Origin of the sequence: Maritalea sp. (genome assembly GCF_051251695.1) — a bacterium.
GTDB lineage: Bacteria > Pseudomonadota > Alphaproteobacteria > Rhizobiales > Devosiaceae > Maritalea.
Genome location: NZ_JBPOEU010000011.1, coordinates 55787 through 140355, shown reverse-complemented (window position 1 = coordinate 140355; position 84569 = coordinate 55787). Strand labels below are relative to the sequence as shown.

The window sequence follows — 84569 nt, the reverse complement described above, 5'->3', positions numbered from 1 at the left end:
TCCAACTGTAGCAACAGAACTAAATTTTCATGTATTTGAACTTGTTAAGAATTCGAATTTTAAGAAGACAGAGTTTGCGCTGGCGATCTTATCCTCGGATGACTGGAATGTGCCATTATACATCGCCGAAGGACTCACTTGGTTAGAGCAACGGCTACAGACGCAGTTGGCCGAGGAAATACCCGCATGACAAAAGTGCTCACACCAACGAATGCAGATAAAGAAATTGAGCATTGCCTTTTGAACGCTTGTTCGTTCTCAGTAGTGGCTGGTGCTGGTTCAGGCAAAACAACATCACTTGTAACGGCACTGAATTTTCTACGGATTGAATATGGCGCTAGACTGCGTCGAGATGGTCAAAAAATAGTATGTATAACTTATACCAAGCGTGCGACAGCGGTGATCGAGGAACGGCTTGGGTTCGACGACCTCTATTTGGTCTCAACCATGCACAGTTTTCTCTGGAATGCCATTAGTCGTTTCACAATGGATATTCGTATTGCATTGCACGATCATATAATTCCTTCTCACATAGCCAAGCATCGAGCGAAAGACAAAGGTGGTAATTCTCAAGCTGCAAAGAAGGCCCGCGAACGCATTGCGGAACTGGAAGCCGAATTGGAGTTGTTGGAAGATGTCTCTGCGTTCAAATATGATGAAAATCAATTCAGCAGTTTTTCTAAGGGACAGATCGGTCACGATGACGTAATCGATTTGGCGGCCTACCTCATTTCAGCAAAACCTGTTCTTCAACGTGGTTTAGGATTCCAGTATCCCTATATCTTTGTTGATGAAGCACAGGATACATTTGATAATGTAATTGCCGCGTTCAATGACATTTGCGATGGCGAGGGGCTTCCAATTGTGGGGTACTTTGGTGATCCTATGCAGCAAATTTTTGACAACGGCACTGGATGCTTTGATGGTCCATCAGGTTTTCGCGCAATCGATAAGGAAGAAAATTTTCGATCTGCAACATCAATTGTGGCACTGACCAACAAGCTACGAACCGACATCCAACAAACCGCCGCTGGCGACAACGCACTCCTTGAAGGCAGCGTGTTATTGACCTTGATAGAAGCGGAGACACCAGAAGGGCCACGCAATCGATATACGCCAGAGCAACTAGATCGCAACTTGATAAAATTCGACCAAGCATTGGAATTGATCGGTTGGCACAATAACTCTGATGCTAAGCGGCTATTTTTGGTTCACCAGATGATTGCACGGCGTCTTGCTTTTTCAAAATTGCATAACTTGTTTACTGGTAGATTCGCATCGACACGAACAGCAGATGAATATTCAGATGGCAAACATTTTCTTCTGAAGCCCTTTGTTAATGCACTTTGTCCGCTCTTGATCGGGCTGCATCAAGGAGATAGCAGGCAAATGGTCGACGTATTACGAGAATATACCCCAGCATTCGATATATCGGGCCCAAATAGGGAGCGACCGCTCAAGGAAATGCTGGATAGTGCCAATCTTTTGATTGGTAAGCTAAACAGTCTTTGGCAAAATCAACCAATTGGAAGAGTCTTGGAGTTCGCACGGGAACATAGTTTGTGTTCAATCAATGACCGTTTGGCTGAACACTTGGATCGAGCGCCAAGATCAGAAGAATATGACCAGGACTTCCACAGTGAGGAAAAATCTGACTGGCTAGCTGATCAGTTTTTTGCCATGTCTACTGACGAACTCATGTCATATTATGGGTTTGTTTCTGAACACACCCCGCTCAGCACCCAGCATGGATCAAAAGGAGAAGAATATGACGACGTTCTTGTTGTATTTGATGATGTGGAAGCAGGCTGGACTAAGTACAGTTTTAGCAAACTTCTAACTCCTACAGTCTCAGGTAACGGAACAGAGGGGCAAATGAACCGCAGCGGAAAACTCACATATGTCTGCTTCTCTCGTGCCCGCAACAATCTGAGAGTATTTCTTTTTTGTGCGAATACTGTAGCCGCTCAATCAGAACTCATTGAGGGCGGGTTGTTCACCGAAGATCAAGTTCAGATTTTACCCTGGCCGGTGCAATGAACCGCACCACGGATTGTAAGGGAAGTCGAAATCTCAAGCCAATCGAATGAAATGCATTATTGCACTGCCTGAATGAGCATAGACCAATAATACTCCGAAGCACCTTCAGCGGTCAGCGGAGTGTCTTTTTGCCCTCCATGCATCGCCATTCCTATTGGCTTTAGATACATATGTTGGTCATCACAATCGATCGACATATTCTCATTATAGCTGTTGTCGTCAGCCCGATCGCTGGCGGAATAGGAAATGCCGTTAAACATGCCGCCTAACTTTATTTTGCAGCGTGATTTCGCATCACCATTGCGATAGATGACCGCTGTAAAGCTATTGCCGTCTATTTTTTTAAAACGGGTCGTTAGGTCTTCGCTCCGTTCTTGTAGTTCTTGAAGAGAGTTCTCAAAATACAACGCCATGTAAGAAAATGATTCATCAAGAAACTGATCTTTGTCGGCCTCAGAGAACGTCTTTCTTGTCCGCAAATTCGCAGAACGCGGACGATGTACAGCGGATTCTACGGAAGAAATGCTTGTGTGTTCTGTAGTTGTATCGGGGAGTTCTTTGGTCGTTGACGTTTGCTTTCGAACCACCTTTTTTATTGCCTGCACGACATCAAGAAAGGCTTCATCAAGATTAGTCCAACTTGTAATTGCTTTTCCATCTCTTGGAACACCGAGTAGCATGCCAAACGGGGTATCATGCCAATCACATGGTCTCAATATAACTGGGATGACTACTGCGTCATTTTTTTGATGCCGCTCCATAGCTCGCTTCATCTCGACATCATAGCAGTATCGCGACGCAATAAAGTCTGAGCTAACCAGAAGCAAAATAACGCCAGCATCATTCAAATTTTTGTCAATCGCACCATCAAGTTCTGTACCAGCGCTAATACGCCGATCATGCCAAAATTCAATTAGTCCTTGATGCTTGAGAGCGGCCAAATGCTTTTCCAGCATATCGCGGAGGTCTTCATCTGCGTGTGAGTATGAAAAGAACAGTGTTGTCATGATGGGGTCCCTATGGGATCAATCCAGCTGAATTCTGCAATTTTGATCCGATCCTCAAAGGGAAGGTCTTCGTCATGGAGAAACAATCTCCATGTGCCAAAGACCGCAATGTTCTTAAATTTTTCCACAAACTCTTCGAGCGTCCCGACGTCCAAATTAAAACTACGACTTGGGCGACGGTGATACCCCGTATTTTCATTCCGTACGTTCATACAGTACCCACCTTCATCTCTAACCAAGCAGCCGTTAGCGTTATAAAGTTTGTCTGGTGTTGTTTCGAATGAACCGAACTGGTCAATTTCCCAGATTGGCGTACCACCATAGGCCAAAATCATATAACTGGGGTCCATTTCAAATATAGTGTATGTCGGTCCATCAATTTCAAAGAAAACCAGTGCTCGTTTTTCGGAGTTTGGAACATCTGCCACTAAAGCAAATCGACCCTCACTTCTGTAGCCAGTTTCGCGCACAACTTGCCCAGGCTTGCACTTTGACACTGGGATAATTTCACATTCAGGATAAACTTTCATACCTCGAATATGGCATGACTCGAAGTAATGCTGAACGTGAAACTCTCTTTATCCTCAGTTTAGCGAACGAATTTTATATGTGGTTTGAATTTTTATTTTGGCCAGATTTGAGGCAGATGGAGATTACAATTCTCCAAATTTTCCGAGTGGGTTACAAGGGGCAGCGATACGCCCTTTGGACATAATCCACCTTTGGCAAGATGGCGGCATTCAATCCGCGCAGGGGTGAGATATGGGGCGTTGGGGAGATATCATTCTCCCTGACGAGGGATCAAACACAGATATGTTTGTATGGTGCAAAAAGGCTCAATGCCTGAAATGCACCACGGCTAGAGGGATGAAACGGGAGAGCGCAGCGTCTCCCTTTCCAAGTGGTGCTGTATTACAGCACACATCTTGCGTCATTTCTTAATGTCGGAAGATGCCCGAAGGGACGCAGCGCAATAGTGTCACCTGACACACAACTCGCCGCATAATATAGTGGTTCAATTATTGCAAAGTTGGACAGCCGACCTGATGGTTGGTGCATGATTTGACACTAAAAACTATCTGGCCGTTAACTCGTAGCTTTGGAAATATATGTACTAAGCGCAAATCCTAAAACTTTAAATTCTACTTCGTCGATATATGGCAACTCAAAAGCAATTCCAAGTTCGCTATCCTTACTTACAACGCGGCTTATAAGTTCCAAGGCTTCGTTGGCCTTAGCAGCGGTAACACCTTCGTCGCTCCCTAATATCTCATAGATTTGAATTGAGTAGCCCATCCTCTCAACAGATTCTGTATCTGAAACCGAATTGTGGAACTCTGACAAGAGATGTTGAAGGTTTGGTTTAATCTCCGTCTTCGGAATTAGTCCCAATTCGAACCAAACTTCTAGGAATTTCAACGAGCCCAAAATTTGTATTTGCGCCGCACGATCGGCAACAGAGTGTGGTCGAGCGGCTTTCGACAAACAAATGGATGCTCCTGACAGAAACGGCACAAGGGTTTCGAGGCAAGCGGGAATTAAGCCGTTATCGTCGGTGCTTTTTAGCAAAATTACTTTTGATATAATGGTCGCAATTGCTTCACTTTGCCAACGAAGCTCAGAGTGAGGTTTTGAGCCCTCACTTTCGAGTATTCTTAGTGATGTATCGATATTCTCATCAATATTTGTTCTGGTTGATGAAAGCCGTAGAGCAAGTGAAAAAGCAAATTTATGATCGCATTTGGCGGTTGGCTTAAGGACCTCGTCAAAATCTCTCAGATAAACGAGTGCCGAGGGCCACGCTCCAAATTCCAAAGCAAGGCATCCAAGAGCCAAGTTTGTTTCATCTTGATCCATTGTGAGATCAGACTCAAACAATGTAGTAATGTCATTGACAAAGTCGTGGGGCGAGTTCGATAAAAGCCGTGCTATCAACTTTTGAATTAGCTGATATTCAGCGTTGTTCGCTAAAAACGTATGAGGTGCCCTGCGCACCCACCCAGAAATATTAGAGCTTTGGATTGCCCAGGCAATGTGTCTGATAAGAAGCGAGGGTAATGCCACCGCGTTCGCTTGGTGAAAGAAGTCCCTCGACAATCCATCAACTGAGCGAACTACTGCATTAATACCTTCCTTGTCCAAGAAGCTTACAAAAAACTCCTCCGTTTGATCACGAAGCTCAACAAGTGAATCTGCCTTCAGACTTACACTCTGTGCCGTTAGTTCATCCCAAAGATTCGCAATTTTATTTCCGTGGTGACTTACCTCATTAACCAACGATGAGATATCAGTGGCTGCTCCATCTCTCCTAAATAAGCCTTCTAGAATTTTTCTAAATGCTTTCGGAGAGGCATAGTAATATGGACTGTTGCCTCTTACGCTAAAATAACTAGCCAGAATCTTCTCGATTGATTTTTGGAGCGTATTAAAGACATGAGCACCAGAGTTGTTTCCTGGCATTTGAGAAAGGTTGATGGCTGGGTGAAATTGCATTGGGCTTCTAATGCAAGGAAAATTCTGCTCAGAGCTTGCCTGTGACTTTCGCCAGCTACGATATGCTTCGGTGACGCCAGTATCGCGAGTTATCAGCACAGCTCTAGGCATTTTCTGTCCACTTGTCGCACTATTGAAGTGTATTATCTGAGCCAATGTCATCGCATCAGCGTCAATTGCAGAGTTACTGGGCGGATGCGGTCGCCTTTTCTTAATTTCGCGAATATGATGCTTGAAATAATGATAAAGTTCTTTCGGAGGCGGGCTTTGAGCAGAGAATTTCTTGTCAAAAAGGTCAGCCCTAAGTAATGCGCTCGGATTTCTTCTTTTGAATAGTCGCTGTACTCTAGCAACTCCTGCCATATCAAATTTTTGTTCAACCTGAGCCGAAATGATGCGACTGATCTTCCTAACCGCCAAATTACTCGAATAATCCGAATCGCTAGCAAGTTGTGCTTCCAAGCGCATAAGATGTTCATCAATGGTAAGAGTTCCCGGGTCGGGATGAGGTTTCCGCAAATTTGTAGTTTGCCGTCGCAGCCGCTCAACCAGTCTTGTAAGTTCACCAATATGATCCACACTTACAAGCAATGGATGCGAGTTTTGTTGAGGAAGGTTGCCGCCAAAGATGTACTCTCCGGCGAGAATGCTAGCGGCACCAGTAGCTTTGGAAGTGACGCGATCGGACAAGCTTCTACGCTCTAGTTGCTCGTGAACTACATCTGCAATTAGTTTTCCGCTTTCGGTATCGTCGCCAAAAACTCCAAATTCTTGCATCCAACTTTCGGCTGTTGGCAAGAACAATAATTCAATTACATCGGGGTCCAGAAAATAGTAATATCCAGACTCGGTTTTAGCGTTTTTATCATAAAGATTGAAAAGCAATATATCGTATAATTTTAAACACTTAAGTAGAAACCTTGTGGCTTCTCTGGTGTTATCAATACTAGCCGGCATTAGCTCAACCTTTCCCGCTATCTTGCAGCATCGCCGCTAGCTCTGTTGCAGGATCGAACTCGGGTTCCGTCTTTTCATGTTTAGCTGCCGCGTCGTTTGCATAGCTTATCGCTAACCTGAATTCTTGCCAATCAAACTCTGCGGAGTCTGGAAACGCAATTTCATCAGCAAATCGAAACACCGCATCGTGAGGTTCTGCTACCAACCTTGCATCTTCTGGGCTTACAGCAGTGAGTGACAAAGGCGAATTGCTCCCTAGGAGTTCTCCAATCAAGAAATCATGATACCTTGGATCTAAAGAACCCAAAACTCGGCAAAATGGTGCGAGCCCAATTTTCTCTAATAACACAGAGATTGTTTGACCCTTCGACTCGGGAGTTAACTGCTGGAGATATCTATGTAAATGTGCACCATGAGAACGAAGAATTATTCTGATTTTTCGTTCTTGATCAGTGGATCGGTCGCAAGCTAGCAGCAATGCCCAAGAATTAGAGTCTTTCCAATATGAAGCCAGCTTCCAATCTTCAACCATACCCTCAAGCTGATCAGAACTACATGAACGCACTAACCAAATTGCTAGAGCACTGACTTGCGCTGCGCTAATGCGGTGTATATTTTGTACGTCTGGTCGAATAATGCTGTTAAAGTATTCAAATACCTCAGGAACGTCCGTCGCACGTATTAGTTGTTCGCTCGCGCAACGAACCAATAGCTCAACTTCAAATTGATTTTTATTCTTAACGGCTTCTCTCAGAGATTCTAACAGCCCACCTCTTAGCAACATTCTTTGACGTGGTGAGTAACTGGCAGAGAATATCTGAGACACTGCTTCAAAAAAAGAGTGCCTAGGAGAATAGGGAAAAGGTTGAAATGCTTTTAAAACAACCTCTCCCAAATGAATTTTTTGTTGTACTTGTTTAGTTTTCCTCAATTGTTCGTAAGCTCGCACGACATTTTGCCACCAAACAAAAGCATCTTCCTTAGAATCTATAGCGCTCATAAAAAGCTCTCTGCGTTGCAACCAAATCTCGAACACAAATCATTGAATTCTCTCCCCGCCAAAATGTGTTCATAGTATCCTTGATTTGAACCTGGAGCACAATTTTGTGTCTGTCCCAAATATCGGCATTGTGCGCCTTCACCCAATGGAAGGGCAGCACTAATCAATTCAGGATAGCCGGACCCAAACTTATTGTGGTCTTCCATCCAGGTAGTTCGCCCCCAATCCGAACGAGCAATTCCAAGGTGTTCTTCATCTTGGCAGAATCTGCTATTGTCAGCACCGTTGAATGCGGTCGGCCGAATACCTAAGTGTGATCGGATAGGAACAGTAAAAACAAATAAATGCTCTCGGGCGATATCGATGAGACCGAGCATATCGCGCATTCTTGTTGCGAGATGGTCCCATTCCTCATCATGTGCAGATATATTCGTTGCGCTTTCTGAAGTTACCCACAACACGTTGTGCGGTAATCCCAGCGTCAGACTCAAATGACTTGCATATAGATTTATCAACTCAGCCCCGCGTTCACAATCGGTTCGCGTGGGAACACCAAAGAAACCAGGATCGTTTAAGCGAGTCAGAGAATCTGCGTCATCTTGAGTTAACTCATCGCTAAATTTGATCTCAATGTCTCTAAAAAAATCCTGAATCCCACTACTAGCTTTCACGGTAACTATTGTTTCGTCGATTTCCGTTTTTCCTAGGAGGTTTTCCACTTTGCAAGGCATGGTTCGCCCAAAGACATGGGCGAGTAGTTTCGTAAATTGCTGGTCCGGATCTAAGTCGAATGAAAAGTCAGAAAAAAAATCTACAAAAAACTCTTGGGCTGTGGATTCAGCAATTTGTCCTGTTGCTACTCCATCAAACACATTGATAAGTGCAATTCTTACCCTGTAGTCCAATAGTCCACCCCTAAAAATATAGAGTATAGTGAGCATCTTTTTTTCTGGTGTCAACTCGCGGAGTATTCAAGTTTGGGAACTTAAACCTATGGAACAAAGTTCTCTTTAATGATAAATTTGCTTCGGAGGTTAATTTGAAACTTAAAGAATTATTCAGTTGTATTAAGAATGGCAAACTACAAGAAACTAGCATCCCCACCAGACTTATAAACAAACAAGATGAAATTGGGCTTTCTCCATTGATGGTTGCAACAATTTTCGGCACAGATCGCGATGTTTCGCAGCTGTTGTTGTTGGGTGCCAACAAAGAAATTGAGGACAGATGCGGATTGACAGCAATAGATTACGCAGCGATGCCAACTAGAGGAATGTCTCCAACAAAACTTCGTATGTTATCGTAGCGAGTGGAGGAATTGGTTTACTGAGGCTATTCTGCTGGCTGCGTGTATTCGATTTGATTGGTCGTGCTTTCCTTGTAATCTGTTCCTTTCATCAATTGAGCGAGCCGAACCATCCAGGAAATGCGCCAAACAGACGAAGCGGATTCGAGCTAAGGTCAACGCAACACGTTCAAGTGGGTCGCGAATTGACCTTCGTTCGGGTTCTTTCGTAAGCGCTCGAATTCTGGATGGATGGTCTGGTTCGATGTAATTGATGTGCTAAGGAAAACTAACACACCCATTGCAACACGGACATCTCTCATGAGTCTGCTCTTTCCCAGCACTGATCAAAGTGACAAGCCGTTTGATCGGTTCGCGAGACGAGAAAACGGAAAACTGAAGCCGTTTCATCCCCGCATGGAACGACAGGACGATCAACTGTTTTATGCGTCGCTGGCCAGCATTCGCGATGATCTCATGCGCAGTGCCACTGTTTACTCAAAGCGTGGAGAACTACCGTTGCAAATGGATGTGGGTTTTATCGAATCTGGCCTACCTAATGCCTTTGTCAATAAACATCACAACGCCCATATCGCTGCGATTCATACGGGGCTGGCGGTGACCATTCATGAATTCAGCCTGTTTTGTTTTGCGCAAGCGTCATTTCTGCCGATGATTGGAAAGCCAGATTTGGAAATTTCTCCTGCTGCCGTGAAGAACATGCCACCGGGGGTAGCGCTGTTGCTGGCGACAAGAAAGGCTGATGCTGGGCAAGAATTCGCGGATCGATTTATTATGCCGCAATGTCCGCATCGTGTTGCAGCAGCGCATTATCTGAGCCTGTTGATGATGCGCTTCGTCTGGTTTCATGAGATTGGGCACGGGATTTTGGGACATGTGGATTATCTCAAGTCTCTTTCTCAGAACCAGCAAATTGACTTGTCCGAACTTTATATGAGCGAGTTGACTGATGTTTCGGCTTTACTGGACGGGCGAGCGTTGCAATGCATGGAATTTGAAGCCGATGGCTGGGCGCTGGGCAAGCTCATTGCTGGCCAAATTGAGGGCGCAGAAAATATTCAGGCGGTTGCAGGTCTGCATCTAGCCTTACGTCTGCAAATGAGCTTGTTTGCTGCATTCAGCCTGTGTTGGCTAATGGAGACATTGGCATCGACGGCCAAGCGTGGGCGTCTCAATATTACCCATCCGGCCCCAGTGCGGCGATTGCACATGTTAGACAGCATTGCCCGCCGCGAATTGCGCCCAATAAAGATGGAGTCAGACCGCATGGTGACGGATGTGCTGGCCAATTTTGACAAGGTATTAGCCCAGATCGGCGAGCAGTGGCACCAAACAGATCACTTTGATCCCCTCGGGCACCGAGAAGTATTTGATGCCATGCGCGATGAGCTTACGCCGTTTCGGTATCATTCAGCGTCTTAGGCGAACAGTACATTCTCGCGAACTACAGCGAGCTTGCTCGCATCTATCGCTGCAAGCCGCTCCGCCATTTTGTCGAGCGTATCAAGCGGTAGAGCCGTTTTGGCAGCAAAATACCGCGCGTAGTAAGTCATCAAGTCGTGCGGACCAATGATGATGCAATGCCCGTGTTCTCCATCAAAGCTTGGTTGCCGAAACGGCGTCACTTGTTTTGGGTCACTATCTTTTATCGGAAAGCCATAAGTGTTGCGCGTGATACGGACAGGATCAAAGCTTTTGTCACTCCGCAATGAGAGCGGATACCATTCATTCTTGTAGCGATCCAAACCAATTGCCGATCCTGCAATGGGCGCGTCTAGTTCAAGGTAGAATGGCTGACCCGCCTTGATCCGAATGGGGTTGATGGGGTGATCAATGGCGATGTCATGCAATTGTAGACCATCAACAGGAATAGTGGTGAGTTTGCCGTATGCCCCGCGCTCATCCACAAACCCTTGCCAGCCTGTCACGAGGTTGGATGGGAAATGCTCGGGATGTAGCTTCCGTGCTTTGTCAATCTCGTGGGCGATCAGCCATTGCCTGATCTTCTCAGCGTTTTTCTCGGACACCAAACCGCGATCCAGCATCTTTTGATAGTCGGTGCCAACGCCAAGCTTCATATAATGATTGAGAAGAACAGGCCATGTGCAGTCCATCACTTGACGAACATCCGCGCAAACGGCTTTGAGTGCCTTTTGATAAGCCAAGCGCTCGGGATCAATTTCTTTACTCATCTCAGTTTACCCCAATTACCCTATGCACCACACATCCACTTTATTTGCATTCCCATAAAATGACAGGCGAAAAACGCAATAATATTACGCCGATTTTTCTTGGGTGATTAGGAATATTATCTTATGATGTTCCGTATATGTTCTACGGCCCGTTTAGCGGATAACCGAAACAAAGGAGAAACCAAGCAAATACTCGGCGGCGAATTGCGCTGTACCGAGAGAAAGGAAATGACATGGCACAAAAGCCAGACGATACAAACGCGCCCACTTCGCGCCCAAGCCTCTCAATCGATTGGGAGGTCTATGCAGATTACCTCATCGATTCTGATCTCACCGACAATGAAAAACGTGAATTCATTGAAGCGATATGGTATATTGTCGTGTCGTTTGTTGATCTTGGGTTTGATGTAAAATCACCTGATCAGATTGATGCAAATGTCTCGCAAGAAGACAAGGCATCCGAGACGACACCCACCACCAAGAAGAGCAACAATACCCCAGCAAAGGAGGAGACACATGCAATTCGATGATTCCCAACACCACAACGTCACAGAAGCAATTATTTATTGTCGTGTGTCTTCCAAAGCCCAAACCAAGCGGGGTGATGGTCTCAACAGCCAACAAACCCGATGCCGTGAATATGCGCGGTATAAAGGCTACAACGTCAATGAAGTTTTTACCGATGATCTCACGGGACGCAGCTTAGACCGCCCGGGTCTTACTTCGCTCCTGAGCTACCTCAAAGCAGATCGCAAAAACCCACATGTGGTGATTATTGATGATCTCTCACGCATGGCGCGGCGTGTGGCTGTTCACTTTGAATTGCGCCAAACAATAGCAGAGGCTGGTGGTATTTTAGAATCGCCCTCGGTTGAGTTGCGCAATGATGCGGATGGCGAGTTGCATGAATATATTCTTGCTTCTGTCTCCCAGCACCAAAGCCGTAAGAATGCCGAGCAAACCGTCAACCGCATGCGGGCGCGGACAATGAATGGATATTGGGTGTTCCAAGCGCCCATTGGCTATAAATACCAAAAGGTCGCAGGGCATGGAAAGCTACTCGTTAGAGACGAGCCAGTTGCTTCTATCCTTCAAGAGGGACTAGAGGGCTATGCCTCTGGTCGGTTTGATGGGCAAAGCGATGTGCGATGTTTCTTTGAAAGCCAACCTGACTTTCCCAAAGATTTGCCCAATGAAAAAATCAGACACCAACGTGTGACTGATATTCTGACCCGTGTTCTTTATGCTGGTTTTGTAGAGGCACCTAATTGGGGTATTGCCCTCGTTGAGGGCAAGCATGATGGTTTGATTGATCTGGCAACCCACCAAAAGATACTAGAGCGCATTAAAGACGGCGCAATGGCTCCGCGCCGCAAAGACATCACAGAAGACTTCCCGCTGCGGGGCTTTGTGCTGTGTGGGGATTGCGACAATCCCCTCACGGCGTGTTGGTCCAAAGGAGGATCAGGCAAGAAGCATCCTTATTATCTTTGCTTCAACACGGAATGCGTCAGTCGTCGCAAATCCATCCCGAAGCATAAGATTGAAGGTGAGTTCGCAGAACTGCTCCAAAACCTCAAACCATCTGAGGGGATGTTTGCGATGGCAAAAGATATGTTCAAGCACGCATGGGACATGCGCCTTGATCAAGCCAAGGATGCAAAAGAGAAAATAGCCAAAGAGATTTTTGCGACCGACAAGCAGATTGAGCAATTGGTGGATCGGATTGTGGATGCTGATAATCCAACGGTGATCGCAGCCTATGAAAAGCGGATCAATAAGTTGGAGAGGGATAAGCTTGTTTTGGCGGAAAAGGCGCTCAATTCCACGAAACCGCATCGCACCTTCGAGAAAATGTTCGAACGGGCAATGGCGTTCCTCGCAAACCCTTGCAATCTATGGGCTTCGGACAATCTGGGCGATCAACGCGCAGCCCTAAAACTCGCCTTTAAGCGCAAATTGGCATACCACCGCGATAGCGGGTTTCGAACGCCGCAAGTGTCTGTTCCGTTTGAGTTTTTAGGGGATTTTGTCGAGAAAAGTAAAATGGTGCACCCGACGAGATTCGAACTCATGACCTCTGCCTTCGGAGGGCAGCGCTCTATCCAGCTGAGCTACGGGTGCTTCTGCGATGCGGGCCTAGTGTTTAAAAGCAGCATGCGAAACTGGCGCGAACTTAAACCAAGCTGCTTTGCATCACAATGGCTTTTTTGGCAAAACCTTGCAATTTCAGAATGACGCACTTTTACAATTTTGGGTGAGGTTTGGCTTCACGTATCTTGTCGGTGGGATTATGAGTTAATGGTGTAAACCAAGGGTCAGGGCAGATTATGCAGGGCGAACGAAAACTCATAATCATCATTGGGGTCAGCGGCACTGGAAAGTCGACAATTGCGCAAAAACTCGCTGGCGCGACCGGTGGCGTTTACTTAGATGCTGACGATTATCATTCTCCGATAAATGTTCAAACCATGCGCAATGGACAGCCCCTCAATGATTCTATGCGATATGGATGGCTTCAAGATGTGTGTGCTGCGGTTTCGAAACAGGCCAATCCAAACTGTGTTTTGGCCTGCTCAGCGTTGAAAAAACAATATCGAGATGTGTTTCGCGAGCGGCATGAAAATGTGCGGTTTGTTCTTTTGGACGTGCCAAAACAAGTTTTGCAATCCCGTCTAAAGAACCGCAAAAATCACTATATGCCGCCAAGTCTTCTGGATAGTCAACTCGCTACATTGCAATTGCCCGATGCGCATGAAACTGATGTTGAGTTGGTAGATGGGACATTGCTCATTGAGCAAATTGTTGCCGTCCTAAATGAGAGCAACGCCAATCGGCGTTAAAACTATCTAAAACGACATGGACCCCGCTTTGTGATCAGACTAGATTGATCATTCAGATCATATCGATTCAAATTGATCCAAGGGGATTAGAATGCACCTGTTGTTGGTAGATGGCTCCACTTACATTTTTCGCGCATATCACGCTTTGCCGCCCCTTTCGCGCAAGTCTGACGGGTTGCCCATTGGCGCGGTGTCAGGTTTTTGCAACATGCTTTATAAGCTGACCCTTGATTTTGATGGCGCTGAAAACCCGACTCATATGGCGGTGATCTTTGACCATTCAGGCAAGACGTTTCGCAACGATTTCTATCCTGAATATAAGGCGCATCGCCCACCCGCGCCTGAGGATCTGCGTCCCCAGTTTCCGCTGACCCGAGACGCCACACGTGCGTTCTCGATTGCGTCTGTCGAGCAAGAAGGGTTCGAGGCGGACGATTTGATCGCCACTTATGCTCGCCAAGCCGAAGCAAAGGGCATGCGCGTGACCATCGTGTCGTCGGATAAAGATTTGATGCAATTGGTGTCCGATAAGATCGCGATGCTCGACACGATGAAAAACAAATGGATCGGGGCTGAGGAGGTCAACGAGAAATTTGGTGTAGCGCCGAACAAAGTTATTGATGTGCAGTCGCTTGCTGGCGATAGCGTTGACAACGTTCCTGGCGTGCCCGGAATTGGCATTAAAACTGCCGCGCAATTAATTGCAGAATATGGCGACCTAGACACGCTGTTGGCACGCGCAGGGGAAATCAAACAAAACAAACGCCGCGAAAACTTGATTGAGTTTGCAGACCAAGCCCGCGTTTCGCGTGATTTGGTAACGTTGAAAACCGACGTGCCGGTTGAAGTGTCGCTGGACGATTTTACCCGGCAACCGCTTAACGCGACATCGATTATTCCGTTCCTTAAGGCAATGGAGTTGAACACAATTACCAAACGGGTTGCAGCCGCAATTGACGCGGACCCGGATCAAATCGACGCTGATGTGAATTTGATGCCTGAACCCAAGGAAGAGGGCGCCGAAACTGTAGATGCAGAAGGCGATAATACGCCTTTAACTTTGGCCGATAAGACAGCTCTTGCCCTAAACGGATTACCTGTCGAGCATGACAAATATGAGATCGTGCGCACAATGGACGCGCTCGATATTTGGATAGAGGCGATCAAAGAGAAGGGCTATGTCGCCATTGATACGGAAACGACCGGCTTGGACAATCAACAAGCAGATTTGGTGGGCATTTGCCTTTCCACAGAGGTCGGCAATGGTTGCTACATTCCCCTCATCCACAAATCAGGTGAAGATGATCTTTTGGGTGGCGGCATGGAGCCCAACCAATTGCCCACTGCTGATGTGATTGAAAAGCTGAAACCCGTTTTGCAAGATCGTTCGATCCTAAAAATCGGCCAGAACATGAAATACGATATGGGTCTGTTGATGCGCTACGGCATTATGATGACCCCAATCGATGATACAATGTTGATGTCGTACGCCGTTGATGGTGCGCGCAATAATGGTATGGATGCATTGTCCGAACTTTGGCTTGGCCACAAACCGATTAAGTTCACCGACCTTGTTGGCACGGGCAAAAAACAAAAGACCTTTGACCAAATCCCAATTGAAGAAGCGGCCAAATATGCGGCTGAGGATGCGGACATCACGTTGCGATTGTGGAAGGTTTTAAAGGCGCGGGTTGTGGCGAAAAAAGCCAACACGCTTTACGAAACGATTGAGCGGCCATTGGTGCCTGTATTGGCCCGCATGGAGGCACGCGGTATTCGTGTTGATCGACAAATCTTGGCGCGGCTTTCGGGTGATTTTGCGCAACGGGCCGCAGGTCTGGAAGCGCAAATTCATGAGCTGGCTGGTGAGCAGTTTAATGTTGGTTCGCCCAAACAGCTGGGCGAAATCCTATTCGATAAAATGGGCCTGCCCGGCGGCAAAAAAACCAAAACCGGCGCATGGCAAACTGGCGCTGGTGTGCTTGAAACCTTGGCGGTTGAGGGCAACGACCTCGCCAAATCTATCTTGGAATGGCGCGGCCTTTCAAAGTTGAAATCGACCTACACGGATGCGTTGCCAGAATTCGTCAATCCGCACACCAACCGGGTGCATACGTCTTACGCGCAGGCGGCCGTTGCCACTGGGCGCTTGTCCTCGTCTGACCCTAACTTACAAAACATTCCGGTCCGCTCTGAAGACGGGCGCAAAATCCGCACCGCCTTTGTTGCAGAAGCAGGCAAAAAACTGATCTCAGCGGACTACAGTCAAATTGAATTGCGGGTTTTGGCGCACATCGCGGACATTCCAGAACTCAAAAAAGCATTTGCCGATGGGCTGGACATTCATGCGATGACCGCATCTGAAATGTTCAATGTGCCGATTGAAGGCATGGACCCGATGGTGCGTAGACGCGCAAAAGCCATCAATTTTGGTATCATCTACGGCATTTCAGCTTTTGGCCTGGCCAACCAGCTCGGCATTTCCCGGTCGGAGGCCGGCGACTATATCAAAACCTATTTCGCGCGGTTCCCCGGCATTAAAGACTATATGGAAGAGACCAAAAAGTTCGTGCATGACAATGGCCACGTCGCGACGATGTTTGGGCGCAAGGCGTTCTTTCCAGATATCGACACCAAAAATGCTGGCCACCGACAATTCTATGAACGGGCCGCAATCAATGCCCCAATTCAAGGCTCCGCCGCCGACATTATCCGCCGCGCGATGATTAAAATGGAAGACGTGCTCGAAGCCCAAAAAGTGCCAGCCGACATGTTATTGCAAGTGCATGATGAATTGATTTTCGAAGTGCCTGAAGGTGAGGCAGATGCCGCCATTCCGGTCATCTCAAAAGTCATGATCGACGCGCCAATGCCCGCGATTTCAATGTCTGTGCCACTGCAAGTGGATGCCCGCGCTGCTGACAATTGGAACGATGCTCATTAGCGAGGGTTAGGGAACTTAGGTTTAGGTTTTCAATAGGAGGTAAACATGTTGAAGGGAAGTCGCTGCTTATCCTTACTCGCTGCAATAATACTCTTTTGCAGCTTCAGTACATTTGCCAAAAGCAATTCCCTATCCGGACTCGCTAAGAGCAATAGCCCTTTTTTTGAAATTGCGTATTTACTTAGGTCTGCAATTGTCGAGTCGCGCTGTTCTTTGAATTGTGCCTCGATTCAGCTCCCTCGATATAAGAAAAAGTACCGCTTCGCGATTGTGAGCAACGGAGTGAAGTTTTCAGCTGGGCGGGCAGAATATATCAAAACGCAGCTTTCCAGTGAGTTAGCTTTGAGTTCCATCGATACGAGTTTTGATTTTACTGCGGACAAAGCAACTGCGGACTTTGTACTAAATTTTCGTTCCGCAAGCGTACTAGGAGAGGCAGTGAGCATTCAACGTTCTTGTGGGGGATTTTTCCCTGACGGGTTGGTTGTTGGCGTAGAACTTGACGTTCTGTATTGGGATAGAGATATTGTTGGCACGCCCTATCGGCCATCAAATGACTTAGTTTTTGTCTTTTGTACGAAGTCCATACTCGACAAGATATTCGATAATCGCGAAAGTTACTACTTTCCAGGCAATGACACCGAAAGCAGAAGAAAAATTCTAGGTTCCTTTTTCAAATCGCTAGCAAAAATGAGGCGAACTGAAAACATAACGCTGGACTTGATGATGGAACAAGTCATTGCTGATTTGCAGGCCATAAAGTAGGTGATTTTCATATCCAGTATGACCGTTATTCGATACCGTTTGAAGGAATTGACGTCTCTATCCTTCGTCACCCTAGGGCTCGACCCGAGGGTCCATTAAACCTCTCAAACTTCGTATGGATACTCGGATCAAGTCCGAGCATGATGAGGAAAGTGCATAGGGCGCAGCCTTGGTTCTCCCAAATTCAGCGAACCCACAAATATCGCCACAATTTCCTTTTAGCCACCGCGTAAAGATTTCCACCGAGGGACCGGAACCATCATGTCCAAATATTTTCTTGCATCATCCGCCCTCGCATTTTGCGCAGGCATTTTGTCGTTTGTGCTCGAAGCAATATTTTATGGTGGCAGGTTGGATGAGAACAACGTGGTTCAAGAAAGCTTCTTCTTGCCACTGGCCTTCATCTTTTTGGCGTTCGGGCTGATTTCCCTTGTGGTTTTTGTTGTCCTTAAAATACTAAAACGCTGAGCGATGATTACTGAATTTTTGTCTCGTAAAAATACATCTGCTCGCTCTTAAGGCCGATGGCGCGATAAAAATTGTTGCCTTCGTCGTTGTCGCATTCCGTTGCCACCCAATAGCTTTTGCACCCTTGTGATTTACCCCACGCCAAAATCCCGTCAAACAATGCGCTGGCGACGCCTTGGCGTTGGAATTCTGGCTCAACACCAAGATTGTCGATGTAAAGGTGGTGCGCTTCGTCCGGCTGATAATGAATAACGGCTCGAATGTGACCAATCACTTGCCCCTCATCAACGGCGACGATTAATTGGTGCGTAGGTTGGGCCAGGTAAGTTTTAAGATACGCCGCCGAAATCGGATAATCGAACACATCGCTTGCGACATTGTTCAACAGGCCCGAATTTTCCGCTGATATTGAAATGATTGACCAAGCCAAAATGAAGCCCTCCAAGTGGACGTCAAAATCTTAGCTTAGCCGTACAATGGTGACAATGTTTATCGCACGTTTGTTACGAGCCGAACGCCAAGATCATCCAGCGGTAATCTTTTTAAACCGAGCGACAAGTTTTGGTTGTAACACCAAATACAGAACTGAAATAGCAAGGCAATAGGCCGCGTAAACCCAGCTTTGCACTTCAAGATTTATACCCAAATCGATAAACCCGCCAGCTATCCCCGGGCCCGCCGCTGAGGCAAAGACCATCACCGCGATAGCGAGTGAGCGCACCGCGCCGATATGTGTTGTGCCATACATTTCAGCCCAAAGTGCGCCAAATACCGCCGGTGCCATGCCGCTGCCCATGGCCAACACCAATAGAAATAACGGGATTGCCCATTCAGCGTTCAAATTGGCCATGATCAAACAAGCGATGCCAACGGGCAAATACATAAATGGCAATAATCGATAGGCTGAAAACCGGTCCACCAAGAACCCTGTTAAAATCGAAACACTTACGCCGGTAACCGACATGATGGGGAACCATGCAGTATATGTGGTGACAGACCAGCCTTTAACGTCGACCAAATGAGCTTGATGGAAAAAGTAAAGCGTGATCAGCCCCGGCAGCGTCATCGCCCCAAAAACAAGGGCATAAAATAGCGGGTCTTTTAGCACCTTGCCGCGTGTCCATTGGCCACCTGTTAGTGCATTACCTTCAGATGCATCTGGATTGATGTCGCCGCGCGCCTTGGCGCGTTTGCCGTCTGGCGGGTCGCGCAACAAAAAGAAAATCAGCGGCAACATAATCACGATCAGAAAGCCAGCGCCGAGCGCCCATACATTGCGCCAACTCATGGAGATCAATGCAGTTGTAATGATAAAGGGCAGCAAAGCTTCCCCTGCCGTATAACCCATTTGCGAAAAGGCTAAGGCCCGTCCGCGAAAGCGGTTAAACCAACGCGCTACGGCGGTTTGGGCGATATGGGGCAACATGCCTTGGCCAAAAAACCGCAAGCCAAACAAAATCAGGCACAGGAAAATCCAATGGTTGACCATCGACATGCCAAACGCCATCAATGCCAACCCGATGGTGCAAATCATCGCCAATAATCTAGGGCCGAACTTGTCGGTAACTTGCCCAACCGCCGCGATCAGCACCGCGCTAAAAATGGTGGCGATTGTATAAAGGCCAGCAAATTGGCCGTGGCTTAGTTCAAAATAGGCCCGAATATCCGAATTGAACTGCGCGATGAACAGGGTTTGGCCGCCCATCGACGCGAATGTCATCATAAAGCCCGCACCGATCCACTGCCATTGGCGGGAAGTCAGTTCGCGTAAGGGAGGGCTGGGTGAAACAAGAGACATGCTGGTCGGCCTATTTGGTGCAATGCGCTTACGGAACGCCCGTGCAAATTGGGAAGGATCAAGCAGAATTAAGCTCAATTTCCAAATTGGTACGTCCAATTTTATATTTTGCCAAGTCGAAAACGGCCTGAGTGGCCTCGAGTTGGTGCGCAAATGCCACAAAATGCTGGTTTGAAAGCGCTTAAACCCAACAAAACTAAATTATTTAACGAAATGTGAAAAAATGTGGTTAACCATGACTTAACAACGGGCTAGCTTCGCGCTAAAACCTTATCTAATGTGACGCTCAGCCGGTCGGGTTGGGGAATTTGGGAAACTGCTGTGGTAACTAACTTTAAGCAATTCGGGTTGGCGTGTGCGCTTGTGCTCCTTGCCGCACTACCGTGTTCTGCTCAGGAACAGTCCAACCTTCTCACACCACAATTGCTTGAGAACTACGCAGCAACCAAATTCACCCCGACCGCTGAAAAACGTGTTTTCGCTCAAGCGGAAAAAGACTGCCTTGCAAAGGCGGTTTATCACGAAGCCCGTGGCGAGCCAGAAGCTGGCCAATGGGCCGTCGCCCAAGTCATTCTCAATCGGGTGCAGCACCATAAATATCCTGACACTGTATGTGGCGTTGTTTATCAAAACGCCCATAAAGCACATCGTTGTCAGTTCTCATTTGCATGCGACGGCAAGTCGGATAAAGGCGGCATCGGAAACCGCATCGTGCGGATAAGTTGGGTAAAGGCCGGGCTAATCGCCAACCATGCCTATAAACAATTCCAACAGGAAAAGTCTGTAGAACTGTTGCCCTTAACGACATTGTTCTACCACGCTTCACGCGTGCAGCCGAAATGGGCATCAGCCTACCAGCCGGTTAAAAAAATTGGCGCGCATATTTTCTATACACCGCTCTGATCGACTGCTAGCCTTCTGTCATCGCATGATGTTCTGGGAGTGCTTTGCATGTATGATCCGCAAAATCTTGATCTATGTTGGCAGGTCGAAGAGGCTTGTGCATTGGCGTGGCCCACTAAAAATATTCAACCTTTCAATGGGTATGAATTTAGGCACACCCCCGGGGCCACAACTCGGCGAAATAATTCTGTAAACCCAACCCGTTCTCACCAGATGATGACCTCCGCATTGATTGAGGAAGCGGCGACGCATTACAACGCATTGAACAAAAAACTGATTGTGCGGGTTCCGGATATGATCAGCGAAGCAGAGGCTTTATTGGACAAAGAGGGCTTTGGCCCAGCCGAGGCAAAAACCAAAACACTATTTGCATCTAGCCTAGATGGGTTTGAGTTACAAAACCAAGTTGAAGTCTCCTCCCACGCCGACGAAGCCTGGGTCCAGTTTGCCGCCAATCGGGCGCAATGGACAAGAGAGGGGCGTCAAAGCTTTCTCAAAGCGTTGCTTGAAATCGGCTATCCGATCCTGTTTGCCCATATAGAAGTAGATCAAGAACTCGCAGCGATTGCCTATGCGGTTGTTGTTGAAGACGTTGCGATTATAGAATCCGTTGAAACCGCCCCCCAATTCCGCCGCCAAGGCCGGGCGGCGAAACTACTATCTAGCCTTCTTGCACGATGCAGAAGTTTGGGCGCAACCAAAGCAGCTTTGCAAGTTGTCGCCCAAAACGAGGCAGCGCGGGCGCTTTATCATAAGCTTGGGTTCACAACCGAACTTTATGATTATCATTACCGAACCAAAATGGGGCAGGATGCCCAGTGAAATATATGTAGATGCCGTCAGCTAAGTGCGGCAACTCCCTTTTCAACTTCGCCCATGCGAATGCGCTGGCGTTTAATCCAGACTTGATCTAGTTCAAAGTATGGTCACTATGCCATCAGTTCATTCGAAAAGGGCAAGCATGTTTACTTCAAAAATCGCAGCGCTTTATGCCGTCTTGTTGCTTGTCATTTCAACGAGCCCCGTTTTTGCTGAACCAATCCGCATCGGTTACGCCTCGAGCCAATTCATTTCAGATCTGGTGCAAAACACCGCCTTTTTCGGCACCCCTATCGCCATCGTTGAACAGAATTGCCATTCGCAGGATGACCAACGTCAAAACTGCACCTATGTCACCGGTCAAAAACTGGAAATAACAACTCTTAGCGATCACAAAACCACTGACATTGATCGTATTTTGATTGCACTGCCGCCCGACATCTTACCGGTAATCGTCCTAAATACATTTGCCTCAATGGCGTCGGCAGTAGGGCCTGATTTCACTGGAGATGAATTGCAACTCTTGTGGACAGAAATATATTATGAGGCATCCGAACTTCGGCTCGAAGGAAAATCGGCCAGCAGAACGCTCCATGGTTTAAAATTCACCATCAAAGTTTCTGATAAAAATGAAACATTCTTTAGCGTAAGCCGATAGATAGCGGGACGCATTTAAGAGTGCTGCGTCTACTGCTTGAACCTATTCGGTTGGCGAAGACCAAGGGCAACAGCCATCACAATGCCAGCGCTGCTCCATAGAGCCAAGTTTGTCAAAATGAATTCAAGATCAAGCACTTGGTTTAAAACCAATACGCTAGCCAGCACGTAAAGTGTACCTGTGAAAATCGCCCAGCCGATTCCAAAAACCCAATCGGCATTGATCAAAATACGCAAAGCAAGACCCCAAAAACATGGTTAACAGACTATTAAACTACAAGATGAATAGCATCTGGATCAAAGTTTGTCGAGCGGCGGGGCGGGGTGAGCCGGGGGCGTGCCCCCAAGCTCTAGATAAGTAACGTAAATTGACCTTAAGCAGCGTTGCTCATGCTTGGTCCAGCCTGGGCCAACTCTTCAGCGCTTGCACCGAATTTGACAAAGTTTTCTTCAAACAGCGCAACAAGTTTAGCCGCCTGTTCGTCATATGCAGCGCCATCTTGCCAAGTCGTGCGTGGCTCCAACAGGTTGGCTTGAATGCCGTCCACTGCAGTTGGTACTTCAAAACCAAAAATCGGGTCCATGCGCATCGGTGTGTTCACCAACTCGCCAGACAATGCGCTGGAAAGTAGCGTGCGTGTATCTTTGATCGAAATACGTTCGCCAACGCCATATGGTCCACCGGTCCAGCCCGTATTGAGCAACCAGCATTCTGCTAAACTGTCCCCAAGCTGCTTTTTCAACATTTTGCCATAAACACTTGGGTGAAGCGACATAAACGGTGCGCCAAAACAGGCCGAAAACGTTGCTTGTGGTTCCGTAATGCCACGCTCGGTGCCTGCCACTTTCGCGGTGTAGCCCGATAGGAAGTGATAAATGGCCTGATCAGGTGTTAGCCGTGCAATTGGGGGCAAAACACCAAACGCGTCAGCAGTCAAAAGAATGACAGATTTTGGCGTTGGGCCCATCCCGGTGCGGCTCACATTGGCCAAAGCGGTCAAAGGATATGCAGCACGGGTGTTTTCGGTTTTTGAACTATCGTCAAAATCAGGCTTTTGTGTTTCATCGTCAAGCACCACATTTTCCAGTACCGTGCCGAAACGTTCAGTTGCGCCAAAAATTTCGGGCTCAGCTCTGCGTGACAATTTGATGGTTTTCGCGTAGCAGCCACCCTCAAGGTTGAACACACCATCACTGTGCCAGCCATGTTCGTCGTCACCAATCAACATACGGTCTGGGTCTGTCGACAAAGTGGTCTTGCCCGTACCGGATAGGCCGAAAAACAGAGCCGTGTCGCCATCCTTGCCGATATTGGCAGAACAATGCATCGGCAACACGCCATTTTGCGGTGCGTGGAAATTGAACAATGAGAACACAGATTTTTTCATCTCACCTGCATAGGCAGTACCGCAAATCAAAACCATATTGCGGCTGAAATCGAGCATAATCGCTGTTTCAGATCGGGTGCCGTGGCGAGCCGGGTCAGCTGTAAAGCTCGGCAAATGAACAATGGTCACATTGGTATCAAAATCACCTAGTGCGTTGAGCGCCGGGCGGATCAGCAGGTTGCGGATGAACAAAGCGTGCCACGCGTTTTCGGTGAAAACCTCAACATTCATTTGATGGGAGAGATCAGCACCAGCGTAAAGCTGCTGTACGAACAGGTCTTTATCCTTGGTTGCAGCCATCATGTCGCTAAGCAGCACGTCAAATTGCTCAGTTGAGGTGCCATTTGCATTATCCCACCACACCGTGTCGTGGGTCAGCGCATCATCAACAATATATTTGTCCTGAGCCGAACGCCCGGTAAACTTGCCGGTGTCAGCAACCAACGCGCCATCGGCGCTAAACTGAACCTCATCACGCTTGATCGCGTGTGTCGCCAGTTTTGGCGCATTGTCATTATAGGAAAGCGACTTTGCGTTTGCATTGATCGCTTGGTTGATTTCTCGCCGTGTGATGCTGCTCATCGGGCAATTCCTGCTGCATTTATGAAAAATGGCCAACAAAAGAGATTTCCCTTCCGTCTGGTTAAATGACACTAGGCATAATGACGGGTTTTTTCCATCTGGCGATAGGTCGTACGACCTTCGTATAATGAACTTAACTATTTAAAATATATAGTGAATTTGCAGAATTCGATTGTTCATTTGGCCAAACAAAAGTGTAAACAGGGGCGTTGTCCATTGTCCGACCAAATCCGACTATATTGTGCATTGGTCACAATTTACGCGTAATTGTCGGCCCAAAGAAGGCCAGCAAAGTTGATTTTCTTTTTATGTCAATCATATAAGGTGTTGCTGAAAGGAATTTAGATGCCCAAAATTGCGCTCGTCGATGACGATCAGAACATTCTTGCCTCTGTCTCCATGTCATTGCAGGCAGAAGGATATCATGTCAGCACCTATACAGATGGCGTTTCTGGTCTTGAAGGGCTTACTTCGGACCTGCCTGATTTAGCCATTTTGGACATCAAAATGCCGCGCATGGATGGTATGGAATTGTTGCGCCGTCTGCGCCAAAAATCCGACCTGCCCGTTATTTTCCTCACTTCTAAGGATGATGAAATTGACGAATTGTTCGGCCTCAAAATGGGTGCCGATGATTTTATCACCAAGCCATTTTCTCAGCGCCTGCTTGTTGAGCGGGTTAAAGCTATTTTACGTCGTGCGCAGGCGCGCCGAGAAGGTGGGGCCGGACCATCGGGCGAGACTGCGCCAAGCAAATCCATTTTAGAGCGCGGACGTCTGGCCATGGACCAAGAACGTCATACAAGCACATGGGACGGCAGAAACGTTACGCTGACCGTGACAGAGTTTTTAATTCTGTTCGCCTTGGCGCAACGCCCCGGCGTTGTGAAAAGTCGCGATAGTTTGATGGATGCAGCATATGACGATCAGGTTTATGTTGATGACAGAACCATCGACAGCCACATCAAAAGACTGCGCAAAAAATTCCGCGTGGTGGATAAAGAGTTCGACATGATCGAAACTCTATACGGTGTCGGTTACCGTTTTAAGGAGCAATAGAAGGCATTGGCGCTTTCGAATGCAACTCACCATTCTAAAGCTAAACCGTCAGACAGCGCTGAACAATCGGCTGCTGACAAGCGTAAAATTGCGCCTGATCGCGGTGTTTTCCGGCGGATTTTAGCGTCCATATCACGCGTGCTGTCCTTCACCATTTTCTCTTCTTTGACACGACGGATTGTTGTGCTCAATTTGGTGGCGCTCGCGGCCTTAGTGATCGCAATTCTTTATCTTAATAGTTGGCGCGCTGGGCTAATTGACGCTCGCGTCGATAGTTTGCGGGTTCAAGGCGAGATCATCGCCGGGGCAATTGCCGCATCAGCAACCGTTGATTCTGATGTCATCACCGTTGATCCTGAAAAGTTTCTGCAATTGCAGGGCGACGATCCGATTTCCACATTGAGCTTTTTCGATCAAACGCTTGAGTTCCCAATTAGTCCAGAACGAATTGCGCCACTTTTGCGTAACCTTGTTACCCCAACCGGAACCCGCGCGCGCATTTATGACCGCGAAGGCGTCCTCATTTTGGATAGTGACAATATTTATGCGCGTGGCGACGTATTGCTGCAATTGCCCGCAGAAGGGTTTGGGGTTCAACAGTTCTTTCTGGTGGATTGGTGGAACCGGTTTTTCCGTTGGTTGCGTGCGGGTGAATTCCCTAGGTATGTGGAGCATTCTGGTGCAGAAGGCGCGAAATACCCTGAAGTAAAAACCGCCCTGTTGGGCGCAACCGCGTCACTGGTGCGGGTCGATAATGATGACCGGCTTGTTGTTTCTGTCGCGGTGCCGGTTAGACGCCTTAAAACAAATGTTGGGGTTTTGCTGCTGTCCACAGAGCCTGGCGATATCGACTTTGTGGTTGAAAAAGAACGCTGGAACGTGTTTCGCATTTTTCTGTTCGCCGCCTCGATCACCACCATCATGTCGCTTCTCCTTGCTGGAACGATTGCCGGGCCCATGCGCCGGTTGTCCGCCGCGGCGCAGCGCGTACGCAATTCCATGAACGCTCGTGAGGAAATTCCAGACTACACCTATAGGCCGGACGAAATTGGGCTTTTGTCTGGCTCCCTGCGCGAAATGACGAATGCGCTTTATAATCGCATCGAAGCGATTGAGAGCTTTGCCGCAGATGTTGCCCATGAGTTGAAAAACCCGCTGACCTCGTTGCGCAGCGCCGTGGAAACATTGCCCATTGCCAACAATGACAAAGATCGTGAGCGCCTTACTTCCATTATCCAGCATGATGTAAGGCGTCTTGACCGTTTGATTACGGATATTTCCAAAGCCTCAAGGCTGGATGCTGAATTGGCCCGCGAAGAGTTCGGCAAAGTGAACATTTCAGGGCTGGTCTCTACAATTGTTGATATTCAATCAGAACCTGCTTCCAAGCGGGATGTGAGAATTGAGTTGGATGACCAACTAAAACCCAATCATCAAGAAATACCCGGCCATGATAGCCGGCTAGCCCAAGTCATCACCAATTTGGTTGATAATGCGGTATCGTTTTCGCCGGACGGGGCTTTGGTCAGCGTCAAATTGAGCCGTAAAGGAAAAAAGGTCAACATTGTCGTAAAAGATGAGGGGCGCGGTATTCGGGGCGATACAGGGCAAATTTTCAAACGTTTTTATACCGACAGGCCCACAAGTGACGGATTTGGCAACCATTCAGGGTTGGGGCTTTCAATATCGCAACAAATTGTTGACGCTCATCGAGGTACAATTGTTGCACTTAATCGCGAAGATCGCTCCGGCGCTGAATTTACCGTCAGTCTGCCGACAACAATTTAAAGGCAAAATATGACAGATAAACCAGAAAATGTTTTCGGTACCGGCATCACTTATGACGGGCTTGGTATTTTGTTACGTGGATCTTCTGGTGCAGGTAAATCATTATTGGCGTTGGATCTTTTGGACCGCGCAGACCTCGCTGGGTTCGAAGCGCATCTCATTTCTGATGACAGAGTGCTTTTACACGTTGAGGATGGCGCCCTAATTTGCACATCCCCACCACAAATTGCCGGACAAATTGAGTTGCGCGGGTGCGGCGTTATTGAACGCGCAACCACCGAACGGGCGAAGATCCATTTGGTTGTCGATTTGTTGAACGAACTAGATCGCATGCCGGAAAACGAAGAGTTTGAAACCGAATTGCTTGGCGTTAAAGTGCCGCGTTGCCCAGTGCCAACTCGCTCGATGATCGACAGTGTGCATCAACGGCTATTGGTCCTTGAAGGGGTGAAGCGCGTGCGGGAAAACCAAGCTGGTTAGTTTTTTGACTTGCAAGCTGTTCCCAACATCGCCAAAATCAACAATTGCGATGAAGCAACACAAAGCAGCTGTAAAAAGGAGCGCCTTATATGATTGGCATGGTGTTGGTAACGCATGGCAAGTTGGCCGACGAATTTCAGTCGGCCCTTGAACATGTGGTAGGACCGCAAGAACAATGCGAAGCGGTCAGCATCGGCCCCGATGATGATATGGAAATGCGGCGTCAGGATATACTTGATGCGGTACACCGAGCGGATAGCGGCGAAGGTGTTGTTATCCTCACCGATATGTTTGGCGGTACGCCTTCAAACTTGGCCATTTCTGTGATGGAAAATCGCGAAGTTGATGTCATCGCAGGTGTTAACTTGCCCATGTTGGTGAAATTGGCGCGCGTCAGACCTGACTTGAATATGCGTGATGCAGTTCACGCCGCTCAAGAAGCCGGACGTAAATATATCAATGTCGCCAAAGACGTATTGGGGGACATGTAAAGCTTGCAAACTATACCCCCTTCATGCCAACCAGAAAAAGCATTTGGACAACGTCTAACCATTGTCAATCAACGCGGGTTACACGCACGTGCTTCCGCGCGGTTTGCTAGAACCGCCGAATGCTTTAACGCTCAAATTTCCGTAACCCGAGACGGCGTAACGGTTGGTGCTTCTTCTATCATGGGGCTGATGATGTTGGGCGCTGGGCCGGGTTCCACAGTGCTGGTGCGATCAAAAGGTCCGCAAGCCCGTGAGGCGTTGGAAGCAATTGTTACACTGGTTGAAGCTGGTTTTGATGAAGACACTGATGGCGTTGTGGCTGAGCAAGCGCAGAGCTAATGGGTCATTGGCCCGCCATATTCCGTTTCTAGGGTCTTGATGACCATATAGGAGGCAATAATGCGATCTCCATTTTTGTTAGTTGGCGCATTGGCGGGCGGACTTACCGTGTCCCAATACCCTGAATATGCCCAACAATATCATCAACGTTTAGGCGGCGCCGTTCAGGAACTGTCTGTGGTCGTTGAGAACTTCGATCAAGACGCCGCCAGCCAAGGCCTCACCCGAAGTGAAGCCCTTGCGCGCTATGACGCGTCAACCGACCAGTTTTTGATCGAACGCGGTGGCTCCATGTCCCAAACAATTGCGCGATATAACAATCTAAAAGCCCACCAAATAGCGCTGCAAAATGCTGGGCCAGTGGAGGAAATCACCGCATTTGCGCAACATCTGGATCAAAAATTACTGTCAGACGCGCTGAACGAATATAAACCCGCCGTGCCGTTCACCCCCAAAGGCTTAACGTTCGCAGGTATCGGTCTATTTATCGGATGGCTGATGTTTAGGCTTGTTTGGGGTTTGTTTGCATTCCCGTTTCGCCGTCGCGTTCGTGTATCAAACTAGTGAATTTTTAAGGATATAAGCTTTTCTTTATGTCTTTATTGAATGGTAAAGATTGGCCGTGTATGGATAGCACTAATCTGGTTCAATAGGAGGCTCCAATGGGCGGCTTGACACAAGAACACGCAGTAAAAGACATTTCCTTGGCTCAATGGGGCCGTACTGAAATTGAAATGGCAGAAATTGAAATGCCGGGCCTTATGGCCATCCGCAGAGAATTTGCGGCAGCGCAGCCGCTTAAAGGCGCGCGCATTGCCGGGTCATTGCACATGACAATCCAAACCGCGGTGTTGATTGAAACATTGGTGGCACTTGGCGCTGAGGTCCGTTGGGCTTCATGCAATATTTTCTCAACTCAAGATCATGCCGCCGCGGCAATTGCTGCTGCGGGCATTCCCGTTTTTGCCCATAAAGGCGAAACGCTTGAGGAATATTGGGACTTTGCTGACCGCATTCTTGACTGGGGCAATGGCGAAACAGCCAATATGATTTTGGACGATGGTGGCGATGCGACCATGTTGGTGCTCACTGGCGCAAAGGCAGAAACTGACCCAAGCGTTTTGGACCATCCAAAAAGCGAAGAAGAAGAATATTTCGCAGCCCAGGCGAAAAAGCGCATTGCCGCTGATCCTGGCTTTTATTCAAAGGTCCGCGAAAACCTTCGTGGCGTTTCAGAAGAAACCACAACAGGCGTGATGCGTCTTTATCAATTGGCAGAACGTGGCGAATTGCCATTCCCGGCGATCAACGTGAATGACAGCGTCACCAAATCCAAGTTCGACAACAAATATGGTTGTCGCGAAAGTTTGGTGGATGCGATCCGTCGCGGCACAGACGTTATGATGGCCGGTAAAGTCGCTATCGTTTGCGGTTATGGCGATGTGGGCAAAGGCTCCGCGCAATCACTTGCTGGCGCAGGCGCCCGCGTGTTGGTCACAGAAATTGACCCCATCTGCGCGTTGCAAGCTGCAATGGATGGCTTTGAAGTTGTCACACTTGAAGAAAACGCACATCGTGCCGACATCGTTGTTTCCTGCACGGGCAACAAGGGCATTGTGACCCTTGATGCGATGCGCAAGCTTAAGGACATGGCGATTGTTTGTAATATCGGCCATTTCGACAATGAAATCGAAGTTGCAGAACTACAAAACTTCAAATGGACAAATGTGAAGCCACAAGTTGATATCGTTCACTTGAGCGAAGACAGCCGCATCATCCTATTGTCTGAAGGTCGTTTGGTGAACCTTGGCAACGCAACTGGTCACCCAAGCTTTGTGATGAGCGCTTCTTTTGCCAACCAAACATTGGCGCAAATTGAATTGTGGACCAAGGCTGAAAGTTATTCCAACGCCGTGCATGTTTTGCCAAAACACTTGGACGAAAAAGTTGCCGAATTGCACCTTGAAAAATTGGGCGCAAAGCTAACCAAACTGACCCAAGAGCAAGCGGACTATCTCGGCTTGCCCAAGGACGGCCCGTTCAAACCGGAACAATATCGCTACTAAGGTCTAGACCTTAAAATTGCGACTGCGATTCATTCGCAGAACATTTCGAGATCAGGGTGGCATCAAGCCACCCTTTTTTGTTTACGCAGTCATTTTCTCTCTTGTTGCGTGATTCGCCAAAGCGTTATGGTGGGGTGATTCGAAATGGTGGCGAATTCGTTAGCAAATTTAAGGGGCAAAGCATGAAGCCGGGAACTTTCCCGATCGGTGGAGGAGTCGCAGGATTCCTGAGCGCGCCAATAGCGCTTATGCTGACCAGTCCTACCTTCGCGCAAGCCAACACGCTCACATCTAACCAGCTTCTTTCCACAACACCCTATGCCATCGCGGTGGGGGCGGTGCTTTTTGGTGCAGCAACAACATTTGTGGCGCTTACCCAGCGACACCAGAGCCAACGTGCAGCGCAAAGAGCCCAAGCTCAACTGATCGAACTAAGTGCTGAACTGGACGAAAAAGAAAATATTCTAAACGGCATGGCCGAGGTCACCGTCATTTGGCGCGATCCAAGCGAAATGCCGCACGTTGTCGGTCAAGTACGGCAGGTTGTTGAAAACTACATTTCAGACGAAGCGATACTTAGCTTTGATGACTGGTTAACCCCTCAGTCAGCTATTGAAGTAAAGTTCAAACTTGCCGATCTTTTGGCGCAGGGCACGGAATTTGAGTTTGGGGTCAGCGGCACCACCGGCATGCGCTACAGAATTTGTGGCAAACTGGTGGCAGGTAGCCCTGTTCTGCGGATCGCTCGGCGAATTGCAGAAGAGGAAGTGCCCTATACCCTGCCCAGTTCTGGCAATAGTGTGCAAGATATCGAGAGCTGCGCCCAAATTTTTGAAAACCTCAACCACCCGGCATGGGTGCGCGATGTGCGCGGCAAGCTGGTTAAAGTCAACGAAGCTTACTATCGATTGTTGGGCATCAAAGAAGATGATCGTGAAGGGGACATTCCCGAGCTGTTTGACGCAATTGCATTAACCCGATTGCGCGAAATTGAATTAACGAACGGCCCAGGCTCGATAATCCAGAAGCATCAAAAGTTTGGCACAATGGATATCACCAAGTTCAAGCTCGCAGACGGCACCGCCGGATATGCAGTGCAGGGACTTGCTTCAAACGAAGAAAAAAACGATCCGCGGTTGAGTTTTCTCACTGCCGCGATTAATGAGCTGCGCACACCAGTGGCGGTTTTCGATGGAAGCGCGCAACTGACCCACTACAATAAGTCGTTTGCCCAATTTTGGGAATTGGACATTGTTTGGCTCGACACCCACCCAAACGAAAAAGCCATTCTTGATCGCTTGCGGACCCAAGGGCAATTGCCGCTAGAGCCGGACTATAAGAAGTGGCGCAGCACACACCTTTCCAGTTACGGGCTTAAGAAAACCCGCGAAGATATGTGGCATTTGCCATCTGGTCAGGTGCTTAATGTTATTGCTTCGCCCGCCCCCAATGCCCGTGGCGTGATTTATGTCTATCATAATGTCACCGAAAAACTGGCGCTGGAAAGCCGATATAACGCCCTCATTCACGTACAAGACGAAACACTAAACGCGTTGCGCGAAGCTGTTGCGGTGTTTGGCACCGATGGTCGGCTCAAACTGCACAACACCCAATTGTCAGGCATGTGGAAATTACCGCTCAATGAGTTGAGCAAGCAAACCCACATCGCCGATATTGTCGATCTGTGTGAAGCAACACTTGCCCAAGATGGTCGCGATATATGGTTAGATCTTAAGTCCCATATTGTTGACATTAGCGCCGAGCGATCAAACAAATCAGGCCGCATTAGGCGTTTGGATGGGCGCCTAATTGACTATGCGATTGTGCGCTTGCCAGACGGGCAAACACTTTTGACTTTTGTCGACATCACCGAAGGCGCCGCGTACGAAAAAGTTCTTAAAGAACGCAACGAAGCGCTGGAAACCGCCGATAAACTCAAAGATGCATTTGTGCAAAATGTTTCTTATGAGTTCCGTTCACCGCTGACCAACATTATTGGATTTGCGGATCTCTTGAGTTCTGGCGAAGCTGGCGAGCTCAATGAGAAACAACTCAGCTATGCAAGTTACATTCGCGCTTCTAGCGCCACATTGGGTTTGCTGATCGACAATATCTTGGACCTCACGACAATTGATGCGGGCATTGCGGAGCTAAATACAGAAGTCCTTGATATCGAAAAACTAATTGATCAAGCCAAAGCTGGCGTGGTCGCTACGCTACAAGTCGCCCAATCAGATGTGCCGATAAATCTTGATATCAATATCGCACCAAATTTGCCGACCTTCGTGGCGGATGGGGCACGTATTGTTCAGGTGCTTTACAATCTTTTGTCCAACGCCGTTCGTTTTTCCGAACCCGGATCAAAAGTAAGCTTAGATGTAACAGAACGCGCAGGGCGTATGCTGTTTATCGTTGAAGATGAAGGCGAAGGCATTCCTGAAGAGTTGATTTCTTCCATCTTTGATCGGTTTGAGGGGCAGGCGGTTGCAGGCAAACAGCGTGGCGCGGGCCTTGGCCTATCGATTGTAAAAACCTTTGCACATATGCATGGTGGCACGGTCGATATAGAACGCCGTGAACCTAAGGGAACCCGGGTTGTGGTCAATCTGCCTGTTGAGCAACTCTCTCGCGGTGTAGCGGAATAGTTTGGACCCAATATGGCGGACCGAGCACTTTATAAAATTCTCACCGAAATAGGCACAATCCAGTTGGCCTCTGCTTTTGCAGAACTGGTGAAACCGGGCGACATTATTCTACTTAACGGTGACCTGGGGGCTGGAAAGTCATTTTTTGCGCGTTCATTGCTAAGGGTTTTGGCAAATGATCCCGAACTAGAAGTGCCAAGCCCGACATTTTCACTTGTTCAACCCTATCAGTTTCAATCCATAAATTGCATCCATGCCGACCTTTATCGCTTGTCAGACGAAAGCGAAGCCGAAGAGTTGGGCTTGTTTGATGGCGATAATTTGCTGTTGATCGAATGGCCAGACCGCTTGCCAGAATTGGCAGCGAAAGCACGCTTTAGTCTGACTTTGAGCAACATCAAAGGGGAAATGGAAACACGAAAATTGTTGGTAGAAGCGGAAAGCTCAGATTTGAATAAGCTTGCTGCTTTGCTCGAATCCCGCTCAGATATAAATCTAAGCAGCGCATCAACTTCGTAGTCGCCAATTCGGCAAAACAAAGCCGGTTCAACAAGGCCAAACCAACATAATGCAGCACCAAAAGCTCTTTTCCATCGCACCCCATGCGCCGTTCTTGCCCACATTGGCAACCGCGCTGATGGCTGGCGATTTGCTGCCCAACTGGCCGCGCGACGATCCGTTTTGGTTGTCTGATATCACCATTTACGTACCCACCAAACGGGCGCGTCTGGCGCTGATCGACGAACTGCTTGAGCTCAATGCTGGGTCGCAATTACTGCCCAACATTTTCACCCTTGGCGAAGGGGACGATGCGGAGAACGCTTTTTTCACCGACCCTGATGTGGATAGTTTCAACGTAACGTCAAAACTCTACCGCACCACGATCTTGAGCCAACTGATCGAAAAATGGGCTGCCGTCGCGCAAAAAACCGGTCAGCCGGGATTTTCCTCACCACCCAGCATGGTGGAGATTTTAGCCATGGCGCAAAGCCTTGGTGGATTGATCGACGATTTTCTAACCGAAGAAATTCGCTTTGATCGGATCAAACAGTTGGTGCCCGAAGAATTGGCCGAAAACTGGCAGCAGACGTTGCAATTCTTAGAAATTGCATTTGAAGCATGGCCCGCCCATTTGGCAGAGGTCGGCCAAATTGATGCGGCGTTGCTGCGTCGTCAACGGTTTGATTTCGCCAGCCAATCCCTGCCCATTCGATATGGAGATCGACCTGTTATTGCCGCTGGTTCTACCGGCTCGGTGCCTGCGACAGCGCGGTTCTTAGCGGCCATATCAAAGCTAAATAATGCGGCGATTGTCTTGCCGGGCTTTGATGTGGCTATGTCGGCAAACGAACACGAACATCTTATCGACCCTGATAATGAGTGCCACGCACACCCCCAATATGGCATGGCGAAGCTTTTAAGAAAAATTGGCGAAGGCCCGGCTGCCGTTCAAGCTTTGGGCAAAGAAAATTCAGCGCGTTCGACCATTTTGAACGCCACGTTGGCTCGACCCGAACGCACAAGCGAATGGCACCAAGATCGGGCAAAAATTACTGACGACCGAATGGATCAGGCGTTAGAACATTTGGGCATTTTGGCGCTCGACAATATGGACCATGAAGCGCGGGCCATTGCTTTGGCGGCGCGTGAAGCCGTTGAGAAAAATCAAAATGTCGGCATCATCTCTCCGGATCGGGATTTGGCGCGGCGCATCAAAGTTGAGCTGGAGCGTTTTGATATCGTCATTGATGACAGCGCCGGAATGCCGCTGAGCCAATCGCCTGCTGGGCGTTGGTTGCGTCAATTGCTTGCGGCGCTGCAATCCAATTTCAAACCAGTTGATCTGGTGGCATTCCTCGCGAACCGCAATGTGCGGCTTGGCCGCACCCGCTCAGAAATTTCCCGTCTGCGCGAGTTGCTCGACGTCAGCACTCTACGCGGCACGCGCGGACTAAATGGGTTGCAAGGGCTGCGGGAACTTATTGCAGACAATGTAGAAGGAAAACTAAAGCGCACCCCCAGAAAGCTCAAAGATGAAGAAGCTTTTGCGCTAACTAATTTACTTGATGATATTGAGGCGGCAATCTCGCCAGTTTGCGACGATGGCGAAACGGTTTGGAACATTTCGAAACTAGCGCGGAATATCCCGGAATTAGTGCAAAACATTTGCGGTACAGACGCGGCACAAAGCGGGATGTTCCAGGGGGTAACCGAGCTATTGCAATGGGCCGAAGATTTGGCCCGCTGCACACATTTTTCGCCCACATCGCGCCCCGCAGATGTCATCGCGTCGATCAACTTGCTGATGCAAAACATCACGGTGCGACCACCCGAAACCACGCGACAAGATGTGCAAATTTGGGGTCGCATCGAAGCGCGATTGTTGCAGGCGGACTTGATGATTTTAGCCGGGCTCAACGAAGGCGTTTGGCCTGAAATCGCAGAGCCGGGCCCATGGCTTTCTCGCGGCATGAAGCTGGGGCTAAACCTTGATCCGCCAGAGCGCAAAGTAGGGCTTGCAGCCCATGATTTTTTGATGGGTATGGGCGCCAATAAACTATTGGTGACATATGCCAAAAGACGGGGCACATCCCCCGCGGACCCATCCCGGTTTATCCAGCGACTTGAAGCGTTTTTAGGCGAAGATCACACCAAGGCCCTATACGAAAAAACCAAGTATTTTCATACGCTTTTGATCGATTTAGACGGTGTTGAAAATCCAAAATTGGCCTCAAGACCTTTGCCACAACCTTTCGCCAATATCCGCCCCAAACGGCTCTCCATCACCGAGATTGAAACCTTAATCCGCGACCCATATGCGATCTATGCCAAGCATGTTTTGGGTCTAAAAAAACTGCGCGCTCTAGGCGCAGCGCCCGACGCGGCGGAGCGTGGAGATTTGATCCATGACGTGCTGGGCAAATTTGTTGAGCAGGGCCATGATTTCACCGCGCCCGACGCGCATGATCAATTGATGCAACTCGCGCAGGTTGTTTATCAACGGCTCGACGATGTTGCAGATCGCCGAGATATTTGGCTGCGTCGGTTTTCTTCAATCGCCGAAAAAGTCATTGCATTCGAAGTTGAGCGGAATCCCAAAATCGAGCAAAGGTTTGCCGAAAAATTCGGCCAGGTCGCCCTACCAATCGGCAGCGAGATGTTCGAGATTTACGGCTATGCCGATCGTATCGATATTCTTAAAGGCAACGGTGCTGAGCTGATTGATTTCAAAACGGGCTCGATCCCCAAACCAAAAGAAATGCAGAACTTTCTAAGCCCACAATTGCCGATGGAAGCGATAATCGCGCGACATGCAGGGTTTGACGATGTGCCCAAAACAGACGCGGATGCACTGACTTACATTAAACTGTCCCATGGCCCGAACCCATTCGGTGTCACCAATTTTGCAGCGGGAAAACTAAGCCTTGAAAGCCTGATCGACGATTATTGGCGTCATTTTTCTAGCTTTGCTGAGGTGATGTTAATGCGCGATGAAACCGCAATGGCCGCGCAATTGCTGCCGAAGGAAAACCAGCATTTCGCTGGCGACTATGATCATTTCGCCCGGCAAAAAGAATGGATGATCGATCAGGGAGACGACGAATGACGAATTCTCCTCGTGGTCCGCTTTCTATTTCGGATGAAACCAAAAACAATCAGACACGCGCTGCAAATCCTGAAGCTAACGTGTGGGTTAAGGCCAATGCAGGGTCCGGAAAAACTTACATTTTAAGCCGTCGCGTGTTGCGTTTGCTGATCGATGGCGTGCCACCTGAACAAGTGCTTTGTCTTACGTACACTAAGGCCGCCGCCGCAGAAATGCGCGCCCGTGTATCCAAAGAATTGGGGCAATGGGCGGTGATGGATGAGGAAAAACTGTCCAATACGATCTTCGAGTTGGAAGGCAAGCGACCAGATATTGGTCGGATGAATTTTGCCCGCCAGCTTTTTGCCAAAGCGTTGGAAACGCCGGGTGGTCTCAAGATAAATACCATACATGCCTTTTCAGAAAGTATTCTGCATCGCTTTCCGCTGGAAGCAGGCGTGCCGTTTGATTTTCAGGTAATCGATGATGCCGAGCGATTTGATCTGCTTCGTGCCGCACGCGAGGCGGTGTTGGCTCAACGTGTTGGTGGTGACGACCTAAAGACCGACATTGATACGCTGTTCAATATTGCCTCCGATGATGGGCTGGAAAGTGCCATTTCAAACGCGCTGTCCTTCGGCGCTAAATTGCGCATTGTGTTGGACAATAAGACCCGATGTGAAACCAATTTGCGCACGTTTCTCGGCCTGTCCGCAATCCAAAACCTTACAACAATTTCTCAAGAAACGATCGATGCAGCCATTCTTCCGCCGAGCGAATATGCAAACGTGAGCGCAGAACTTACCCATCTAGGGGTCGCGAAGAATTTCAACAAAAAATTGTCTAAAGCCGTTGGCGAATTCATTTCGCCCGACCTCATGTTTCGCACATTTTTAAAACCCGACGGCACCCGCCCCGGTAAAGGCCATGAAGCCCACTCTGGTGTCGCTAAACACAACGCGCTTTTGGCAGAGCAACTGGAAAATGAAACCGAACGGCTTGAGGCGCTTTATCAGCCATTCATGGCCGCGAAAGTGCTTGATCAATCGTTGGCATTACTCAACGTCATCGAAGCAATTTTCACCCAATATGATACGCAAAAGCGGGCGCGGTCTTTGCTCGATTTTGACGATCTAATCATCCATCTGCGCCAGCTCCTCTCAGATTCTGAATTCTCCCAGTGGGTTGCCTATAAACTTGATGCAGGCATCACCCATATTTTGGTGGATGAAAGCCAAGACACCAACCCCGAACAATGGCGAATTGTTGAAGCCCTACTGGCAGACTTTTTCGACGGGGAAAGCGCCATCCAGCGACCAAGATCGGTGTTTGCCGTTGGGGATGAGAAACAGTCGATCTTCAGCTTTCAAGGCGCGGAGCCGCATCTGTTTGGTGAAACCGGACGCAAGCTTGGCCTGCAAGCGATGACCGCAGAAAAAGACTGGGAAGACATCACGCTCAAGACCAGCTTTAGAACCGTTGGCGCGATCCTTGCTGCGGTAGACCACGTTTTTGAACGCCCCTTTGCCCATGAAGGACTGACCACTGACGATGAAAAAACCGTCCACGAAGCTGCCCGCACCATGGGCGGCGGCGTTGTTGAACTGTGGCGACCTGTCGAAAAACCTCAAATAGATGAAAATGAGGAAATCTATAAAACCAAGGCAAGTGACCCACGATCACGGCCCGAAGACATTTTGGCAGATAAAATCGCTACGACAATTCAGGACTGGATCGAAACCGGCAGACAATTGGGTGCCCGTGATCAAGTGGTCACACCCGGCGATATTTTGATTTTGGTTCAGTCACGCGGCCCGATGTTTAAAGCGATGATCCGAGCGCTAAAGCAAAAGGGTTTGCCCAATTTGGGTGAAGATAAACTGACGGTTTCCACCCATATTGCGGTTGAAGACTTGTTGGTGCTTGCTGATGTATTGATGAACCCCGCCGATGATTTAGGGTTAGCCACGTTGTTACGTTCGCCGCTTTTTGGCTGGAACGAAGATCAATTGTTTACCCTGGCGCGCGGCACGCGCAACGGTAAATGCCGGATGCAGGATCAAAAGCCAGTGTGGCCATTATGGGTACAACTTCAGGCTGACGCTGAAACAGACGAACGGGCGGCGCTAGCGGCGCAGACCATTCGCGAGTGGCGTAATCGGCTTGACTTGGATCGGCCTTACGAGTTTTTCGCCCATGTCTTGTTCAAAGAACAAGGACTAAAGAAATTTCACGCGCGGCTTGGCCCTGAAATTGATGACGTGATCAATGAGTTCCTCAATATGGCACTGGCGCACGAGCAAACCGACCAGCCTTCAATGCTGGGGTTTGTGACTGCCATGCGCCAAAGTGAAAGCCAAATTAAGCGTGAACTGAGCGAAGCCAGCGGTGCCATCCGGGTGATGACCGTACATGGCGCAAAAGGGCTTGAAGCGCCGATTGTGTTTTCAATTGACGCAACATCTTCCCCTGCGGGCCAACAAAACAATAAATCCATCCTAATGGAAGCAGATCATGAGGCACCGCAAAACGCCTATCTGCTTTGGGCACCGGGGTCGGCAAAAAATCAGGCGGCCAATGTGCAAACAGGCGTGGAGCGAGAAAAAGCAAAAGACCAAGCAGAATATCGGCGCAAACTTTATGTTGCGCTCACCCGGGCAGAAGATGAGTTGTATGTCACCGGCATTGCCAAACGGGGCCAAGAAAACAGCTGGTATCAAATGGTCTATGATGGGCTGGCTGAGCATTGTCTGGAACTTAAAGACGAGGCAGACCAGACCATTGCTTGGCGATATCCGAAGGATGCTGCATTTCAAGTTGGCAAACAAAACCAATTGGACGATGTTAAATCATCGCCATTGCCAAACTGGATTACTGAACCTGCACCGGTGCCGACAACAAGGCGAATTGTCGAGCCGTCCAAACATGACGAAGTTTACAAACAGTCTGCTGGTCCGGCATCGCTTGATCGCGAGACAGCACGGTTGCGGGGCACGACGTTGCACGCGCTGCTGCAGTTTATGCCGCGCTTTGCGCCAGAGGATCGTCACCAGTTTGCGGCTCAGGCGTTGGTTTCGCTTATGCCCGACCACGAGCAACTTCATGACAGGATGATCGAGCAAGCCAATGCCATCATCACGGCGCCTGAATTTGCAGACCTGTTTGGCACACAATCGCGCGGGGAGGTGGCCGTTGCCGCAGACATAGAGTTTGAAGGCAAACCCTCACGCATCACCGGGCGTATTGATCGTTTGGTGGTTTCGGACGATCAGGTGCTGATTGTTGACTTTAAATCCGATGCCAATCCGCCTAAAGATGTGGATGCGATCCCAGCTAATTACCGCACGCAGCTCACCCGCTATCGGGCGGCATTGCGCAAACAGTTTCCAAATAGACCCATAAACTGCGCCATTTTGTGGACTGAGAATTTGAAAATGTCTCATTTGCTAGATTCTAATTTCTAACCGCACACAAAATGGTTCACCTCGTCGTGATTTGCTTGAATGCGAGCGCGACTCTTCTTACGTTCATTGCAACGAAGTAACAAATGAGAAAGGGGCGGCCATGACCACCCAAGTTTCTGAAGCACAATTTTCTGATGAAGTTTTGAGCGCGAAAGTGCCAGTTTTGGTGGATTTCTGGGCAGAATGGTGCGGACCATGTAAAGCCATTGCACCTGTCTTGGAAGAGATCTCGACTGAGATGGCGGGCAAAGTGAAAATCGTCAAAGTCAATGTTGACGAAAATCCAAACATTGCTTCTCAATATGGCATTCGCTCAATCCCTACCATGATATTGTTCAAAGGCGGCGAAGCGGCTGACATGAAAGTTGGCGCAGGCGAGCCAAAAGCGGGCCTTGTAAAATGGCTTGAAGGCCACGCAGCCTAAGGGAATTCGCAATGCTCAACGCTGTTGATGACAATAATTTCGCCGCTGAGGTGCTCCAGAGCGATCAACCTGTGTTGGTCGACTTTTGGGCCGATTGGTGCGCGCCGTGTAAAGCCATGGACCCTATTTTGGAAAAAGCGGCTGAAGACCTTTCAGGCCGCGTGAAGCTTGTAAAGTTAAACGGTGCGGATAATCCATCAACCATGACCCAATATGGCGTGCGCAATATGCCAACCTATTTGCTTTTCCAAAAAGGTGAAGTGGTTGACATGAAAGTGGGCGCGACATTGTCCCATGTTGGGCTTGTGAAATGGCTTGAAGAGTATGCTGCGTAACTCCAGCATCTCTAAAACTCGAATTAAAAGCGCCGCTCCAGTATTACTCGGGCGGCGTTTTGTTTTCAGCCAATACATCACCGGCCAAATAGAGCGAGCCGCAAATCACAACCCGTTGAGGTTCGTTGCGGGACACCAATTTAAGCGCGTCACGGACAGATTGTGTGTGGGTGGCAGCAAAGCCATGTTGAATGGCCAGTTCGGCCAGGTCTTGGGGCAAAGAGCCTGAATTGGTGGTCATGTCGTCACCAGGCACTGGCACGGTAATGATGTTTTTTGCCAAACCTTCAAAGCAACTTAGATATCCTTTGACATCCTTATTGCTCAGCATACCAAGAACAAGCGTAAGGGGCCTTGATTGGCGCTCATTTAGGTCACCCAATGCTTGGGCTAAAACTTGCGCACCAGCGACATTGTGGCCGCCGTCAAGCCAGAGATCGCTGCCCTTTGCCAGCATGTCTTGTAATAGTCCGGGTAAGGGCTGCATACGTGCTGGCCAGCGGACATTTTGCACACCATTTGCGATATCTTCTGTGCTAACGCCTGTGCCAAAATGCTTGAGCGCTGCAATGGCGGTTGTGGCATTTTCAAACTGGTGGATGCCAACCAAACTTGGTTTGGGCAAGTCGTCCAAGCCATCAAGGTCAGAATAAACGAACCGGTCACGCTCGGGATAGCCGTCAAAATCCTGACCGCAAATAAACGGGGTGATGTTCAGTTCAGCCGCGCGTTTTTCCAAAACCTGCATGGCGCCGTGGGCCTGGCGGCTAAACACCGCTTTGGTGCCTTTTTTAAGAATGCCAGCTTTTTCAAAAGCGATCTTTTCGATTGTATCGCCCAAAAATTGCACATGGTCGATTGAAATTGGCGTGATCACGCAGCCAAGTGGATGCGGCACTACATTTGTGCAATCCAAGCGGCCGCCTAAACCTGTTTCCAGCAACACATAGTCAGCGTCAACTTGGGTAAACAGGTCGAACGCGACAGCCGTTGTAATCTCAAAGAAAGTGATCGATTGCCCAGCATTGATCCGTTCGACACGTTCCAGCGTCTCGTTTAGCCTTTTGGAGCTAACAAACTTCCCCGCAAGGCGAAACCGTTCATGAAAACGCGTGAGGTGGGGGGACGAATATACGTGAACGCGCTTGCCCGCAGCTTCCAAAATGGCGCGCATAAAGGCAATGGTTGACCCTTTCCCATTCGTGCCAGCCACGTGAATTACGGGGGGCAGACGCTTTTGGGGGTGATCAAGTTCACCAAGCATTCGGTCAAGCCGTCCCAACGAAAGGTCCATCTTTTTTGGGTGCAGCGCCAAAAGGCGCTGCGTGATTTCATCGGTACGGGTCACAAATGCTATTCAGCGTGTGCAACAGGTGGTGGGGTCAAATCCTCATTGTCCTCAGCCGGGGCATTGTCGGTTTCTTCAACCCCTTCTGCAGCAACGATCGCGTCACGCATGGTGAGCTGTTTGGGCACTTCTAATTCCATTTCATTCAATGGCGATTTGGCGAAAATGCCAACAAGCTTGCCAATGGTGGGGCGCAGATTATGCCGATGCACAACCATATCGACCATGCCGTGCTCATAAAGATATTCTGAGCGCTGGAACCCTTTGGGCAGGCTTTCGCGAATGGTTTGCTCGATAACCCGTTGGCCAGCAAAACCGATCAGCGCGTTTGGCTCTGCGATTTGCACGTCCCCAAGCATCGCGTAGGATGCGGTTACGCCGCCGGTTGTTGGGTCGGTGAAGACCACAATATAGGGAAGGCTCGCTTCGCGTAGACGCGCCACAGCAACTGTTGTACGCGGCATTTGCATCAATGAAAGCATGCCTTCTTGCATACGCGCACCACCTGATGCGGTGAACAGAATGAACGGGGTACGGTTTTTAACCGCCATTTCCAGCCCTTTGACAATCGTCGCGCCAGCAGCCATGCCAAGCGATCCGCCGCCAAAGTCAAAATCTTGAACACCAACAGTAACGTCACGCCCGATCAGTTTACCGCTCGCCAACAGCACACAATCTTTCATGTCTGTTTTGGCACGATAATCCCGCAATTGGTCTGTATATTTTTTTGTTGCGCGGAATTTTAGCGGGTCATGGGCCACGTCGGGCACTTCATGTTCCGTGTATTTGCCGTCATCCAAAAAGGACTTCATGCGATCGCGGGCTTTGATTTTCATGTGAAAACCAGAATTTGGCACCACCCATTGGTTGGCTTCCAAATCGCGATAAAATACCATTTCGCCGCTCTGCGGACACTTCACCCAAAGATTTTCTGGGCTTTCGCGTTTGTTCAAGAACGAGCGAATTTTTGGGCGAACAACTGAATTGATCCAATTCATGAAGCTATGAAGCCTTCCTGTGTTTCTTTGTCGTACTGCGCAGTTTTGTACTGCGTCCGTATAAGTTTTGCCGATTATACCGCAACTCAACTATCTTGGCGAGATGCGATATTACTGTTGTGATCAGGGTGCAAAAACCGCCTAAGTCAACTAATATAGGGCTTTAAAATCCAAAGTTTAAGACCGCGACGCCTTAACGCCGGTGGAAATATCGCGCACCAAAGCGTGTACCGCCTCTGGTGTGTCTTTTGTGGCTTTACCGTCTTTAAGGCTGTCTTCAACCGCTTTAACAAGCGCGGTGCCGACCACGACGCCATCTGCATCTGCGCCAATGCGCTTGGCGTCGTCTGCGGTTTTAATCCCGAACCCAACGCAAATGGGCAAATCAGTATGGGATTTAAGCCGCTTCACCTGCTCACCGATATTGGTGGGGTTAGATAAAGCCGAGCCCGTGATACCAGTCATGGAGACGTAATAGACAAAGCCCGATGTGTTGTTCAACACTTTAGGCAACCGGACATCGTCGGTGGTTGGGGTCGCAAGGCGGATAAAGTTCAGCCCCGCTTTAATCGCTGGAATGCAGAACTCGTCGTCTTCTTCTGGGGGCAGATCGACAATAATCAATCCATCAATGCCGACGGTCAATGCATCTTTGATGAATTTATCGACGCCATAGATGAAAATCGGGTTGTAATAACCCATCAAAACAATCGGCGTCGCGTCGTCTTTTGCGCGGAAATTTTTGACCTGTTGCAGGGTCTTTTTCATGTCCTGCCCATTTTCCAAGGCACGTTGGCCTGCAGCCTGAATGGCCGGGCCATCGGCCATCGGGTCAGAAAACGGCATGCCGATTTCGATCACATCAGCACCAGCCGCCGGTAGGCCGTCAATAATCGCCTGCGCGGTGTCAAAGTCTGGGTCACCGCCCATAACAAAGGTCACAAATGCTGGGCGGTTTTCTGCTTTTAGCGCTGCAAAACGCTTGTCCATACGTGTCGTCATATTGTTGTTCCTCAACAAGCGCTGTTAGTCGCTGTGTAAATCCACGCCCAAATGTTTCGCAGCGGTAAACACATCTTTGTCCCCGCGGCCACATAGGTTCATGACGATGATTTGATCTTTATCCATTTTTGGTGCGCGTTTAATCACCTCAGCCAAAGCATGGCTTGGTTCAAGCGCTGGAATAATGCCTTCAAGACGGGTCAGCAATTGAAATGCCTCCAACGCTTCGTCGTCATTGATCGGCACATATTCTACTCGGCCACTATCTTTAAGGAACGAATGTTCCGGCCCAATACCAGGATAATCCAGCCCAGCTGAAATCGACGCGCCTTCATCAATTTGACCATCATAGTTTTGCAGCAAATAGGTGCGGTTGCCGTGTAAAACGCCGGGCTTGCCGGCAGTAAGCGATGCGCAATGCTCGTCTGTATCCAGGCCCTTGCCGCCAGCTTCCACGCCAACAATATTGACGTCGCGGTCATCAAGGAACGGATGGAACAGGCCGATGGCGTTTGATCCACCGCCAACCGCAGCCACCAGCATGTCCGGCAGGCGGCCTTCGGCTTCCATCATTTGCTCTTTGGTTTCAGTTCCAATGATCGATTGGAAATCCCTCACCATTTCAGGGTAGGGATGCGGGCCAGCTGCAGTGCCGATCAAATAATAAGTGTCTTCAACATTGGTTACCCAATCGCGTAAGGCTTCGTTCATCGAGTCTTTCAGCGTGCCTTTACCGGCGGTTACCGGAATGATCTCAGCACCCAAAAGCTTCATCCGGAAAACGTTTGGCGCCTGACGTTCAACGTCCTTTGCGCCCATATAAACCGTGCATGGAAATCCAAAGCGTGCGCAAACAGTAGCCGTTGCCACGCCGTGCTGACCTGCGCCGGTTTCTGCGATAATGCGTGGCTTGCCCATGCGCTTAGCAAGCAAGATTTGGCCGATGCAATTATTGATTTTATGGGAACCGGTATGGTTCAATTCATCGCGCTTGAAATAGATTTTAGCGCCGCCCAAATGCTCACTCATGCGCTCAGCATAATAAAGCGGCGAAGGACGCCCAACATAGTGCTTGAGCAAATAGTCGAACTCTTCTTTGAAACTTGGGTCAGCTTTTGCAGCCTTATAAGCTTCGTCCAATTCAAGGATCAGCGGCATAAGGGTTTCAGCGACAAATCGTCCGCCAAAATGGCCAAACCGGCCGTTTTCGTCCGGCCCCATGCGCAAACTATTTACCTGAGACATTTTGTTACTCCTTGAACTGGGCTAGACGCTGGCAATCGTTGCACGCGAAATGAACTTGCGGATCAGTTCCGCATCTTTTTCGCCGCGAACGCGTTCAACACCAGATGCAACATCGATGCTTGGGGGGTGAACGGTGCTGACGGCTTCAGCCACATTATCAATATTTAGGCCACCGGAAAGCATGAAGGGGACCGTGGGGTCAAGTGATTTGAGGATTGACCAGTCAAAAACTTCGCCATTGCCGCCGGGTAGTTCCGCATTCTTTGGCGGTTTTGCATCCAACAAAACCATATCAACATGGGGCAAATATCCAGAAATTGGTTTCAAGTCGGCCAGTTCTGCAACGGGCAACGCTTTGATCAAACGGGCACGGCACATGGATTTTATGTGGGCGACACGTTCAACTGTCTCGCTGCCATGCAACTGGATGTAATGCGGGCGCACAGCGTCAACGGCGGCGACCAAATCATCGTCTGGGTTGACCAGCAACACCACAGATTGCGAGCGACTGCCCGTATATTCAATTAGTGCGCCAATTTCCTCCAATTCCACATATCGTGGGCTTTTGGGGAAATGATTAAAGCCGATAAAATCGGCACCTGCATTAACCGCAGCATCCACGATCACATTGGACTTTACGCCGCAAATCTTTATCGACATCTGCATTTGTTCGGCCTTATCTGGGACGTGTTGGTCTTCACAGTCCATCACCGTGGTTTGACCATTGTAATAAAGAAGGTGGCGTATTGGCTAGCTGCGGTTGGTTTCTAAAAGCGCCAATGGATCATCTTGTTGAAGAGGGCGCTTTTCAGCTTCCACTTCCTTTTGAATTTTGTTGAGATCGCGTTGCAGCTTGCGCTCACCTTTACGGTGCTTGCCTTGGCTGAACCAGCCACCAATTCCCCCAAGCAAAACACCCAAAATCAAGCAAATGTAAATCACCACGAATAGCGGCAATTCAACTGGTCCCCAAAAGGGGGTAAGCGGGGAAATGGGATCAATGCCGATTTGAACAGTGTGCCGATTTGCAAGGGCGAATACCGCCATAAGCACGCCAAACGGCACCAGTACAAACCACATCACCACGCGTTTGATCATCATCATTTCCCAAATTGTTGCCATCCCCATTTGGGGGAAGCAAGGTCGGCAGAACTATTTGTTCAGTCGTTCCCGAATTTCTTTACCGGCTTTAAATTGCGGTACAAATTTTTCTTCAACTTCAACCTTTTCGCCGGTGCGTGGATTTCGGCCAACGCGGGCTGGTCGGTTTTTTACAGAAAACGCGCCGAAGCCGCGCAATTCAGCTCTTCCACCGTCAGCGAGCGCATCGCCAATTTCGTCGATTATTGTATTTACAATATTTTCAACGTCGCGCTGAAACAGGTGAGGATTCTCATCAGCAAGTTTCTGAATAAGTTCCGATTTAATCACTAGTGCCTCCCAAAATACCACTAATTCACTGTTAGCCCACAGGAATTAGCTATTTTGTAGGTTGCCAAACAGACACAAGACCGTCAAGCGCTGTTACGCTTTTTAGGCTAGAACCAATCAATTCTTGTGCAGTCGTGCCGATAAGGTCTTGCACACGGTCCCACTGATTTTCGGGCAACGGGTAATATGTTGCAACAGATTGGTCAATTATTTCGTGCCTTGTTGCAAGCCAATCAAGCGCTTCAAGTTCTCCGCCAATCGCATCAATCAGCTTTTCGTTCAGCGCCTGGCGTCCAGTGAGTACGCGCCCATCGGCCAAACGCAGCACATGGTCACGGTTCATTTCGCGCCGTTCGGCAACGATATCGACAAACCATTCGTAGGAATTATCAACCAAGCTTTGATAGCTCGCGCGCACATTGGGGGCCATCGGCTCATCAATGTCCGGCTCAGCCTTTAAGGGACCGGTTGAAACTTTGTCATAATCCAAGCCAATGGTTTCAAACAGCTTGGATGCATCCAAATGCATCACCAACACGCCAATTGACCCGACAATTGAAAGACGACGCGCATAAATACGATCTGACCCAACAGCCGTCATATAGGCGGCAGAAGCGCCCAATTCATTAATTACGGAAACAACAGGCTTGCTCGCTCGCAATTTAGAAAGCCCTTCATAAAGCTCTTCTCCGCCTGCGGTGGTACCGCCTGGGCTATTGATCTGCACAATAACGGCGGTAATGTTCTCGTCGTCTGCAAGATCATTCAAAATAGCACGGCGCAGCGGGCTGGAGGAAATAGTGCCATCAATCACAATCCGCGCAATATGAGCTTGTTTGATCGGTTCGGAAAACCCACCAAGCGCCTTACCCAAAATGGCAATAACCGCAATACCGACAGCGATAAAGGCCAAAATCCGCCATTTGCGGCGTGAGCGACGTAGCTCGCGTTGTGCCATTACGTTTTCGACCTGTTCGGAATTGGGGATATTGCTCACGTAGAAGCGCTCCAAGTTTGGCAAGTATTGTTAAGTTGCAAAATCGCAAGAACTCAGAATATTTATTGTTTTGGCCGGAACAATGCAAGTCATCTATTTCGCAAGGTCTTGTGGCGTTTTGACCCTTGTTTAAGGAGAACGAGCTTGAATAAAGCTGGCGAGCAGATCGAAATCTTAGCTGGGGGCAATACAAACGTCGTTTTTCGTAAGGGGAATGTGGTCTATCGCCAACCTATGCGTGGTAGCCGGGCCATCGAAGCGCTGTTGCTTTATCTGCAAAACAAGGGTTTTGAATATTCCCCACGCTTTTTGGGACGTGATGAGGAGGGGCGCGAAATGCTGTCCTACATTCAAGGACGTACAGCGATGGATGAAAAGGCTCCTATCCCGTTGGGGTTTCTGAAAAAATGCACAATTGCGATGCGAGAAATGCATGATCTTACCGCGCATTTCCCATTCTCCGAGCACAATTGGGCCTACGCTTTTCCTGATAAGGACTGCCACGACGTTGTCTGCCATAACGATTTTGCACCGTATAATCTAATCATTGGCGAGCAAGGATTTTCCGGCATCATTGATTTTGATGTCTGCGGTCCCGGGCCACGTATTCGCGACGTTGCCTATTTTGCCTATTGGATGGTGCCACTTTCATTTACTGCAAGGGACTTGCAGGAAGCGACAGAAATTGAGCTGGGAAACAACTGCCCGCGCCTTCGCGTGATTTGTGACGCATATGGAGATATCGACATCGCTGAGCTGTTGGAAATGGTTCAAACGGTGCTTGAAGGACTGGGCAGTGAAGAGAATATGCTAAACATTTTTGGCGGCGAAATCACAGCAAAACTCAAACAAGATGGGCACCTGAGCCATTGGCAGAATGAAGCCGTTGCGTTTGAGAGAAACAAAGCGAGGGTTTTGAATTGTTTCACTTAATTCAATAAAAAACCCGGCGCATCAAATTGACGCGCCGGGCTAAATTCAAAAACGTTTAAGCGTTAAAGCTTATTCGTCTTCTGGTTTGTTTTGCTGCATCGCTGCACCAAGAATATCGCCAAGTGAAGCGCCAGAATCTGTTGAACCATACTGGGCCACAGCTTCTTTTTCTTCTGCAATTTCAAGGGCTTTGATAGACAATGTGATGCGACGTGTTTTCTTATCGAACTGGATCACACGAGCGTCCACTTTGTCACCAACTGCGAAACGCTCAGGGCGTTGCTCAGAACGGTCACGGCTAAGGTCAGAACGGCGGATGAACGCGATTTGATCGCCATCAGCAATTTGCACTTCAATGCCACCATCGTTCACTTGTGTTACTGCACAAGTTACGATTGAGCCTTTGCGCATACCGTCTGTCGCTTCGGTGAATGGGTCGTTTGAAAGTTGCTTGATGCCCAAAGAAACACGTTCTTTATCGATATCAACATCCAGAACAACAGCTTTCACCATGTCGCCACGATTGTAATCTTCCAAGGCTTCTTCGCCCTGACGGTTCCAATCAAGATCAGACAAGTGAACCATGCCATCAACATCGTCTTCAAGGCCAATGAACAAACCAAATTCAGTTTTGTTCTTAACTTCGCCTTCAACTTCAGTACCTTGTGGGTACTTAGCTGCAAACGCTTCCCAAGGATTGTCTAGGCACTGCTTAAGACCAAGAGAAATACGACGTTTCTCTGGATCAACTTCAAGAACCTTAACTTCAACTTCTTGCGAAGTAGAAACGATTTTACCTGGGTGTACGTTCTTCTTGGTCCAGCTCATTTCTGAAACGTGGATCAAGCCTTCAATACCTGGCTCAAGTTCAACAAACGCACCGTAATCTGTGATGTTTGTGATACGGCCTGTAAAGCGGCTATCAAGAGGATACTTCTCGCCAATTGTTTCCCAAGGATCAGCTTCAAGCTGCTTCATGCCAAGTGAAATACGGTGTGTTTCCATATTCACGCGGATGATTTGAACCTTGATGGTCTCACCAATTGTAAGAACTTCTGAAGGATGGTTCACACGACGCCATGCGATGTCAGTGACGTGCAATAGGCCGTCAATGCCACCAAGGTCAACAAAGGCACCGTAGTCAGTGATGTTTTTAACAACACCATCAACAACTTGGCCCTCTTCAAGCTTACCAACGATTTCAGAACGTTGCTCTGCACGGCTTTCTTCCAATACAGCACGACGAGAAACAACGATGTTTCCACGACGCTTGTCCATTTTCAGGATTTGGAAAGGCTGTGAGATGTTCATCAAAGGCGCGATGTCGCGGATTGGGCGAATATCAACTTGCGAACGAGGCAAGAAGGCAGTCGCGCCATCAAGATCAACAGTGAAACCACCTTTAACTTGGTTAAAGATGATGCCGTCAACGCGCGTGTTCTTTTCGAACAACTCTTCAAGACGAACCCAGCTTTCTTCACGACGAGCTTTCTCGCGTGAAAGAACAGCTTCACCCATCGCGTTTTCAACGCGATCAACATAAACTTCTACGTCAGAACCGACTTCAAGCGTGCCATCACGGCCAGCTGCGCCAAATTCTTTCAAAGGCACGCGGCCTTCGGTTTTAAGGCCTACATCGATTACTGCGAGATCTTTTTCAATCGCAACAATCTTGCCTTTAACAACGTGGCCTTCTGCAGGCTCGTTTACTTCAAAGCTTTCGAACAATAGAGCTTCGAAATCTTCCATTACGACAGCAGTGTCTGTCATGCGTACTCCGATCGTGTGCCGTTTTTTGTTTAGTGGTTCAAAAAAGCATTAAACTTGAACTGCCATCGCCCTGAAATGTTGAAACCAACAAATCCGGCACGTAAGGGCCCGCACTTCGCATTTAATGCTACGATTTATCCTAAGCAGTTGAGCCAATATCTCATGTCTTGGCAGTCACCGGCGTTCAGAGCTAAAAGACTGGATTTAGCGAGTTTCGTCGCTGATCTTTTTTGCCATAACGCGCTCAACAATATCAAGAGCCGCTAAGAATGCTGCTTCTATACCCAATTCTGACGTGTCTAGCAAGTGGGCATCTGGCGCTTGAAAGAACGCACCAGCCGGGTTCTCCGTGTCATCCTTATCCCGCTTTTTAATCTGGGCAAGAATGTCCTTGTAAGTCACATCCAAATTGCGCGCTAAAAGCTGGTCAGTGCGCCGGCGCGCGCGGGTTGAGGCTTGCGCCGTGACGAAGAGTTTCACGTCTGCATGGGGGCAAATTCGCGAGCCGATATCACGTCCGTCCAATATGGCCCCTTCAGGGGTATCCATAAAGATGCGTTGGGCGCGGTTTAGAGCTTTGCGTACCTCAGGAATACGCGCCACTTTAGATGCGGCGAGCCCGACCTCAGCGGTCGATAAAACCTCTTCATCCAAATTTGTGGTGTCCAAGTTCATCGCTGCATCTATGGCGCGTGCCTCAAAATCTTCGCGTTCCCAATCATCAATGGTGGCTAAGCCAACAGCGCGATACAAAAGGCCCGTATCCAAATGCGCCAAGCCGAAATGGGCGGCCAACCGCTTGGCAATTGTGCCTTTTCCAGAAGCGGCAGGTCCATCAACGGCTATTAGCATTTTGTCTTCCCATTGGTTTGGCTTATTGGTTGGGGCGTGAAAATTCAGCACCCAAACGGGTCATCTCCGGTGTGAATGTAGGGAAGCTTGTCGCAATGATATTGCCATCGTCGACAGTTACATCTTTTTGAGAGGCCAAGCCCATGATCAAAAAGCACATGGCAATACGATGATCCATATGCGTTTTAACGTGCCCGCCACCTGTAACTTTACCCGCGCCGCCTTCAACAGTTAGAAAATCTTCGCCCTCAATACACTCGACATTGTTGGCGCGTAACCCGTCAGCAACGGCGCTTAAGCGATCACTTTCTTTCACCCGAAGCTCTTCAATGCCCGGCATGTGAGTTGCACCCTCAGCAAAGGCCGCTGCGACCGCAAGCACGGGATATTCATCAATCATAGATGCGGCACGTTCAGGCGGCACAGTGACGCCCTTAAGCTCAGAAGACCGAACGCGAATGTCGGCAATATCTTCGCCGCCTGAAACACGTTCGTTCAACACCTCAATGTCACCGCCCATTTCTTGCAAGGTAATCAGCAATCCGGTGCGGGTGGGGTTCATCAACACGTTTTCAATTGTAATGTCAGAGCCTGACACAATCAGCGCCGCCACCATCGGGAAACCCGCGGAGCTAGGATCACCCGGCACTTGCACCTCTTGCCCCAAAAGGTTCGGCAGGCCGCCAACCTTAATGGTGCGTTGTCCGTTTGGCGCAGTTGTTACGTCAACATCAGCGCCAAAACCGGCGAGCATTTTTTCTGTATGGTCGCGGGTGAACACATCTTCAATCACAGTGGTGACACCCGGAATGATCAACCCGGCCAGCATGATGCAGGACTTCACTTGGGCCGACGCAACTGGCGTGTGATAAGTAATCGGCACAGGCTTTGATGGACCGCGAAGCGCGATTGGCAGTTTGCCATCTTGATGCTCGAGCACCTCAACGCCAATGGTGCGCAAAGGGTCGAGCACGCGGTTCATTGGTCGCGAAGACAATGAAGCGTCGCCGACATAGCGGGAAACAAAGTTATATGTGCCCACAAGTCCCATCGCGAGACGAACACCAGTTCCCGCATTGCCGAAATCGAGCGGTTCGCTAGGTTCTGTAAATCCACCAACACCGACACCTTCAACGTGCCAATAAAGCCCACGCTTTTCCACTTTTGCGCCAAGTTGGGTCATTGCGCGACCTGTTGCGAGAACATCTTCGCCTTCAAGAAGGCCAGAAATGACAGTTTCTCCCGTCGCCATAGCGCCAAACATCAGGGCGCGGTGAGAGATTGACTTATCGCCGGGCATGGCAATAGAGCCCTTAAGCCCTAACGACCGCATTGATGCCAATGGGGTGGGGCCAGAAGAATGATTAGACATGTAAAATTTGTTCTTTTGAGTTTTTGATGTTGCGCTTGCGCATCTAACACGCAAAATATGGGTTCGACAATGGCCAGAAAAGCTTCAATCGCGTTTTTTGCAATTTTGCATTTGACAGAAGTGGTTCGAGTACGTAACCCAACCAGCCAACATCTTATAGTTTTTGACGAGGTAAAATAGTGGCCAAAGCAGATCGCGGAACCAAACGCCAGTGTCAAAGCTGTGCAACCAAATTTTACGACTTAGGCAGAGACCCTATTCTTTGCCCAAGTTGTGGCGCTGAATTCCAACTTGCGGTTGTTGAAGCGCCAGTTGTGAAAGAAGAAGTCGCAGCTGTTGTCGTTGAAGAGAAAAAGCCGGAAGAAACTGTTGCAGACACAACCTCAGTTGTTGCCGGTGCTGAAGTTATCTCGTTGGACGACGTAGACGATGATGATGACGACGACGATGAAGACGATGTGATTGAAAATCTTCCAGATGTTGATCTAGATGATGACGACGAGCCAATTACAGCGGCTGACGACAATACGTTTTTGGAAACGGACGACGATGACGACGAAATCGGCTTCGATGTTCCTGTAAAAAAAGACGAAGACTAAGAAATTTTGCTGGGGCGCAAATTCCCACTTGCAACAAACAAATGTTGTGACTAATTTGCGCCACCAGTTGCGAAGGTGATTTGACCTCGCAACTACCCTTTTGGGGCCATAGCTCAGCTGGGAGAGCGCTTCGCTGGCAGCGAAGAGGTCGTCGGTTCGATCCCGTCTGGCTCCACCAATTTCTCTTATTGATCAGAAAGTTTTTCTCGGACACAATGTGTCACGAGTGTCGCGTCACCGCGCAGCTGTTTGCTATTTTGAGGTAGTGTTGATTGCTTTGTCTTTTGAACTTTTAAACAATCCACGCACCTTTGCCGCCAGTTGCTTGCGTTTTTGTAGGGCAGGAAGTTCGACAAAATAGTACGACGCAGCGGCGGCCAGTAAGATTATTGGTGCGGCAATTGCCATCAGCTTAATTGCGTCCAGTCCGGGCATAATGACAATGATCATTTGTTTGATCAAGAACCCATAAATATAGATGCCATAAGAGAAATCGCCAATTTTGTTGAATTGGCGAATTGGCCCTGCGGGCACATAAGCCAGCCAAAAAATTGTGTACCCGATCGCTAGAATAAGCGCGAATTGATAAAATGCTGTGTCCCTCAATAAGATAGGCAACAGGCATAGGGGCACAACCAAAATCAGCGTGACAGGAATTTTATCTCGGAAAATGAAGGCGCCGGAGCCAACTAAAAAGCAAAGTCCAAACCGCATAATATGGTCGACTGGCGCAATGGTTTCACGCAAACCCGTCATAATGGTCACGGCAAAATACAATCCAGCAAACGCCAATAACGTGATGGCAAAACGTCGCTTTGTGGCCATAAGACCTAATGCGCCCAAAATTGCCAACCCAATATAGGCGAGCGCTTCCCACCGCAGTGTCCATAAGGGTACGTTCAGTTCAAAAGGGACTGGCGCGGTTGCGAAAACACCGGGCAAATGACCGTTATCGATCAACATCGAGCTGGTCAGTGGGACATAAAGCCATGTGCTTAGATGCGAGAAATAGCCAAGCAATCCCTGATCCGTAAAAAGGGGGCCAACCACAAAGGCCGTAACCAGTGAAGCGACAAAAAGCCCTGGAACGAGACGCAAGAACCGGGCGGAGAAATATGAAATCATATCGCGCGAACGCGAAAGGCTCTGGGCGATTAGAAACCCGCTGATCACGAAAAACACGTTTACCGCGAGATGCCCGAGTGTGTACCCCGTCTCAACCATCAACGGTTCAATAGCGTCGTCACCACCTACAACAATCGCAGTGTGGCTAGCCACCACAGCGAACGCGGCTATGAAGCGCAATAGGTTTAAATTATTATCCCGGCTATCGCTGTACGTACCGATATTGTCCAAATTGGGTCTTATGATCACGGCGGAGTCCAAACATTGCTAGACGACGCCGAGTTTTCGGCGCACGTCTTTATTCCGCGGGAGTATGGGCCGAATTTGTTAAATATTCTGACCTTTCCGGCTGCGCAATTGATGGACTAGCATTTTGATTGCTATCAATCGGGGTGCGAGCGTGGTCGAGTTCCTTTTGTCGTGCAATCATGTTTTCGACGGCCATGCCGATAAATGATACGGCAATCACCGCAATGTAGGTGCTATGCTCCAACAATTCAGCGCGATCGCCCACAACGGTGTCAAAAGCGCAAAATGCAACAAATGTAAGGGTGGAAAGAAACAGGCCGATCACGAATAGCCGATCTGAGGCTTCCTGTTCACGTTTCCCCGCAATCAGCATAATGTTCAAAGCCGACAGAAAAACAACCGCGATTGCGAGTTCCCAAAACCCCGCAAACGTCAAAATTGACGGCACATAGTCCAGCGGTAATCCTAAATTTTCAAGATAGACGCCAAACTGCCAACTGCGATCTTTGCCAAACCAGGTTATCCCGCCCACCGTCGAACGGTTCAGAAATTTGTCCAAGCCATTAAATAGCCAAAACACCATCCAGTAGAGGACGAAACCGGACGTTATTGCTTTTGATGTCAAAAATTTAAAGTTCATCATAGGTCTCTACGCTTTTATGAGTTTTGATTGTTTTCAGTAAGGCTTGTCGCCTGCTCAGTTTCATTTGTTTTAGGGTCTTGAACGAATTTAGTTTTTGCGATTGCACGCAACTCGGTCAAAAACCCGTCAGCCATTCCCGCAAATTCCAGCCGCTTGGCCGTGCATTGCCCCATGGTTCCCCAGACATGCATTTCGGATGTCGCCTTTTCCAGTCCAGCCATTTGATTGGGACGGAAAACGCTCAGCATTAGTTTTCGCGTGTCCATCAAATCTTGATAAAGCTTTTGCTGAACTTCTATGTCCGGGTTGCATTTCTTAGCAATGATCCATCCCAATCGCGCAGATTGATAGGACGCAAAGATGCGTTTTTGGTTGGGTTTGGGGTTCAAAAGGCTTTTCGACGGTGTGCCAAACAATGCTTCGGCTCTAGTTGGAAAGTCCTTGAGCATAGCCAGTGCGGCGACAATTTCGGCTTGCGATTTATCATCGCATTTGCGCCCACCTTGTGTAAAACTCCATGCCTTTTCGGCCATTTTTTTCGAAATCGTTTTGTCGACACCGGTGCGGGCGCGCCACAACCACCATCGCGCATCAATATAGTCGGCTAAAAAAGAAACTTTTTGATCATTGGGCGTGATGTCGCAAATTTGGTCAATCGCATAGCCATAGGCGACCATAGCAAAGTCAGACCGCAAGTCCTGCATTTTGCCCGCATCAGCAGCCATTGTGGCACTGCAGGTCAAAACAAAAACGATGATAGTATTCATCAAGCGATGCAAAATAGTATTCCCAAATATGCCAAAGGTTAACAAAGTATTGATAGCATGTTGGGGCCTTAAACTCGACCAAATCCATGGCTCGAGCCTTGCAATTCTTTATGTGTAGTTAATTGGAACGGTTAAGATGAATTAGATAATTCAACTTGAAATAGCGCTTCGATTACTCCTTTTACTCATCAAGTGAAGCAACATATCTTAGCTATGCACGGCCCAGACCAGCACTCAGCGTAAGAGTTGCCTTGGTTTTTTTGGGTAAGTTTGAGCGAAAGGATTTAGTAACCATGCTTTGTCAAATAGCTGCAATTTAACACAAATTTGATGGCGATCAGGCATTTGTATATGTGAATTTGAAAATTGGGCGGCTCATCTTTTCGCTGCCCATTTGGACGCAGTGAGCGAAAGTTCAACTGTGTGTGGTTGGGTCCTGTTATGAGTTTGGTGCGAAATATAGTGTCCGAAAGTGAAATTTCTGGATCAATTGATCCAAGACGCGGTTCCGCCTTGTCTAATGGAACGTCGGCAATGCAGGTCGAGTGCATTACCGAGGAAGAGCGTTTTGCCGAGTTGGCTGAGCAGTGGCAAAATTTGGAACTGCGGGCAAATACCGACCATTGCTTCTTTCAAACTTTTGACTGGTGCTACCGCTGGTGGAGTACTGTTGGCCGAGCGAATTCAAACGCCCAATTGTGTATTTTCGCCCTATGGCAGGGCCGCGAAATGCAGGCGGTTTGGCCCATGATGATTGATAAACTGTCGCTTGGTACCAAAGCACTTTTGCCCCTGACGTCACCCCATGCCGAATATTCAAATATCTTGGTCGATAAAGAAATTTTGGGACGTAAGGACGTCGAGCAATTCGTTGATGATGCCCGCACGATGGCAGACTATGATTTGCTGAGCCTGCCCAAAATACCAGTTGGCTCGCCTTTGCAAAGTCTGGTTCAAGGCAAAGGTCGGCTAGCGCCGATCGATGAAGTTGCTTCGATTTTTGATTTGGCTGAGTTTGATGATTTTGCCCAATATCAGGCCAACACGTCAAAATCGACCCGCCGCAACAGGAATAAACGCAAGAACAAACTGGCTCGTTTGGGGCAAGTTGAGTATCGCACTTATTTTGCGGACCACCCCAAATATTCAGAGCTCGTCGCGGTGGCATTGCAGATGAAACGGGCTTGGTTAAAACAAAGCGGTCGCAATGACGCGAAGCTAAACATGGACGGGCTTGAGCAATGTGTAAGCTCGCTTTTTGGCGATAGTCAAAACGGCTCGGGCGCAGTTGTTGGCGCGTTGAAGGTCGATGGCCATCCTGTTGCCATCGAAGTTGGGTTTTTACGAAACGGCCACTATTATTCTTACATTGGCGCATTTGAATTGAGCATGAGCGAATATTCTGTCGGTAAAATTCAAATCGAAGAAGCACTGAAATGGGCAATTGAAACGGGCGTGGACAAATATGATTTGTTGGCGGAGCCCGCAGGTTACAAAGACAGTTGGTCCAATAATCAGTTGCCGCTGCAAAGTCGGGTGTTTGTCAAAACCTTAAAAGGTTATTTGATCGGCGTTGTCTGGCAAATTCTTCTGCGCCCAAGAGTAAAAACGCTGTTTAACTCATTTCCGAGCGAATGGCGTTTGAAAATTTTGAACATTCGCCGCAAAATCTCAAAAAGTTAAGGCGCAAGGATTTGATCAAAACCCTACGCCTTCAGTTGCAATCTCTGCTCGCGCGGGTCGGTCAACTCCAAGCCGTAATTCAGGCGATGTCAGCCCTTGCGACGCGCATATTGGCGGCAGGACTTGCCTATATTTTCCAAATCTATCTGGCCAAAAGTCTGGGTATTGAAAATTACGGTGTGTTCGTCACTTTTTGGACCTGGCAAGTCATCCTAACCCATATCTCGGTGATGGGTTTTTCAGAAAGTGCTGTGCGTTTTTTGCCCAAATATGCCACCCGAATGCGCGAAGATCTCGTCTATGGCTTCATGAGCAACGGTCTTAAATTTGTGCTGGTCACAAGTTTTACCACGGCGCTACTTTGCGGCGTTGCACTTTACTATTTCAGCGATTTGCTTGCCGACAATATGACCGGCTCTGCGATTGTGCTCGCCGTTGGCCTGCCCATTTTGGCGCTCGAACTTTACATTGAAGGCGTGGCGCGCGGCATCGGTTGGTACATGATGGCCATCGTGCCCGGGTTCATTATTAGGCCAATTATTGTCATGGCTAGTCTGTTTGTGATGAGCATGAACGGTATCGCATTGACAGCGGAACTTGCGTTGGCAACAACCGTTGGCGTCACCCTGTTTCTAATCAGCCTTGAAGCCATATTCATCAAACTCCACGTCAAACGCATCAAGCCAAAAACCAGCCTGAGTCACCGTAAGCGTTTGCGCAAATATTGGATTTACGCCGCGCTGCCTTTGGTCGTGGTCACTGGCGTTGAAGAGCTGCTTTACTGGTCAGACATCGTCATTCTGGGCTTCATGGTGCCGTCTGAGGATGTGTCGGTCTACTTCGCGGCCCTTAAATGCATGGCGATCGCCGGCTTCATTCACTACGCCTTTATGATGGTGTTCGCCCGTGAATTCTCGCTGGCCAATGCAGAGGGCGATAAAACTGAACTTCAAACCCGCGTTCACATGGCGTCGACTTGGACTTTCTGGCTCACCATTCCAGCAGTGCTGGCCACGTTGGCCGCTGGGCCGTTTTTGCTGTCGCTTTTCGGCGAAGAGTTTGCCTATGGGCAAGTGATTATGCTGGCCATCGGCATTGGTCTTATCGGAAAGTCTGTGGTGGGGCAGGCATCGAACCTGTTGATCGTGGTCGGTCGAGAACGCCTCAACGTGTTGATCGCCGCCTATTCGCTGATCATCAATATAGCGGTGTCCGTATCCCTAGTGCCTCATTTAGGCATTTTGGGCGCAGCGGTTGGCACCGCTACGTCCCAGATTATTCGTTCTGCGTTGCTGTATTATTACTGCAAACTCAAAATCAATGTGTCCGTCGCCGCCCATCTTGATCCGCGCAAAGTACTGATGACAAAAGCGACTTAGATCAAACTACTAAAACAGGATTGTTGTGGACTAAGAGATTGTCACTCTCACACCAAGAGACGGCTTTCGCGAGACCGTGACCCGATAGGCAAACTCCAATGGAAGGTCAGATTTGATATTTGACCTTCTTCCGCCAAGCGGCTGGTGTGGTGCTGTAAATCTTGCGGAACTGACGAATGAAATGGGTAGTGTCTTGCCACCCAACATGGGGTGCGATTTGATCAACGGCTAAGTCCGTGTGCTGTAAAAGCTGAGCGGCTTTTGCGACGCGGGCAGATGCGATCCAAGTGCCGACGGTAAATCCGGTCTCACTCTTTACACTCGCCGCGACATGGGGGGCGGTGCGCCCCACAGCATCTGCAACGTCGGTCAGAGAAATTGGCGTAAAACTATGTTGTTGGATGAAACGTAGCGCCTGTGCGACCAGCTTTGATCCGGTTGCGTCATCGCCCATTGCTGGAGTGGCTCTTGCTGTTTCCGCCAATATCAACGTGATCAAACTGCGCTGCACATCTGTGCTTTCTGCTGTTTGATGTTCGGTTTCACTTGCAAGCGTTCTAAACCAAACCTGTATTGATTTTTGCGCCTCTTCGGAGAGTGAAATAACCGGCATCGCCCCTAAGCGAACATCCGCAAACGGACGCATAACAGCCTGTGTTTCATCAAATCCAAATCCGCCAGCCGAAAACCCCAGCAACCAATAATCAAGATTCTCCCCCGCAAGCGGTCGATGCGGCACGCCCGCGGGAACAATGGTGACGCTGCCGGGCAATGACAATGCCTCGTAGCGTTGTTCCATGGTAAACCAGCCATCAAGTGCAAAAAGCAAACCATGCTCTGCGTGTACGGTTACCGGCGCGGGGTTTGTTACAGCCGCCGTTTCATGGATCACATAGCATAGCGGATGTGGCGCTGGTTCTGGTTTAGAAGGGTTGGACAATGGACATTTCCGATACATCGTAAGATCAGCCGATAATACCCAAATCGACGCTCTAAAGCAAACAAGTGAATTCGCCTAAATTAGTTTCATAGCGAGCAATAATTCAGAGGTTACTATGAACGAAACTCAATTCGATCTTATCATTATCGGGGGCGGACCTGCAGGCCAATCAGCAGCTTTAATGGCTGGGCGCACCAGACTGAAAACAGCCTTCATCAACGCTGAAGATCCTCGGAATTTTGTCACCACCGCTTCACACGGTTTCTTGACGCGGGATGGTGCTCATCCAAGTGAGATTTTAACTGTCGCAAAAGACCAGCTGAAAAAATACACGACGGTCGATTATGTTAAAGACCGTGTGACCAACGTTGCGCGGACACCCTCAGGATTTTCCGCAACGTTGATGGATGGTCGAATATTGCATGGGAAGAAGATGTTGATCGCAACCGGGCATAAGGACAATCTGGCGGAGTTGGAATTGCCGGGCCTTGAAGCTGTTTATGGAAAGTCCGTTTATCCATGCCCATTTTGTGACGGCTTTGAACATAAAGATGAAGCGCTGGCCATATTCGGGCACAGTGTAGTTCAGCACTTCGTGCCTATGATGCGGGTTTGGTCGAAAGACCTTGTGGTGTTCACCAACGGTAAAGCGTTGGATGATCATACCAAGGCAGAGCTCGTGTCAAAAGGCGTGCCCGTTGAGGAGAGCAAGGTAGAAGCGCTCATTTCGACCGACGGCAAATTGACCCATGTCGAACTTGAAGGTGGCCGCAAGGTCGTGCGCCAAAGTGGCTTTGTGGTAGAGGAATTTTCTTCGCCCGCGACCAACTTTGCCGAGCAGCTCGGCGTCATTCCAACCGAGGAGAACGATTGGGGCATGAAAGAGCTTGCAGGTGCGTCAGGGACAACCAACATCCCCGGCCTTTACGTGGTAGGCGACGCCCGTATTGGGTTTAGTGGTATCGCTGCAGCAGTTGCAGAAGGTGGATTTTGCGTGGAGATGATGCTGCACGAATTGGCGATGGAGCGGTGGGGCGCGTTGCCGGAGGTGATGGTATGAGCCAGACGAAAACCCAAATACTTTGGGAAAAGCAAGATCAGCATAAAGGCGATCGGCTACGGCTGTTTCAAGCCATTGGTGAGGTCATTCCCGCGACGAAAGTCCTTTATGCAGGGAGCTATGTCGATGTAGCGCCATCGTTTGTCTTTGATGATGTGACCTATGCGGATATGGACAAAAGGGCGGCAAAATTCTTCGCCGATATTGATGGGGTTCGTCAGATCATTTCCGAGAATGGCGGCAGTGCTGATGCGCAGTTTCAATTCAAGCACGGCGACTATTATGATCTTGAATTGGCGGATCAACACTTTGATCTGCTGATTTCGCTTTATGCTGGGTTCATATCTGAGGCGTGTGGACACTTCCTGCGTATCGGGGGAACCCTGTTGGTCAATTCAAGCCATGGCGACGCTGCTCTCGCAGCGCTCGATCCGCGTTTTAGGTTTGCTGGTGTGGTCGAGACCAATAAGGACGGATACAAGGTTTCCCGCGATAATCTTGATCTGTATATGGTTCCCAAGAAACCCCAAACCATCACCCGCGAAACACTTATCGCGTCAGGTCGCGGTATTGCCTATACGAAATCGCCGTTCGCATATCTCTTTGAGCGCGTGCAGTAAAATATTCTTAGGTCAAAGGAAGTTGACAGCTTCGCTCACCAACAGGGCGGCAGAAATTATAGCGCCGAATAAACCCAGCCATTTCCAATTTTTGAGTTCTGCAGCGTGTTCTTTACTGCCGCCAATGCGCCAGAGTGAGAAATTAACGAGCACAAAAACACAAAGTATGATCACGCTTGTCACTCTTGCTAGATGGACGAGCGGAAAGCTCAACGCCAAAACAATCGTCATCGCTGCCACAAACCAGGTGGAAAAGCTCGGGGTTTGGCGCTTGGGGTCAAGATGTGCAAACAGTTGAGGCACAAGCTTTTCATTCGCCATGCCGTACAAAACGCGAGCCGCCATGACGATTTGCACCAATATGCCATTGACCATCGCCGTGGTGGCAATCGCTGCGATGATATCGCCATCTCTGCCTGACAACGCACTGTACAAGTCAGCAATTGGTGCGTCGCTTTGTGCTAGTTTTGAAATGTCCACACTGTTGACAGCAACAAGCGCGACCAACATGTAAATAACGATCGTTATCGATAGGGTGATCAAAATGGCGCGTGGAACGGTTGCGCGAGGATTTGTTGTTTCCTCTGCCATATTCTCGATATCTTCAAAGCCGATAAAGGCAAAAAACGCGATCATCGCCGCAGAAGTAAGCGCAAAGACTTGGGTGTTGGGCGCAAACAGATTGAGGTTCACCGTGAAAACAGTGTTTACGTCAAGATGGGGGAAGCCGAGCCAACAAATATAAGCGAGCGTGCCCAGTTCCAATACAGTAATAACCGCCGCAAATATCACGCTCTCTCGCACACCAAGCCATGCGATACCTGCAAGCGAGATGACAACAACGCTGGTGATAAGCGGTGTCGGAATATCGACCAATTGTTGAAAATAACCCGCGAATGCAAGCGAAACCACGGCGCTTGATATGATAGCGGTTGCAACAACGCCAAGACCGACCAAACGCCCTAAAAGTGGCCCAAGCCCGACTTTTACGAAAACGGCTTCGCCGCCTGCGCGTGGATAAAGGGAAGCCAACTTGGCATAGGAGAGGCCTGTTGCCGCCGCGATAAAGCCGGCGATAAGAAATGCCAATGGGGCTTGAGAACCCGCGATGCCAACAATCTCGCCGATAAGGGCAAAAATGCCTGCCCCAACGGTCACGCCCACACCGTAAAAAACCAGCATGGGGAGTGATAAGGAGCGCTTGAGTTTTACTGGATCGTTTTTAATGGTTCGCACGTGGCTATCCCTTTAAAAACTGTATCCTACTCCACAAATAGAACGAGCAGTTGATCCATATTAAGTCCCACAAAATGTTTGATGTACGCGTTCATCAGGTTCTGGTGGCAGGCTATAGGCGTGGTGAACCGGTTGATCTTGATAAGGTGTTTTTAAAACACTCATCAGTTCCTCGAACAGCGTAAAGTCACCTTCCGTCGCCGCATCAATCACGGCCTGAACGCGATGATTGCGCGGGATGAAAGCTGGGTTTACGGATCGCATCAATTCCTGGTCAACACGATCCCCGCCATCGGTGTGTCGAAGCCAGTTATTGATCCATTCAGTGAGCGGTAATTGAGCAGCTCCAATTTCGGGGTTTTTCAAGTTAAGTCTTGAGAGCGCGCGGAATGTGTTGGTGTAATCAGCTCGCGCTTCTTTCATAACATTGAGCAACTCAACGGCCAGTTCGAAGTCACTGTCCTGTTCGGTTTTGATGCCGATCTTGGATAGCATACCAGTGCGGAAAGCCGCATCGAATTGGGGGGCAAATTGATCAATGCTCGCTTGGGCGATTTCTAGGGCCTTTTCCTCGTCCTCATTCAATATAGGCAACATGGATTGAGCTAAAACACCAAGGTTCCATCGAGCAATGCGTGGCTGATTTTGGTAAGCATAACGAGCGAACTGGTCGATGGAGCTAAAAACCGTCGCCGGGTCATATTCGTCCATAAAAGCGCAGGGTCCATAGTCGATCGTTTCGCCTGCAACCGACATATTGTCTGTGTTCATGACCCCATGAATGAACCCCAGCAATTGCCATTTAGCGATGAGTTCTGCTTGCGATGAAACCACTCGATCAAGAAATTTGACATACTTATCGGGACCATTGATGTCCGGGGCATGCCGCTCAATGGAAAAGTCAGCTAGTTTTTCCAGCCCTTCTTTGTCGTCGCGTGCAACAAAAAATTGAAACGTACCAACGCGCACAAAACTCTTGGCGACCCGCGTAATGATCGCACCGGGCAGCGGTTTTTCTCTGCGCACAATTTCCCCGGTTGTCACCGCAGCCAATGCCCGCGTAGTTGGCACCCCAAGTGCATGCATGGCTTCTGAAAGAACATATTCTCGAAGAACAGGCCCTAGAGCTGCCCGTCCGTCGCCATTGCGCGAATAGGCCGTGGGGCCAGAGCCTTTCAACTGCACATCAAAATGCTGGCCCACTTTGTTCTGAACATCACCCAGCAACAATGCTCGTCCATCGCCCATTTGTGGGTTCCAGTTACCGAACTGGTGGCCTGAATAGGCCATCGCTAAGGGCGTGGTGTCGTGTGCAACCATGTTCCCGGAGAGAATCTCCAAACCCTTTTCACCGGACAGAACATCACAATCCAGTTGCAATTCTGTCGCTAAGTTCTGGTTGAACGCAATCCAATTGGGACTCGAAACCGGCGTGGCAGGCTGCTTGGTGTAAAATCGCTCGGGCAATTGAGCATACTGGTTCCCGAAAATCGGCATATCGTGAGCAGGCAAAAATTCATCCAATTCATGGGCTGGAAATGATGGGAACCTGTTTGGTAGCAGCAAATCCACATAGATGGGAAATCAATTCAATGTTCAACAAAGTGATACATATAGTTTACCAAATATGCGGAAATTAATATGTTTTAAACCATGTCGGAGGATGCTGATGGCACTGTCATTTTCATGTTTGGTTCAAATTCATGTTCTTCCAGCTATCGCGATTGTTCACAATTCGGAACAAACTGATCTTCTTCATTGGCTTAATCGCCGTGGGATTAGCGCTGATCGCCACAACTTATGTTGGTGGTCTAAATCGGGCGCAAAACGCCCTTTCAGTCGAAAAAGAACTAAGCGCGCTGGCACAAAGCTACAGCAACTCGCTGGTGGAATATAAAAACTTTGACTATTTGCGCGAAAGCTTTTTGCGCACACGAAGCCCTGAAGCGCTCGCAACGCTTCAAGCCGCATTTGCCCAAACAGAAGCGTCACTGCTTGCTATTCAAGCGCAAGAGCTTGCTGATCCAGACGCTATTGCGACGGCCCTCAAGGGGTTATCCGTGCAGCTTGAACTGTTGCAGGACGTAAGTGCAATTCAGTCGGACCTGGGGTTGGTGACAGAGTATGCCGTGCAATATACAGAAGGCGAAGGCATCGACACCATCGACAATCTTGCGGTGCGCATTTCCAATGTCGCAGGTCGTTTAAGCACACGAATACTAGAAGAATTCGAGTTCGACGAAACGGTTGAAATCGCCAACCTAAATGCTGTTTTCAACAATGTACGTCGCGCGGAAGCCAATCTGACAGGACTGCCGATTGACGACAATTGGACGTCCTTTAGTCAATTGGTCAGCCAGTTCAAATCCGTAGGAAACGAAGCTGACCTTGATCCAGATTTCTGGTCTGAAATTGAAACGGAGTTCGCTGCTTATGTTGTCGAAATGAGCGCGTGGTGGAGCAAAAAACAAGAATTGGACGTGGCCGTCCAAAGCTTGGTCGATAATTCAGAACGCCAACGCACACAAATCGCCGGCCTTGCCGCGCAGTCTCAAGAGGCCGCCCACACTGCATCTTTGGGCGCCGCAGACGAAGCGTCTCTAGCCCAAACGATTATGTTGGCCGGGGTTGCTGGATTTTCTGCAACCATCCTAATAATGGGCATATCCATTATTGTTTCCATCGTGCGGCCCCTATCGCACATCACCAAACAAACGGATCGTTTGGCGGAAGGGGATTTGGATATTGAATTGCCCAATTATCATCCGAAAACTGAAATCGGCGCGATTACGAAATCACTGTTGGTGTTCCGCGAGAACGCCAAAGAGCGATTGGAGCTGCAATCCGAGCAGGAAAAACTCGACCTCACCAGCAAGCAAAAACTTGAGCATGAGGCGCAAGCGACAGCGCAGTTTATTGCAGACTTGCGCCGGCAGTTCGAAAAATTTGGTGCAGGCGAATTCTCAATTGATCTTCGTCCAGTACAAGACCTCAGGTTCTCAAATGAGGTATGTGGTGCTGTCACTGAACTCGGTGACAATTTGCAATCCGTGTTGGATGAAATCCACCACATGGTTTCCAGCATGGCGAGCGGTGATTTAACGGTGCGCGTTGACGATGATCGACCGGGTCGTTTTGGCGAAATCGCAAAGGCGCTCAATTCCAGTGCGAATTCGATTTCAAACGTCGTATCGACGCTAAAAGTCAGCATCGGCAATATGGATGCCGCGTTCGCTCAGTTCAACCAAACAGCCAGCGAGCTATCCCAGCAAGCCGAGCGTGAAGCGCAAACGGTAAAAACAACCACCGACGCCACTTCGGGTGTTTCAACGGCTGCGGCTTCAAACCGCGATACGGCCCAAGACTCGCTTGGTATTTCAACACAAACGGCGAAGTCTGCTGAGAAAAGTCAGAAGATCCTTAAAAACACAATCGCTCAAATGGATGCGCTACGCGACCATTCGCAAAAAATGGCGTCCGTTACCGATCAGGTTGGCGAAATGGCCTTCCAGACCGATCTTTTGGCGCTTAACGCCTCAGTGGAAGCCGCTCGAGCAGGTGAAGCAGGGCGTGGGTTCGCAGTTGTTGCCGGAGAGGTGCGCGGCCTTGCCATTCGTTCAGGTGAAGCGGCCAAGGACATTCAACGACAAGTGGAACAAGCCATCGCTGAAATCCAATCAAGTGTGCAGATGGTAAATGATTTAGGCGATGAGCTTGGTGATATGATCGGGCAAACCGATTTATTGCACAAAAGCATTGAAGGCATAACGCAAAGCTCTGACGAGCAAGCGACGACCTTGCTTGACATCATGGGTTCCCTTGGGACCATTAATGAGATGACGCAGAATAACGCCGCATTGGCAGAACAAACCAGCCAATCAACAGATCAGTTTGTCGAGGACATTCAAAAGCTCACTGAATTGGCTGATTTTTTCAGTGCTGGCGCGTCATCTGGTCGGTCAAAAGCCGCATAAAACTAGGCTTTTCAGCGTAATGTTGATGGTCCAATAAAAAAGGCGGAGAACAATGTCCCCGCCTTCCTAAACTCAACTCAAAGCTTGAAACTAGTTCACGCCCAAACGTTTCTTGATTGAGGCAACGGTTGCTCGTGGCGTCGCAGCCAACAATGTTTTGGTATAATCATGCTGCGGGTTAGAGAAAATTTCCTCCCGCGTATTTTGCTCAACGATTTCACCAAAATACATCACCATCACCCGGTCCGCGATATATTTGACCACCGACAGATCGTGCGAGATGAAGATGTAGGAAAGATTGAACTCGTCTTGCAAATCCGCGAGCAAGTTCAAAATCTGCGCCTGCACAGATAAATCAAGCGCTGAAACAGGTTCATCCAAAACCAAGATCTTTGGCCGCAACATCAACGCCCGCGCAATCGCGATCCGCTGACGTTGACCGCCTGAGAACATGTGCGGATAGCGCCCATAATGCACAGGCTCTAGTCCTACTTTTTCAAGCATTTCCATCGCCAGTTTACGGCGTTCATCCGCTGGCATGTTGGTGTTGATCACCAACGGCTCTTCCAACACATCGCCAACTTTTTGGCGGGGATTGAGCGAGCCATATGGGTTTTGAAAAACGATCTGAACACGTTGGCGCATTTCAGCGGTTGGCTTTTGCACATTGATGTTGATGTCTTGGCCTTCGATCTCAAGATCGCCAGCCGTTTGTGCATCAATTAAGGTTAGAATGCGGGCCAAAGTTGATTTACCGCACCCACTTTCGCCCACAACCGCAAGCGTTTCGCCTTCGATGACATCAAAACTGATGCCCTTAAGAGCATGCACCACATCACCTTTTTTGAACATGCCGCCTTGGGTGACATAATCGCGATAGATGTTTTGTGCTTTTAGGATCACATTACTCATGATGCGGCTCCTTCATCGGCAAAGTTGTCGCCAAAGTCCGAAACGGTTGGCAATCGATCGCCTTCTGCACGTTCTGGCAGAGCAGACAGCAAAGCCTTGGTATAGGGGTTTTGTGGGTTTTCGAACAATTCGAGCACGCCAGCCTCTTCCATCTGACGCCCTTTATATTGCACCACAACACGTTGAGCCGTTTCGGCCACAACACCCATATCGTGGGTGATCATGATCAGCGCCATATTGTTTTTCTTTTGAATATCCAACAGCAAATCAAGGATCTGCTTTTGAATGGTCACGTCAAGCGCCGTGGTCGGCTCATCAGCAATCAATAGCGTTGGATTGCACGAAATCGCCATGGCGATCATCACCCGCTGGCATTGACCGCCAGACAATTGATGCGGATAGCTTTTAAGCTTTTTGTCCGGTTCGGGAATGCCAACAAGTTCGAACAATTCAATTGCCCGCTCTTTGCGTTCATTTGAATTCAGATCAGTGTGCGCATTGAGCATTTCATTGATCTGAAAACCAACCGTAAAGCACGGGTTAAGGCTTGCCACTGGTTCCTGGAAGATCATCGAAATGTCTTTACCGATCAACTTACGACGTTCGCCTTCGCTCAGATTTTGAATATCTGTGCCTTCAAATTCCATCTTGTCTGCGGTAATCGTTGCGGTATTGGGCAATAGGCCCATCACAGCAAGCATGGCCACAGACTTACCCGATCCACTCTCGCCCACGATGGCGAGAATGTCGTTTTGGTTGACCTTAAAGTTTACCCCATCAACCGCCTTAAACGGGCCGTCAGCGGTATCAAAGGTCACGGTTAGATTTTTAATCTCTAATACGTTTGGTTTTGAATTTTCCATGGCCATTAGCTCCGCTTGAGTTTTGGATCAAGCGCATCGCGCAGGCCGTCGCCGACCAAGTTGATCGCCAAAACGGTGACAAGAATCGCAATCCCTGGGAATGTAACCACCCACCAAGCTCGCAACACGAACTCGCGTGCTTCTGCAAGCATTGTGCCCCATTCAGGGGTCGGTGGTTGGGCGCCCATGCCCAAGAAGCCAAGGGCCGCCGCATCCAAAATCGCCGCTGAAAACGACAAGGTCGCTTGAACGATCAAGGGTGCCAAACAGTTGGGCAAAATGGTTCTGAACATCAATCGCATATGCCCGGCACCTGCAACTTTTGCAGATGTCACATATTCGCGGTTGGCTTCACTCATTACCGCTGCACGGGTAAGTCGGGCAAAGTGAGGTTGCAAAACAATTGCAATTGCGATCATCGCGTTCACAAGACCTGGGCCAAGAATAGCAACAAGCACAAGCGCCATCAGCAAGGATGGAAACGCCAAGATGATATCCATAACCCGCATGATGATGCCATCAACCCAGCCACGGAAGTAACCCGCAACCAGCCCGATGATAATACCACCGGTCAAGGAAATCGAAACAACAACCACCCCGATGAAGAGTGAAAATCGCGAGCCGTGAATGAGGCGAGAGAGCATATCGCGCCCCACCGCATCAGTGCCCAAAATGTAACTCCAGCTGCCGCCTTCTGACCAAACCGGGGGCACCAGAAATGCATCACGATATTGATGGCCGGGGTCATGTGGCGCCAATAAGGGCGCAAAAGTTGCGACAAATATCATGAACCCAAAAACAACAAGGCCGATAACGGCGCCCTTGTTGGCGCTAAAATAGTGCCAGAACTCTTTGAGCATTTGCAGCTGCGCATTACGCGCTTCTGCTTTGACCTGAGATGGGTCAATTTTTGTTACCTGTGAATCAGTCATCTAAAGTCCTCACTGATGCCTGATGCGCGGGTTAATGAGGCCGTAAAGCACATCAACTGTTAGGTTCACCACCATAACAATCAATGCGATCAGCACCAATCCACCCTGCACAGACGGATAATCCCGTCTAAAAATACTATCAACCATCCACTTGCCGATACCCGGCCAAGAAAAGATAGTTTCTGTCAAAATTGCACCCGCCAGCAACACGCCGACCTGCAAACCAATGGTTGTGATCACCGGAATAAGTGCATTGCGCAAAGCGTGAACGCCGATCACTTGCAATTGCCCCAAGCCTTTCGCGCGTGCCGTACGCACATAGTCTTCGCCCAACACTTCTAGCATGGCTGAGCGTGTTTGACGCGCAATCACCGCCAGCGGAATTGTACCCAGCACAATGGTCGGCAATATCAGGTGCATAAACGCGGATTTAAACGCGCCTTGTTGCCCTGACAGCAAACTATCAATCAGCATAAAGCCGGTGACTTGTGGGAAGAAGTAGATAAGCGATATGCGGCCTGAAACCGGTGTCCATCCCAATGTGCCCGAAAAGAAGATGATGAGCAAAAGCCCCCACCAAAAAATCGGCATTGAGTAACCCGCAAGCGCGGTGCCCATGGCCAACTGATCAAACCATGATCCACGTTTCACCGCTGAAATGATCCCTGCTGGAATGCCCAAGGCAATCGCAAAGATGATGGCGCATAAGGCCAGTTCAACAGTGGCTGGAAACAGGGTCAGGAACTCGTCCAAAACAGGGCGCTTTGTCGAAATTGAAGTCCCAAAGTCGCCTTGGAACAAATTGACCAGATAGGTGAAATATTGTTCCCAAATTGGTCGGTCAAAGCCAAACTGAACCAGAAGTTCTTGGTACCGTTCCGGCTTTACCCCGCGCTCTCCCGCGAGCGCTAGGATTGGATCCCCAGGCAATACACGCACGAAACCAAAAGCCACGATGGTGATGCCGAAGAATGTGGGCACAATCAGTGCCAACTTATTTAAGATGAATTTAAACATTCTTTTTCCTAAGAAAACAGGCGCTGAAAATCCAGCGCCTGCTCAAGTCCATTCAAAGTGTCATCAAGATCTACTGATCAAGATCAACGCCATCAAACCAGTGGCCACCCAATGGGTCCATTACATAGCCTTTAACTTTGGTTGACATTGGCATGAACACTGTTGAGTGCGCAATTGTTGCCCATGGAGCTTCACGTTTAAACACAACCTGTGCTTCTTCATAAAGCTTGGTACGCTCTGCCATGTCTGAAGTTGTTTTGGCTTTAAGCGTTAGAGCATCAAACTCTTCGTTACACCATTGAGCACGGTTTGAGCCGCCAACACCATCACAGCCCAAAAGAACCGCTAGGAAGTTGTCAGGATCACCATTGTCACCTGTCCAACCAAGAAGAACTGCGCCTTTGCGGTCGACTTCTTTAGAACGAGCAAGATACTCACCCCATTCGAACGAAACGATCTGAACGTCAACACCAACTTCGGCGAAATCAGCTTGGATCAGTTCAGCCATACGACGGGCATTCGGGTTGTATGGGCGCTGAACAGGCATTGCCCAAACTTCCATCTCAAGACCGGTTACGCCCTCAGCTTCAAGTGCTGCTTTTGACGCTGCTGGATCATATGGATCATCCTGGATCGCGTCATTGTAAGACCACATGGTTGGTGGAATTGGGTTTTTCGCAGCAGAACCAGCGCCTTGGAATACTGAATCAAGGATCGCTTGCTTGTTGATCGCCATGTTAAGCGCTTTACGCACTTTAGGGTTATTGAACGGCTCAACTTGCGTATTGTAAGCAAGGTAACCAACGTTCAAGCCTTGCTGTTCCATCATAACCAAGTTGCTATCAGCTTTTAGGCCATCAATGTCAGCAGGGTTAGGATATGGAGCAACGTGACATTCGCCAGCTTTCAACTTCTGAGCGCGAACTGCCGCGTCAGTTGTGATCGCGAACACTAGATCGTCGATAGGCTGCTTGCCACCCCAATAGTCGCCGTGTGCCGCATAACGGATCACAGCATCTTTTTGGTATGCAACAAAGCTAAATGGACCTGTGCCCACTGGCTCTTGGTTTAGCATTTCTTGTGTGCCTGATGCTGCCAACTGGTCTGCATATTCTGCAGAAACAACTGAAGCAAAATCCATAGCAAGGTTTGCAACCATTGGAGCTTCTGGACGTGTCAGCATGAACTTCACAGTGTAATCGTCAACTTTAACGATATCAGCGATCAGGTCAGGCATAGACATGCCGTTGAAATATTCCCAAGAAATACCCGGTACATATTCGTACCATGGGTGATCTGCATTGCGCTGACGGTCAAATGTGAACAGCACGTCGTCCGCATTAAAGTCACGTGATGGAGTAAAGAAACCAGTTGTATGGAACTTTACGCCTTTACGTAGATTAAATGTATATTCCAAACCATCTTCTGAAACTTCCCAGCTTTCAGCTAGACCTGGAATAACTTCTGATGTGCCGCGCTTAAACTCAACCAAACGGTTGTAAAGCGGCTTAGAAGAGGCATCAAATGTTGTACCGGCAGTATATGGTGCAACGTCAAACCCTTCAGGAGACCCTTCAGAACAATATACGAGTGTCTTGGCATAGGCACCGCCCGCCATAACACTCATTAGAGCTGTTGCTGCCAACAGCTTGGTAAATCTTCTCATGATATTGTATCCCTCCAATTATCATTTACGGCACTCGGACGCCGCCGGGTAAACAAAACCGCTTTTGAGCTTTTGCGCAACCGCAAATCAAAAGAATTTTGCCAGAATTGTCCGACAAAACTCATTCTTTGTAAATAAACCCGTGAATTTGTCCAGCCAACTAATGACTTAGCATTGATTCGAGGTGATCTTCAAAGATCAGTGCTGGATTGATTTGTTGGGCATTCTTGAACTGCGCTTCTGCCAAAAGTGATCGATTTAGAAACGAAATCATGCCTTGAGCAGCTTTTTCGCCCCCTAAGAGCGGGTAGTAACCGGCTTGAAGACGCTCAATCAGCAACTTTTTGATTCTGACGTACCGTTGCCCGGCTTCAGGGCCGGTACTGATGGATATCGTTTGTTTGAAATATTGATGAAGCGGGCGCGTAATATGAAACGCGTGCTCAACATGGCAAAAGGCGTCCAAAATTAAACCCAAATCAACAAGGCACGGCAGATCTGTATCATATTTGATCGGCACCAGTTTTCGGTCATGTGCGACCATGCTGTCCATTGAGATGTTGCATCGTTTATAGTGTTGTGCGCTTAGCAAACGATCTTTTCCTGTGCAGCCAACAAATCTTAAATGCTCGCCTGTCTGGGTCACAACTTCCAACCCGGTCGTGACCAAGGGATGTTGCGCCAATGCGACAGCAATTTGCTCTAATTTGTCGGGCGCAAATTGATCGTCAGCATCCAGAACAGCGATATAACGCCCGCCTGCAATGCTCATGCCGACATTGCGGGCATTTGACGAGCCTGTGCCAACACCATCGGTTTGGGTGAATTTTATGCGCGGGTCATCAATTTGGTTTGTGCGCAATAGGTGACGATAATCCTGTTGGTCATCCGCACAAATGATCAGTTCAAAATCCATGTGGGTTTGCGCTAAAGCGCTTCGAACGCTAGCAGCGATGGTATTTTGCGCGTTGTAGGCGGGCATAACGATGGAAATGAACATGGGACTTAATCTCACTGAAAAGTTGAAGAAGATGCGTCAGGCAGTGCCTTCAACGCCATTTTTGCGACCAGATATCAACTTGTGACTTGAACTTCTTTATGAGCTAACCATATCTTTAACATGAGGTGCCGCTAAGCGGGCCAAAAAAGTTGCTTTTAAAAGGACAGTTGAGTGTTTGGCCCAAAGGCAGATGCTCCAAGAAAAGAATATGTCACGAATGTCATTTTTCTCCTCTCCATTTCTCCTCGGGTTTGACGAGTTCGAACAACGGCTAGACCGACTGGCCAAAGCCGCCGATGGCTACCCGCCTTACAATATTGAACGGGTTTGCGCCAAAGATGGATCAGAGACCTTTTTGATCTCAATTGCGGTCGCAGGTTTTTCTGAGGATGAGTTGGAAATTACCCTTGAAGATAGTCAACTCCTCATACGTGGACGTCAATCTGATGATCCAAAACGCGAATTTTTGCACCGCGGCATTGCCGCCCGACAATTTCAGCGCAGCTTCTTGCTTGCCGAAAGCATGTTGGTCGAAGGCGCGGATCTACGCGATGGGTTATTGAACGTTTTGATCAGGCGGCCAAATGTCGAAAAAGTCGCCAAACGGATCAAAATCAAGTCTGCAACCTAAGACCAAATCTGCAAGCTAAGAAAAAGTATGGCGATGCCATCAATTTAAGTTTCGGAGTAAAATATGACAAATTCAAACATTACGACACCAACCGCGACACCTTTAAGCACTGAAGATTTTCGGGCGCTGGGCGAAGATAAGATCGTTTATAGCCGTCAACTGACCGGCAAACAGCTTAAAGCGATGTTTCCACAAGCAAAAGACGCACCAGAGCAGATCGAATTTGAAGCACTATTCGGTGCGGATGGCACGCCCTTACTGATCACTGACGATCAAGATGCCATTCACCGATGGTTGGCTGAAAAAGGCCAAAACATCGCCGTGCGTCATTAGGGCCTAAAGCCGTAAAACTCACTTTGTGAGATTAAGCGGCGTCAGATTGACCGGGTATGCTCGTTAAAAGTTGATAAAGCTCATCGCCATCGCGGAGTGAGCGGGCCTGTTCTGCTATATTGTTAGACCGCACCAAACGGGCGATTCGGGACAAAGCTTTAAGATGGTCTGCGCCCGCGCCTTTAGGTGCCAGCAACACAAATGCCAAATCGACGGGCTTTTCATCAACCGCATCAAAATCGATCGGGTGGTCAAGGCGAACAAAGATACACGTCACGCCGCTCAGGCCTGCAACTTTGCCGTGGGGAATGGCGATACCATCGCCAAGCCCCGTGGTGCCCAATTGCTCGCGTTCGGTTAACGTTTTAAAGATTTCATGTGCATCACCGCCCACAAGTTCTGCGGCTTTGTCTGCAGCAAGCTGCAGCAATTGACGCTTACAAGTGGCCTTAGCACAAGGCACTATGGCATCCTTTGAAAGGATATCAGCCAGTTCCATGAATTCTCTCTTGGTTAATTCGAAAAGCGCGTCTTAAGCGTCCTGTGGCTCTGGGTCAACCCAGCCAATATTGCCATCAGCCCGGCGATAAACCACATTTACGCGGCCATGTCCAGCATGGCGAAAAACCATGACGTCCTGTTCGGTCATATCAAGTTCCATCACCGCTTCCCCTACACTCATTGAATGCAAGTTGGATGTGGTTTCTGCAATCACCGCTGGGGAGAAGTCTTCGTCCACTTCTATTTCTGATTCTGGCGACGCCAGAACATATGATTGGGAGGTTGCACCAATGCCAGCGACCCGACGATGGTTTTTCAATTTACGTTTATAGCGTCGTAGGCGTTTCTCAATGCGCTCGGCTGCGGTTTCAAATGCCGAGGTTGCATCACCCGCGTCAGCGCTCGCCTGCAAAATCATGCCTGTATCTAAATGAATGTGACAATCCGCGTTAAAGCGATTGCCTTCATGTTCCAAAGTGAGGTGGCCATCATATCCGCCATCAAAGTATTTAGTGATCGCAGATTCGAGATGGTCTAATGCCTTCGTGCGTAATGCATCGCCGACATCCATGTTCTTTCCTGAAACACGTAAGTTCATTATGTACCCCATTTCGTTGGATTTATTTGAAGGGCTCTAGAGCCGAGGAGAGTATCCTCACAACCAAAGCTTAACGCCGAGTATAGCAAAAGAGCAATCGCTCAAATGTTAGATTATCTTCTCAAATTCCCTTCCATGCGCTTAAAAAAAAGGGTAGTGTTTATAGCTATGCACCAGTGAATCACACCGCTTTTTGCGGCGCATTTATTGTTTTGCAAAATTTGAAAAAATTCCACAAAAAGTTGCGCCAATTGGGCACTTGTTTCACAAGGGGATAAGTTCAACAATTGCGCTGAACTGTTGCACCTTTGGGACCGTTCCTGTTCCCTAAATCATTGGCTTTGTATCGTTTTGGGGAGACTGTACACTTGGATCAAGAACGCACTGAGCTGGCGGCCAAATATGCTGTGGAGCGTGCGCGCGAGCGCGAAGAACGTGGTGTGGTTGCTACCTATATTTACGAACTAGCAAAAGCAGATCCGCAAAAAGCAGGTATCGCCATAACCTTGGCGAACGGCAAAACCATCTGCGCTGGTGATTGTAATGATGGGGTTACGATACAGTCTGTTTCCAAAATCTTTACACTGGCATTGGCTTTGGGCGCACAAGGCGACCGATTGTGGACGCGGGTGGGGCGAGAACCATCGGGTTCTTCATTTGATTCGATTTTGCAGCTGGAACATGAAAACGGCATTCCAAGGAACCCATTTGTGAATGCCGGCGCCATCGTGGTGACGGACGCCATTTTATCAAACTATCGTCCAAAGGAAGCGTTGGGTGAACTGGTTCAGTTCGTGCGCTCATTGGCAGATGACGATGAAATCATCATCGACAAGCTGGTCGCCCAATCAGAAGCTGAAACCGGCCACCGCAATCGCGCGCTTGCTAATTATTTGGCTTCACATGGCAATTTACGCAATTCAGTGGAAATGACTTTAGGCGTTTATTTCCACCAATGTGCGCTTTCAATGTCATGTGTGCAACTATCTCGCGCCGGGCGGTTCTTAGCGTTTGGCGGCGCGACCGGTGCGGGTGGACGTAAAATAGTTTCGGAAAGACGAGCAAGACGCATTGCGGCTATTATGCTGACATGTGGCCATTATGATGGTTCTGGTGAATTTGCATATCGTGTGGGCATTCCTGCGAAAAGCGGGGTGAGCGGCATGATCCTTGCCGTTGTGCCCGGTATCGCTTCAATCGCCGTGTGGTCGCCGGGATTAGACACAAGAGGCAATTCACTTGTGGGCACTGGGATGCTGGAAGATGTGGTGGATCAACTCAATTGGTCGGTTTTTGCGTGAGAGACGCGGATAATAAAAGAGGCACTTAGCCTAGCAGTTCACGCTTTTGCCTGCGTCGAAGAACAGAAGATGGGATATCCATCGCCTCGCGATATTTCGCAACAGTACGACGCGCGACCCCCATCTGATGTTGTTCATTTAAAATGACGGCGATTTTGTCATCTGACAAAATCTTCTTGGGGTCTTCCGCATCAATCAATTGCTTGATTTCGTGCCGCACAGCAGCGGCTGAGTGATCCTCATCACCACTCGTCGAGCTGGAAATGGCGCTGGTGAAAAAATATCGCAATTCAAAAAGCCCGCGTGGGGTGGCAACATATTTGTTGGCGGTGACCCGACTTATCGTAGATTCGTGCATATCCACAGCTTCAGCCACCATCTTCAACGTCATTGGTTTGAGGTGGGAAACGCCATGCAACAAAAAGCCATCCTGCATTCGAGCAATTTCACTGGTGACTTTCAAAATGGTTTGTGCGCGCTGGTCCAGACTTCTGGTTAGCCAGTTTGCGGTTTGCAAACATTCGGTGAGGTAGTTTTTTTCCTCGCCTTTCTTCGCTTTGGCCGACACTTCAGCATAATAAGTTCTGTTGATTAAAACGTTGGGCAAGACCTCGCTGTTCAGCTCAATTTCCCAACCGCCATCATTTGCTGGGCGAATATAAACATCTGGAACGACTGGTTGAATGGGCGTCCCCTCAAAAGAAACACCAGGACGCGGGTTAAGGCGCTTAATTTCATCCAGCATGTCTTTAAGGTCATCTTGGTCGCAATCGATCAATGCCATGAGTTCTTTGAATTTATGCGCTGCAACCAGATCAAGATGATCCAGCAAAGCCTGCATCATCGGATCAAGTCGGTCCTTTTCCTTGAGCTGGATGGCAAGACATTCAGGCACGTTCCGGGCAAATATGCCGATGGGATCACAGCCCTGAATAGCTTCGAGCACCGCTTCTACATGTCCTAGCTCGGTACCCAACAGGTCAGCAATTTGTGCCAACTCAATATTGATATATCCGGCTTCATTGAGATTTTCGATGATGGCACTGGCGATCAGCAAATCGCCCGGATGTCGCAAGATGAGGTGAACCTGTTCGATCAAATGATCACCAAGTGATTTGGTGGAGGAAACATATTGATCGATCTCAGCCTTTTCAGCGCCCACGCCGCCACTAAGGCTTTGGCCTCGCCCCTCTTGCCAGTTGGTGGTGGACTGAGAAACACTATCTTGCCCCACCTGCTCGGGAAATAGGCTGGCCGCGTCAGTATCCATTTCGCTTGCCAACGAAGTCGCGCTTTCAAACTGTTCACCCTGGCTGACAATATCAGTTGGACCACTATCGCCATGTTCAGGTTGGTCTGGTTCGGCGGAATTGCCTTCATTGTCACCGCGCTCATCAGCGTTGGGCTCTGCCCGGTCAAGCAGCGGATTATGTAGCAACTCATTTTCAACAAATGTAGAGAGCTCAAGATGCGACAGTTGCAACAGCTTGATTGACTGCATCAATTGAGGCGTCAATTTAAGCATTTGAGATTGTCTGAGTTCAAGGCGTGGCATTAGCGCCATTAAGTTTTGCTCCACTGCGCATCTGTTGCTATTGATGAAAATGCCACGATTTGCCCGCCATGCACAAGCCGCATATACAAGTTTCGTGCCAGTTTCTTTGTGAAGTTCCAAAGCGGGTTAATTAATTCTCAAATGCACAATGTTTGTCGAACACAGGAGAGCCGTCGTGAAATTAGATACAGGGGAACATTTCATAGGGCGATTTGAAGTCGAACAAAAATTTAAATGTGACGATTTGCAAGTTATTGGTCAGCGACTTAAGGCGTTGGGGAGCCAACCCTTCATGCAGGGAGGTTCAGAAACGGACATCTATCTCGATCTTCCTGACAATTCACTTTCCAGCAACAACCAAGCGCTGGTGGTTCGAGAGATGGTTCCTTCTAATCGGGTCTTGATTATTTCCAAAGGTCCGGGCGTTGATGAGTGCAGGTCGGTCGAAACCAAAGGCTTCGTAGAAGTCTGTCAGATGTTTTTTGGGCTGGGTTATCAGCAAACTCGGTGCATCAAGAAGGCTCGAGACGTACATTTTCTGGGCAAATGCCATGTTACGTTGGACAAGTTGGATGGGTTTGGCGCGTTTGTTGAAGTTGCCATCATGGTAGAAGAAGAACACCAACTGCTTGAAGCGAAAAGGCTTGTTGATGAAGCGGTACAACTTCTTGGGTTATCACTCACTAACTTGGAAACTCGTTCATATGCCCAAATAATTGATGCCGCAGCTAAAGCGTAAAATCTTCACCCAAATAGACCCGACGTGCTTCGGGGTCGGCGCTAATCGCCTCGGGTCGGCCTTGGATCATCACTTGCCCACCATGAATGATGTAAGCACGGTCCACCAACCCAAGCGTTTCGCGCACATTATGGTCAGTGATCAGCACGCCGATACCCCTATTGGTGAGTTGTTGCACCAGCGATTGAATTTCACCAACCGCGATCGGGTCAACCCCGGCAAACGGTTCATCCAAAAGCATAAACACAGGATCGGCAGCTAGCGCACGGGCAATTTCCACCCGACGGCGTTCCCCGCCAGAAAGCGCAAGCGCATCCGCGTCGCGAATATGGGTGATTGAAAACTCTTCCAGCAATTGATCCAGCCGTTCTTGGCGGCCTTTGCGCGATTTTACATGTCCCTCAAGAATAGCCAGAATGTTGTTTTTAACGCTCATTCCGCGGAAAATCGATGGCTCTTGCGGCAAATACCCCATGCCCAATCGTCCACGTTGGAAAAGCGGCAACTTGGTGATGGGCCGTCCGTGAAGTAGAATTTCACCCTGATCAGGCGCAATAATCCCCATGATCATTGAAAAGACGGTGGTTTTCCCGGCGCCATTCGGCCCTAAAAGGCCAACGGCCTCACCTCGGTTTACCGCAACCGATACATCGCGAATGACAACTTTTTTGCCATATGATTTGGCCAGTGAATGGGCAACCAGCCATCCCGTCGGGTCGAGTTCAGAGCTACTCACGACTAATTGTCCGATCCAAACACGGCGGTCACCCGGCCATCATCTTTGCCGGTGCCGACAAAACGTGTTGTATCGTTCGCCAAATCGATAACCATTTCTTCACTGTTTACAGCGTTGCTGCCGTCGGCTTGGGTAACAGACACATTGCCGATCATGCGCACTATCTTCGTTTTCGGGTCATAAATACCGTGATCTGAGATTGCTGTCTGGGTGCCATATTCCACACGGATGCGACCATCAGCTGTAATTTCCTTCAGCTCTGACGGACCGCCTTCTCCGTAGTACGCAATCACCCTTGGTGCCCAAAGTGTAAATGTTTTTTGGACAACCACCACGTCGCCAGTGAATGTTGCAATGTTTTGGTTTTCGTCAATATCAAATTGAGCGCCCGTAATGTTCACTGGCCCATCAGATTGAGCAAACGATGGTGTGCAAAATAGCGAAATTACCAGAAGGAATGTGGGTGTTAACGTGCTTAGGATCCGGGGGATGCTCATTGCTTTAACTCTTGTTCCGGCGAAGTGAAATTAAGGGTGAAGTTTTTGAATGTCCATAGTCCCCGTCCAGCATCATAATACATTGTGTCAGCATCAAGAGTTGTGCCATCAATAAATCGAAAGCTCACGCCGTCTTGGCCTTCAAATACTTGCTCTGCGATTTTTGCAAGACCACTACCAATTGTGCCCTCATCACCATTGCTCGCCAAAATATCTATCGTGGAAAGTAGTTCAAGTTCTTCACTTGAAAATGTGTATACACCATCTGCAGATGTTGCGCGAGCAGTGGTACCATCCGAAAAGTCGAGATCACCTAACAAATCAACAAGAGTGACAACATTTTGGTCGATTAAGTCGGTTTCCGCACTATGCGCAGAAACGTTGTATCGACCACCGTCACTCAAGTTTCCTTTGGCGCGAGGGGCATCAACAACCAATCGATCACCTGAAATGCGGATCGCATCAAACTGCGCGGTTGGAAAAAGCACTCCTAAAACAATGGGGGCGATCAAAACGAAAAACAACAACAGGCCGCACAGTGGCACCAGCAAGCGCAAGGTCCACACCACAAATTGACGTCGTTTAATCGCGTTAAACAACTGATCAACTTGCGGATGACGACCGCTTGAGCTTGCGTCCAGCATTAAAAGTGCCTGCCTATCTTAACTATGGGCAAAAATGTCAGTTTCAGGCCAACCAGCCAAATCCAATTGAACGCGTGTGGGCAAGAAATCAAAGCATGCCTTGGCCATTTCCAGTCGTCCTTCGCGTCGCAGCATGCGATCAAGATGGCGGCGTATATCATGCAAATAAAGCACGTCACTTGCGGCATATTCAGTTTGTGCGCTTGTTAATTCATCAGCGCCCCAGTCAGAACTTTGCTGCTGTTTTGACATATCAACGCCCAAAAGTTCGCGCGACAATTCTTTTAAACCATGACGATCCGTGTAGGTGCGCACCAGTTTAGAAGCAATTTTGGTGCAATATGATGGCGTGGTCATGGTGCCGAACGCATTATACAAAGAAGCGATATCAAACCGGGCAAAATGGAAAAGCTTGGTAACATCTTCGTCTGCGAGCAGTTTTTGAATGTTCGGCGCTTCGGTTTGTCCCAACTCGATCTGAACAACATCAGCGGTGCCGTCACCAGCAGAAAGTTGAACAACACACAAGCGATCACGAAACGGGTTTAACCCCATTGTTTCGGTGTCGATTGCCACTTGGCGTCCATAATTGTCTAAATTTGGCAGGTCGCCTTTGTGCAGTCTGATGGTCATAAAGTGGGCCTTATTATTTGAGCAAATCTTTTTTAAATCTTTACCTGCATTGGCAGGCAATTGAAACGGTTTATTCGATCCATTGTTTTTGTGTCCGCCAGACAAGTGGTTGTCAGATCGCACCCATTGCAAATCCAATTGCCATAGATAGCAAATACGTTATGATTTCAGCGATGTTCACGACCAAGGGGCGTGAACGATTTTGCGGAATTAGATAGGGGTTGGAACTGATTATGCTCAAAGAATTTAAGACTTTCGCCATGAAGGGCAACATGGTCGATTTGGCTGTCGGGGTTATCATTGGCGCGGCGTTCGGCGCGATCGTTGGCTCACTGGTCGACGACGTGTTTATGCCTGTAATTGGATTGCTGATTGGTGGCGTTGACTTTTCAAACATGTTCATCGTTCTAAAAGACGAAGCGGCTGGCAATTATGCAACATTGGCAGCAGCTCAAGAAGCTGGCGCGGTTACATTAAACATCGGCTTGTTTATCAACGCGGTCGTGAAATTCTTAATTGTGGCATTTGTGATCTTCTTGGTCGTCAAAGGCATCAATTCGATGAAGAAAAAAGAAGAAGCAGCGCCCAAAGCGCCGCCAGTACCTTCAAAAGAAGAAATTTTGTTGGCTGAAATTCGAGATCTCTTGGCCAAGAAATAAGCTCTCATATCAAATCGAGTGGGGTCGGTTTGCCGACCCCGTTCAACTCAGATCCAGATCCTAAATCGCCGCCAAAATATCATCAACATGTCGATCAGCAACCCTGTGCGGAAACTCGCCAGTGTCGCTGGATTTACGCAAAATTTGATCCGTTGTCTCACCAAGCTGTTTGACTTTGCCGTTTACCCAGCTTTGATCAGATATCTTGAGAATCTCCGCTGCAACATTGATGATCCCTCCACCGTTGACCACATAGTCTGGTGCGTAAAGTATGCCTTTATCGGCGAGCAGGCGCCCGCAATTATCATCAGCAAGTTGATTGTTGGCAGCCCCGGCAACCACCTTGACGTTAAGCTGAGCAATCGAGGGCACTGAAACGCTTGCGCCCATGGCACATGGCGCAAATATGTCCGCAGATTGAGCATAAATCGCATCAGGTTCGACAATCGTCGCGTTAAAACGTTCTTTTGCTTCATTGATGGCCATTGGGTTGATGTCTGCTGCAATAATCTTTGCGCCGGCATCATGCAGATAGTGGCAAAGGTGCATGCCAACATGGCCCAAACCTTGAAGCGCAATTGTTTTCCCGTTTAGATCGGGCGACCCCAAACCATGTTCTGCCGCAACTTTCATGCACAAAAACACCCCTTTTGCGGTGACCGGGGAAGGGTCTCCGCTCGCGTAGGGACCATCTGTCAAACCGGCGGCAAACGAGGTGAATTTGGCTGCCTCAGCGATATCTTCAACTGAAATCCCAACATCCTCAGCCGTGTAATAGCTGCCCTGAAGCGCCTCAACAAACCGCCCAAAAGCTTGCATCAGTTCAGGTGTTTTGTCCGTTTTAGGTTCAGCGATTATGACCGACTTTCCGCCGCCCAACGGCAGGCTTGCCGCCGCGTTTTTATATGTCATGCCACGTGCTAGTCGAAGGGCATCAATTGTCGCGGCTTCAAGACTGTCATATTTGAACATTCGGCATCCGCCAGCGGCAGGGCCCAATTTCGTACTGTGTAGCGCAATAATAGATTTTAGCCCCGAAGTGCTATCTTCGGCATAAACCACGCGCTCGTAACCTGGCGCATCTAGTTCTTTAATGATCATACCCAAATCCCCAGAGGTATTTTTATTTTTGTCTTGTTTTGGCGTGCGCGGCGACACCCGTCAACATCACAAACAAACAAAACTCCAAGATCGCCATTCATATTCGACTAAGGTTGGAAGGGATCAGCTAAAATAGGGTGACTAGTAGATAGTCTGCGTTCGACTAACCGGCCAGCAAGTGCGGCAACCACAGGACCAGTGATGGCACTGCGATGAGCAAAACGACGCGGATTAATTCTGCGGCGAAAAATGGCATCACGCCTTTAAATGTTTCGCTCATTGGGATGTCGTCGGACATTGATGAAATCACAAAGACATTTAGGCCCACCGGTGGCGTTATTAGGCCTAATTCGACAACAATGAGCGCTAGAATGCCGAACCAAATTTTAAGGTCATCGCTGCTCATGCCAAAGCCAGCGCCGACGGCCAATTGGAAATCACCGCCATTCAATTCAAGCAAAACGGGCCAGAAGAATGGGATTGCCAAAAGGATCATGGATAAAGAATCCATCAGGCAGCCCAATATGATGAGCGCGAGTAGCAGACAGGCCAGTATGACAAATGGTGGCAGTCCCGAACCAATCATCCATTCGGCCATGGCTTGAGGCACACCGGCCCGTGACATGAATATTTTGAGCATTTCCGCGCCCAGCAAAATCAAATAGATCATACCGCTGGTTTTGGCTGTTTCCTCTAAAACCGCACGAAGAGCTGTCCATTTAAGTTTGCCGCGAACTGTGCCGTAAATCCAAACGAGCAATACACCAATAGCTGCGGCGGGAGTTGGGTTAAACAGCCCAAAATAAATCCCGCCAATCACCAACCCGAAAATGATAAAAACCGGGAGGACCCCGATCGTCGCGCCAATCCATTCTCGTCGGGTTACGCGCTCGCCATTCGGGCCAGCATTTGGGAAAATGCGCACATAAATTGCAATGGTCAGCAAAAACAGCAGAACCGCCAATAAGCCTGGTACAAAAGCGGCCATAAACATGGTGACAATATTGGCCTCAACGATCACAGAGTAGATGATCAAAACGACCGATGGTGGAATGAGAATGCCCAGCACCCCGCCTGCGGCAAGTGTTCCCGTTGCAAGGGCTGGAGAATAATTTTGCTTGCGCAACTCGGGTAGGGCAACCTTCCCCATGGTCGACGCAGTTGCAAGCGAAGAGCCGCACACCGCGCC

The 84569-nt window shown here is 48.8% G+C and carries 79 protein-coding genes, 2 tRNA genes and 1 pseudogene (1 of these 82 cut by a window edge); 39 read left to right on the top strand and 43 right to left on the bottom strand.

The genetic code is table 11. From position 1 onward, the window contains the following. Together ACSHWX_RS08735 and ACSHWX_RS08730 are read left to right on the top strand one after the other, a co-directional pair. The coding region (locus tag ACSHWX_RS08735; protein WP_435667818.1) for a hypothetical protein at window positions 1-190 on the top strand (190 nt) is incomplete at its 5' end. Beyond that, complete coding sequence (locus ACSHWX_RS08730) at window positions 187-2040, top strand: UvrD-helicase domain-containing protein (protein ID WP_435667817.1); 1854 nt, start codon at window positions 187-189, stop codon at window positions 2038-2040. The genes ACSHWX_RS08735 and ACSHWX_RS08730, both read left to right, overlap by 4 nt. A 56-nt stretch (window positions 2041-2096) precedes the next feature. Here the strand turns inward: ACSHWX_RS08730 and ACSHWX_RS08725 are convergent, their stop codons facing one another. From ACSHWX_RS08725 to ACSHWX_RS08705, 5 genes are all read right to left on the bottom strand, one after another. Then, window positions 2097-3047: a toll/interleukin-1 receptor domain-containing protein gene (locus ACSHWX_RS08725; RefSeq protein ID WP_435667816.1), complete on the bottom strand. Its 951-nt coding sequence runs from the start codon at window positions 3045-3047 to the stop codon at window positions 2097-2099. Further along, window positions 3044-3544 (bottom strand): hypothetical protein, encoded by a 501-nt coding sequence (locus tag ACSHWX_RS08720; protein WP_435667815.1) that lies wholly within the window; start codon window positions 3542-3544, stop codon window positions 3044-3046. The genes ACSHWX_RS08725 and ACSHWX_RS08720 overlap by 4 nt, the downstream gene beginning before the upstream one ends. A 589-nt stretch (window positions 3545-4133) precedes the next feature. Next, entirely contained in the window at window positions 4134-6497 is a 2364-nt protein-coding gene (locus tag ACSHWX_RS08715; RefSeq protein ID WP_435667814.1) for a hypothetical protein, read from the bottom strand. Window positions 6498-6501: 4 nt separating this feature from the next. Further along, complete coding sequence (locus tag ACSHWX_RS08710; RefSeq protein WP_435667813.1) at window positions 6502-7497, bottom strand: hypothetical protein; 996 nt, start codon at window positions 7495-7497, stop codon at window positions 6502-6504. Continuing rightward, window positions 7494-8402 (bottom strand): hypothetical protein, encoded by a 909-nt coding sequence (locus tag ACSHWX_RS08705; protein WP_435667812.1) that lies wholly within the window; start codon window positions 8400-8402, stop codon window positions 7494-7496. The genes ACSHWX_RS08710 and ACSHWX_RS08705 overlap by 4 nt, the downstream gene beginning before the upstream one ends. Before the next feature lie 134 nt (window positions 8403-8536). On the opposite strand from ACSHWX_RS08705, the gene ACSHWX_RS08700 reads away from it, so the two are divergent. Next, on the top strand, window positions 8537-8803 hold the full coding sequence (locus ACSHWX_RS08700; RefSeq protein ID WP_435667811.1) for a hypothetical protein: 267 nt from the start codon (window positions 8537-8539) through the stop codon (window positions 8801-8803). A 300-nt stretch (window positions 8804-9103) separates the two neighbouring features. Then, window positions 9104-10225, top strand: coding sequence for a hypothetical protein (locus ACSHWX_RS08695; RefSeq protein WP_435667810.1), 1122 nt, complete (start codon window positions 9104-9106; stop codon window positions 10223-10225). Here ACSHWX_RS08695 and ACSHWX_RS08690 read toward each other — a convergent pair. Then, entirely contained in the window at window positions 10222-10995 is a 774-nt protein-coding gene (locus tag ACSHWX_RS08690) for a hypothetical protein (RefSeq protein ID WP_435667809.1), read from the bottom strand. The two genes, ACSHWX_RS08695 and ACSHWX_RS08690, sit on opposite strands and share 4 nt — an antisense overlap. A gap of 233 nt (window positions 10996-11228) precedes the next feature. Between ACSHWX_RS08690 and ACSHWX_RS08685 the strand changes: the two genes are divergently transcribed. Together ACSHWX_RS08685 and ACSHWX_RS08680 are read left to right on the top strand one after the other, a co-directional pair. Further along, on the top strand, window positions 11229-11525 hold the full coding sequence (locus tag ACSHWX_RS08685; RefSeq protein WP_435667808.1) for a hypothetical protein: 297 nt from the start codon (window positions 11229-11231) through the stop codon (window positions 11523-11525). Continuing rightward, a pseudogene (locus ACSHWX_RS08680) lies at window positions 11425-12552 on the top strand (recombinase family protein); the annotation flags it as partial. The gene ACSHWX_RS08685 and the pseudogene ACSHWX_RS08680, both read left to right, overlap by 101 nt. A 490-nt stretch (window positions 12553-13042) precedes the next feature. On the opposite strand, the gene ACSHWX_RS08675 reads toward ACSHWX_RS08680, so the two are convergent. Further along, window positions 13043-13119, bottom strand: a tRNA-Arg gene (locus ACSHWX_RS08675). A 206-nt stretch (window positions 13120-13325) separates the two neighbouring features. Between ACSHWX_RS08675 and ACSHWX_RS08670 the strand changes: the two genes are divergently transcribed. The 4 genes from ACSHWX_RS08670 to ACSHWX_RS08655 all read left to right on the top strand — a co-directional run bounded on the left by ACSHWX_RS08670 (window position 13326) and on the right by ACSHWX_RS08655 (window position 18015). Further along, window positions 13326-13838: a gluconokinase gene (locus ACSHWX_RS08670; protein ID WP_435667807.1), complete on the top strand. Its 513-nt coding sequence runs from the start codon at window positions 13326-13328 to the stop codon at window positions 13836-13838. A gap of 91 nt (window positions 13839-13929) precedes the next feature. Next, complete coding sequence (gene polA / locus ACSHWX_RS08665; RefSeq protein ID WP_435667806.1) at window positions 13930-16782, top strand: DNA polymerase I; 2853 nt, start codon at window positions 13930-13932, stop codon at window positions 16780-16782. Window positions 16783-16827: 45 nt separating this feature from the next. Beyond that, entirely contained in the window at window positions 16828-17547 is a 720-nt protein-coding gene (locus tag ACSHWX_RS08660) for a hypothetical protein (RefSeq protein WP_435667805.1), read from the top strand. 261 nt (window positions 17548-17808) lie between these two features. After that, entirely contained in the window at window positions 17809-18015 is a 207-nt protein-coding gene (locus tag ACSHWX_RS08655; RefSeq protein WP_435667804.1) for a DUF3955 domain-containing protein, read from the top strand. Between the two features lie 7 nt (window positions 18016-18022). Here the strand turns inward: ACSHWX_RS08655 and ACSHWX_RS08650 are convergent, their stop codons facing one another. Next, entirely contained in the window at window positions 18023-18445 is a 423-nt protein-coding gene (locus ACSHWX_RS08650; RefSeq protein WP_435667803.1) for a GNAT family N-acetyltransferase, read from the bottom strand. Window positions 18446-18538: 93 nt separating this feature from the next. After that, window positions 18539-19813, bottom strand: coding sequence for an MFS transporter (locus tag ACSHWX_RS08645; protein ID WP_435667802.1), 1275 nt, complete (start codon window positions 19811-19813; stop codon window positions 18539-18541). 321 nt (window positions 19814-20134) lie between these two features. Between ACSHWX_RS08645 and ACSHWX_RS08640 the strand changes: the two genes are divergently transcribed. From ACSHWX_RS08640 to ACSHWX_RS08630, 3 genes are all read left to right on the top strand, one after another. After that, window positions 20135-20716, top strand: coding sequence for a cell wall hydrolase (locus tag ACSHWX_RS08640; RefSeq protein WP_435667801.1), 582 nt, complete (start codon window positions 20135-20137; stop codon window positions 20714-20716). Between the two features lie 48 nt (window positions 20717-20764). Then, the gene (locus tag ACSHWX_RS08635) at window positions 20765-21538 is read left to right on the top strand and encodes a GNAT family N-acetyltransferase (RefSeq protein WP_435667800.1); all 774 of its coding nucleotides are present in this window, start codon (window positions 20765-20767) and stop codon (window positions 21536-21538) included. Between the two features lie 139 nt (window positions 21539-21677). Continuing rightward, complete coding sequence (locus ACSHWX_RS08630; RefSeq protein ID WP_435667799.1) at window positions 21678-22193, top strand: hypothetical protein; 516 nt, start codon at window positions 21678-21680, stop codon at window positions 22191-22193. Window positions 22194-22222: 29 nt separating this feature from the next. Here ACSHWX_RS08630 and ACSHWX_RS08625 read toward each other — a convergent pair whose 3' ends face one another. Beyond that, window positions 22223-22429 (bottom strand): hypothetical protein, encoded by a 207-nt coding sequence (locus tag ACSHWX_RS08625; protein ID WP_435667798.1) that lies wholly within the window; start codon window positions 22427-22429, stop codon window positions 22223-22225. A 137-nt stretch (window positions 22430-22566) separates the two neighbouring features. Then, entirely contained in the window at window positions 22567-24162 is a 1596-nt protein-coding gene (locus ACSHWX_RS08620; RefSeq protein WP_435667797.1) for a phosphoenolpyruvate carboxykinase, read from the bottom strand. A 345-nt stretch (window positions 24163-24507) separates the two neighbouring features. On the opposite strand from ACSHWX_RS08620, the gene ACSHWX_RS08615 reads away from it, so the two are divergent. From ACSHWX_RS08615 to trxA (ACSHWX_RS08555), 13 genes are all read left to right on the top strand, one after another. After that, window positions 24508-25221, top strand: coding sequence for a response regulator transcription factor (locus ACSHWX_RS08615; RefSeq protein ID WP_435667796.1), 714 nt, complete (start codon window positions 24508-24510; stop codon window positions 25219-25221). A gap of 6 nt (window positions 25222-25227) precedes the next feature. Continuing rightward, entirely contained in the window at window positions 25228-27009 is a 1782-nt protein-coding gene (locus ACSHWX_RS08610; RefSeq protein ID WP_435667795.1) for a stimulus-sensing domain-containing protein, read from the top strand. A gap of 9 nt (window positions 27010-27018) precedes the next feature. Further along, a complete protein-coding gene (locus ACSHWX_RS08605; protein WP_435667794.1) occupies window positions 27019-27489 on the top strand; it encodes an HPr kinase/phosphorylase in 471 nt (156 codons plus the stop codon). 89 nt (window positions 27490-27578) lie between these two features. Next, window positions 27579-27980 carry a PTS sugar transporter subunit IIA gene (locus tag ACSHWX_RS08600; protein ID WP_435667793.1) on the top strand — a complete coding sequence of 134 codons (402 nt, stop codon included), beginning with the start codon at window positions 27579-27581 and terminating at the stop codon, window positions 27978-27980. Window positions 27981-27983: 3 nt separating this feature from the next. Beyond that, on the top strand, window positions 27984-28319 hold the full coding sequence (locus ACSHWX_RS08595) for an HPr family phosphocarrier protein (protein WP_435667792.1): 336 nt from the start codon (window positions 27984-27986) through the stop codon (window positions 28317-28319). Window positions 28320-28379: 60 nt separating this feature from the next. Beyond that, window positions 28380-28883, top strand: coding sequence for a DUF2937 family protein (locus ACSHWX_RS08590; RefSeq protein ID WP_435667791.1), 504 nt, complete (start codon window positions 28380-28382; stop codon window positions 28881-28883). Between the two features lie 98 nt (window positions 28884-28981). Continuing rightward, window positions 28982-30385: an adenosylhomocysteinase gene (gene ahcY / locus ACSHWX_RS08585; RefSeq protein ID WP_435667790.1), complete on the top strand. Its 1404-nt coding sequence runs from the start codon at window positions 28982-28984 to the stop codon at window positions 30383-30385. A 182-nt stretch (window positions 30386-30567) separates the two neighbouring features. Continuing rightward, window positions 30568-33030: an ATP-binding protein gene (locus ACSHWX_RS08580; protein WP_435667789.1), complete on the top strand. Its 2463-nt coding sequence runs from the start codon at window positions 30568-30570 to the stop codon at window positions 33028-33030. A 12-nt stretch (window positions 33031-33042) separates the two neighbouring features. Beyond that, on the top strand, window positions 33043-33549 hold the full coding sequence (gene tsaE / locus ACSHWX_RS08575) for a tRNA (adenosine(37)-N6)-threonylcarbamoyltransferase complex ATPase subunit type 1 TsaE (protein ID WP_435667788.1): 507 nt from the start codon (window positions 33043-33045) through the stop codon (window positions 33547-33549). A 49-nt stretch (window positions 33550-33598) separates the two neighbouring features. Then, a complete protein-coding gene (gene addB / locus ACSHWX_RS08570; RefSeq protein ID WP_435667787.1) occupies window positions 33599-36637 on the top strand; it encodes a double-strand break repair protein AddB in 3039 nt (1012 codons plus the stop codon). Then, a complete protein-coding gene (gene addA / locus ACSHWX_RS08565) occupies window positions 36634-40080 on the top strand; it encodes a double-strand break repair helicase AddA (RefSeq protein WP_435667786.1) in 3447 nt (1148 codons plus the stop codon). The genes addB and addA overlap by 4 nt, the downstream gene beginning before the upstream one ends. A gap of 100 nt (window positions 40081-40180) precedes the next feature. Next, complete coding sequence (gene trxA, locus ACSHWX_RS08560) at window positions 40181-40504, top strand: thioredoxin (protein WP_435667785.1); 324 nt, start codon at window positions 40181-40183, stop codon at window positions 40502-40504. Between the two features lie 11 nt (window positions 40505-40515). Further along, a complete protein-coding gene (gene trxA, locus ACSHWX_RS08555) occupies window positions 40516-40839 on the top strand; it encodes a thioredoxin (protein WP_435667784.1) in 324 nt (107 codons plus the stop codon). A gap of 43 nt (window positions 40840-40882) precedes the next feature. Here the strand turns inward: trxA (ACSHWX_RS08555) and ACSHWX_RS08550 are convergent, their stop codons facing one another. The 8 genes from ACSHWX_RS08550 to sppA all read right to left on the bottom strand — a co-directional run bounded on the left by ACSHWX_RS08550 (window position 40883) and on the right by sppA (window position 47860). After that, the gene (locus tag ACSHWX_RS08550) at window positions 40883-42187 is read right to left on the bottom strand and encodes a bifunctional folylpolyglutamate synthase/dihydrofolate synthase (RefSeq protein ID WP_435667783.1); all 1305 of its coding nucleotides are present in this window, start codon (window positions 42185-42187) and stop codon (window positions 40883-40885) included. Window positions 42188-42192: 5 nt separating this feature from the next. After that, window positions 42193-43185: an acetyl-CoA carboxylase, carboxyltransferase subunit beta gene (gene accD, locus ACSHWX_RS08545; RefSeq protein WP_435667782.1), complete on the bottom strand. Its 993-nt coding sequence runs from the start codon at window positions 43183-43185 to the stop codon at window positions 42193-42195. Window positions 43186-43362: 177 nt separating this feature from the next. Beyond that, entirely contained in the window at window positions 43363-44187 is an 825-nt protein-coding gene (gene trpA / locus ACSHWX_RS08540; RefSeq protein WP_435667781.1) for a tryptophan synthase subunit alpha, read from the bottom strand. A 24-nt stretch (window positions 44188-44211) separates the two neighbouring features. Beyond that, window positions 44212-45432 carry a tryptophan synthase subunit beta gene (gene trpB / locus ACSHWX_RS08535; RefSeq protein WP_435667780.1) on the bottom strand — a complete coding sequence of 407 codons (1221 nt, stop codon included), beginning with the start codon at window positions 45430-45432 and terminating at the stop codon, window positions 44212-44214. A gap of 21 nt (window positions 45433-45453) precedes the next feature. Next, a complete protein-coding gene (locus ACSHWX_RS08530) occupies window positions 45454-46140 on the bottom strand; it encodes a phosphoribosylanthranilate isomerase (protein ID WP_435667779.1) in 687 nt (228 codons plus the stop codon). A gap of 42 nt (window positions 46141-46182) precedes the next feature. Beyond that, window positions 46183-46530 carry a lipopolysaccharide assembly protein LapA domain-containing protein gene (locus ACSHWX_RS08525; protein ID WP_435667778.1) on the bottom strand — a complete coding sequence of 116 codons (348 nt, stop codon included), beginning with the start codon at window positions 46528-46530 and terminating at the stop codon, window positions 46183-46185. Window positions 46531-46584: 54 nt separating this feature from the next. Continuing rightward, window positions 46585-46863, bottom strand: coding sequence for an integration host factor subunit beta (locus ACSHWX_RS08520; protein ID WP_435667777.1), 279 nt, complete (start codon window positions 46861-46863; stop codon window positions 46585-46587). Between the two features lie 49 nt (window positions 46864-46912). After that, window positions 46913-47860, bottom strand: a complete 948-nt coding sequence (gene sppA, locus ACSHWX_RS08515; RefSeq protein ID WP_435667776.1) for a signal peptide peptidase SppA — start codon at window positions 47858-47860, stop codon at window positions 46913-46915. 144 nt (window positions 47861-48004) lie between these two features. Between sppA and ACSHWX_RS08510 the strand changes: the two genes are divergently transcribed. Next, window positions 48005-48793, top strand: coding sequence for a phosphotransferase (locus tag ACSHWX_RS08510; protein ID WP_435667775.1), 789 nt, complete (start codon window positions 48005-48007; stop codon window positions 48791-48793). Window positions 48794-48862: 69 nt separating this feature from the next. Here ACSHWX_RS08510 and rpsA read toward each other — a convergent pair whose 3' ends face one another. The 3 genes from rpsA to aroA all read right to left on the bottom strand — a co-directional run bounded on the left by rpsA (window position 48863) and on the right by aroA (window position 52787). Beyond that, window positions 48863-50563 carry a 30S ribosomal protein S1 gene (rpsA, locus tag ACSHWX_RS08505; RefSeq protein WP_435667774.1) on the bottom strand — a complete coding sequence of 567 codons (1701 nt, stop codon included), beginning with the start codon at window positions 50561-50563 and terminating at the stop codon, window positions 48863-48865. A 204-nt stretch (window positions 50564-50767) separates the two neighbouring features. Next, a complete protein-coding gene (gene cmk, locus ACSHWX_RS08500; RefSeq protein WP_435667773.1) occupies window positions 50768-51415 on the bottom strand; it encodes a (d)CMP kinase in 648 nt (215 codons plus the stop codon). Between the two features lie 22 nt (window positions 51416-51437). Continuing rightward, the gene (gene aroA, locus ACSHWX_RS08495) at window positions 51438-52787 is read right to left on the bottom strand and encodes a 3-phosphoshikimate 1-carboxyvinyltransferase (RefSeq protein WP_435667772.1); all 1350 of its coding nucleotides are present in this window, start codon (window positions 52785-52787) and stop codon (window positions 51438-51440) included. Between the two features lie 179 nt (window positions 52788-52966). On the opposite strand from aroA, the gene ACSHWX_RS08490 reads away from it, so the two are divergent. Both ACSHWX_RS08490 and ACSHWX_RS08485 read left to right on the top strand, forming a co-directional pair. Further along, on the top strand, window positions 52967-53386 hold the full coding sequence (locus ACSHWX_RS08490) for a TIGR02300 family protein (RefSeq protein ID WP_435667771.1): 420 nt from the start codon (window positions 52967-52969) through the stop codon (window positions 53384-53386). 102 nt (window positions 53387-53488) lie between these two features. Continuing rightward, a tRNA-Ala gene (locus ACSHWX_RS08485) sits at window positions 53489-53564 on the top strand. A 74-nt stretch (window positions 53565-53638) separates the two neighbouring features. On the opposite strand, the gene ACSHWX_RS08480 is transcribed toward ACSHWX_RS08485, so the two are convergent. Genes ACSHWX_RS08480 through ACSHWX_RS08470 form a run of 3 tightly spaced genes read right to left on the bottom strand, consistent with a single transcriptional unit; the run spans window position 53639 to window position 56170 of the window. Next, a complete protein-coding gene (locus tag ACSHWX_RS08480; RefSeq protein WP_435667770.1) occupies window positions 53639-54760 on the bottom strand; it encodes an acyltransferase family protein in 1122 nt (373 codons plus the stop codon). A gap of 49 nt (window positions 54761-54809) precedes the next feature. Beyond that, window positions 54810-55400, bottom strand: coding sequence for a hypothetical protein (locus ACSHWX_RS08475; protein WP_435667769.1), 591 nt, complete (start codon window positions 55398-55400; stop codon window positions 54810-54812). Between the two features lie 17 nt (window positions 55401-55417). Then, entirely contained in the window at window positions 55418-56170 is a 753-nt protein-coding gene (locus ACSHWX_RS08470) for a hypothetical protein (protein ID WP_435667768.1), read from the bottom strand. 462 nt (window positions 56171-56632) lie between these two features. Here ACSHWX_RS08470 and ACSHWX_RS08465 point away from each other — a divergent pair, with 462 nt between their 5' ends. Then, the gene (locus tag ACSHWX_RS08465; protein WP_435667767.1) at window positions 56633-57853 is read left to right on the top strand and encodes a GNAT family N-acetyltransferase; all 1221 of its coding nucleotides are present in this window, start codon (window positions 56633-56635) and stop codon (window positions 57851-57853) included. Window positions 57854-57864: 11 nt separating this feature from the next. Continuing rightward, window positions 57865-59232 carry an oligosaccharide flippase family protein gene (locus ACSHWX_RS08460; protein ID WP_435667766.1) on the top strand — a complete coding sequence of 456 codons (1368 nt, stop codon included), beginning with the start codon at window positions 57865-57867 and terminating at the stop codon, window positions 59230-59232. 106 nt (window positions 59233-59338) lie between these two features. Here ACSHWX_RS08460 and ACSHWX_RS08455 read toward each other — a convergent pair whose 3' ends face one another. Then, on the bottom strand, window positions 59339-60172 hold the full coding sequence (locus tag ACSHWX_RS08455) for a helix-turn-helix domain-containing protein (protein ID WP_435667765.1): 834 nt from the start codon (window positions 60170-60172) through the stop codon (window positions 59339-59341). A gap of 115 nt (window positions 60173-60287) precedes the next feature. Between ACSHWX_RS08455 and ACSHWX_RS08450 the strand changes: the two genes are divergently transcribed. Continuing rightward, on the top strand, window positions 60288-61232 hold the full coding sequence (locus ACSHWX_RS08450; protein ID WP_435667764.1) for an NAD(P)/FAD-dependent oxidoreductase: 945 nt from the start codon (window positions 60288-60290) through the stop codon (window positions 61230-61232). Next, the gene (locus tag ACSHWX_RS08445) at window positions 61229-61852 is read left to right on the top strand and encodes a hypothetical protein (protein WP_435667763.1); all 624 of its coding nucleotides are present in this window, start codon (window positions 61229-61231) and stop codon (window positions 61850-61852) included. The genes ACSHWX_RS08450 and ACSHWX_RS08445 overlap by 4 nt, the downstream gene beginning before the upstream one ends. A gap of 12 nt (window positions 61853-61864) precedes the next feature. Here ACSHWX_RS08445 and ACSHWX_RS08440 read toward each other — a convergent pair whose 3' ends face one another. After that, window positions 61865-63088, bottom strand: a complete 1224-nt coding sequence (locus tag ACSHWX_RS08440) for an APC family permease (RefSeq protein ID WP_435667762.1) — start codon at window positions 63086-63088, stop codon at window positions 61865-61867. Between the two features lie 60 nt (window positions 63089-63148). Beyond that, window positions 63149-64585 carry a protein adenylyltransferase SelO gene (locus ACSHWX_RS08435; RefSeq protein ID WP_435667824.1) on the bottom strand — a complete coding sequence of 479 codons (1437 nt, stop codon included), beginning with the start codon at window positions 64583-64585 and terminating at the stop codon, window positions 63149-63151. Between the two features lie 206 nt (window positions 64586-64791). Here ACSHWX_RS08435 and ACSHWX_RS08430 point away from each other — a divergent pair, with 206 nt between their 5' ends. Continuing rightward, complete coding sequence (locus ACSHWX_RS08430; protein WP_435667761.1) at window positions 64792-67062, top strand: methyl-accepting chemotaxis protein; 2271 nt, start codon at window positions 64792-64794, stop codon at window positions 67060-67062. Between the two features lie 90 nt (window positions 67063-67152). Here the strand turns inward: ACSHWX_RS08430 and ACSHWX_RS08425 are convergent, their stop codons facing one another. From ACSHWX_RS08425 to ACSHWX_RS08400, 6 genes are all read right to left on the bottom strand, one after another. Then, window positions 67153-67974: a dipeptide ABC transporter ATP-binding protein gene (locus tag ACSHWX_RS08425; protein WP_435667760.1), complete on the bottom strand. Its 822-nt coding sequence runs from the start codon at window positions 67972-67974 to the stop codon at window positions 67153-67155. Then, entirely contained in the window at window positions 67971-68837 is an 867-nt protein-coding gene (locus ACSHWX_RS08420) for an ABC transporter ATP-binding protein (RefSeq protein WP_435667759.1), read from the bottom strand. Before ACSHWX_RS08420 ends, ACSHWX_RS08425 begins: the two co-directional genes overlap by 4 nt. A 5-nt stretch (window positions 68838-68842) precedes the next feature. After that, a complete protein-coding gene (locus ACSHWX_RS08415) occupies window positions 68843-69697 on the bottom strand; it encodes an ABC transporter permease subunit (protein WP_435667823.1) in 855 nt (284 codons plus the stop codon). 81 nt (window positions 69698-69778) lie between these two features. Then, complete coding sequence (locus ACSHWX_RS08410) at window positions 69779-70786, bottom strand: ABC transporter permease subunit (protein ID WP_435667758.1); 1008 nt, start codon at window positions 70784-70786, stop codon at window positions 69779-69781. A 70-nt stretch (window positions 70787-70856) separates the two neighbouring features. Next, a complete protein-coding gene (locus tag ACSHWX_RS08405) occupies window positions 70857-72452 on the bottom strand; it encodes an ABC transporter substrate-binding protein (RefSeq protein ID WP_435667757.1) in 1596 nt (531 codons plus the stop codon). Between the two features lie 160 nt (window positions 72453-72612). After that, window positions 72613-73452 carry a glycosyltransferase family 2 protein gene (locus ACSHWX_RS08400; RefSeq protein ID WP_435667756.1) on the bottom strand — a complete coding sequence of 280 codons (840 nt, stop codon included), beginning with the start codon at window positions 73450-73452 and terminating at the stop codon, window positions 72613-72615. Window positions 73453-73660: 208 nt separating this feature from the next. On the opposite strand from ACSHWX_RS08400, the gene ACSHWX_RS08395 reads away from it, so the two are divergent. Then, window positions 73661-74083, top strand: a complete 423-nt coding sequence (locus ACSHWX_RS08395; protein ID WP_435667755.1) for an Hsp20 family protein — start codon at window positions 73661-73663, stop codon at window positions 74081-74083. 63 nt (window positions 74084-74146) lie between these two features. Then, window positions 74147-74416, top strand: a complete 270-nt coding sequence (locus ACSHWX_RS08390) for a DUF1150 family protein (protein WP_435667754.1) — start codon at window positions 74147-74149, stop codon at window positions 74414-74416. A 31-nt stretch (window positions 74417-74447) separates the two neighbouring features. Here the strand turns inward: ACSHWX_RS08390 and ACSHWX_RS08385 are convergent, their stop codons facing one another. Together ACSHWX_RS08385 and hpf are read right to left on the bottom strand one after the other, a co-directional pair. After that, a complete protein-coding gene (locus tag ACSHWX_RS08385) occupies window positions 74448-74915 on the bottom strand; it encodes a PTS sugar transporter subunit IIA (RefSeq protein WP_435667753.1) in 468 nt (155 codons plus the stop codon). Window positions 74916-74948: 33 nt separating this feature from the next. Further along, on the bottom strand, window positions 74949-75515 hold the full coding sequence (gene hpf, locus ACSHWX_RS08380) for a ribosome hibernation-promoting factor, HPF/YfiA family (protein WP_435667752.1): 567 nt from the start codon (window positions 75513-75515) through the stop codon (window positions 74949-74951). 389 nt (window positions 75516-75904) lie between these two features. On the opposite strand from hpf, the gene ACSHWX_RS08375 reads away from it, so the two are divergent. Further along, entirely contained in the window at window positions 75905-76816 is a 912-nt protein-coding gene (locus ACSHWX_RS08375; protein WP_435667822.1) for a glutaminase, read from the top strand. A gap of 25 nt (window positions 76817-76841) precedes the next feature. On the opposite strand, the gene rpoN is transcribed toward ACSHWX_RS08375, so the two are convergent. Then, window positions 76842-78380, bottom strand: coding sequence for an RNA polymerase factor sigma-54 (gene rpoN, locus ACSHWX_RS08370; RefSeq protein ID WP_435667751.1), 1539 nt, complete (start codon window positions 78378-78380; stop codon window positions 76842-76844). Between the two features lie 166 nt (window positions 78381-78546). Between rpoN and ACSHWX_RS08365 the strand changes: the two genes are divergently transcribed. Continuing rightward, complete coding sequence (locus ACSHWX_RS08365) at window positions 78547-79110, top strand: class IV adenylate cyclase (RefSeq protein WP_435667750.1); 564 nt, start codon at window positions 78547-78549, stop codon at window positions 79108-79110. Here ACSHWX_RS08365 and lptB read toward each other — a convergent pair. Genes lptB through ACSHWX_RS08345 form a run of 4 tightly spaced genes read right to left on the bottom strand, consistent with a single transcriptional unit; the run spans window position 79100 to window position 81620 of the window. Further along, window positions 79100-79861, bottom strand: coding sequence for an LPS export ABC transporter ATP-binding protein (gene lptB / locus ACSHWX_RS08360; protein WP_435667821.1), 762 nt, complete (start codon window positions 79859-79861; stop codon window positions 79100-79102). The two genes, ACSHWX_RS08365 and lptB, sit on opposite strands and share 11 nt — an antisense overlap. Further along, the gene (locus ACSHWX_RS08355) at window positions 79849-80343 is read right to left on the bottom strand and encodes an LptA/OstA family protein (protein ID WP_435667749.1); all 495 of its coding nucleotides are present in this window, start codon (window positions 80341-80343) and stop codon (window positions 79849-79851) included. Before ACSHWX_RS08355 ends, lptB begins: the two co-directional genes overlap by 13 nt. Next, window positions 80340-80987 (bottom strand): hypothetical protein, encoded by a 648-nt coding sequence (locus tag ACSHWX_RS08350; protein WP_435667748.1) that lies wholly within the window; start codon window positions 80985-80987, stop codon window positions 80340-80342. The genes ACSHWX_RS08355 and ACSHWX_RS08350 overlap by 4 nt, the downstream gene beginning before the upstream one ends. Before the next feature lie 18 nt (window positions 80988-81005). Then, window positions 81006-81620: a ribonuclease D gene (locus tag ACSHWX_RS08345; protein ID WP_435667747.1), complete on the bottom strand. Its 615-nt coding sequence runs from the start codon at window positions 81618-81620 to the stop codon at window positions 81006-81008. A 233-nt stretch (window positions 81621-81853) separates the two neighbouring features. Here ACSHWX_RS08345 and mscL point away from each other — a divergent pair, with 233 nt between their 5' ends. Continuing rightward, window positions 81854-82279 (top strand): large conductance mechanosensitive channel protein MscL, encoded by a 426-nt coding sequence (mscL, locus tag ACSHWX_RS08340; RefSeq protein WP_435667746.1) that lies wholly within the window; start codon window positions 81854-81856, stop codon window positions 82277-82279. Between the two features lie 60 nt (window positions 82280-82339). Here mscL and ACSHWX_RS08335 read toward each other — a convergent pair whose 3' ends face one another. Beyond that, entirely contained in the window at window positions 82340-83380 is a 1041-nt protein-coding gene (locus ACSHWX_RS08335) for a Leu/Phe/Val dehydrogenase (protein ID WP_435667745.1), read from the bottom strand. Between the two features lie 163 nt (window positions 83381-83543). Further along, a protein-coding gene (locus ACSHWX_RS08330; RefSeq protein WP_435667744.1) for a TRAP transporter large permease crosses the window boundary here: on the bottom strand, window positions 83544-84569 show its 3' portion. The gene runs 333 nt beyond the window's last position; 1026 of the gene's 1359 nt are visible here — the last part of the coding sequence; its start codon lies off the right edge, out of view; its stop codon occupies window positions 83544-83546.

Bases quoted from the DNA above. Each gene is read 5' to 3' on its own strand.
- ACSHWX_RS08715 (WP_435667814.1), bottom strand. From the start codon at position 6,497: ATGCCGGCTAGTATTGATAACACCAGAGAAGCCACAAGGTTTCTACTT.
- ACSHWX_RS08430 (WP_435667761.1), top strand. From the start codon at position 64,792: ATGTTCTTCCAGCTATCGCGATTGTTCACAATTCGGAACAAACTGATC.
- ACSHWX_RS08630 (WP_435667799.1), top strand. From the start codon at position 21,678: ATGTTTACTTCAAAAATCGCAGCGCTTTATGCCGTCTTGTTGCTTGTC.
- ACSHWX_RS08390 (WP_435667754.1), top strand. From the start codon at position 74,147: ATGACAAATTCAAACATTACGACACCAACCGCGACACCTTTAAGCACT.
- ACSHWX_RS08605 (WP_435667794.1), top strand. From the start codon at position 27,019: ATGACAGATAAACCAGAAAATGTTTTCGGTACCGGCATCACTTATGAC.
- ACSHWX_RS08470 (WP_435667768.1), bottom strand. From the start codon at position 56,170: ATGAATACTATCATCGTTTTTGTTTTGACCTGCAGTGCCACAATGGCT.
- ACSHWX_RS08695 (WP_435667810.1), top strand. From the start codon at position 9,104: ATGAGTCTGCTCTTTCCCAGCACTGATCAAAGTGACAAGCCGTTTGAT.
- ACSHWX_RS08645 (WP_435667802.1), bottom strand. From the start codon at position 19,813: ATGTCTCTTGTTTCACCCAGCCCTCCCTTACGCGAACTGACTTCCCGC.
- ACSHWX_RS08410 (WP_435667758.1), bottom strand. From the start codon at position 70,786: ATGTTTAAATTCATCTTAAATAAGTTGGCACTGATTGTGCCCACATTC.
- ACSHWX_RS08395 (WP_435667755.1), top strand. From the start codon at position 73,661: ATGTCACGAATGTCATTTTTCTCCTCTCCATTTCTCCTCGGGTTTGAC.
- ACSHWX_RS08600 (WP_435667793.1), top strand. From the start codon at position 27,579: ATGATTGGCATGGTGTTGGTAACGCATGGCAAGTTGGCCGACGAATTT.
- ACSHWX_RS08530 (WP_435667779.1), bottom strand. From the start codon at position 46,140: ATGGACTGTGAAGACCAACACGTCCCAGATAAGGCCGAACAAATGCAG.
- ACSHWX_RS08385 (WP_435667753.1), bottom strand. From the start codon at position 74,915: ATGGAACTGGCTGATATCCTTTCAAAGGATGCCATAGTGCCTTGTGCT.
- addA (WP_435667786.1), top strand. From the start codon at position 36,634: ATGACGAATTCTCCTCGTGGTCCGCTTTCTATTTCGGATGAAACCAAA.
- ACSHWX_RS08445 (WP_435667763.1), top strand. From the start codon at position 61,229: ATGAGCCAGACGAAAACCCAAATACTTTGGGAAAAGCAAGATCAGCAT.
- trpA (WP_435667781.1), bottom strand. From the start codon at position 44,187: ATGACGACACGTATGGACAAGCGTTTTGCAGCGCTAAAAGCAGAAAAC.
- ACSHWX_RS08660 (WP_435667805.1), top strand. From the start codon at position 16,828: ATGTTGAAGGGAAGTCGCTGCTTATCCTTACTCGCTGCAATAATACTC.
- ACSHWX_RS08620 (WP_435667797.1), bottom strand. From the start codon at position 24,162: ATGAGCAGCATCACACGGCGAGAAATCAACCAAGCGATCAATGCAAAC.
- trxA (WP_435667784.1), top strand. From the start codon at position 40,516: ATGCTCAACGCTGTTGATGACAATAATTTCGCCGCTGAGGTGCTCCAG.
- ACSHWX_RS08355 (WP_435667749.1), bottom strand. From the start codon at position 80,343: ATGAGCATCCCCCGGATCCTAAGCACGTTAACACCCACATTCCTTCTG.
- ACSHWX_RS08685 (WP_435667808.1), top strand. From the start codon at position 11,229: ATGGCACAAAAGCCAGACGATACAAACGCGCCCACTTCGCGCCCAAGC.
- trpB (WP_435667780.1), bottom strand. From the start codon at position 45,432: ATGTCTCAGGTAAATAGTTTGCGCATGGGGCCGGACGAAAACGGCCGG.
- ACSHWX_RS08580 (WP_435667789.1), top strand. From the start codon at position 30,568: ATGAAGCCGGGAACTTTCCCGATCGGTGGAGGAGTCGCAGGATTCCTG.
- ACSHWX_RS08335 (WP_435667745.1), bottom strand. From the start codon at position 83,380: ATGATCATTAAAGAACTAGATGCGCCAGGTTACGAGCGCGTGGTTTAT.
- ACSHWX_RS08435 (WP_435667824.1), bottom strand. From the start codon at position 64,585: ATGCCGATTTTCGGGAACCAGTATGCTCAATTGCCCGAGCGATTTTAC.
- trxA (WP_435667785.1), top strand. From the start codon at position 40,181: ATGACCACCCAAGTTTCTGAAGCACAATTTTCTGATGAAGTTTTGAGC.
- aroA (WP_435667772.1), bottom strand. From the start codon at position 52,787: ATGTCTAATCATTCTTCTGGCCCCACCCCATTGGCATCAATGCGGTCG.
- tsaE (WP_435667788.1), top strand. From the start codon at position 33,043: ATGGCGGACCGAGCACTTTATAAAATTCTCACCGAAATAGGCACAATC.
- hpf (WP_435667752.1), bottom strand. From the start codon at position 75,515: ATGAACTTACGTGTTTCAGGAAAGAACATGGATGTCGGCGATGCATTA.
- ACSHWX_RS08450 (WP_435667764.1), top strand. From the start codon at position 60,288: ATGAACGAAACTCAATTCGATCTTATCATTATCGGGGGCGGACCTGCA.
- ACSHWX_RS08615 (WP_435667796.1), top strand. From the start codon at position 24,508: ATGCCCAAAATTGCGCTCGTCGATGACGATCAGAACATTCTTGCCTCT.
- polA (WP_435667806.1), top strand. From the start codon at position 13,930: ATGCACCTGTTGTTGGTAGATGGCTCCACTTACATTTTTCGCGCATAT.
- ACSHWX_RS08405 (WP_435667757.1), bottom strand. From the start codon at position 72,452: ATGAGAAGATTTACCAAGCTGTTGGCAGCAACAGCTCTAATGAGTGTT.
- ACSHWX_RS08400 (WP_435667756.1), bottom strand. From the start codon at position 73,452: ATGTTCATTTCCATCGTTATGCCCGCCTACAACGCGCAAAATACCATC.
- ahcY (WP_435667790.1), top strand. From the start codon at position 28,982: ATGGGCGGCTTGACACAAGAACACGCAGTAAAAGACATTTCCTTGGCT.
- rpsA (WP_435667774.1), bottom strand. From the start codon at position 50,563: ATGACAGACACTGCTGTCGTAATGGAAGATTTCGAAGCTCTATTGTTC.
- mscL (WP_435667746.1), top strand. From the start codon at position 81,854: ATGCTCAAAGAATTTAAGACTTTCGCCATGAAGGGCAACATGGTCGAT.
- ACSHWX_RS08525 (WP_435667778.1), bottom strand. From the start codon at position 46,530: ATGATCAAACGCGTGGTGATGTGGTTTGTACTGGTGCCGTTTGGCGTG.
- addB (WP_435667787.1), top strand. From the start codon at position 33,599: ATGCAGCACCAAAAGCTCTTTTCCATCGCACCCCATGCGCCGTTCTTG.
- cmk (WP_435667773.1), bottom strand. From the start codon at position 51,415: ATGCTAATAGCCGTTGATGGACCTGCCGCTTCTGGAAAAGGCACAATT.
- ACSHWX_RS08730 (WP_435667817.1), top strand. From the start codon at position 187: ATGACAAAAGTGCTCACACCAACGAATGCAGATAAAGAAATTGAGCAT.
- ACSHWX_RS08690 (WP_435667809.1), bottom strand. From the start codon at position 10,995: ATGAGTAAAGAAATTGATCCCGAGCGCTTGGCTTATCAAAAGGCACTC.
- ACSHWX_RS08710 (WP_435667813.1), bottom strand. From the start codon at position 7,497: ATGAGCGCTATAGATTCTAAGGAAGATGCTTTTGTTTGGTGGCAAAAT.
- ACSHWX_RS08655 (WP_435667804.1), top strand. From the start codon at position 17,809: ATGTCCAAATATTTTCTTGCATCATCCGCCCTCGCATTTTGCGCAGGC.
- ACSHWX_RS08635 (WP_435667800.1), top strand. From the start codon at position 20,765: ATGTATGATCCGCAAAATCTTGATCTATGTTGGCAGGTCGAAGAGGCT.
- ACSHWX_RS08670 (WP_435667807.1), top strand. From the start codon at position 13,326: ATGCAGGGCGAACGAAAACTCATAATCATCATTGGGGTCAGCGGCACT.
- ACSHWX_RS08350 (WP_435667748.1), bottom strand. From the start codon at position 80,987: ATGCTGGACGCAAGCTCAAGCGGTCGTCATCCGCAAGTTGATCAGTTG.
- ACSHWX_RS08475 (WP_435667769.1), bottom strand. From the start codon at position 55,400: ATGAACTTTAAATTTTTGACATCAAAAGCAATAACGTCCGGTTTCGTC.
- ACSHWX_RS08590 (WP_435667791.1), top strand. From the start codon at position 28,380: ATGCGATCTCCATTTTTGTTAGTTGGCGCATTGGCGGGCGGACTTACC.
- ACSHWX_RS08345 (WP_435667747.1), bottom strand. From the start codon at position 81,620: ATGACCATCAGACTGCACAAAGGCGACCTGCCAAATTTAGACAATTAT.
- ACSHWX_RS08420 (WP_435667759.1), bottom strand. From the start codon at position 68,837: ATGGAAAATTCAAAACCAAACGTATTAGAGATTAAAAATCTAACCGTG.
- rpoN (WP_435667751.1), bottom strand. From the start codon at position 78,380: ATGGCGCTAATGCCACGCCTTGAACTCAGACAATCTCAAATGCTTAAA.
- ACSHWX_RS08415 (WP_435667823.1), bottom strand. From the start codon at position 69,697: ATGCTCAAAGAGTTCTGGCACTATTTTAGCGCCAACAAGGGCGCCGTT.
- ACSHWX_RS08425 (WP_435667760.1), bottom strand. From the start codon at position 67,974: ATGAGTAATGTGATCCTAAAAGCACAAAACATCTATCGCGATTATGTC.
- accD (WP_435667782.1), bottom strand. From the start codon at position 43,185: ATGAATTGGATCAATTCAGTTGTTCGCCCAAAAATTCGCTCGTTCTTG.
- ACSHWX_RS08725 (WP_435667816.1), bottom strand. From the start codon at position 3,047: ATGACAACACTGTTCTTTTCATACTCACACGCAGATGAAGACCTCCGC.